The following is a 115,343-nucleotide window of genomic DNA, read 5'->3' on the forward strand; positions in this document are numbered from 1 at the left end:
CATCGACGACGCCGCGGCTCGGCCGGTGGCCGGCCGATCGGCTACGACCGCACCGCCTACCGCCGCCGCAACGTCATCGAACGGACCTTCAACCAGCTCAAGGCCTGGCGCGGCATCGCCACCCGCTACGACAAACACGCCACCGTCTTCCACGGCGCGGTCGTCTTCGCCTCGATCCTGCTCTGGCTACGGGATTGAGAGACGCGCCCTAGCGCTCGGGGGCGTCCCGGCCCCGGTGCCCGCTCCCGCGGACCGGGGACGTGAGGGCGAGTTCCTCGGCCCGGCGGACCGCAGCACGCCGGTTGTTCACGGCGAGCTTCGCGTAGATGTTCTTGGTGTGCGTGCGCACCGTGTTGAGGGACACCACGAGCTCGCGGGCGATGTCGGGGCCGGCCAGGTCGGTGGCGAGCAGCCGGAGGACGTCCAGTTCCCGGGCGCTCAGCGGGTCGACCAGGCCCCGCTGGAGGGGCACCCGGCCGTCGGCGCCGTCGAAGGCGGCGACGAGGCGGCGGACGTGGCCGCCGTCGGGCCCCCGCTCCCCGGCGGCTCGCAGCAGCGCGGCCATGGGCGCACCCTCGTCCACGAAGACCCGGACGTGGCCCTCGGGCGCGGCGAGCGCCAGGGCGCGGCGGAGCGAGGCGATGGCGGCGGACAGGTCACCGCGCACCTGCGACGCCAGCGCCTGGACGACCAGGACGTCGATGAGACCGCCGGTCCTCGCCCCGGCCTCCGCCGCCGCCAGCAGACGCCGCAGGAGGCCGGTCGCCTCCTTGATCGTGCGCTCGTCCCGCTCGGCCGTGTACCGGCCCACCAGCGCCCGGGCCAGCGTGACGTGCTCGAACTCGCGCACGTAGCCGAGCTCGTCGTCGGAGGAGAGCCCCCGGTCCCGGGCCCACCCGAGCGCCTCGGCCCACCGTCCCTGCGAGATCCAGACGCGGGCCCGGAGCGCAGCCACCGGGCGCACGTCCGGGGAGAAGTCCCCGACGTAGAGGCGCTCGGCCTCGTCGAGCAGGCCGAGGGCCGCGTCCGGATCCCCCTCGGCCGCGCGGATCCGTGCCATGACGACCCGCCGGCGGTAGCGGTTTTGCGGCAGTCCGGCGTGCTCGCCCAGGTCGCGGCTCAGCTGGAGGTGCCGCCGGGCGCCGTCGAGGTCGTTCCTCTCGCACAGCAGCGCGCCCACGCCCACGTGCATGTCCGCCGCGCCCCTGAGCGGGGGATCGACGCGTCCGGCCAGCCGCAGTCCCTCCTCGAACGTGCTCATGGCCGCCCGGAGACGGCCCTGTGCGACGGCGATGTCGGCCAGCACGAGGGCGCCCCCGAGCACGTCGGAGTGGTGTCCGGCCCTCGCCAGACCCGCGGTGGCATCGGTGTACCAGCGGCGTGCGGTGTCGAGATCGCCACCGGTCCAGTACGCCAGTCCCAGCAGCGCCGCCGCCGCGCCCCGCGTGAGGTGGTCGTCCTCGACGGCGAGGTCCCGTGCCCGCCGGGCGTGCGCCGTCGTGGCCGCGACGTCGCCGAGGACGAGGGCCCGGCCGGCGCGGTACATGGCGATCTCGCTCGGCAGCGAGCGGTATCCGGCCCGGTCGACGACGACCACGTCGGCGGAGGGTGCCCCGGCGTCCTGCTCGTCGAGCAACCGCTCCACGGCGTCCAGCCGCTCCTGCACCCCCTCGAGCTCACCCCGGGACATCAGGGAGCCGACGTACCCGATGGCGAGCACGGGCCTGCGCCGGAGGAGTTCCTCGGGGAGGGCCTCGAGCCAGCGCCGCAGCGTCGCCTCCTGCCGCGCCCGGCGCAGGGCGGGCACGGCAAGCTCGACGAGCGCCGCAGCTCGCTCGACGTCCCCGGCGTCCAGGGCGTGCTGGACCGCCTCGGCGGGCTCGCCGTGGTGCTCGTACCACTCGCTCGCGCGGCGGTGCAGGTCGGAGAGGCGCTCGGGTTCCTCCTCCCGCAGGCGCGCACGCAGCACGTCGGCGAACAGGTGGTGGTAGCGGTACCACCGGCGGCGGTCGTCCAGCGGGACGAGGAAGAGACCGGCCCGGTCGAGGGCCTCGAGGGTGGCCCTGCCGCCGTCCTGACCGGTCACGGCCTCGCACAGTCCGCCGCTGAGCCGGCTCAGGACGGACGTCCGCAGGAGGAAGGTCCGGACCTCCTCGGACTGCCGCTCCAGGACCTCCTCCACCAGGTAGTCGACGACGTAGCGGTCGTCCCCGGCGAAGCCCTCGATGAAGCCGGCGGCGTCCTGCCGGCCCTGCAGGGAGAGAGCCGCCAGCTGCAGGGCCGCGATCCACCCCTCGGTGCGCTGCTCCAGCGTGGCGACGTCCCCGGGCGTCAGCTCCAGCCCCATCCCGTGCTCGAGGTACGCCGCGGCCTCGTCCCGGGTGAAGCGCAGATCGGCGACCCGCACCTCGACGAGGTCCGCGCGAGCCCGCAACCGGGCCAGCGGGAACGAGGGGTCGGCCCGGGTGGCGATCACCAGGTGGGCCTGTGGGGGCAGGTGTGCGAGCAGGAACGCCATCCCGTCCTGGACGTCGCGCGCCACGACGAGGTGGTAGTCGTCGAGCACCAGGACGACGTCGTGCGGGAGGCCGGCGAGGTCGTTGAGCAGGCTGGACAGGACCGCTTCCGTCGACGACCGCGCCGACCGGAGGAGAGCCAGCGCGCCCGTCCCTACCGTGGGCTCCGCCCCCTGCAGCGCGGTCACGACGTAGGTCCAGAACAGCGCCGGGTCGTTGTCGCGCGCGTCGAGCGAGAGCCACGCCACCGACCGCGCCCCGGCCGGACCGGTGGACAGCCACTCCGCGAGCGCCGTCGTCTTGCCGAACCCGGCTGGGGCCGACACCAGCGTCAGCGCCGACTCGGCCGCACGGCCCAGGCGCTCGGTCAGCCTCGGACGGGGCAGGAGGCCGCGTCGCACCCGCGGGACGTGGAACTTCGTCTCGAGCAGCGGGCCTGCCATGACCACCTCGTCGGGGGGACCACCTCGTCGGGAGGACCGGCTCGCGCCGTCGACACCCGGACCGGCTGCCGGCGGCGCGACGGTGGGTTGCGGGAGCCCATCGTGTCAGCCGGGGCCGCTCCGTGTCGATCACCCCGCGACGGCCCGTCGGTCGCGGTGACCCCGGCCACCGGCGTCGCGCTCGCGCGGCCGGGACCTGCTTGTGGAGCACCCCGTGGCCGAGGACCCTGGCTCCTCACAGGCGGCGGCAGCGGTGTCGACCGACGACGTGGGGAGTTGCGCATGCCCACCGAGGTGGCCTTCTCCAGCATCGGGACCATCGACGCCGCGACGACCCTGGGTCACGTGCCGACGGATCTCTACCAGCGCATCTAGGTCCTGGCGGACTGCCGGTTCAGCTCGGACTCGACCGTGGAGATCACCCTCGTCCTCGAGGAGGCCGGTGGCGCGCCCGGGCGCCTCGATCGCTACCTCCTCGACCCGGGGGAGTCGGTTCAGCGGGTCTACGAGGTCCCCGGTACGGGCCTCGTGGTCCAGGCGACGCCCCTGCACCCCGGGTCCTGCCCCGTCGACGTGTAGATCCGGGGCTACCGGCTCCCGGGCGAGTAGTCCCCCAGGCCCTGGTCGTGGACCGGACCGGCTGGCACCGCCGGCCGGTGCACCCGAGCCGGAGGCCGGTCCCGGCCAGACGCGCCACGACGCCTGCACCGGCGCCACCACGGGGGTTGTGCTCGCACGGGCCGGCCCACGACCCTGTGTCGCCGGAGCACCTGCCGGTCCCGAGTTCACCGAACCGTCCGACGGCAGCCGCCGGCTGACCATCCGCTCCGGCTGGGACGGGGCCGCGGCCACGTCCCCGGACCCCGTCCGACAGCACCGCCCCCCGTCCGGGGCCGCCTGGGCGGTTCCCCCTGCGGACGCCCCATCCTCACGAGACCGACGGAGGCACGACATGGGCACGATCACGACCGGCGACGGCACCGAGATCTTCTACAAGGACTGGGGCACCGGTCAGCCGATCGTCTTCAGCCACGGCTGGCCGCTGTCGGCCGACGACTGGGACGCGCAGCTGATGTTCTTCCTGGCCCAGGGCTTCCGGGTCGTCGCGCACGACCGGCGGGGGCACGGCCGTTCGACCCAGACCGGCGACGGGCACGACATGGACCACTACGCCGACGACCTGGCCGCGCTGACGGCGCACCTCGACCTGCGCGACGCCGTGCACGTCGGTCACTCGACGGGCGGCGGCGAGGTCGCGCGCTACCTCGGCCGGCACGGTGAGGACCGCGTCGCGAAGGCCGTGCTGATCAGCGCGGTGCCGCCGCTCATGGTGCAGACCGAGACCAACCCCGGCGGCGTGCCCAAGAGCGTGTTCGACGACATCCAGACCCAGGTCGCGACCAACCGGACGAGGTTCTACCGCGACCTGCCGTCGGGGCCGTTCTACGGGTACAACCGGCCGGGCGCCGAACCGTCCGAGGCGATCATCGAGAACTGGTGGCGGCAGGGGATGACGGGCGGCGCGAAGGCCCACCACGACGGCGTCGTCGCCTTCTCCCAGACCGACTTCACCGACGACCTGCGGAAGATCACGGTGCCGGTCCTGGTGATGCACGGCGACGACGACCAGGTCGTGCCGTACGAGAACTCGGCGCCGCGGTCCGCGGAGCTCCTGCAGAACGGGACGCTGAAGACCTACGCCGGCTTCCCGCACGGCATGCCGACGACGGAGGCCGAGACCATCAACGCCGACCTGCTGGAGTTCATCCGCTCCTGACCTCCGCCGCCGGCCCGGGTCACCCCCGGGCCGGCGACGGTGACCGCCGGGCTCAGGCGAGCGTGGCCGTGTCGATGACGAAGCGGTAGCGCACGTCGGAGGCGAGGACGCGCTCGTAGGCCTCGTTGACCTGCTCCACGCCGATCGTCTCGACCTGCGCGGCGATGCCGTGCTCGGCGCAGAAGTCGAGCATCTCCTGGGTCTCGCGGATGCCCCCGATGGTCGAGCCGGCGAAGGAGACGCGCCGCGGGATCAGCGAGAAGGCGCGCACCGACTGCGGGTGCTCCGGTGCGCCGACCAGGACCATCGTGCCGTCGACGTCCAGCAGCGACAGGTAGGCGTCCACGTCGATCGACGCGCTGACGGTGTTGAGGACGAGGTCGAAGGAGGCCGCCAGCCGGCGGAAGGTGTCCGGGTCGCTCGTCGCGAAGTAGGCACCCGCCCCCAGCCGCAGGCCCTCCTCCTGCTTCTTCAGCGACTGCGACAGCACGGTGACCTCCGCGCCCATGGCGGAGGCCAGCTGCACGCCCATGTGGCCCAGCCCGCCGAGGCCGACGACGGCGACCCGCGTCCCCGGCTCGGCGCCCCAGTGCCGCAGCGGGGAGTAGAGGGTGATGCCGGCGCACAGCAGCGGGGCGGCGACGTCGAGCTCGAGGCCGTCCGGGATGCGCAGGACGAAGTCCTCGGTGACGACGATGGCCTGGGAGTACCCGCCCTGGGTGGGCACGCCGTCCTTGCCCACGCCCCCGTAGGTCTGGATGTTCCCCTCGACGCAGTACTGCTCGTCGCCGCGCCGGCAGAACCGGCACTCCCCGCACGAGTCGACCATGCAGCCGACGCCGACCCGGTCACCCACGGCGAACCTCGTGACCTCGGAGCCCACCTCGGCCACGACGCCGGCGATCTCGTGGCCGACGACGATCGGGTACCGCGTGGCACCCCACTCGCCGCGGGCGGTGTGGATGTCGGAGTGGCAGATGCCGGCGTACCTGATGTCGATGCGGACGTCGCGCGGGCCGACGTCGCGACGCTCGATGGTGGTCGGCGTCAGCGGGTCGGTCGCGGACGTGGCGGCGTAGGCCTTGACCGTGGTGGGCACGTGCTCCTCCTGGAGGGGGACGACGGGGCGGTGAGAACGGGCGGTGACGACGGGCGGGAGCCGGACAGGACGCCGACGGTACGGGCGCCGGCAGGGCGCCGTGCCCGGACCCGGACCAGCGGTGACCCGGGCCCGCGCCGGGGGGCGGAATCCCGGCGCCCGTCGGGGCGTTGCCGACAGCGTGCTGAACAGAGGAGGGCACGAGATGACGACCGAGACCGCGATCCTGGCCGGCGGCTGCTTCTGGGGTGCGCAGGACCTGCTGCGGAAGCGCCCGGGGGTGCTGTCCACCCGGGTCGGGTACTCGGGCGGTGACACCCCCCACGCCACCTACCGCAACCACGGCGACCACGCCGAGGCCGTCGAGATCGTCTTCGATCCCGCGGTGATCTCGTTCCGCGAGTTGCTGGAGTTCTTCTTCCAGATCCACGACCCGTCGACCCGGGACCGCCAGGGCAACGACGCGGGCCGGAGCTACCGCTCGGCGATCTTCTACACCAGCGACGAGCAGAAGCGCGTCGCCGAGGACACGATCGCCGACGTCGACGCCTCGGGTCTGTGGCCCGGGAAGGTGGTGACCGAGGTGACGCCGGCCGGTCCGTTCTGGGAGGCCGAGGAGGAGCACCAGGACTACCTGCAGAAGTACCCGTACGGCTACACCTGCCACTTCGTGCGGCCCGGCTGGGTCCTCCCCCGCCGCGAGGCGCAGTCCACGCACTGAGGCAGCGGGGCGGTGTGTGTCCCCCCGGCACCCGCCACCCCCGGTGGTGACCGACCGGTCACCCCACAGGGCACCGTCAGGGGCCGTTCCGGATCCGTCCGGGACGGCCCCTGACGTCTCCCGGCCGTCGGGGCCCCCGCCGAGCGGCGGTGAGCCGGAACGCCCCGGGTCACTCCCAGACGCGCGCCTCGCGCTGGAACTCCTGGGGATCGCTGTGCAGGGGGATGACGCAGAGCAGGTGCCCGCCAGGGGCACGCAGCACCCGGCAGTCCAGCCACCGGCCGACCTGGCGCGCACCCAGGCCGAGCAGCCGTTCCGTCTCGGCCTCGACGTCGTCGGTCTCGATGTCGAGGTGGTAGCGCGCCGCGTCGTCGACCGCTTGGACCGCCACGACGAGGCCCGGGAACGCCCCCGGCAACGAGGTGAACTGCTCCTCGTCCGGCACCGGCACGGCGGGCACGCCCAGCGCCGCCGACCAGAACCCGGCGGCAGCCGGCGCGTCGTCGACCGGAGCGTCGATGAGCAGCGTGGAGAGGCGGCTGCGGTGCACGGCCGGACCGTAGCAACGCCTGCCTCGACACCCGGTCCTCCGGGCCGTGGGGCACCGGCGTACCGGCACCAGCACGGGTCCGCCGGAGGTGGTCGTCGGCGGGGCTCTTCTCGCCGGCACCCTCGCCCTCCTCCACCTGGAGGACCCGGAGCAGGCCGCCGCGGTCGTCCCGCTGTTCCGCGGCGTCGGGCCGTCGGGCGGGCCGACGAGCAGTACGTCATCACCGAGGCGTCCGACTTCTCCGTCGCCCGGTTGCTCGGCGTGAACTACGCCCCCGAGCTCGCCCGGGCCCGGGGCAGCGGCGGGGACCAGCAGGTCCCGCTCGACCGCCGGGACCGGGGCGGGCGCGGAGCCGGGGTGGCGCAGCAGGATCAGAAGACCGTGTACCCGCCGTCGACCACGAGCACCGAGCCGGTCACGAAGGACGACGCCGGGCTGGCCAGGTACAGCACCGCCGGGGCGATCTCCTCCGGTGCCGCCGCGCGTTGCTGCGGGGTGTCGTCGACCCAGTGGCGCCTGAACCGCGGCTCGTCGATCGGCGTCATCTCCGTGCGGACGTAGCCCGGGGCGACCGCGTTGACCCGGACGCCGTGCGGGGCCCACTCAGCGGCCAGCGACTTCGTCAGGTGGTGCACCGCGGCCTTCGAGGCGTTGTAGGCCGGCTGCCACTGCGGCCGGTTCACGATCTGCCCGGACATCGACCCGATGTTGACGATCACGCCGCCCCCGGCGGCGACCATCTGTCCGCCGAAGACCTGGCACCCGTTCCAGACGCCGTCCACGTTGACCCGCATGACCTCATTCCACTCGTCCTCGGTCACCTCCAGCGCCGGCCGGTGGACGCACACGCCGGCGTTGTTGACCAGCACGTCGACCCGCCCCAGGTCCGCCGCGATCCGCTCAGCGACCGCGACGACGGACCCCCGGTCGCCGACGTCGGCCCGGAAGGCCCGCGCCCGCAGGCCCGCGGTGGTCAGCTCGTCGACGACCGTGCCGTTCGCGACCTCGTCGCGGGCCACGACGGCGACGGTCGCGCCCGCCTCCCCGAGCGCGTGCGCGAAGGCCCGCCCCAGGCCGCGGTTCCCACCGGTGACGACGGCGACCTTGCCGTCCAGACGGAAGCTGTCCAGGACCGTCATGGGCCCAGACTCCACCGGGTGGCGGGGCGCCGCAGGTCGGCGGCCGGGCGCGACGGACGTGACGCCCGGGACGGACGGGGCGCGGTGCCGCCTGGTGGGGGGCGGCGCGCGCACGATGGGTGCGTGCCCGCCCGACCGGACGCCGTCGCCGTCCTGCCCGCCGCCCCGGGGGTGTACCGCTTCCGGGACGGCGCCGGGCGCGTGCTCTACGTCGGCCGCGCCACGGACCTGCGCCGCCGCGTCGGCTCCTACTGGGGCGACCTGCGCGACCGCCGCCACCTGCGACGGATGGTGACCGGCGTCGCCCGGATCGAGGCGCTGGTCTGCGACTCGGTGCACGAGGCCGCGTGGGCCGAACCAACCTGCTCGAGCGGTCACTCCCGCCGTGGAACCGCATCCCCGGTGGCCTGGAGACACCCGTACGGATCCGGCTGGACCCCTCACCGGACGCGCCGGCCCTCGACGTCGTCCACGACCGGCGACCGGCGCCGGGGGTCCGCCTCTTCGGCCCCTACCTGGGCAGCCGGAAGGTGCGGTCGGCCGTCTCCGGGCTGGGTCGTGTCCACCCGCTCGGCCACGCCGGCCCGGCGCGGACCCCCTGCGAGCGGGAACTGGCGCGGGTGCGGGGGTTGGAGGACACCTCCGTCCCGGAGCTCGCCGCCGCGCTGACGGCCGTGCTCGACCGCGAGCCCGGGGCGGTCGCCGCTGTGCTCGCGGCGCTGGCCGCCCGGCGGGACGCCGCGGCCCGGGCGCAGGCCTACGAGGCGGCCGCCCGCCTGCAGGAGGAGATCGAAGCCGTCGAGTGGGTGGTCGCGCCGCAGCGGGTCACCGCGTCCGGACCGGAGGGCGACCGGGACGTCACCGGCTGGACGGGCGACGTGCTGGTGCGGCTGCGCATCCGGGGCGGCCGGGTGCGCGGGTGGGACCAGGAGACCTGCACCCGTGGCTCGTCGGGGACCCGGGCGCCGGCCGGCTGGGCGACGTTCCTCCGCCGCAACGCCGAGCTGGCCGCCCGGCTCGTCGCGGTGCCCGTCGGCTGAGCCCGCCCCTGCTCCGCACCTGCACGGGGTGCCGGCCCACCAGCACGCGAACCGTGCGGACCACCCGCTCCGGCGGCCCGCGACCGGCTCGCCCCTCACGAGGGGGCAGCGCTCCTAGGGTGACCGTCATCCGAGCGGGTGGACGGCTCGGCCCGCAGCACCGTCGATCGACGAGGAGACGCCGTGAGAGTGCTCGTGCTCGGTGCCGGCGGCAAGACGGGCGGTGCCGTGGTCCAGCGGGCGCAGACCGCCGGGCACCAGGTCATCGCCTTCGTCCACCACGCCGGCGGCTACGACCGCCCGGCCGGGGTGGACGTCGCGGAGGGAGACGCGACCGACGCGGACGCCGTGGCCGCCGCCGTGGCGGGACAGGACGCCGTGATCGACACGATCGGCGGCAGGACGCCGTACAGGTCGAACACCACGCTGGAGGCCGACGTGGCCAGAGCCGTCATCGCCGCCATGACCCGTTCCGGCGTCCGCCGGCTGCTGGTCACCTCGAGCGTCGGCGTGGGCGACAGCCTGGCCAACGGCACTCTGGGCCTGCGGGTCCTGCTCACGACCTTCCTGCGCGGCTCGACCGCGGACAAGGCGGCCATGGAGCGAGCCGTCACGGCCAGCGGGTTGGACTGGACCATCGCGCGCCCGGCGATCCTGACCGACAGGCCGGCCACCGGCACCGTCCGGACCCTCGACCCCGCCACCGGGGAGAAGGCCCGCAGGATCTCCCGCGGCGACCTGGCCGCCTGGCTGGTCGCCCAACTGGACGACCGCGACAACGTGCGCCGAGCAGTCACCCTGGCGACCAGCTGAGTTCCGCCGACCCGGGACCCGGCCAGAAGACCGCCTGCACCGCGACGCTCCCGGGGGAGGAGCGGGTGCGCCGCGGTCACCGCGGCGTGGTCGCGCCGATCAGGAATCGGTAGCGGACCCTCGATCTGCCGGCCGAGGACCGCTCGGACCTCCACCTGACCGTCGACACGGCCGTCCCCGGTGACGGCCAGCAGCTCGACGAGGTGAGCTCGTCGGGCTTGGATTCCGCCGGCACCCACCACCGCCTGTCCTGAGAGGTACCTCGGTAGCACGAGGGGAACACGCAGGTCCCCGGCTGCCGTCGGGATCTGGATCCCCTGGGACACCGGCTCCTGCGCACCTCCGACGTGTGCGCTACGCGTTTCCTCGTGGCAGGACCCATCGGTGCTCGAACGCGAGCACCTCGGCGGCGATCTCGAAGTCGCTGTCGTAGTGCAGGACCGTCATCCCGTGCTCGGCAGCCAACACCGCGGTCAACAGGTGGGCGATGCCCACCGCTCGGTGCCGCCCGCTCCGAGCCAGGGCGCGCTGCGCGTCGAACGCACGGCGCCAGTGGACGTCGTCGGTCGGCAGGTACTCGTACGCCTCGCGGCGGTCGGCCCGCACCTGCTCGTACTCCGCCGGGCTCCGCGCACTGTAGAGCGCCTCGGCATCCAGGGGGGCGCAGGTGGACACCAGGCCGCCGGTGATCAGCGGCTCAACCGGTCGGCGACGGCGGCCAGCCGCATCCGGGCCGCCGCGCTGGTGTCGATGAGGAAGCGGGCGATCACCGCCACACGTCAGCCCGCTCCGCGGGGTCCGTCAACGCCTCGAGCCCACCCTCACGCAGCCAGGCCACCTGACGCGCTCGCGCCCCTGCGCTCGCCGCCTGCCGCAACGCGGCGCGGACGGTGTCCGACACCCCGGTGGTGTTCAACTCGTTCCGGGCGGCGACCAACAGTTCGTCGTCGAGGTCGATCAAGCGCTTCGTCACCGGGAAACCCCTCCCGCTTGCATATACACGGACCCCCGAGAGTATGTGCCACTCACGACTCCGGAGACCTCCGGCCGGTTCCGCCGGCGCCGGATCCAGGGGCGTGGCCGCCGCCCGGCCCCAGCCGGCCCGCGAGGTCGCCGTTCGAGCCCGAGGCCCGGGTCACGCACGGCCCCCTCTGCCCCGCACCTGTCCTCAGCTGCCGCCGAGCCGGGCAGAACACTCGCCCCGTCGGCCCGAGGCCCTCGACGTCGTCGACCTCCCCGACCCCGTCCCCGGCGACGACCACCAGCTCCACGAGGTCTCGGCGTCCGGCGTCGACCCCGCTGGTGCTCACCGGCTGACCCGAGAGGTACCTCAGCAGTGGAGGAGCACAGGCAGCTCTCGGCCTCGCGGGGCTCCACCCTCCCCTCGGACACCGCATCGCGTTCGACGTCGCGCTGCTCGCCCTCGCCGGCCGATGCTCGCCGGCCGATGCGCGCCAGCTGCCCGGCACACCGAGTCGTCCTCGGCGACCCCTCGGGCCACCCGCGTGCGGTTGGACCTGCAGCACATGCGCCGCAGCGTCCGGATCCTGCGATGCCCCCGGTGGAGAGCCAGCGGCCTCGGTCCGTGCAGGGCGGCGCTGACCCCGACAGCACCCATGACGGTGACCTCACGGAGTCGGGGTGGAGGGTGCGTGAGCGCTTCTCCTACGGGAGCACGCGTGCGAGCTGGTCCCTGTTCGGGCAGAACGGGCGATCGTCGCCGTCCCAGAGCAGCGGCACGAAGAACGCCTGCCGCTCACCACCAGGACTGAACCGTCCGTGCGAGACCAGCAGGTTCGGCGTCACCAGTGACGGATGCCCAGCACTCGAGATGCCCGGCAGCATGCCACTTCTCAGCACGGCATGGCCTTGCGTCGCCAGATCCGTCAGACTGCCGTCCGCCTCTTCGCGAATGGCCCCGACAGCATATGTGTCGTCCTTGTAGCTGCCGAAACTGTCCAGGTAGTAGGGGCTGCCGCCCGGGGACACCAGTCCACCGATGGGCGCCTCGATGCAGTGCCAGTCGACCGTTTCGCCGGCGGCCCAGTCCCGTTTGCCGATCTGCCAGGGCATCGAGCGGTCGCGCTCGTACATCTGCACGTCCGAGCTGGGTTTGACGAGTACGCGCGGAGCCGAGACGGGCCGAGCGAGGTCTGGGCTCAGTTTCACCTCGACGATCCCCACGCCGACGCGCGCTTCGTTCCAGAATTCCACGACGTATGCGAGGAAGTGTTCGGGACGACCCGATTGCCGGTCGTACTTCTGGTAGACGTCCGCATCGATGGCGAACTCCGTCTCCAGTTCCAGGGGGATCTCGCCCTGGTCGATGAACGGCCCTTCCGGCCTGTCGGCCACCGCCCGGCGCAGCCGATGGCCGATGTCCGCATCCGGCTGGTGAGGCGCGCTGCGGGAGTAGAACATGGTGAACTGCCTCGCCGATGCGTCGTACACCACGCAGGGAGCCCAGTGCTGGCTCATCGGTGCATCCGCGTGCAGCGCCTTTCCGAGATACTCGAACTGGCGCAGGTCGCGACTTCCATAGACCGCGATCCGGTCACCCTCGGGAGAGACGTCCGTGTGATAGAGGTAGTACGGAAAACTGCTGGCAGATGATGGAGGGACCGCCAGCAGATACGGGTCACCCTGATCTGTGGCGTCGGGCGCCGGATCAGGAATGATCGGCTTGTAGAAGTCGTCGATCCCGAGACCCGCGAAGTCGCTATTCCTGCCTGCCTGCACGGGCGCCGACTCTAGCGTGACGGCTGATCAGGTGCCACTCCGCTGCCATGTCAATCACGTTGCCGGACGTATTCGGGCCTTGGTCGGCCCAGAACTCATTTGCTCCTTCCCCGCGCCTGTGCAGAAGGCGCGGGGCGTCCACCACGGGACGGGCCACCGGAGGGACCCGGCCGGCAGGCGCCCCACCGCTCGAGACGATCGCCTGGTGGAATGCGCCCGGGTCCCGGCGCTCCGCCCTGACTCGCGACCACGAGCGGTCGAGCTCGGTGGGATGCGCGATCCGTGGATCGGGCGCAGAGCGTGCGCGGCGATCTCCCAGGAGCTCGGCCACCGGGGTCCCCCGCCCGGGAGAGAGGTGGCGTGCTCACAGGGACGGGTCGCCCTCCGGCACTTCGGTCGCGACCACCTCGGCCACCTCCGCGTCCCCGCCGGACAACCCCTCGGCCTGCTCGTGCTCGTCGTGGAACGCCAACCAGCGCATCCCGAGCGCCTCCCGCTGCTCGTCGTCGACGGCCTCCTTGAACGGAGGGAAGAAGTCCGTCTCCTCCTCGGCCATGTGGTCGGCGTTGACCTGGCGCGTGGTGCGCACCGCCTCCCACCACGCCTCGCTGCCGACCTCGTGCTCCCCGACGGCGGCCGCGGCGTGCCGGATCTCGTTGTGGTCGTGCACACCCTCCGCCGTCTCCTCCTCGCCGTCGGCCTCCTGGGCGAGCAGGGGGTAGAACAGCTGTTCCTCGGCGACGGCGTGGACCTCCAGCTTGGCGTGCAGGGCCTCCCACGCGGCAGCGAGCTCCTGACCGGACAGGTCCTCGAGCGCCGCGAACTCCCGCCGGAACACCTCGTGCTCGGCCAGGACGAGGGCGGTGATCTCGAAGTCGGACACGGCGGACATCTACCCGTACCGAGGGGAGCTAGGCCGGCGGGGCAGGCCGGGCGCTCCAGGGCTGACACCGCCGCTCCCGGTCGGCCGGGCCCACCGTCGTCCGACTGACCTCAGCAGGCGCCGGACTACGGGACCTGGCGGTTCGACGCGGAACGTCTTCCGGACCCGGCGAGGGTGAGCGAGCAGCTCCACGCCTGGGGTTGCTCGGTGATGCCGTGGCTCGTCCGGCTTCGTCAGCCCGGACTCCGCCACCCTTCGTGATCTGGAGTCCCGACGCCTCCTGCTCCGCGACAGGGACGGGTGCACTGCGGTGCGCCGGTGGTGGAACGGGCTGAGCGCGCTCCTCGACGTGAGCGACTCGTGGGCGGTCGCGTGGCTGACGGACCGACTGGGCGCCCTCGTCGCCGAGACCGGTGTCGACAGATCCGAGCTCGACGGCGGCGACGTGAGCGACGACCGGGCGGACGACAGCACGGTCGGCTCAGCTCAGCCCGTGGACATGTGCGCGGCCCGGCCGCGAGTCGGCCTCTGCGACGGTCGCCGTCCCCTGCGGCCCGTGCAGCATCCCGCGGTTCTCCCGAGTGCCAGGAGCGGCTGCGACCGGTTCCGTCGCCGCACCGGTGGAGCCACCCACCGGACGCCCGCGAGGGGCTGAGCGGATGACCACCGCCCACGGCCGCGCCGCCCTGGCAGGCCGTCCTGGGCAGGCCGATCCCGCGAGAGCAGTCAGGAGACAGCAGGAGGACTGATGCCGAGACAGTCGACAGCGGAACTCCATCCACGGACAGCCGCCCTGAACGGCGACCCACCGCACGGGCGGACACGGCCTCCGGCCCGCCGACGTGGTGCTCGCACGCCCGGCCAGCCCGATTCCCACGACGAGCCCCGTAGTCGGGGATGGATCGCGTGCGCGCCCGCTCGGTGCCCGGCTGATCACCCAGGCGCTACGCAGCGCAGTCCCGTCCTGCTGCACCATCGACTAGCGCGACCCGTCGGTCGCGGCCACTCAACCCCCTGCAGGGCCCGGCCACTGGAGCCGCATCTCCAGCAGGGCGTCGAGGGCGAAGGACTCGCCATCGCGAGCACCCTTCCCCACCTGGCGCGGCGGAGGGGTCGGTTGGATCTCGACGGTCCGCCAGCGGCCGAAGGGCACCGGCGCCACGACGAGGACGTAGTAGCTGCCGTCCACCCCCACGCCCACTGAGCGGTCGCGGAGCAGGTACCACCCCTCGACGCCCGTGCGGTAGCGCCCACGTCCGGACCACGGACGAGCCGTCAGCTCCTCGGTCGCCAGACCCGCCTCCGTCGCCTGCGCCACGAACCGATCGACCAAGACCTGGGCCTTCGCCGATTCCTCCTCGTCACTGCGCCGCTGCGCCTCGATGTGGTAGTTGGCACGGTCGGTTTGGTCGACCCGACGCTGCGCCGCATCCTCGGCCATCGCACTCTCCATCCTCAGAGGGGCGGTCTGCTCCACGACGTCCTCGACGAGCCCTCTCCCTCGCTCGCGGACGGCGCGTGACGGTCGGCCGCGAGGGGTGGCCCCTGCGCTCGTCGCCGTCTGGATCACCTCGTGGGCAGGTGGCGACATCCGGATGGGCGTCCGTTCGCGGAGCCGGGGCAGGGCACTTGTCCCCGGCCGCTCGTCCACGGACGGGGTTGCCCAAGCCCGGACGAGACCTAACGAGGCACCACGAGGCGCTCCGGCCGACGTGTGTCCGAACGCAACGGCGGCCGCGAGCACTCGGCAGACGGACTCGGTGGCGCGACGTGGTGTCACATCTCGAACGCTCGTTCCGGGCACGTGATCGCACGCATGCCGATCCGTCCGCACCTCGTGTGGGCCCGAGCACTGCCTTCCCGCATGCCCTACCTAGCCTGACGGGCATGCGAGCCGTGCAGATCACCCGCTTCGGCGGCCCCGAGGTCCTCGACGTCGTCGACCTCCCCGATCCCGTCCCCAGCCACGGCCAGCAGCTCTACGAGGTGAGTGCCGCAGGAGTCAACGTCGCCGACACCCACCACCGGCTGTCGTGCAACTGACCTGAAGCGGACCGGAACTGCTGCGGCGGCCATCCCACCGCCGGGATGCCACAGCTCGTCCGCGCCAGCACAGAGACTCCCGGCTCCACGTCGCGAGAGTGCCGCCGCGCCGTCAGATGTCGGGGCTGTACGTCGCGATCAACTCCGCATACCGGCGGGCCCCAACACCCGAGGACACATCACCGATCCGGAGCACGGTCAGCCCGAGGTACCCCCACGTCTCGAAGGCCTGGTCGATGTTGTCCCAGCCCTCCTCGGACGCGACCCCGCCGGCGAGCGCGTTCTCGCCCTTGAGTTCGACGCCGGCGCGGAACGCGTAGTCGCCGATCCACTGCACCAGGGTCTGGGCCAACGAGTGCGCCTCCGGACCGGGCTGGTCGTCCATCTCCAGCGCGGTGAAGTGCATGACCACCTCGCGGGGGCCGCCGTCGAACCGGTTGGCCAGCTCGACGACTCGCTGGTAGCCGTGCCCGGTCGCCCAGGAGTCGAGGTCGATGCTGGTCTGGATCAGGCCGGTGGTCACCTCGGCGGCCCGGGGATGGGCGGGGTTGGTCATCGACCAGTGAATTCCCGGCACCTTGTAGCCGATGTCGGCATCCGGGAAATCCTCGCCGAGGGAGTCGATGACCGTCCACAGCACACGCTCGCCGTGCTCGACGAGCGAGCCGTTGTACCAGTCCACGAAGTCGCGGCCGTACTGCGTGTCCAGGTAGTCCAGGCCGGCGAAGAAGGCATCGGCGTCCGCTGGCGGGCCGATCTCCTGCACCGACGCGAGGTCGGTCCCCCAGGCGCGGTTGATCGCCTCCAGGGAGCCGTACCGGTGCAGCATCTGACTGCGGAGGTCCTGCACGGCCAACGGGGAGTAGGCCTGCACGGCGCCCCGGGTCGGGTAGCCAGTGCCCTCGTCGTGCTGGTTGTAGGAGGGGTACCTCAGCTCGCCGGACGGTCCGAGCGAGACATTGACCTCGACCACCTCGTCGGCGTAGACGTCCCCGTACTGCTGCTCGAAGGCCCGGGTGAAGTCGCGGTACTCGTTCATGACCACCTGGTCGGCCCAGCCCTGCACGCTCTCGACGCTGTAGTTCCCTTGCTCGCTCTGGTGCTGGAGTCCCGTCGGACCGAGCTCGATGCCGCGGTAGGTGACGCCGGCGTACTTGGGCCACAGCCACGACGGCAGCAGGCTGGTGTAGTCGTCACCGACGTTGCCGCCGGCCTGGTGGAAGGACAGGATCGGCGCGAGGTCGAGGCCCTTGGACGTGATCACGTCGAAGACCCGGTCGTAGTAGCTCCAGTCGAACCGGTTGTCCGCCTCGCCCTCGACGTCGCCCCACCACACGTCGACGCTGACGGCGTCCACGCCGTAGGCGGCCACGGTCTCGAGGTCGGCCTCGAACGCTACCCAGTCGGTCACCTGGAGCGGCGCCATCACATTGGCGGTGAACTCCGGGTTGTCCAGCGCCACAGGCCCGGGAGGCACGGGGCCGTCCGCGGGCGCGGCGTGAGCGGCGCCGGCACCGGCGAGGAGCAGGCTGAGGACGGCGAGGGTGACTGTGGCGTGCCTCACAGATGGGCATCCTGCCAGCCCGCCGCGCCGGGTCACGGGTCAGTCTCCGGTCGGCATCGTCTCCCCGGCGTGTCCTGCGAGACTCGCGGTCCGGACCGGCTGCCGGCCTCGACTCGGCGCACTAGCGGCCTCGCTCGACCTCAGGTAGCACAGGACCTCGCGAGCTGTGAACGAGCAGCCGTTCTCCTGCACACGCCGCACCGCTCGGGGTCGTCCGCCGGCTCAGTGCGAGGCGGCCGGATTGACTCGCCGGCAGAGTCCCGGGCCGCATGGACCTGCACCGCGGCCCCGTGCGGGCGCTCAGCCAGCTCGCTCGACCGAAGGGTCCGGGTGAGCGAGTTGTCGCGGTCTACGCGCCGTCGCCGGTTCACGAGGCGCCCACGCCCGATCGGTCCGAACGTGCCCTCGTCCGCATGTGATCCCCTGCGGCCGCCCCTCCCCTCCATTCGAGCCCGGTGCGCAGGTGGCCCCTAGCCTGACGCGCATGCGTGCCGTGCAGATCACCCGCTTCGGCGGCCCTGAAGTGATGGACGTCGTCGACCTCCCCGACCCCGTCCCCGGCGACGGCCAGCAGCTCTACGAGGTGAGCTCCTCGGGCGTGAACTTCGCCGACACCCACCAGACCGAGGACAGCTACCTGGCGCCGCAGACCCTCCCGCTGGTCCCGGGCGCCGAGTTCGTCGGCCGCCCGGCCGGCGGCGGCGAGCGCGTCGTCGGCCTGGTCGAGGGCGGCGGGTACGCCGAGAAGGTCGTCGGCAGCCCGCGGCTGACGTGGCCGGTGCCCGACGCGGTCACCGACGAGCAGGCCCTCGCCCTCGTGCTGCAGGGCACCACCGCTTGGCACCTGCTGCGCACCAGCGCGCACCTCGCCGCCGGGGAGTCCGTCGTCGTGATCGCCGGCGCCGGCGGGGTCGGCTCCCTCGCCGTCCAGCTGGCCAAGCGCTGGGGCGCAGGCCGCGTCATCGCCACCGCGTCGAGCCCCGACAAGCGCGCGCTGGCCGAGGAGCTCGGTGCCGACGCGACCGTCGACCCGGCGCTCGCCGACGACGACCCGAAGGCCTTCACCGCCGCCCTGCGCGAGGCCAACGGCGGCAGGCGGGTCGACGTCGTCCTGGAGATGACCGGCGGCAACGTCTTCGACGGCTCGTTCTCGGCGCTGGCCCCGTTCGGCCGGCTGGTGGCCTACGGCATGGCCGGCCGGCGCCCGCCGAAGCCGGTGCAGGCGCCCGCGCTCATGGGCACCAGCCGCGCCGTCGTCGGCTTCTGGCTGGCGCACTGCTTCAGCCGGCCCGCCATGCTCGACGACGCCATGGGCGACATGCTGCCGCTGGTCGCCGACGGGGCACTGAAGCCGGTCGGCGGCGGCCGCTACCCGCTGACGGCTGTCCGCGAGGCGCACCAGGACCTGCTCGCCCGCCGCACCACCGGCAAGCTCGTCCTCGACCCCACCCGCTGAGCCCGGACCGGGCCACTCCGCCCCGCCGTGGCGCGCACGGGAGCGGTCCGCGGACGAGCTCGGCTCCAGCGGGGCCTCCCTGTGCCGGAGGCCCCGCTGGAGCCGAGGTGGTGGGGACCAGCGCCCCGGCCGATCCCGCGGGACGGCTGAGGCGCTCCGTCAGAAGAGGCGCTGCAGGCGCCAGGCGGCCAGGCCCAGCCCACCGAACAGCAGCAGCGTGGCGATCCGGACGAACCAGTAGGAGACGTCCTGCGGCTCGGTGGTGTAGCCGATCTGGCTGCCCAGGTCGTCGTACACGGCCTCGAGCTCCGCGCGGGTGCGGGCCTCGTTGTACTGCCCGCCGGTCTCGTCGGCGATGGCGCGCAGCGCGTCGCGGTCGATCGGCACCGGCGTCACCTCGCCGCCGATCTCGATCGAGCCGTAGTCGGTGCCGAACGCGATCGTCGACACCGGCACGCCCGCCGCCGTCGCCGCCCCGATCGCCTGGCTGTTCTCCCGGCCCACCGTGTTGTAGCCGTCGGAGAGCAGCAGGATCCGCGCCGGCGGCAGCTCCTCGTCCTCGCCGACGTCGAGGGTGGACTGGAACGTGCTGATCGCGGTGAGCGAGGTGAAGATCGCCTCCCCGATCGCCGTCGCCTCCGACAGCTCCAGGTTCTCGATGGCGCCGCGCACCTGGTCACGGTCGGTCGTGGGCGTGACCAGCGTGGAGGCGGTGCCGGAGAACGACACCAGCCCGAGGTTGATCCGCTCCGGGAGGATGTCGACGAAGTCCGCGGCGGCGTCCTTCATCGCCTCGAACCGGCTCGGCTCGATGTCCTCGGCCTGCATCGACAGCGACACGTCCAGCGCCAGCACGACGGTGGCGGTCTCCCGGGGCACGCGCACCTCGGTGCTCGGCTGCGCCAGGGAGAGCACCAGCCCGAGCAGCGCCGTCAGCGTCAGGCCGAACGCGACGTGCCGCACCCACCCGGCGCGCTTGGGCAGCAGCCCGGCGGCTAGCCCGGTCTGGGAGAACCGGGCCGCGTACACCCGGCGGCGCAGCTGCTTGACCACGTAGAGCACGGCCAGCGCGACGACGGGGACGACCGCGGTCAGCCACAGCGGTGACTGGAAGCTCACGAGGGGACCTCTCTGGGGTTCGGGGCGGTCACCGGGAGGCCCCGCCGCTGCCGGCGCGCCGCCGGTCGGCGACGAACCGGACGACGTCCATGAGCCAGTCGCGGTCGGTGCGCAGCTGCAGGTGCCCGGCACCGCAGCGGCGCAGCGCCGCGGCGATCTCCCGCCGCTGCTCGGCCGCGCCCTCGGCGAAGCGGGCCCGGAAGCGCGGGTCGCCGGTGGGCACCTCCAGCGTCTGCCCCGACTCCGGGTCGACGACGGTGAGCAGGCCGACGTCGGGCAGCTCCAGCTCCCGGGGGTCGACCACCTCGATCGCCAGCAGCTCGTGCCGGGCACCCAGCCCGCGCAGCGGCCGCTCCCAGTCGGTGTCGCCGAGGAAGTCGCTCACGACGGCGACCAGCCCGCGGCGGCGCGGCGGGCGGCGCAGCGTCTCCAGCGCCGCGGCGAGGTCGCCGCGGCGGCCGGTGGTCGCCCGCGGCGTGGCGACCACCCCGCGCAGCAGCCGGTCGGCGGCCAGCCGCCCGGGCTTGGCCGGGTAGCGGTCGACGCGCTCGCCGGTGGTGACGACGGCGCCCAGCCGGTTGCCGCCGCGGACGGTGAGGTGGCTGACGGCGGCCAGGCCGGCGATGGCGAGGTCGCGCTTGTCGCACAGGCCGGTGCCGAAGTCGAGGCTGGCCGAGAGGTCGACCACCGCCCACGTCTCCAGCTCGCGGTCGGCGATCGTCTCCCGGACGTGCGGCACCTGGGTGCGCGCGGTCACCGGCCAGTCCATCCGCCGGACGTCGTCGCCGGGGTGGTAGGTGCGCGAGTCGCCGGCCTCGCTGCCCGAGCCCGGGACCAGGCCGAGGTGGTCGCCCTGCAGCAGCCCGTCGAGCCGCCGCCGGACGGTGTACTCCAGCCGCTGCAGGAGGACGTCGGCCGGGCCCTCGCCGAAGTGCGGCAGCGACCCGTCGCCGTCCCGGGCGTCGATCCCCGAACCCGGGGTGCCCGCCGGGGCGGCCGGCCCCGGCGGCGCGGGCGGAGCGCCCGGGGACGCCGCCGGGGACGCCGCCGTCCCCGCCGCACCCGGTGGGGCAGCGTCCTCCCCCGCCCGCGCGCGGGCGCGACGCCGGATCACGCCTGCGGGTGGCCGGGGCCGTGGCCGTTGCTGCCGGGCTGGCCGTTCTGCTGCGGGGCGGGACCGTTCTGCGCCGGGCCGACCTGCTGCGGGCCGTTCTGCACCGGGCCGCCCTGCAGCGGCTGGCCGGCCGGGAAGCCGGGCCCACCGTACGGGGGCAGGCCCTGCGGCGGGCCGTACTGCGGCGCACCCGGCGGCGGGACCTGCGGGCCGCCCGGCGCCGCGGGGCCGAAGCCGCCGGCGCGCTGGCGCGGGGTGACCTGCGGCAGCGGCACCGTCTGCAGGATCCGCTTGACCACGTGGTCGGCCGGCACGCCGTCGGCGAGGGCGTCGTAGGAGAGCACGAGCCGGTGGCGCAGCACGTCGGCGGTGACGTCGAGGACGTCCTGCGGCAGCACGTAGTCGCGGCCGCGGACCAGCGCCAGCGCGCGGCTGGCGGCGATCAGGCCGAGCGAGGCCCGGGGGCTGGCGCCGTAGGAGACCCACGAGGCGACGTCGTCCATGCCGTGCTCGCGCGGCTGCCGGGTGGCGACCACGAGCCGGACGACGTAGTCGACGAGCGCGTGGTGCACGAACACCTGCGAGGCGGTGCGCTGCATGCGGCGCAGGTCGTCGGGGCCGAGGACGGTCTCGGCCACCGGCGGCGTGGAGCCCATCCGGTAGATGATCTCCCGCTCCTCCTCGGGGCTCGGGTAGTCGACGAGCACCTTCATGAGGAAGCGGTCGCGCTGGGCCTCCGGCAGCGGGTAGACGCCCTCGGACTCGATGGGGTTCTGCGTGGCCAGCACGAGGAACGGGTCGGGCAGCTTGTGGGTGACGCCGCCGATGGACACCTGCCGCTCGGCCATGACCTCCAGCAGCGCCGACTGCACCTTCGCCGGCGCGCGGTTGATCTCGTCGGTGAGGACGAAGTTGGCGAACACCGGGCCCAGCTCGGTGTCGAAGGCGTCCTGGCCGGCCTTGTAGATGCGGGTGCCGAGGATGTCGGCCGGCACCAGGTCGGGGGTGAACTGCAGGCGGGCGAACCGGCCGCCGACGACCCGGGCCAGCGTCTCCACCGCGAGGGTCTTCGCGACGCCGGGCACACCCTCGAGCAGGACGTGGCCGCGGGCGAGGAGGGCGACCAGCATCCGCTCGACCAGGCGGTCCTGGCCGACGATGACCCGCTTGATCTCGAACAGCGCCCGCTCCAGCCGCGCGGCGTCCGCCGACGGCGGGACCGGGGCACCGGCGGCCGCGGCGGTGGCACCGGCGGGCTTGTCGAGAGGGGTGCTGGCGGCGGTGGTCACGGGGCTCCTCGGGTGCCGGTCCGCGCCCCCCGGGTCCGTGCTGGGCTCCCGGAGAGGCCGGTGACGGGGCCTTTCCGCCCGTCCCGGCGCCAGTGTCCCACCTGCGGCTGGCAGTCCGTCCGGTCGTGCGCGGCGGCACGCCGGGCCGGCCGCGGGCGGGACACGCCGCGAGGCGGGGAGGACGCGCCGAGCGAGCGGGCGCTGCCCCTGCACCTGGCGCCCCGTGGCTGCTAGCGTGGTCAGTGCGTCGGGCAGCTCCCCCCGTGGCTGCCCGACGCCCCAACTCCCCCGGTGCCGCCTAGGCGGTCGGCCGCACCGCGCCGAAGTAGTCGCTGCCGAACCACATCGACGTCACCTTGACGACGTCGCCGCTCTGCGGGGCGTGGACCACCTTGCCGTTCCCGATGTAGAGCGCCACGTGGTAGATCGACGTGTACGAGCTGCCGCCGCCCCAGAAGACGAGGTCGCCGGCGCGCAGGTCGGCGCGCGCCACGGTCTTCCCGCGGTTGAGCCACCACTGGTCGCGGCTGGTCCCGCCGATGCGGATGCCGGCGCGGGCGTAGGCGTACTCGGTCAGCCCGGAGCAGTCGAAGCCCCAGATGCGGGTGTCCGGCGGGATGCCGTAGCCCGGGCCGTTGCTGCCGCCGCCGCCCCAGCTGTAGGGCAGCCCGCGCTGGGACAGCGCCGCATCGACGGCGGTCTGCACGGCCGACGCCGAAGGCGCGCCGGCGCTGGTGGTCGGCGGCGGCGTCGGGTTCCCCACCGGGGCGCTCGGGGCCGGCGCGACGGGAGCCGGTGCCACGGGGGCAGGCGCGACGGGAGCGGGCGCGACGGGGGCAGGTGCGGCGGGCGCGGACGGGGCGGGCGCCGACGGAGCCGACGGCGCGGGCGCGCTCGGAACCGGAGCCGGGGCGGTGGGTGCGGGCGGGGCCTGGGGCGCGGGCCGGGACGCAGCGGCGGCAGCAGCAGCGGCGGCGGCCTCGGCGGCGTCCTGCTCCTGCCGGAGCGCGGTCACCTCCTGACCGGCGGCCTCGGCCTGCGCGATGACGGCGTCGCGCTGCCCGGCGAGCGCGGCGGTCCGCTCGCGGGCGTCGAGCTCCTGGGCCTGCGCGCTCTCCAGCGCGGCGGCGGCCTGCTCCTGCAGGGCCGCGGCCTCCTCGGACGCCTGCTCGGCCTCCTGCCGGGCGACGTCCGCCTGCTCCTGCAGCTCGACGAGCTCCCCGACGACGTCGACGCGGTGGGCGCCGGCGGCCGCGAGCAGCGCCGAGCGCTCGACGAGCTGGGCCGGGCCCTCGGCGCTGAGCAGCGCGACGGCGCCGGGCGCGGTGCTGCCCTGGACGTAGGCGTCGCGGGCGTAGGCGGCGAGCTGCCCGCGGCCGGTGACGGCGGCGGCATCGGCCCGCGTCGCCGCGGTGGCGGCGTGCTCGGCGGTGTCGCGGGCGGCCTCGTAGGCGGCCTGGGTCTGCTCGTAGTCCTGCAGCGCGATCTGCGCGGCCTGGTGCGCCTGCGCGGCGGCGGCCTCGGCCTCGGCGAGCTGGGCGCTGAGCACGCCCACCTGCGCGTCGGCGGCGGCCCGCTCGGCCTCGGCGGCAGCGATCTCGGCGTCGCCGGGTGCCGCCGCGGCGGTGCCCGGGGTCAGCCCGAGGACGGCCAGGGCGGCGACCGCCGTCCCGGCGACCCGGACCGCCCAGTGCTGATGTCGCGTGCGCGTACCCACGTGCCGACCCCTCCCGGTGCGCCGGCGACGGGGCCGGCGCGGTTCCTCGGGGCACCCGTGCGGGCGCTCCCCGGACCGGGATCGACCGGTCCGGGGCACGCGCGGAGGTCCGTCGGGGGCGGTGTCCCCCCGATGGGGGAGGCGCTAGTTCACCTGGCGGCCGCCGGTGTCGGCCCAGAACGGCTCGCGCAGCTTGAACTTCTGGATCTTGCCGGTGGCGGTGCGGGCCAGCTCGTCGCGGAACTCGACCCGCTTGGGCGCCTTGTACCCGGCCAGCCGCGAGCGGCAGTGGGCGATGATCTCCTCCGCGGTGGCGCTCTGCCCCTCGGCCAGCACGACGATGGCGGTGACCAGCTCCCCCCACTTCTGGTCGGGGATGCCGATGACGGCGACCTCGGCGACGGCGGGGTGGCTGAAGACGGCGTCCTCCACCTCGATGGAGGAGACGTTCTCGCCGCCGGTGATGATCACGTCCTTCTTGCGGTCGGAGATGGTCAGGTAGCCGCCGTCGTCGAGGGTGCCGCCGTCGCCGGTGTGGAACCAGCCGCCCTCCAGGGCCTCCGCCGAGGCGTCGGGGTTCTCCCAGTAGCCGGCGAGCACGGTGTTGCCCTGCGCGAGCACCTCGCCGGACTCGCTGACCCGCAGCCGGGTGCCGAGCGCCGGCACGCCGGCCCGGGACAGCCGCTTCGCACGCTCCTCGGGGTCGAGGTCGTCGAACTCCGCGCGCGGCCGGTTGACCGTCAGCAGCGGCGCGGTCTCGGTGAGGCCGTAGATCTGGTTGAACTCCCAGCCGAGCTCGGCCTCGACGCGGGCGATGGTGCGCGAGGGCGGCGGCGCCCCGGCGACCACGATGCGCACCCGGTCGCGGCCGGGGACCTCGCCGTCCCAGTCGGCGGCGGCCTCCAGGACGGCGTTCCAGACAGCGGGCGCGCCGGACATCATCGTGACGCCGTGCTGCTCGACGCGGCGCAGGATCTCCGCGCCGTCGACCTTGCGCAGCACCACCTGGCGGGCACCGACGCCGGCCATCGTGTACGGCAGGCCCCAGCCGTTGCAGTGGAACATCGGCAGCGTGTGCAGGTAGACGTCGCGGTCGCTCACCTGCATGTGCATGCCGAAGGTGACCGCGTTGACCCAGATGTTGCGGTGGGTCATCTGCACGCCCTTGGGCCGCGCCGTCGTCCCGCTGGTGTAGTTGATCGTGGCGGTGGCGTCCTCGTCGGGCTCGGCCCACGGGCGGGCCTCCGCGTCGAAGCGCAGCAGCTGCTCGTACTCCTCGCCGGTGCCGAACCGGTGCTCGGCCTGCACGCGCTTGAGCGAGGTCTCCAGCTCCGGGTCGACCAGCAGCACCCGCGCGCCGCTGTGCCCGACGATGTAGGACACCTCCTCGGGGTTGAGCCGGAAGTTCACCGGCACCGCCACCCGCCCGGACGACGGGACCGCGAGCAGCACCTCCAGCAGCCGGGCGGCGTTGTGGCTGACGACGGCCACCCGCTCGCCCTCCCCCACGCCCAGCGCGTCCAGGCCGGCCTGCAGCGCGCGGCCGCGGCGGGCCACCTCGCGCCAGGACACCTCGCCCAGGGACGGCGCGGGCTGGCCCGGCTCGTCGACGATCCCGACCCGGTCGCCGTAGACGAGCTCGGCGCGGTCGAGGAAGTCGCGGGTTGTCAGGGGGACGCGCATGCCGGGCTCCCGGTGGCCAGGGCTGACGGCGGGCCGCTCAGCCGCTCGACGTGGTCGCCGTCACGCTAGCCGTGTCCGCGACGATCAGGTGACCTGATCGTGCAGCGTCCTCCCGCACGGTGCGCGGTGAGGGAGGACGCCCCGCGGTGCGGGAGGACGGCCTCAGCCCTGCGCCGCGAGGACCGCCCAGGCGGCGGCCGCCGTCCCGGCCGACGCGGCGAGCGCCCGGACGGTGTCGGCGCGGCACAGCGCGCGGTGGGCGGCGGCGTCCCAGCCGGCGTCGAGCCGCCGGTGCAGCGGGACGGCGACCAGCGCCGTCACGGCGAGGACGGCGGCGAAGCAGGCGCCGCCGGCGAGCACCGGCAGCAAGCGGGTCCCCGCCGGCCGTGCGGCGAGCAGCCACAGCGTGGTGACGGCCTGGCCGGCGAACAGCGGCCCGACGACGCGGGCGATCAGCCGCTGGTGCGCCCGCTCGTAGGCGTGGAACGCGTCCGGCGGGACCTGCCGGAACTGCGGGTAGACCAGCCCGCGCACCGTCCACTGGAACCCGGCGTAGGCGGCGGTCAGCACCAGGTGGGCGACGAGCAGCGTCATGGGCGGCGCTTGGGCGGCTTGCCCCGCCACTCGAGGCTCCGCGCGTCGAGCTCGCGCAGCAGCGGGTCGCCCTCGGCGAGCACCCGCTCGGCCAGCGCCACCGCCACGGCCAGCTGCTCGTCGGACAGCTGCGCGAAGGCCGGGGAGCGGCGGCGGTCGAGGACGTCGTACCAGCGCCCGGCGACGGCGTGGTCGAGCACGATCCGGCCGAAGCAGTGGTCGGCGGTGACCACCCAGCGGCCCTCCCGGGCCCGCCGCGGCAGCTCGTGCAGCACCAGCTCGCGGTAGCGCGCGAGCTGCGCCTGCCGGTCCGGGTCGGGCGGGGCCATGGACGGACGGCGGGCGCTCAGCGGACCAGCGCCTCGACGACCGGCACGGCCTCCTCCCGGAAGGCGGTCGTGACCTGGCCGTCCTGGCGCAGGAGCGCGAGCAGGTCACGGGCCGTGTTCCCCTGCGGCCACACCGGCTGCTCGGCGGCGGCCCGCAGCGAGGCGAGCACCTGCGGGGCCGCGGGACCGATCCGGCCGGGGTCTGCCTCGGCGGCGGCCAGCAGCTCCTGCAGGTCCTCGTGCACCGCCGGGTCGGCCAGCCGCTCCAGCGTCGGCGCCGCCACCGCACGGAACGCCTCGCTCACCCGGCCCTCGGCCGCGGCGGTGCTCACCTCCCGCAGCAGCTCGCCGGCCCGGACGGCGGTCTCCCCCGCGGGGACCTCGTGGTCGAGCGCCAGCAGCTCGCCGAACAGCTCGGCCCCGGCCGGGCCGATCGCCGGCGGGCCCGCCTCCACCATCGCCACGAGGTCGATGAGCCGCTCCGGCCGGGCGACGGCCGCGAGGGTGTCGAGGACCTGCCGCCCCGCCTGCTCGTCGAGCCCGCCTGCGTCGACCGCAGTCGTGACGGAGTCACCGACCACGACGGCGGCCAGCTGCCGCGCCGGACCCTCGGCGGCCTGCACCCGGCGCAGGCCGGCCAACAGGTCCTCCCCCGCGGGGCCGAGCCCGCCGGGGTCGCCGGCGAGGGCGTCGGCGACCGCGGTGGTGGTGGCGGCGAGCCGCTCGTCGGGCGTGCCGGTGGCCGGCTGCGGTGCGAGGACCGGGGAACCCGGCGTCGTCGGCGCGGCGCGGGGCGACGCCGAGGGCTGCGACGGCGGCTCACCGGCGAACGGCCACCGGTCCCCGGCGGCGAGGAAGGAGAGGGCGCCACCGACCAGCAGGACGGTCAGCAGCGGCAGGAGCAGGCGCCGGTGGGAGCGGCGCCTGCGGTGCCGTCCCGCGCCGGGCCGGCCGCTCCCCGGGGCCGCCGCGGCCGGGGTGCCGTCGCCGGCCGCGGCCGGGGCGGTTCCGGGACCCGCGCCCCCGGGACGAGCGGCGTCGTGACGGGCGTCCCCCACGGCGTGGGGTTACCCGCCGGCCGTGCGGCCAACCGGGCGCTCCCGCGTGTCTGCGCGCACGGCAGGCAAGGGTCGCCTCACCAGCGGGCGCGCCGGCGGGGCTGGGATGATGGAGGGTGGCACTCAAGCCGGATGGACACTCGAGGGTGAGGCGCAAGCAGTGGCAGCCAGCAAGGACAGCTTCGGGGCACGGTCGACGCTCAGCGTCGCCGGCACCGACTACGACATCTACCGGCTCGACGCGGTCGAGGGCGCAGGCTCGCTCCCCTTCAGCCTGAAGGTCCTGCTCGAGAACCTGCTGCGCACGGAGGACGGCGCGGACATCACCGCCGACCACATCCGCGCGATCGCGAACTGGGACCCGTCGGCCGAGCCCGACCAGGAGATCCAGTTCACCCCGGCCCGCGTGGTCATGCAGGACTTCACCGGCGTCCCCTGCATCGTCGACCTCGCCACCATGCGCGAGGCCATGGCCGACCTGGGCGGCGACCCCAACAAGATCAACCCGCTCGCCCCTGCCGAGCTGGTCATCGACCACTCCGTCATCGCCGACGTCTTCGGCACCCCGGAGAGCTTCGAGCGCAACGTCGAGATCGAGTACGAGCGCAACGGCGAGCGCTACCAGTTCCTGCGCTGGGGCCAGGGCGCCTTCGACGACTTCAAGGTCGTCCCGCCGGGCACCGGCATCGTCCACCAGGTCAACATCGAGCACCTCGCCCGCGTGGTGTTCCCGCGCCAGGACGGCGACCGCGTCGTCGCCTACCCCGACACCTGCGTGGGCACCGACAGCCACACCACGATGGTCAACGGCCTGGGCGTGCTCGGCTGGGGCGTCGGCGGCATCGAGGCCGAGGCCGCGATGCTCGGCCAGCCGGTGTCGATGCTCATCCCGCGCGTGGTCGGCTTCAAGCTGACCGGCGAGCTGCCCGGGGGCGCCACCGCCACCGACCTGGTCCTCACGATCACCGAGATGCTGCGGCAGCACGGCGTGGTCGGGAAGTTCGTCGAGTTCTACGGCGCGGGCGTCTCGGCCGTCCCGCTGGCCAACCGCGCCACGATCGGCAACATGAGCCCGGAGTTCGGCTCCACCGCGGCGATGTTCCCCATCGACGAGGAGACCATCACCTACCTGCGGCTCACCGGCCGCTCCGAGGAGCAGGTGGCCCTCGTCGAGGCCTACGCCAAGGAGCAGGGCCTCTGGCACGACCCGTCGCGCGAGATCGCCTTCTCCGAGTACCTCGAGCTCGACCTCGCCACGGTCGTCCCCTCGATCGCCGGCCCGAAGCGCCCGCAGGACCGCGTCGCCATCACCGACGCCAAGCACGCCTTCCGCGCCGCGCTGGCCGACTACGTGTCGGCCGACGAGACCGGCGGCGACGACCGCAAGCCCGGCGTGCCGCAGAACGAGCAGCCCTACGGCGTCGAGTCCTCCGTCGACGAGGCCTCGGCGGAGTCCTTCCCCGCCTCCGACCCGGCCGGCTCGGCACCGGGCAGCGAGGGCGGCAACGGCAGCGCCGGCAAGCCGCACCACTACGAGGACGACGCCGTCTCCGGGCGCCCCTCGAAGCGCACCCGCGTGGTCATGGACGACGGCACCGAGACGGCCATCGACCACGGCTCGGTCGTGATCGCGGCGATCACCTCGTGCACCAACACGTCCAACCCGCAGGTCATGATCGGCGCGGCGCTGCTGGCCAAGAACGCCGTCGAGCGGGGCCTGAGCACCAAGCCGTGGGTCAAGACGACGCTGGCCCCCGGGTCCAAGGTCGTCATGGACTACTACGAGAAGGCCGAGCTCACCCCGTACCTGGAGAAGCTGGGCTTCTACCTCGTCGGCTACGGCTGCACCACGTGCATCGGCAACTCCGGCCCGCTCCCTGAGCCGGTCAGCGCGGCGGTCAACGAGGCCGACCTCGCGGTCGTCTCGGTGCTGTCGGGCAACCGCAACTTCGAGGGCCGGATCAACCCCGACGTCAAGATGAACTACCTGGCCTCCCCGCCACTGGTCATCGCCTACGCGCTGGCCGGGTCGATGGACGTCGACCTGAACGACGACCCGCTCGGGCAGGACGAGGACGGCAACGACGTCTTCCTGCGCGACATCTGGCCCTCGCCGCAGGAGGTCCAGCGGGTCATCGACCACGCCGTCTCCGCGGAGATGTTCAGCAAGGACTACGCCGACGTCTTCGCCGGCACCGAGCAGTGGCAGGCGCTGCCGACGCCGACCGGCGACACCTTCGAGTGGGACCCGCAGAGCACCTACGTGCGCCGTCCCCCGTACTTCGAGGGCATGCCGGCCGAGCCGGCCCCGGTCCAGGACATCACCGGCGCCCGCACGCTGGCCGTGCTCGGCGACTCGGTGACCACCGACCACATCTCCCCCGCCGGGTCGATCAAGGCCGACAGCCCGGCCGGGAAGTACCTGTCCGAGCACGGCGTGCAGCGCCGCGACTTCAACTCCTACGGGTCCCGGCGCGGGAACCACGAGGTGATGATCCGCGGCACCTTCGCCAACATCCGGCTGCGCAACCAGCTGGTGCCCGGCACCGAGGGTGGCGTCACCAAGAACCACCTGACCGGCGAGACGACGACGATCTACGACGCCTCGCGCGCCTACATCGACGCCGGCATCCCGCTGGTCGTGCTGGCCGGCAAGGAGTACGGCTCGGGCTCCTCGCGCGACTGGGCGGCCAAGGGGACGGCGCTGCTGGGCGTCAAGGCGGTCATCGCCGAGAGCTACGAGCGCATCCACCGCTCCAACCTCATCGGCATGGGCGTGTTGCCGCTGCAGTTCCCCGAGGGCGAGAACCGGGAGTCCCTCGGCCTGACCGGCGACGAGGAGTTCACCATCACCGGGATCACCGCCCTCACCGACGGCGAGACCCCGCGCACGGTCAAGGTGAAGGCGGGTGACGTGGAGTTCGACGCCCGCGTCCGCATCGACACCCCCGGCGAGGCGAACTACTACCGCAACGGCGGGATCATGCAGTACGTCCTCCGCTCGCTGCGGGGCACGGCCGCCTGATCGGGGCTGCGACATGGATCTGGGCCTGGGCGGTCGCGGGTACCTGCTCACCGGCGCGAGCCGGGGGCTGGCCTCGCGACCGCCCGGGCCCTCGTCGCCGACGGGGCGCGCGTCCTCGTCAGCTCCAGGTCGCAGGAGTCCGTCGACGCCGCCGTCGCCGGGCTCGGCGACGGCGCGTCCGGGGTGGCCGCCGACCTCGCCGACCCCGCCGCCGCCGACACCCTGGTGACGACGGCGCTCGAGCGGCTCGGCCGGGTCGACGGCCTGCTCGTCAGCGTCGGCGGCCCGGCGCCGGGCTCGGTGCTCGGGACTCCTGAGGACGCCTGGCGCGACGCCGTGGACAGCGTCCTGCTCGGTCCGCTGCGGCTGCTGCGGGAGCTGGTGCCGCACCTCGGCGAGGGCGCGGCGATCGGCATGGTGCTGTCCACGTCGGTGCGCCAGCCGATCGGGCACCTGGCCATCTCCAACGGCCTGCGGCCCGGCCTGGCCATGACCCTCAAGGCGCTGGCCGACGAGCTCGGCCCGCGCGGCATCCGGGTGGTCGGGCTGATGCCCGGCACCGTCGCCACAGACCGGATCACCGAGATCGAGGCCGCCTCCGGCGACCCCGCCGCGGCGCGGGCGCGCACCGAGAAGGGCATCCCGCTGCGCCGTGTCGGGCAGCCCGACGAGTTCGGCCGGGTCGCGGCCTTCCTCCTCTCCCCCGCCGCGTCCTACGTCACCGGCACCATGGTCGCCGTCGACGGCGGCGTCCTCCGCACCCCGTGAGCGACGCACCGGTCCTCGTCGCCTGCGCCCACGGCACGCGCAACCCCACCGGGCGGCGCCTGGTTGCCGAGCTGGGCCTGGCCGCACGCCGGCTGCGCCCGGGCCTGGTGACGACGGCGGCCTTCGTCGACGTCCAGCCGCCCACCGTGGTCGACGTCGTCGCCGGGCTGGCGGGCGAGGGACGCCCGGCGGTGGTGGTGCCGCTGCTGCTGTCGGGTGGCTACCACGTGCACGTCGACATCGCCGGAGCGGTGGCCGCGCACGACTCCGCCGTCGCCGCCCGCCCGCTGGGCCCCGACCCGCGGCTGGCCGCGGTGCTCTCCGACCGGCTGGTCGAGGCCGGCGCCGACCCCCGTGACCCACTCACCGCCGTCGTGCTGGCCGCCGCCGGATCGTCCGACCCGCGGTCGGTGGCCGACGTCGAGGACACCGCCGACCTGCTGCAGCGTTCCTGGGCGGGCCCGGTGACCACCGGCTACGGCTCGGCCGCGCAGCCCCCGGTCGCCGACGCCGTGACCGCGGCCCGCCGCGCCGGCGCCGAGCGGGTCGTCGTCGCCGCCTACCTGCTCGCGCCGGGCCACTTCCACGGCAAGCTGGCCGAGGCCGGCGCCGACGTCGTCACCGCTCCCCTGCTGCCCGACGAGCGCATCGCCGCCGTCCTGCTCGACCGCTACGACGCCGCGCTCGGCTGAGCCCCGCTGCCCCGGAGCCCGCCTCCCGCGTGCGGGAGGCGGGCCCGGGTGCGGCTACCCGACCGCGCCGGCGGCCGCCGGGAGCGCCTCGGCGGCCTCCGCCCGGGACACCCGGACGAGCGCTCCGCCGATGACCCCGGCCGCGGCGAGGAACCCGGCCGCGACGACGAACCCGAGACCCCAGCCCTCGACGAGGGCGGGCACGTACCCCGGCGCGGCGGGGGACCCCGCGGGGGCGAGGGCGTCGGTGCGTGCCGTGCTGACCGCGGTCAGGATGGCCAGGCCCAGCGCACCACCGACCTGCTGGCCGGCGTTGAGCAGCGCGCTGGCCACGCCCGCGTCCTCCTGCGGGACGCCGGCCACGGCAGCGCTGGTCAGCGCCACGAACGTCAGGCCCATGCCCAGGGCCACCGTGACCAGGGACGGCAGCACGATCGTCAGGTAGGAGGCGGTGGGGTCCAGCCGCAGGCCGAGGACGAGCATCCCGGCGGCGGCCAGCGCGGGGCCGGCGACCAGCAGCGGCCGGGGTCCGACCCGCCCCAGCAGCGGGGAGGCGATCGCGGCCCCGATCACGATCGCGACGGTCATCGGGAGGAAGGCGAACCCCGCCTCCAGCGGCGAGTAGCCGTTGACCTGCTGCATCCAGAGCACGAGGAAGAAGAAGACCGCGAAGATGCCGGCGCCGACGAACAGCGCCCCGAGGTCTGCCCCCAGCACCGACCGCGACCGGAACAGCCGGAAGTCGACCAGCGGGTCGGCGGCGCGGCGCTGCACCACCACGAACAGGGCCAGGAGGACGGCCGCCAGCGCGAGCATCCCGAGCGTCCGGGCGGAGGCCCAGCCGAAGTCGTTGCCCTTCACCAGCGCGTAGACCAGCGCGACGAGCCCGCCGGTGACCAGGACGGCGCCGGGGACGTCGAAGCCGCCGGCCCGCTCGTCGCGGCTCTCGGGGAGGACGCGCAGGGCACCGACGACGGCGAGCACGGCGACGGGGACGTTGACGAACAGCACCCAGCGCCAGCTGGCGTACTCGGTGAGCACCCCGCCGAGGATGAGCCCGATGGCCGCGCCCCCGGCCGAGATGGCCGCCCAGATGCCGAGCGCGCGGTTGCGCTCGCGGCCCTCCGCGAAGACCACGGTGAGCAGCGACAGCGCCGCCGGGGCCATCAGCGCCCCGGCGAGGCCCTGCGCCAGCCGGGCGACGACGAGCAGCCCGAGGTCGCCGGCGAGGCCGCCGAGCAGCGAGGCGACGGCGAACAGGACGGTGCCCAGGACGAAGACCCGGCGCCGTCCCAGCCGGTCGGCGAGCTTGCCGCCGAGCAGCAGGAAGCCGCCGAAGGTGAGCGTGTAGCCGGTGACGATCCACGACAGGTCGTTCTGGCTGTCCACGCCGAGGGAGACGGCGATGTCGGGCAGCGCGACGTTCACGATCGACACGTCGAGCACGACCATGAGCTGGCTGATGGCGAGCACGGCGAGCGCGAGGCCCGCACGGACCTCCCGCCCGTCCGCGTGCAGGAGGGGACCCGGCCCGGTGGGCGAGGCGATGGTGGTCACGACGACTCCTCGGTTGACTCAACGCTCGTGGAGCGATGACTCAACGAACGTAGAGCGAGCGTCGGCACCGGTCAACGGCTGTAGAGTGAACTCGTGTCCACCGACGGTCCCGCCCCCGTGTCCCGCGACGAGCGCCGTCGCCGCACCGAGGCCGCGATCCTCGAAGCGGCCCGCGCCCTGTTCGCCGAGACCGGCTTCGAGCGCGCCACCATCCGGGCGGTGGCCACGGCGGCCGGGGTCGATCCCGCCCTGGTGATGCAGTACTTCGGCAGCAAGGAGAAGCTCTTCACCGAGGCGACCCGGTGGGCGCACGACCAGGTGTCCGTCCTCGACGTCCCGCGCGAGCAGGTGCCGGCCGCCGCCCTCGCCGACCTGTTCGAGACGTTCGAGGGCGCCGGCGGCCGGGACGGCGCGGTCGCCCTGATGCGCAGCTGCCTCACCCACCCCGAGGCCAACCGCACGCTGCGCGACGACGTCATGTGCTCGGTCGCCTCCGGCGTGGCCGACCGGATCGGCGGCGAGGACGCCGACCTGCGGGCGGGACTGCTGGCCGCGTGCGTCATGGGGCTGGGCCTGTCGCGCTACCTGCTCCGGATCCCGGCCGTGTCCGAGGCGTCGCGCGCCGACATCGAGCGGCTGCTCGAGCCCGCGCTGCGCGCGCTGCTCGGACCACCGGACCGGCCGGCCGGCTGACCCCTCGTCAGGAGCCGGTGGCGACCGGGCGGGACCGGTCGGCGGTCCACTCCGACCACGACCCCGGCCACAGCGCCGCCTCGATCCCGGCTCCGGCCAGGGCGGCCACCTCGTGCGCGGCGGTGACGCCCGACCCGCAGTAGACGCCGACCGCCGTCCCCGGCCGCACGCCGAGTGCGGCGAACCGGCCGGCCAGGTCGTCACGGAAGGTCCCGCCGGCGGGCGGCGGCCTGCAGGTCCGCGACCGCCGGCAGGGGGTGCCGGCCCCTGGCGGCCGACGGCGGCGCGGCCAGCTCGGTCTCCAGGTCGACGAACACCGCGCCCGGCAGGTGCCCGCCCAGGTACCGCTCCCGGCCACGGTCGTCACCGAGCGCCCAGCGGACGTCCAGCAGCACCGGGTGCCGGGGCGCGGCGAGCAGGTCCGCGGCGCCGACGAGCACGCTCACCGGGCGGTGGCCAGCAGCCCCCGCAGCTCGGCGGTGAGCGCCTCCCGGGCGTCGCGGCGCCCCAGCCACGCGGCCGGCGTCGCCTGGAACAGCGTCGTCTTCCACCGGCCGCCGCCCTCGTCGACGGCGACCAGGGTGTGGATGCTGTGCAGGCCGGGGTCCACGTCGTCCTCGCCCGGCGGGATCATCCCGGCGTGGGCGAGCAGCACGGCCACGCCGTCGGTGACGGCCCGCACCGAGCGGACGACCGCCACGTAGGTCGCCGTCGGATGGCTACCGAACACCCGCCGCAGGTCCGAGGCGATCGACAGCCGCCCGCTGACGGTCGTGCCGTCGTAGCCGACCATGTCGCCGTCGTCGGCGAAGACCGCGGCGACCGCCGCCCCGCTGCGCCGGTTCCAGCCGTCCACGAAGTCGGCGTAGAGCGCGCGGATCTGGGCGTCGTACGGGTGGGCGGACGTCACGGAGCTCCTCCTGGTGCAGCTGGGGCAGGAGGAACGCTAGTTGCTACGCCGCACCGACCGTCCGACGCTCGCCGTCGGCGAACTGGGTCCGGTAGAGGTCGGCGTAGCGGCTCCCGAGCGCCAGCAACTCGTCGTGAGTACCTGACTCCACGATGCGACCGTCGTCGACCACGAGGATCTGGTCGGCGCTGCGGATGGTCGACAGCCGGTGGGCGATCACCAGCGACGTCCGGCCCGCGAGCGCGGCGTCGAGCGCGTGCTGCACCGCCACCTCCGACTCGCTGTCGAGGTGCGCGGTGGCCTCGTCGAGGATGACGACCCCCGGCGCCTTGAGCAGCACCCGCGCGATCGCCAGGCGCTGCTTCTCACCGCCGGAGAGCCGGTAGCCGCGGTCGCCGACGACGGTGTCGAGCCCGTCGGGCAGCGAGGCGACCAGCGCGGCGATCCGCGCCCCGGTGAGGGCCGACCACAGCTGCTCCTCGGGAGCCCCTGGCCGGGCGTAGAGCAGGTTGGCGCGGATGGTGTCGTGGAACATGTGGGCGTCCTGGCTGACGACGCCGATCGTGTCGCGCAGCGAGGCCAGCGTCGCCTGCCGGACGTCGACCCCGCCGATGCGCACGGCGCCGGCCGTCACGTCGTAGAGCCTCGGCACGAGGTTGACGATCGTCGACTTGCCGGCGCCGGAGTGCCCGACGAGCGCCACGAGCTGCCCGGGCTCGACCCGGAAGGACACGTCGTGCAGCACCGCGGTCGGCCCGCCGTGCTCGGGCAGCGACACGTCCTCGAGGGAGGCGACGGAGACGTCCGCGGCCGCCGGGTAGCTGAACGAGACGGAGTCGAACTCGATCGACCGGTCGCCGTCCGGGAGCGGCACCGCGCCGGGCGCCTCGGCGATCATCGGCGGCAGGTCGAGCACCTCGAAGACGCGGTCGAAACTCACCATCGCGCTCATGACGTCGACCCGGACGTTGGACAGCGCGGTCAGCGGGCCGTAGAGCCGCGACAGCAGCAGGGCCAGCGCGACGACGTCGCCCGGCGACAGCGACCCGTCGAAGGCCAGCCACCCGCCGAGGCCGTAGACCAGGGCGGTGGCCAGCGCCGCCACCAGCGTGAGCGCGGTGAAGAAGGTGCGGCCGTACATGGCCGACAGCACGCCGATGTCGCGCACCCGCGCCGCGCGCCCGCGGAAGCTCTCGGCCTCGGCCTCGGGCCGGCCGAACAGCTTGACCAGCAGCGCGCCGGCGACGTTGAACCGCTCGGTCATCGTCGCGTTCATCGACGCGTTGAGGCCGTAGGACTCGCGCGTGATCTCCTGCAGCCGCTTGCCGATCCGGCGCGCGGGCAGGACGAACAGCGGCACCATCACCAGCGAGAGCAGGGTGATCTGCCACGACAGCGAGAACATGACGCCGGCGGTGAGCACCAGCCCGATGACGTTGGAGACGACGCCGGACAGGGTCGAGGTGAAGGCCTGCTGCGCCCCGACGACGTCGTTGTTGAGCCGGCTGACCAGCGCGCCGGTCTGGGTGCGGGTGAAGAACGCGACCGGCATGCGCTGCACGTGCTCGAAGACGCGGGCGCGCAGGTCGTAGATGACACCCTCGCCGATCCGGGCGGAGTACCAGCGGGTGGCCACCGAGATGAAGGCGTCGACGACGGCGAGACCGGCGATGACCAGCGCGATCCGGACGATGCCGCCCGCGGTGCCGTCGAGGCGGGCGATCCGGTTGATGATGTCGCCGGCCAGCAGCGGGGTGATCACCCCGATGACGGAGGAGGCGACGACGAGCGCGAGGAACGACGTCAGCTCGCGCCGGTAGGGCCGCGCGATGCCGAGGACGCGGCGCACGGTGCCCTTCGGCAGCTCGCGCGAGGTGACCGACGGGTCCCGGCGGAAGGACCGCATCGCCGCCATGGAGGTCATGGGACTGCTCACGACACGACCTCCTCATCTCCGGACGGGGACCGGCCGCCTGTCCAACGGCGGCCGGTCCCCGGCTGTTCCGGATCCGTCGGGCGCTCAGCCCCCCTGGGCCAGCGCCGCCAGCCGCCGGGTCTGGGCGGCCCGCTCGGCGGCGTCCTGGGCCTGCGGGTCGTTGCGGACGGCGGAGCGCACCAGCGCCGCCGTCTCCCGGACCGCTCCCACCGGCGGTGCGGTGATGGCCGCGACCAGGGCCGCGACGGCCGTGTCGAGCTCCGCCGCCGGGACGACCGCGTTGGCCAACCCCCACGACAGCGCCTCCGCCGCGGGCACCGGCCGGCCGGTCACGCACAGCTCCAGTGCCCGCGCGTACCCGACCAGCTCGGCCAGTGTGCTGGTGCCGGTCAGGTCGGGCACCAGCCCCAGCGTCGCCTCGGGCAGCCGCAGCGACGCGTCCTCGGTCATCACCCGCAGGTCGCAGGCCAGGGCCAGCTGCGCCCCGGCCCCGATCGCGTGCCCCTGCACCGCGGCGACCGAGACGATCCCCGGCGAGCGCAGCCACCGGAACCCGGCCTGGTAGCCGCGGATCCGCTCCTGCGTCTGCTCGGCCGGCATGGACCCGAGCTGGCCGAGGCCGCCCGGGGTGGAGGGGTCGGCGCTGAACAGGCTGCGGTCCAGCCCCGCGGAGAACGAGCGCCCCTCCCCCCGCACGACGACCACGCGGACGTCGTCGTCGAGGGAGGCGCCGACCGCCGCCAGCGCCGTCCAAATCGCCGGTGTCTGGGCGTTGAGCTGCTCGGGACGGTCGAGGGTGACGGTCAGGACCGCCCCCTCGCGACTGGTACGGACCCGGCCGTCGGTGTCGACCGCCGTCACGCGCTCTTCTTGCTGTTCCGGTTCGCCCCGCCGCGGCTGCGCAGCGTGGCACCGGACTCCGACAGGAGCCGGTGCACGAACCCGTAGGACCGGTTGGTCGAGGTGGCCAGGGAGCGGATGCTCTCCCCACCGTCGTAACGCTTCTTCAGCTCGTCGGCGAGGGACGTGCGGTCCCCACCCGTGATCCGCTTGCCCTTGCTCAGGTCCGCCGTGCTCGAGTCGGCCATGACTCCCCTCCGTCGCCGCCGTCCGCGCCGGCCGGAGCCGTCGCGCCCGGTGCTGGTCCGCCTGGTGCCACCGTCCCCGTGACGGCGACCTCACCCGTCGATGATCACCCAGTCGGGCGACCTCGGCCACGCGAGGAGGACGACCGCGGGTGGCCCGGACGGGCGCGGGCCGCCGTCACCGGCCGCCGAGCTCCTCCCGCAGCCGGCGCGGGGCCCGGCACCACCACGCCTCGGTGATCGCCTCGTCGAGGTCCTCGACGTCGGCCCGCTCGACGTGCGCGAGCACCATCGGGTGCAGGCCGTAGCCGGCGACGGTGAAGAACACCCCCGGACGGGCGGCGACGAGGGCGTCGACCACCCCCGGGTCGGCGGTGCGCAGCCCCAGGGCCGGGCCCTGTGGCGCCCGGTCGCCGAGCCGCTCCCGCTCCCCGCGGCGCAGCAGGCGCTCCCAGGCGAAGGCCCTGCTCCCCACCCGCCAGGACCGCGTGCGCCCGCCGTCCTCCTCGACGGCGCCGGGCAGGTCCAGCGCGATGCGCCGCACGTCGTCCCAGCTCGCCACCGCCACCTCCGGGAACCGGGCCGCCGGGGCTACGCCAGCTCGACCAGGTCGGCGAGGTCCTCGCTCCAGGTGTCCTCGGTGCCGTCGGGCAGCAGGATCACCTTGTCCGGGTCCAGCGCCCGCACGGCTCCCTCGTCGTGGGTGACGAGCACGATCGCCCCGGCGTAGGTGCGCAGCGCGTCGAGCACCTGCTCGCGGCTGGCGGGGTCGAGGTTGTTGGTCGGCTCGTCGAGCAGCAGCACGTTGGCGCCGGAGACGACGAGCGTCGCCATGGCCAGCCGGGTCCGCTCGCCGCCGGAGAGGGTCCCCGCGCGCTGGTCGACGGTGTCACCGGAGAACAGGAACGCGCCGAGGATGCGCCGCAGCTCGGTGTCGGTGCTGTCGGGCGCCGCCGAGCGCATGTTCTCCAGCAGCGACCGGTCCATGTCCAGCGTCTCGTGCTCCTGCGCGTAATAGCCGATCCGCAGGCCGTGCCCGGGCCGGACCTCGCCGGTGTCGGGCGCCTCGGTGCCGGCCAGCATCCGCAGCAGCGTCGTCTTGCCCGCGCCGTTGAGGCCGAGGACGACCACGCGCGTCCCCTTGTCGACGGCGAGGTCGACGTCGGTGAACACCTCGAGGGAGCCGTAGCTCTTGCTCAGCCCCTCCGCGGTCAGCGGCGTCCGCCCGCACGGCGACGGCGTGGGGAACCGCAGCTTCGCCACGCGGTCCTGCTGGCGGACGGCCTCCAGGCCCGCGGCGAGCCGCTGCGCGCGCTTGTCCATGCTCTGCGCGGCCTTGGCCTTGGTCGCCTTGGCCCGCATCTTGTCCGCCTGCGCGGTGAGCGCGTCGATCTTGCGCTCGGTGTTGGCCCGCTCCTGGCGGCGGCGGCGCTCGTCGGTCTCCCGCTGCGTCAGGTAGGCCTTCCAGCCGAGGTTGTAGACGTCGACGGTGGCCCGGTTGGCGTCGAGGTGCCACACCTTGTTGACGACGGCCTCGAGCAGCTCGACGTCGTGGCTGATGACGATCAGGCCGCCCCTGTGCGCGGCGAGGAAGCCCTTGAGCCAGGTGATCGAGTCGGCGTCGAGGTGGTTGGTGGGCTCGTCGAGCAGCAGCGTCTCGGCGTCGGAGAACAGGATGCGGGCGAGCTCCACGCGCCGCCGCTGCCCGCCGGAGAGGGTGCGCAGCGGCTGCCCCATCACGCGGTCGGGCAGGCCGAGGGCGGTGCAGATGCGGGCGGCGTCGCTCTCGGCGGCGTACCCGCCGAGCGCGGCGAACTGGTCCTCGAGGCGGCCGTAGCGGCGCACCGCGCGGTCGCGCTCGGCGTCGTCGGCGGGCTCGGCCATGGCCACCTGCGCCTTGACCAGCTGGGCCTTGAGGACGTCGAGGCCGCGCCCGGACAGCACGCGGTCGGTGGCGCTGATGTCGAGGTCGCCGCTGCGCGGGTCCTGCGGGAGGTAGCCGATCTCGCCGGTGACGTCGACCTTCCCCGCGTGCGGGAGCCGCTCACCGGCGAGCGTGGTGAGGGTGGTCGTCTTGCCCGCCCCGTTGCGCCCGACCAGGCCGATGCGGTCGCCGGGCTGCACGCGCAGGCTGATGTCGCTCAGGAGGATGCGGGCGCCGGCACGCAGCTCCAGGCCGGTCGTCGTGATCACTGATCCCAGGGTAGGCGCTCGCACGCCGGAACCCGAGCGGATAGACGGGTGACGTCCACAGCAGGAGCCGCTGTCCCCAGTCCGGGACAGATCGGTTCCGCAGACGCCGCGGACACGTCACGATCCCCGCCATGCCCGATGCGACGTGGACCCCGCCGACCTGGGCACCGCCCTGTCCCGTCTGCGGCACGCCGGCCGCTCCGGCGCCCGCGCCGTGCCCGACGTGCGGGCTGCCCGCCGTGTCGCAGGCGGCCACGGTGGTGGCCCGGCTCGCGGCGACGATCGACGAGTTCGCCCGCGAGCGCGACGCGCTGGTGGCCACCCTGCGCGAGGCCGCCCGCACCGCGCCCGCCCGTCCCCTCGCCCCGGCGCACGTCCCGGTGGTCGCCCGCGTGGCCCGCCCGCCCGCGGCACCGGTCGCCGAGCACCCGCCGTGGGGGCCGCCGCTGGGGCCGCCCGTGGCCGGACCGCCCCCGCTCGCACCTCCCCCGCTCGCGCCTCCCCCGGTCGCACCGCCGCCCGGCCCGCCGCCGGCCCCGCGGCGCCGGCTCAGCCCCCAGCAGGTGCTGCTCGGCCTGGGTGCGCTGCTGGTGGTCGCCGCGGCGATCGCCTTCGTCGCCGTCGCCTGGACGCGACTGGGCGTGACCTTCCAGGCCGCCGTCATGGCCACGGTCACCGCCGCCGCCTGCGCCACCTCCGCCCTCGCCGCCCGGCGCGGGCTGCGGGCCACCGAGGAGGCGCTGGCCGCGGCGGGCGCCGCGCTGCTGGCGGTCGACCTGGGCGCCGCCCACGGACTGGGCCTGTTCGGCGCCGACCGCGTTCCGCTACAGCTGTGGACGGGGCTGTCCTGCGTCGCCGTCGTCGCCGCCTCCCTCGCCCTCGGCCGCGCGACGCGCAGCACGGTCACCTGGCCGCTCGTCGCGCTGCTGGCCGCCCAGCCCGCCGGGTGGCTGCTGCTCCCCGCCGACCTCGCCGACGGCGCGGCGGGCGTCGCCGTGCTGGTGGCGACCGTCCTCGGCGACGTGCTCGTCGTCCGGTGGCTGCGCCCGGCCCTGGTGCCGGTCGCGCTCACGCTGGCCGTCCTGGTCGCCGTCCCCGCCGTCCTGCTCGGCCTGCTCCTGACCTGGGTGGGCACGCCACTGGACTCCTGGCTCACGACCGCCGTCCTGACGGCGGCCGGCGCGGCCGCCGTCGCGCTCCTCCGGCAGCCCCGGCTCGCCGCGCACACCGACACCCGCCCGCCGGCCGCACTCGCGGCGGGCATCGCGGCGGCGGCGCTCGCCGGGTCGCTGTCGGGGCTCGGCGTGCCGGGCGGGGTGGCCGCGGCCGCGCTGGGCCTGGTGCTGCTGTCCGCGTGCACCCCGGAGCGTGTCGCCGGTCCGGTGCTCGGTGCCGGCCTGGCCGCCGGTGCGGTCCTCGCGGGGACGGGCGCGGCCGTGGTGGCCGACGCCGACCGCTACGACGTGCTCGCGGCGCTGGTCCTCGCCGCCGCGGTCCCCGCCGTGCTGGCCGCCGTGCTGCGGGCGCCGGTGCGTCCGGCCGCGACGGCCGCGGCGTTCGCCGCGGTGGGCCTGGCGGTGCTGACCGCGCGGGAGGGCGGGCTGGTCGACGCGCCGGCCACCGGCCTGCTGCTGGCGATCGTCGGTGCGACGGCGTTCGGCGTGGCCCTGCTGCGTGCCGGGACGCCCGAGGAGTTCACCGCGGCGGCCCCGGGCGCGGTCGCCGGCGCCGTGGCGGGGCTGGTCACCGCCGAGGTGGGCGCGTGGGGCCAGATGGCCGTCGACCTCGTCGTCGTCGGCGCCGCCGCCGGCTGCTACGCCCTCGTCACCGGCCGGCGGCCGGTGGCGGCGCTGGCGGTGGCCGACCTCGTCCTCGCGGGGTGGATCGCCGCGGCGGGTGCCGACATCCGCACGCCGGAGGTCTACACGCTGCCTGCCGCCGTCGGCCTCGCCCTCTTCGCGATCCCGGCGCTGCGGTCGGGTGCGGCGTCCTGGGCCGCGGAGGGTCCGGCGCTGGCGGTCGCCCTGCTGCCCTCGGCGCTCGTCGTCGTGGCCGAGCCGACGGCGCTGCGGCTGGCCGGCGTCGTCACCGCGGCGGCCGCGCTCACCGTCGCCGGCGCGCTCACCCACCGGCAGGCGCCCTTCGTCCTGGGCGCCGGGGCGCTGGTGGTCGTGGTGCTCGGGCGGCTGGCGCCGTACGCGCCGCTGGTGCCGCGCTGGGTCACCCTGGCCACGGCGGGCCTCGTCCTGCTGGTCGTGGGCGCCACCTACGAGCGCCGGCGCCAGCAGGCGCGGGAGGCGGTGGCCTGGGTCGCGCAGATGCACTGACCGCGCCCTAGCGTGGGCGGTGCAGCACCGGCGGAGGGGGGCGGGCATGGACGACACGCCCCGCCCGCCGCTCCCCTACCCCGGCCCGCCACCGGTCGGGGAGCCGGTCACCACGGCCGCTCGCCGGCCGTCCCTCGAGCCGTCCCCCGAGCCGTCCCTGGAGTCGCGGCTGCGCCCGCCGCAGGTGCTGCTCGCCGTGGGGGTGGTGCTGGTGGTGGCCGTCGGGCTGGCCGGGCCGGCGCTGGCCGGTGACGCCGCCCGGGCGGGGGTCCTGACGCTGGCGCTGGTCACCGCCTGCGCGTCGGCGCTGGCGGCGCGCAGGCGGCTGGGCAGCACCGAGGAGGCGTGCGCGGCCGTCGCGGCCGCGCTGGCCCTCACCGGCGCCGCCGCCGGTGACGGGCCGCTCGACGGCGGCCCCCTGTCGGCGCTGGTGACGGCAGCCGTGCTGCTCAGCGTCCGGGTCCTGCTCCCCGCCCCGCTGAGCTGGCCGCTGGCCGCCTGGGTGGCGGTGCAGGTGGCGGCCCTCCGCGCGCTGGACCTGGTCGACGGCGGGGCGCCGCAGACAGCGCTGCTGCTCGGCGTCGCCATCGTCGGGCTGGCGGTCACGCCGGCCGCCCGGCCGCCGCTGGCCCGCGTCGTGCTGGTCACCACCGCGCCCTGGCTGGTCACCGGTGTCGGCGGCGGGCTGGTCACGGCCGCGACCGCCGACGGGCCGGCCCGGTGGGTGCCGGCCGGGCTGACCGTCGCGGTGGCGGCGGCGCTGCTGGTGGTCCGGCTTGAGCGGTCGGTGGAGCCGCTGCTCGGCCCGCCGCGGGTCGTCCCGGTCGCCTCCGGTCTCGTCGCCGGTGGCGCGGTCGGTGCGGCGCTGTCGACCGATGGCCCGTGGACCCTGCCCCTCGCCGGCTGGTCGGGTGTGCTGCTCATGAGCGCCGCGGCCGCCGCGCTGTCGGGCTGGCGCCGCGGCCTCCTGCTCCCGGCCGCGGTGGCGGCCGGGAGCGTCCTGCTGGCGCTGGCCGTCGTGCAGCTGACCGCGGCGGCACGCTGGCAGGCGCTGGTGTCGCTGCTGCTGCTCACCGCGCTGCCCGCGGCGCTCGTGGCCGTGGTGCGGCGCGACGACCGGCCCACGGCCGCTCCCGCGGCGACGGGCTGCCTGGCCGGGGCGGCCCTCCTGGCCGTCCCCGCAGGGCTGCTCACCCCGGGTGCCTCCGCGGTGGCGCTCACCGCCCTGTTCGCGGGCACGCTGGCCGTGCGACCCGGGATGTCCGCCGACGTGCGCGGCCCGACGGGCACGGTCGGCGGGGTCTGCGCCGGCGCGGCGCTCGTCGTCCTCGCCGTCGACGCCGCCTGGACCCAGCTCGTGGTGCACCTCGCCGTCCAGGGGGTGCTCACCTGCTGCTGGGCAGCGGCCCTCAGGAGCGAGCCGCACGCCGAGGAGGCGGCCGCCTCCTGGCGGGTGGGGGCGGCCGAACTGGTGGCCGCGGCGTGGACGCAGGCCGCGCTGCACGGCGCGACCGTGGTCGAGGCGTGGACCCTGCCGCTCGCCGCCGGGCTGCTGCTGGCCGCCGGGCCTCGGCTGCTGGACGGGCCGTCCTGGCCGGCGTGGGGTCCGGGACTGGTGGTCGCGTCGGCGCCCTCGACGGTCGCGGCGGTGCTGCAGCCCGGCGCGCTGCGGCCGGTCCTGGTCCTCGGCGCGGCCGCGGCGGCGATGGCGCTGGGGGCGCGCGGGGCCGTCAGGGCGCCGCTGGCCACCGGCGCGGTGACGGCGGTGGCCCTGGCGGTCGGGCTGGCCGTCCTCGCCCTGCCGCAGCCGTTGGCCTGGGTGCTCGTCGTCGGGCTGGCGCTGCTGGCGGGCGGCGCGCGGCGGGAGCTGCGCCCGGTGGCCGGGTTCAGCGCCCGGCTGTCGGAGCTGCGCTGACCCGCTCGCGCGCCTCAGCGCGGGCCGGCGACCTGCCCCGGGTCGACGTCGGCCCCGCCGCCGGCGGTCGGGTGCCGGCCGGCGGCGGCCAGGTCGGTCAGCTGCAGGGTCCGCGTGACGTCGCTCGGGGACACCACGCCGACCACCCGGCCGCCGTCGACCACGACCGCGCGGCCGTCGGTGCAGCCCTGCATCCGGCCCAGCAGGTCCAGCAGCGGCTCGTCGGGCCGGGCGACGGGGATCTCCGACAGCGGGCACGCGACGTCGCGCAGCCGCGTCGTCGCCCGGGCGCCCGGCGGCACCGCCCGCAGCCGGTTGAGGGTGACCAGGCCGGCCAGGGCGCCGTCGAGGCCGACCAGCGGGTAGGTGCTGAACCGGTGCACGAGCACGACCTCGTGCAGGAATCGCTCGACCGGCTGGTCGGGGTCGGCGGTGAGCACCGGGCCGCTCATCACCCGGCCGACCGGCAGCCCGCCGAGTCGCGCCGAGACGTGGGCCTGCTGCTCCTCGGCGGTCGCGGCGTTGACCAGGAACAGGCCGATCAGACCCAGCCACAGCCCACCCAGCCCGCGGCCGGTGACCAGCTGGAGGGCGCCGAGCGCGATCAGCGCGAACCCGAACAGCCGCCCGGCGCGCGACGCCGTCACCGCCGAGGACCACGGGTCCCCGCGGCGCCACCACAGCAGCGCCCGCAGCAGCCGGCCGCCGTCGAGCGGGGCCGCCGGGACCAGGTTGAAGAGCGCCAGCGAGAGGTTGATGACCGCGAGGTAGTCGAGGACGGCCACCGGCAGCCCGTCGGCGCCGGCCGCCCGCGCGAGGACGGCGACGCCCATGGACAGCGCGGCCAGCACGAGGCTGGTCAGCGGGCCGACCCCGGCGATGCGGAACTCCGCGCCGGGCGTCCGGGCGCCCCCGCGCAGCCGGGCGACCCCGCCCAGCAGCCACAGCGTGATGCCCTCCACCTCGACCCCGTTGCGGCGGGCGACCAGGGCGTGCGCCAGCTCGTGGGCCAGCAGGGACGCGAGGAAGGCCACCGCGGCGACGAGCGCGGCGGCCGCGTAGGCCAGCCCGCTGCGGCCGGGCAGGACCAGCGGGAACCGGCCCAGCGCCAGGCCGGCGGCGATGATCGCCACGATCACCAGGACGCTGGCGTTCACGCCGACCCGGATGCCGGCGATGCGGCCCAGACGGAAGGTCTCGGTCATGCGGGTGCTCCTCGGGGTCGAGTTCACTGGCGCCCTACCCGGTGGTGCACCACCGGCAACGTGCGCCGGTCAGGGGCCGAACAGCACCTCGGCGCCGACCGGGCGGTATCCGGCGGCGAGGAAGGCCCGCAGCGACGCGGTGTTCGCCGGCGCGACCTGCGCCCACAGCGGCCCGCCGCCGGGCACCAACGCGGGAGCCGCGGCGACCAGGGCGGTGCCCAGGCCGCGACCGCGCGCGACCGGGTCGACCTCGAGGCTCACCTCCCACCGCCCGGCGACCCCGCGGCCGAGGACCAGCACACCGGCGCCGTCGGCCGTCGTCCACACCCGGACGTCGCTGCGGTGCGCCCGCGCCCGGTCCACCCGCGGGTGGGCGACCGAGGCCGGCACGAGGTCGGGTCCCGGACCCGCGGCCGGAGGCGGCGCCACCAGGACGGCGTCGAGCGACCCCGGCTCCGCGCCGACCCGGTCGGCGAGCGCGGTCAGGAACCGGGCGCCCAGCGGCGCGGCCAGCGGGTCGTGCGCCACCTGCGCGGCCACCCACGCCGGGTCGACGTCGGCGGCGACGACGTGCCAGGCACTCCCCCCGACGACGACTGCCCGCGCCCCGGAGGGCGCGGGCAGTCGAAGGACGCTCGCGTCGGCCACTGGGGTCTCCCCCGCGGCCAGCCGGTCGAGCAACCCGGTGAGGGGATGGAACGGCGCGGCTGCAGGGACCCACGGCGCGCGGAGGGTGTCGTGGGGGGCAGCCGGGTCCTTCGTCAGACGCGGAAGCCGAGGGCGCGCAGCTGCTCGCGGCCGTCGTCGGTGATCTTGTCCGGGCCCCACGGTGGCATCCAGACCCAGTTGATCCGGATGTCGTCGACGAGGCCGGGGCCGGGGCCTCCGGTGAGCGCCTGACGGGCCTGGTCCTCGATGACGTCGGTCAGCGGGCAGGCCGCGGAGGTGAGCGTCATGTCGAGAACGGCGACCTGCGAGCTGCCGTCGTCGGCGACGTCGATGCCGTAGACGAGGCCGAGGTCGACCACGTTGACGCCCAGCTCGGGGTCGACGACGTCGCGCATGGCCTCCTCGAGGTCCTCGAGCAGCGCCGTCTTGTAGGCCGGGAGCTCGGGCGTCTGGTTCTCGGTGGTCTCGCTCATGCCTGTCCTCCGGTGACAGTGGTGGGAGCCGCCAGGGCGCGGGCGGAGGCGTCCTTGAGGGCCATCCAGCTCATCAGCGCGCACTTGATGCGGGCGGGGTACTTCGACACCCCGGCGAAGGCGACGGCGTCCTCGAGCTCGTCCTCGAGCCGCTCGGCGACCGCCGGGTCGCCCTTCGACTGCATGAGCGCCACGAACGACTCGCCGGTGGCCAGCGCCTCGGTGACCGGGCGGCCGACGACGAGGTCGTACATCGCCGAGACCGACGCCTGGCTGATCGAGCAGCCCATGCCCTCGTAGGACACGTCGGCGATCGTCTCGCCGTCGAGGTGCACCCGCAGCGTCACCTCGTCCCCGCAGGTCGGGTTGACGTGGTGCACCTCGGCCTCGAACGGGTCGCGCAGGCCGCGGCCGTGGGGGTTGCGGTAGTGGTCCAGGATGATGTCCTGGTACATCGACTGCAGCTGCATCAGGCGGTTGCCTCCTCCGGCGTCACTCCGAAGAAACGCTGCGCCGCCCGCACACCTTCCACGAGCGCGTCGACGTCGTCGTACCCGGTGTGCACGTAGAACGTGGCCCGGGTGGTGGCCGGGACGCCGTAGCGGCGGACCACCGGCCAGGCGCAGTGGTGCCCGACCCGGACGGCGACGCCGTGGTCGTCGAGGACCTGGCCGACGTCGTGCGGGTGGATGCCGTCGACGGTGAAGGAGATCGCTCCCCCGCGCGCGACGGTGTCGGGCGGGCCGATCACCGTGACGCCGGGGATCGCCTGCAGCTGCTCGAGCGCGTAGGCGGTCAGCGCCTCCTCGTGGGCCTGCACGTTCTCCATGCCGAGCGCCTGCAGGTACTCGACGGCGGCGCCGAGCCCGACCACCTGCGCGGTCATGGGCACGCCGGCCTCGAAGCGCTGCGGCGGGGGCATGAACGTGCTGCCCTCCATCCGCACGACCTCGATCATCGAGCCGCCGGTGAGGAACGGCGGCAGCGCGTCGAGCACCTCGTAGCGGCCCCACAGCACGCCGACGCCGGTGGGCCCGAGCATCTTGTGCCCGGAGAACACCAGGAAGTCCGCGCCGAGGGCGGCGACGTCGACCGGCTGGTGCGGCACCGACTGGGCGCCGTCGACCAGCACCAGCGCACCGACGGCGTGCGCCCGGGCCACGATCGCCTCGAGCGGGTTGATCGTGCCCAGGATGTTCGACTGCTGGGTGACCGCGACCAGCTTCGTCCGCTCGTTCACGACCGTGTCGAGGTCGGTGAGGTCGAGCCGGCCGTCGTCGGTGAGGCCCAGCCAGCGCAGGGTCGCCCCGGTGCGCTCGCACAGCTGCTGCCAGGGCACCAGGTTGGCGTGGTGCTCCATCTGGGTCACGACGATCTCGTCGCCCTGGCCGACGGCGTACCGGCGGAAGGACGGCTCCTTCGCCGTCGCGGCGTTGGACAGCGCGTAGGCGACGGTGTTGATCGCGTCGGTGGTGTTGCGGGTGAACACCACCTCCTCGACGGCGGCGCCGATGAACTCCGCGATGCGCGCACGGGCCGCCTCGTAGAGGCCGGTGGCCTCCTCGGCGAGCTGGTGGGCGCCGCGGTGCGGGGCGGCGTTGTGGTTCTCGTAGAAGTCGCGCTCGGCGTCGAGGACGCTGCGGGGCTTCTGCGAGGTGGCGCCGGAGTCGAGGTAGACCAGCCGCTTCCCGTCGCGCACGGTGCGCGACAGGATCGGGAAGTCCGCCCGGATCGCCTCGACGTCCAGCGGCAGGGGCTGCTTCCGCGCCCCGGCAGCGGGACGCGAGACGGTCTGGGTCATGCGCGAGCGACCTCCGTGGCGGCCTTCTCGGCGCTCGCCTGCTCGTTGGAGTCCTTGACGTAGGCGGCGTAACCCTCGTTCTCGAGCTTGTCGGCCAGCTCCTGGCCGCCCTCGTCGACGACCCGGCCGGCGACGAACACGTGCACGAAGTCGGGCTTGATGTAGCGCAGGATCCGCGTGTAGTGGGTGATCAGCAGGACGCCGACGTCGCCCTCCTCGCGGGTGCGGTTGACGCCCTCGGAGACGACCCGCAGCGCATCGACGTCGAGGCCGGAGTCGGTCTCGTCGAGGACGGCGATCTTCGGCTTGAGCAGCCGCATCTGCAGGATCTCGTGGCGCTTCTTCTCACCGCCGGAGAAGCCCTCGTTGACGTTGCGCTCGGCGAACGCCGGGTCCATCTCCAGCGCCGTCATCTCGGTCCGGACGTCCTTGACCCAGGTGCGCAGCTTCGGGGCCTCGCCCTTGACCGCGGTGGCGGCGGTGCGCAGGAAGTTCGACACCGAGACGCCGGGGACCTCGACCGGGTACTGCATGGCGAGGAACAGGCCGGCGCGGGCGCGCTCGTCGACGCTCATCGCGAGGACGTCCTCGCCGTCGAGGGTCACCGTGCCGCCGGTGATCGTGTACTTGGGGTGTCCGGCGATCGAGTAGGCCAGGGTGGACTTGCCCGACCCGTTGGGGCCCATGATCGCGTGGGTCTCGCCCGACCGGACGGTCAGGTCGACGCCGCGGAGGATCTCCTTGACGTCGTCGCCCTCACCGACCGTGACGTGCAGGTCGCGGATCTCCAGAACCGACACTTCTCTTCTCGCTCCTCAGTTGCCCGACGCCAGCGGGAGGTCGGCGGAGGCCGCGTCGCCGTCGATGTCGACGAGCACGTCCTCCCCCTCCACGCGGACCGGGTAGACGTCGACCGGCTCGGTCGCCGGCAGGTTGGTGGGCTCGCCGGTGCGCAGGTCGAAGCAGGACCCGTGCAGCCAGCACTCGATGGTGGGGACGCCGTCGACGGTCTCGACGTCGCCCTCGGACAGGGGGACCTCGGCGTGCGAGCAGAGGTCGGTCAGGGCGTACACCCGGCCCTCGTAGCGGACGACGGCGACGTCGACCTCGTCGAGCTCGAGGCGCAGCGCACCGCCGTCGGGGACGTCGGAGAGCCCGCAGACCCGTTCGAAGGCCATGCTCAGGCCACCTCGACCGGCTGCTCGTCGAGCCCGGGCAGGGCGCCGAGGCGCGTCTCGATGGAGCGCATCAGCCGGTCCTGCAGGGCGTCGACGCCGATCCGGGCGACGACGTCGGCGAAGAAGCCGCGCACCACCAGGCGGCGGGCGGTCTCGGCATCGATGCCGCGGGAGCAGAGGTAGAACAGCTGCTCGTCGTCGAACCGGCCGGTGGCGCTGGCGTGGCCGGCGCCGGCGATCTCGCCGGTCTCGATCTCCAGGTTGGGCACCGAGTCGGCGCGGGCGCCGTCGGTGAGCACCAGGTTGCGGTTGAGCTCGTAGGTGTCGGTGCCGGTGGCCGCCGGCCGGATCCGGACGTCGCCGACCCACACCGTGCGCGCCCCCTCGCCCTGCAGCGCGCCCTTGTAGAGCACGTTGCTGCGGCAGTTGGGCACCGCGTGGTCGACCCAGAGCCGGTGCTCCTGGTGCTGGGTCTCGTCGGAGAAGTAGACGCCGAACAGCTCCGCGGTCCCGCCGGGGCCGGAGTACTGCACGTTGCTCACCAGCCGGACGAGGTCGCCGCCGAGGGTGACCACGACCTGCGCGTAGCTGGCGTCGCGGCCGACGACGGCGTCGAACTGGCCGCCGTGCACCGCGCCGGGCGCCCAGTCCTGCACCGACACGACCCGCACCTGCGCGCCGTCACCGACGACGACGGCGACACCGCCGGCGTAGCGGGCCAGGCCGCTGTGGTCGAGGACGACGGTCGCCTTCGCGAACGCGCCGACCTCGACGACCAGCTGGCCCCACACGACCTCGTCGGACCCGGTGCCGGCCAGGCCCAGGGTGACCGGGCGGTCGAGCTGCGCCTCGGCGGCCACGCGGACGACGGCGGCGCCGCCGCTGCGCTGCCGGGCGAGCGCGGCGAGCCGGTCGACCGGCTCGGGCAGGCCCTTGAGCAGCGGGTCGTCGGCGTCGACGCTGGTCAGCTCGGCACCCTCGGGCAGGTCGGTCGTCCACTCCAGGTGCGCGTCGGAGGGGGCACCCTCCAGCAGCGGGCGGACGCGGCGCATCGGGGTGAAGCGCCACTCCTCCTCACGACCGGTGACGACGCCGAAGGCGTCCGGGTCGGTCGAGGTGAACCGCTCGGCCGGGGAGCCGGTCGGGGCCGGACCACCGTGCGAGTGCGCCCCCGGAGCGGCCTGCCCGGCGGTGCCGGTGCCCTCGGCCGGGATGGTCGGCGGCCCGGCCTGCGCACCCACGCCGGGGGCGAACAGCTCCCCGGCGAGGGTGGCGGACTCCGTCGTGAGGTTCGTGGTGTTCGGGTCGGTCATCAGCCGACGGCACCTTCCATCTGCAGCTCGATGAGCCGGTTGAGCTCGAGGGCGTACTCCATGGGCAGCTCGCGGGCGATCGGCTCGACGAACCCGCGCACCACCATCGCCATGGCCTCGTCCTCGGACAGGCCACGGCTCATCAGGTAGAAGAGCTGGTCCTCGCTGACCCGGGAGACGGTCGCCTCGTGGCCCATGGCGACGTCGTCCTCGCGGACGTCGACGTAGGGGTAGGTGTCCGACCGGCTGATCGTGTCGACCAGCAGGGCGTCGCACTTGACCGTCGACTTCGAGCCGTGGGCGCCCTCGTCGATCTGCACGAGGCCGCGGTAGGAGGTGCGGCCGCCGCCACGGGCCACCGACTTGCTCACGATGGTCGAGGAGGTGTTGGGCGCCGCGTGCACCATCTTGGCGCCGGCGTCCTGGTGCTGGCCCTCGCCGGCGAAGGCGATGGACAGGACCTCGCCCTTGGCGTGCTCACCGGTCATCCAGACCGCCGGGTACTTCATGGTGACCTTGGAGCCGAGGTTGCCGTCGACCCACTCCATGGTCGCGCCCTCGTGCGCGATCGCCCGCTTGGTGACCAGGTTGTAGACGTTGTTCGACCAGTTCTGGATGGTCGTGTACCGGCAGCGCGCGTTCTTCTTGACGATGATCTCGACGACCGCGGAGTGCAGCGAGTCCGACTTGTAGATCGGCGCGGTGCAGCCCTCGACGTAGTGCACGTAGGCGCCCTCGTCGACGATGATCAGCGTCCGCTCGAACTGGCCCATGTTCTCCGTGTTGATCCGGAAGTAGGCCTGGAGCGGGATCTCGACGTGCACGCCCTTCGGCACGTAGATGAACGAGCCGCCCGACCACACCGCCGTGTTCAGCGCGGCGAACTTGTTGTCGCCGGAGGGGATGACCGAGCCGAAGTACTCGCGGAACAGGTCCGGGTGCTCCTTGAGGGCCGAGTCGGTGTCGAGGAACAGGACGCCCTGGTCCTCCAGCTCCTTCTGGATCTGGTGGTAGACGACCTCGGACTCGTACTGCGCGGCGACGCCGGAGACCAAGCGCTGCTTCTCCGCCTCCGGGATGCCGAGCCTGTCGTAGGTGTTCTTGATGTCGTCGGGCAGGTCCTCCCACGAGGCGGCCTGGGCCTCGGTGGAGCGCACGAAGTACTTGATGTTCTGGAAGTCGATGCCGGAGAGGTCCGAGCCCCAGTCGGGCATGGGCTTGCGGCCGAAGAGCTTGAGGGCCTTGAGGCGGCGCTCGAGCATCCACTCGGGCTCGCTCTTGCGCGCCGAGATGTCGCGGACGACGTCCTCGGACAGGCCGCGGCGGGCGGAGGACCCGGCCACGTCGGTGTCGGCCCACCCGTACTGGTACCGGCCGAGCTGCTCGATCTGCTCGTCCTGCGTCAGCGGCGTGCCGGTCACCGGCTGCTGGGTGCTGGTCATGCGGGCGTCCTCTCCCGGTCGTTCGTGGGGGTGTTGCTGGTGGACGGTGCGGGGCCCGGTCGTCGTGGGACGACCCGCGCTGCTCGCTCACCTGGTACAGGGCGCGCGGGGTCCGCGGTGTTCCCCGTGCGGGTGTGGTCCCGGCCGCTGCCGACCGGCACCGTCCCCGGCCGTGCGGGCCCGGGGATGTGGGTGGTGCAGACGCCGTCGCCGTGGGCGATGGTCGCCAGCCGCTGTACGTGCGTACCCACCAGCCGGCCGATCACCGCCGTCTCGACCTCGCACAGCTGCGGGAACTCCGCGGCCACGTGCGCCACCGGGCAGTGGTGCTGGCACAACTGCCCGCCGCTGGCGATCGCGGAGGCCGAGGCAGCGTAACCCTCCGCGGTGAGCGCCTCGGCGAGCGCCCGGGCCCGGTCGACCGACGCCCCGGCGGTGCGGGCGACGGCGTCGGAGGCCCGCCGTTCCAGGCCGGCGAGCTGGGCCTCGGCGACGGCGCGGACGGCGTCGGGGCCACCGGAGGCGGCGACGTGCCGCAGCGCGGTGAGCGCGAGGTCGTCGTAGGCGTGCGCGAACCCCGAGCGGCCGGCGTCGGTGAGGTGGAAGCGCCGGGCGGGCCGGCCCCTCCCCCGCTGCGCGCCCGCGGTGCTACGCTCCTCGACCCGCCCGCGCAGGGCGAGGGCGTCGAGGTGGCGGCGCACCGCGGCGGGGCTGATCCCGAGCCGGGCGGCCAGTTCGCTGGCGGTCTGCGGGCCGTGCTCGAGCAGCAGCGCGGTCACGCGGTCACGCGTGCGGACGTCGTCGGCCCGCACCGTCCCCACCTGCCCCGCGCTGCTTTCCACAACACGATTGTGACCTATTTCGGGAGGCCCGCAAGGAAGGCCGCCCTAACCCACCGGGCCCCTGACCGCGCAGGTCAGGAGCCCGGTGAGGCGGATCACACCGGGCCGGCGGCGGCCGGTTCGGCAGCGTCGACGCGGAGGTCGAGCGCACCGTCGGCGACGTCCACGACGACGTGCCGGCCGGCGGCCAGCCGGCCGTCGAGCAGCAGCCTGGCCAGCGCGTTGTCGACCTCCCGCTGGATGGCGCGGCGCAGCGGCCGGGCGCCGAACTGCGGCTCGTACCCGCGCTCGGCGATCCAGGCGACGGCCTGGTCGGTGAAGGTCACCGCGATGTCCTGGGCCGAGAGCCGGCGGCGGGTCTCCTCGAGCAGCTGCCGGGTGATCTGCTGCAGCTGCTCGCTCTCCAGCTGCTGGAAGACCACGATCTCGTCGATCCGGTTGAGGAACTCCGGCCGGAACGACTCGCGCAGCCGCCGCAGCAGCCGGTCGCGCAGCCCCGCGTCGGCGGCCGCGGCGTCCCCGGTTCCGAAGCCGAGCGGGGCGTTGCGGCCCTGGATGAGCTCCGAGCCGAGGTTGCTCGTCATCACCAGCACGGTGTTGGTGAAGTCGACGGTGCGGCCCTGGGAGTCGGTGAGCCGGCCGTCGTCGAGCACTTGCAGCAGCGTGTTGAAGACGTCGGGGTGGGCCTTCTCGACCTCGTCGAGCAGCACCACCGAGTACGGGCGGCGGCGCACCGCCTCGGTGAGCTGGCCGGCGTCCTCGTACCCGACGTACCCGGGCGGGGACCCGACCAGCCGGCTGACGCTGTGCCGCTCCTGGAACTCGCTCATGTCCAGCCGGACCATCCGGTCCTCGTCGCCGAACAGCGCCTCCGCCAGCGCCCGGGCCAGCTCGGTCTTGCCGACGCCGGTGGGGCCGAGGAACAGGAAGCTGCCGATCGGCCGGCCGGGGTCGCCCAGCCCGACGCGGGAGCGGCGGACCGCCTCGGCGACCACCCGGACGGCGTCGTCCTGGCCGACGACCCGGCGGTGCAGGTGCTCCTCGAGCTGCAGCAGCCGCTGCATCTCCTGCTGCGTGAGCTGGCTGACCGGGATGCCGGTCTGCCGCGACACCACCTCGGCGACGTCCTCGACACCGACCTCCGGGACGCCGGGCCGGCCGCCGCCGCGGGCCTCCTCCAGGCGGGCCTGCGCCTGCGCGAGCTGGTCACGCAGCTCGACGGCGCGCTCGTACTGCTCGGCGGCGACGGCCTGGTCCTTCTCCCGCTGCAGCCGGTCGACCTCCTGCTCGAGGCTCCGCAGGTCCGTGTGCGGGGTCTTGACCCGCCGGCGCACCCGGGCCCCGGCCTGGTCGATGAGGTCGATGGCCTTGTCCGGCAGGTGCCGGTCGGCCACGTAGCGGTCGGAGAGCTCGACGGCGGCGCGGACGGCGTCGTCGGTGAAGCGCACCTGGTGGTGGGCCTCGTAGCGGTCGCGCAGGCCGCAGAGGATCTGCACCGTGTCCTCGACCGAGGGCTCGGACACCAGGATCGGCTGGAACCGGCGCTCCAGGGCGGCGTCCTTCTCGATGTTGCGGCGGTACTCGTCGAGCGTGGTCGCGCCGATGACGTGCAGCTCGCCGCGGGCCAGCGCCGGCTTGAGCATGTTGCCCGCGCCGCCGGAGCCCTCGGACGCGCCGGCGCCCACGACGGTGTGCAGCTCGTCGATGAAGACGATCACCTCGTCGGAGTGCTCGCGGATCTCGTCCATGATCTTCTTGAGCCGCTCCTCGAAGTCGCCCCGGTAGCGCGTGCCCGCGACCAGGCCGGTGAGGTCGAGCTCGACCAGCCGGCGGCCGCGCAGCGTCTCCGGGACGTCGCCCTCGACGATCTGCGCGGCGATGCCCTCGACGATCGCCGTCTTGCCGACGCCAGCCTCGCCGACGAGCACCGGGTTGTTCTTCCGGCGCCGGGACAGGACCTCGACGGTCTGCTCGATCTCCGACTCGCGGCCGATCACCGGGTCGATCTGGCCGTTGCGCGCCATCTCGGTGAGGTCGCGGCCGTACTCGTCGAGGGTCGGGGTGCTCGACTGCGGGCCCTGGCCGGGGCCGCCGGGGCGCCCGCCGCCGGGCTGGGGGCCCCCGGTGGCGGCCTGCTGCAGGGCCTCCGGGGTGACGCCGTGCTCGCGCAGCACCCGGCCACCCGGGGACTCGGGGTTGACGGCGAGTGCGAACAGCAGGTGCTCGGGGCCGATGTAGGTGCTGCCCAGGGCACGCGAGACCCGGTGGGCGTCGAGCAGGGCGCGCTTGGCGGCCGGCGTCAGGGACGGCGCCTCGTCGCGCGGCTCACCGCGGAGGGCCAGGCCGTCGAGCTCGGCCCGCAGCCGGTCGGGGTCGGTACCCGAGCGGGACAGGAAGGCCCGCGTGGTCTCGTCGGCGGTCATGGCCCGGAGCAGGTGCTCGGTGTCGAGGTCGGCGCTGCCGGTGGCGACGGCGTGGTGCGCGGCGGCGTTGACCAGCTCGCGCGCCTGCTGGCTGAGGAACTGGGTGATGTCGACGCGCTGGCGCGGCACGCGCTGCTCCCCGCCGAGGTAGCGGGCGAAGAAGTCGTCGAACGGGCTCCCGTAGGAGCCGGGGAAGAAGGGGGTGGTCATGCCTCACGTCCAGGATCGGTGGGTCGTCGGCGGGGCACCCGGGGATGCCCGCTGAGCTGCCGCTGGGGCTCCTCTACCCGGGCAGGCGCACCGTCACCGGCGCGCCCGCCGCCCGCGTCCTGGTCAGCGCCGGGACCCCGGCCGCGCTTCCCGTCGGGGATCCGCCCTGAGCGAACCGGGACCCTCCGTCCGCGCGGCTAGCATCGGGCCGTGCAGGTCCTGCCCCGCTCCTTCTCCGCCACCGCCGTCACCCGCCTGGCGCTGGCGAACGTGGTGGCCAACGGCGCGATCGTGGTCACCGGAGGCGTGGTCCGGCTCACCGGCTCGGGCCTGGGCTGCCCCACCTGGCCGCGGTGCACCGAGGAGAGCTTCGTCACCACGCCGGAGATGGCGGGGCACGGCCTCATCGAGTTCGGCAACCGGCTGCTGACCTTCGTGCTCACGGCGGTGGCGATCGCGGTGCTGGTGGCGGTGTGGCGGTCCCCGCGCCGCGACCTGCGGCCGCTGGCCGTGCTGGCGTTCCTCGGCATCCCCGTGCAGGCGGCCATCGGCGGCGTCACGGTGCTCACCGGCCTCAACCCGTGGACGGTGGCCGTCCACTTCCTCGTGTCGACCGTCCTCGTGGCGCTGACGACCGTCCTGTGGCTGCGCTCCCGCGAGCCCGGGGTGGGCCGGCTCCTGGTGCGCCGGCCGATCGCGCTGCTGGTCGGCGGGATCTCCGCGGTGACCGCGGTGGTGCTGGTCCTGGGCACGATCGTCACCGGCAGCGGCCCGCACAGCGGCGACGTCGACGAGGACGACGTCCCGACCGGTGACCGCATGGGCTTCGACCCCGAGACGGTCAGCCAACTGCACGCCGACGCCGTGTTCCTGCTCGTCGGGCTGACCGTGGCGCTGCTGGTGGCGCTGTACGCGATGGAGGCCCCCGGCCGGGTGCGCCGGGCCGTCCGCGACCTGCTGGTCGTGCAACTGCTGCAGGGCGTGGTCGGCTTCGTGCAGTACTTCACCCAGCTGCCGGTCGTGCTGGTGCTGCTGCACATGCTCGGCGCGGTGCTGGTGACCGTCTACACCGCGCGCCTGGCCTGGTCGGTGCGCGGCCCGGCCACCGAGCAGCCCCTCGACGCTCCCGCCACCCAGGTGCCCGCCGCCCGCTGACGCCGGGGCCGCCCGGGGTTCCGCCCGGGAGGGCGGTGTGCACCCTGCCCGTCGTGACCCACGACCTCGTCGCCCCGCTCGGACCGGACGGCGTCGCCCGGACCGCCGACCTCGGACGGGTGGTCGACCGGCACTGCATCGGCGTGTGGGTGGCCGCGGGCAGGCTGCTGCGGCCCCATCCCGGTGTCGTCGTCCTCCCGGAGCGGGCGCACGAGTGGCGCACCCGCGCGCTCGCCGCCGCGCACGGGACCCGCCCGCGGAGGTGTCGGCCGAGCAGCGCCGCTGTCCGGCGCTGCCGGGCCGGGCGGCACTGCGGGAGCTCGTCGGACTGGTGGCCTCGGGCTGCCAGGGCGAGCTCGAGATCTGGGGCGTGCGCCACCTGCTGTGCGCCCCCGGGATGCCGAGGACGGTCCGGCAGCACCCGGTGGTCCTGCCGTTCGGCACCGTCCACCTCGAGGCGCGATCCCGGAGCTGAGGATCGCCGTCGAGCTCGACGGTGCCGCCTTCCACGGATCACCCAGGCGCGGGAGCGGGACACCCGGCGTGACGTCGCGCTCGCGGCGCAGGGCTGGGTGGTCCTGCGGTTCGGCCACCGGCGGCTCGTGCGGGAGCCCGACGCCTGCCGCCGGGAGGGGTCAGACGAGGACGTCGACGGCGATCGCGATGGACAGCAGCGTCATGTGGGTGATCGACACCGAGAACAGCCGCATCGGGCGGTCCGGGACGCCGGCGCGGATGCGGCCGAGCCACTGCGAGGACTCGACGACGTACCAGGCACCCAGGACACCGCCGCCGATGGCGAAGGCCCACCCGAGGACCGGGGTGATCGACCCCATGAGGAGGGTCGCGCCCAGCGTCGCCCACGCCCACGCCACCGACTGCCGGCCGACGCTCTCCGGGCCGGCGACCACCGACAGCATGGGCACGCCCGCGCGGGCGTAGTCCTCGCGGAACCGGCTGGCCAGCGCCCAGAAGTGCGGCATCTGCCAGCAGAAGACGATCCCGAAGAAGACCAGGGCCGGCCACGCCAGCGAGCCGGTCACCGCGGCCCACCCGATCAGCACCGGCGCGGCCCCGGGGAAGGCGCCGAACACGGTGTTGTGCCGGGTCCGCCGCTTGAGCACCATGGTGTAGACGACGGAGTAGGCCAGGATCGCGATCGCCGCGAGGGCCGTGGCCAGCGGCGTCGTCTCCAGCCACAGCAGCGCCAGCGACGCCACGGCGAGCACGACGCCGAAGACGAGCGCGGCCCGCGGGGACACCGCGCCGGACGGGATGGGCCGGTTGCGCGTGCGCGACATCAGCCGGTCGATGTCGCGGTCGAACCAGCAGTTGACCGTGTTCGCGGCCCCGGCGGCGAACATGCCGCCGACCAGGGTGGCCCCCACCAGCCGCCAGGACGGCCAGCCACCGGCCGCGAGCATCATCGCGGGCAGGGTGGTGACCAGCAGCAGCTCGACGAGCTTCGGCTTGGTCAGCGCCACGTAGGCGCCGACCACGTCGGTGACGCGGCGGGGCGAGACGACCGGGCGCTCGGAGAGCGTCGTCACCGGGCGGCCTCGGCCGCGCGCACGCACGGGCGGCGGGACACCACCGGGCACGGAGACAGCACGGGGGTCCCTTCGAACCGGGGGATGAACGCCTCCCACTGTATCCCGCGGGCACCCCGCCGCCCTTCGAGCATGACTAGGGTCTGATCACGTTGACGCCGCGTGGAGTGCGGGTACGGCCGTCGCCGACGACGGAGCGTCCCGGGTCAGCGAGCCCCCGGGACGCACCGGGCCCAGCCGCACGCCGTGCCCGCGTCGCCCGCCCGGGAGCACGGGACACCGGTCCCCGGACGGACCCGCACCGGCAGACCCCGAGGAGCACCGTCCGACATGACCAGTGACACCAGCAGCTCGGCGGCCGAGAGCTCCGGGACGAGGAGCACCGCCGCGGAGGCACCGGCCGAGGCGGCCACCGACACGCCGACCGGCGACCCGCGCCAGCCGCACCCCACGCTCCCCGACGGCTTCGGTGACCTCGACCGCCGCGCGGTCGACACCGCCCGGGTGCTCGCGATGGACGCCGTGCAGAAGGTGGGCAACGGCCACCCCGGCACCGCGATGAGCATGGCGCCCACCGCCTACCTGCTGTTCCACAAGTGGCTGCGCCACGACCCCACCGACCCGAACTGGGTCGCCCGCGACCGCTTCGTGCTGTCCATGGGCCACTCGAGCCTGACCCTCTACGTGCAGCTGTTCCTCGCCGGCTACGGCCTCGAGGTCGAGGACCTGCAGGCGCTGCGCACCTGGGGCTCGAAGACCCCGGGCCACCCCGAGGTCAACCACACCCCCGGCGTCGAGACGACGACCGGCCCGCTGGGCCAGGGCGTCGGCAACGCCGTCGGCATGGCGATGGCCGCCCGCCGCGAGCGCGGCCTGCTCGACCCCGACTCCCCCGAGGGCGAGAGCCTCTTCGACCACACCATCTGGGCCTTCTGCTCCGACGGCGACCTGGAGGAGGGCGTCAGCGCCGAGGCCTGCTCGCTGGCCGGGACGCAGAAGCTCGGCAACCTGGTGCTCGTCTACGACGACAACCGGATCTCCATCGAGGACGACACCACCGTCGCCTTCACCGAGGACGTCGGCCGGCGGTACGAGGCCTACGGCTGGCACGTCCAGCACGTCGACGACGGCGAGGACCTGGCCGCGGTCGACGCCGCGTTCGCCGCCGCGAAGGCCGAGACGTCGCGCCCGTCGATCATCGTGCTGCGGACGATCATCGCCTGGCCGGCGCCGACCAAGCAGAACACCGGCGCAGCCCACGGCTCCGCGCTCGGCGACGACGAGGTGCGCGCCACCAAGGAGGTCCTCGGCTTCGACCCCGAGCAGACCTTCCAGGTCGACGACGACGTGCTGGCCCACGCCCGCTCGGTGGTCGACGCCGGGAAGCAGGCGCACGCCGAGTGGCAGCAGCGCTTCGACGCGTGGACCGCCGAGAACCCCGAGCGCGCCGACCTGCTGGCCCGGATGGGCGAGCGCCGGCTGCCCGAGGGCTGGGTCGAGCAGCTGCCCACCTTCGACGCCGACCCCAAGGGCGTGGCCACCCGCAAGGCGTCGGGCAAGGTGCTCGCCGCGCTCTACCCCGCGCTGCCCGAGCTGTGGGGCGGGTCGGCCGACCTCGCGGAGAGCAACAACACCGCCGTCGAGGGCGAGCCGTCGTTCCTGCCGTCGGACCGCCAGACGAAGATGTGGAGCGGTGGGCCCTACGGCCGCACGCTGCACTTCGGCGTCCGCGAGCACGCCATGGGCGCGATCATGAACGGCATCGCGCTGCACGGCGGCACCCGCGTCTACGGCGGCACGTTCCTCACCTTCAGCGACTACATGCGCGGCGCGGTGCGGCTGGCCGCGCTCATGCAGCTGCCGGTGACCTACGTGTGGACGCACGACTCGATCGGCCTCGGCGAGGACGGCCCGACGCACCAGCCGATCGAGCACTTCGCCGCGCTGCGCGCGATCCCCGGCCTCGACGTCGTCCGCCCGGCCGACGCCAACGAGGTCGCCGTCGCCTGGCGGACCATCCTGGAGAACAACGACCGCCCGGCCGGCCTGCTGCTGTCCCGGCAGAACCTCCCGGTGTTCGACCGCTCGCAGATGTCCCCGGCCGAGGGCACCGCCCGCGGCGCCTACGTGCTGGCCGACGCCTCGAACGGGGAGCCCGAGGTGATCCTGCTGGGCACCGGCTCGGAGGTGCAGATCGCCGTCGCCGCCCGCGAGCGACTCGAGGCCGACGGCGTCCCCACGCGCGTGGTCTCGGTGCCCTGCGTCGAGTGGTTCGCCGACCAGGACCAGGCCTACAAGGACGAGGTGCTCCCGCCCACCGTCCGCGCCCGGGTCAGCGTCGAGGCCGGCGTGCCCATGGGCTGGCGGGAGTTCGTCGGCGACGCCGGCCGGATCGTGGGGCTCACCCACTACGGCGCCAGCGCCGCCTACTCCGTCCTCTACGAGGAGTTCGGCCTCACCGACGAGGCCGTCGTCACCGCCGCCCGGGAGAGCCTCGAGGCCGCCCGCTCCGGCACCGCCGTCCCGGCCGGGCCCGTCGCGGCCACCGGCGGCCTCCCCCACCCCACCGGCGACAGGTGAATCCCGCCCCAACGGAAGGCACGGTCATGGCACAGAACGAGAAGCTCGCGCAGTTGTCCGAGGCGGGGGTCGCCGTCTGGCTCGACGACCTGTCCCGCGACCGGATCCGCAGCGGCAACCTGCAGGCACTGGTCGACGAGCACTCCGTCGTCGGCGTCACCACCAACCCGACCATCTTCGCCGCGGCGATCAGCGGGTCGGACTCCTACGACGACCAGCTGCACGCGATGGCCGTGCGCAAGGTGAGCGTCGAGGAGGCGCTGCGCACGATCACCGCCGCCGACGTCCGCGACGCCTGCGACCTGCTCGCGCCGGTCGCCGAGCGGCAGCCCGGCGACGGCCGGGTGTCGCTGGAGGTGGCTCCGGGCCTGGCGCACGACACCGACGCGACGGCCGCGGAGGCCGCGCACCTGTGGTGGCTGGTCGACCGGCCGAACCTCTTCATCAAGATCCCCGCCACCGAGGAGGGGCTGGCCGCGATCACGACGTCGATCGCCCGCGGCATCAGCGTCAACGTCACCCTCATCTTCAGCCCCGAGCGCTACCGCGCCGTCATGGACAGCTACCTGTCCGGTCTGGAGCAGCGCCTGGCCGAGGACGACGGCGCCGACCTCTCCCAGATCGCGTCCGTGGCGTCGTTCTTCGTGTCCCGCGTCGACACGGAGATCGACAAGCGGCTGGACAAGGCCGGCGCCGACCCCTCCCTCAAGGGCAAGGCCGCGCTGGCCAACGCCCAGCTGGCCTACCAGGCCTATGAGGAGGTCTTCTCCTCCGACCGCTGGAAGGCGCTGGAGGCCAAGGGCGCCCGCCCGCAGCGCCCGCTGTGGGCCTCCACCGGCGTGAAGAACCCGGACTACCCGGACACCCTCTACGTCAGCGAGCTCATCGCCCCCGGCACGGTCAACACGATGCCGGAGAAGACGCTCATGGCCTACGCCGACCACGGCAGCCCCGGCACCCCGGTGCAGAAGACCTACGACGAGGCCGCCGCGGTGATGAAGGCCGTCGCCGACGCCGGCGTCGACCTCGACGACGTCTTCAGGGTCATCGAGGACGAGGGCGTGCAGAAGTTCGTCGACTCCTGGGACGAGCTGACCGCGTCGGTCAGGAGCGAGCTGGAGGACAAGGCGTGACCGGTGCACCCGGCTGACCCGCGGGGTAGGGCCGACCCGGGCGCCGGCCCCAGCACCCCCGAGGAGGACCAGTGATCCCCAACCCGCTGCGCGACCCGCGGGACCGTCGGCTGCCGCGGGTGCCCGAGCCCTGCGCGCTCGTCGTCTTCGGCATCACCGGCGACCTCGCGCGCAAGAAGCTGCTGCCGGCCGTCTACGACCTCGCCAACCGGGGCCTGCTGCCGACCAACTTCGCGCTGCTCGGCTTCGCGCGGCGGGACTGGGGGAACCAGGACTTCGCGGAGCTGGCCCGCGACGCCGCCCGCAACGCCGCCCGCACCCCGTGGCGGGAGGAGGTGTGGGAGCGGCTGGCCGGCAACGTCCGCTTCGTCCAGGGCTCCTTCGACGACGACAACGCCTTCGACCAGCTCGCCGCCACCCTCGACGAGCTGGAGGGCAGCCACGGCATCGGCGGCAACGCGGCGTTCTACCTGTCGATCCCGCCGGCGATGTTCCCGGTCGTGCTCAAGCAGATGCAGCGCACGCGCATGGCCGAGAGCACGCCCGACCGGTGGCGCCGCGTCGTCGTCGAGAAGCCCTTCGGCACCGACCTGGCCTCCAGCCGGGAGCTCAACGAGCTCGTCGACTCGGTGTTCAGCGCCGAGGACGTCTTCCGCATCGACCACTACCTGGGCAAGGAGACCGTCCAGAACCTGATGGCGCTGCGGTTCGCCAACGAGCTGTTCGAGCCGGTGTGGAACGGCCACCACGTCGACTCGGTGCAGATCACGATGGCCGAGGACGTCGGCATCGGCGGGCGCGCCGGCTTCTACGAGAAGACCGGCGCCGCCCGCGACGTGCTGCAGAACCACCTCCTGCAGCTGCTGGCGCTGACGGCCATGGAGGAGCCGGTCGAGTTCTCCGCCGACGAGATCCGCACCGAGAAGCTCAAGGTGCTGCGGGCGGTGTCGCTGCCGGAGGACCTGCGCACCTTCGCCGTCCGCGGCCAGTACGAGCAGGGCTGGCTGGCCGGCCAGCGGGCCCGCGGCTACCGGCAGGAGGAGGGCGTGGAGGACACCTCGACCACCGAGACCTACGCGGCGGTCCGGCTGGGCGTGGAGACCCGCCGCTGGGCGGGCGTGCCGTTCTACCTGCGCACCGGCAAGCGGCTGCCGCGGCGGGTCACCGAGATCGCGCTGGTGTTCAAGCGCGCGCCGCACCTGCCCTTCGCCGACACCGACACCGAGGAGCTGGGCAACAACCAGCTGGTGGTGCGGGTGCAGCCCGACGAGGGGGTCACCCTCAAGTTCGGGTCGAAGGTGCCGGGCAGCGTCATGGAGGTCCGGGACGTGTCCATGGACTTCCTCTACGGCGAGCAGTTCACCGAGACCAGCCCCGAGGCCTACGAGCGGCTGCTGCTCGACGTGCTGCTCGGCGACGCGACGCTGTTCCCCCGCAACGCCGAGGTCGAGGCGTCCTGGGCGGTCATCGACCCGCTGGAGGAGTTCTGGTCCGGCAGCACCCCCGAGCCCTACCGCGCCGGGGAGTGGGGCCCGCGCGCCGCCGACGACATGCTCGCCGCGGAGGGCCGCCGGTGGCGGCGCCCGTGACCCGCGGGCCCCGGACCGTCCGAGACGAGGAGACGTCGTGACCACCCTGTGGGACACCACCGGCTCGGCCGTGGTGAAGGAGCTGGCCGCCCAGCGGCGGACCGGCGGGGCGGTGCTCTCCGGCGTCGCCCTGACCCTGGTCGTCGTCGCCGACGAGGCCCGGGTGGTCGAGGCGGAGGAGGCCGCGACCGCCGCCGCCGAGCAGCACCCCTGCCGGATCCTGGTGGTGGTGCGCCGGCAGATCGACGCCCCCCTGCCCCGCCTGGACGCCGAGGTGTCCATCGGCGGGCGGCTGGGCCCCGGCGAGGCCGTCGTCATGCGCATGTACGGGCGGCTGGCCCTGCACGCGGAGTCGGTGGTGCTGCCGCTGCTGGCCGCCGACGCCCCCGTGGTGACGTGGTGGCACAGCGACCCGCCGAGCCAGCTGACCACCGACGCGCTCGCGGTCATCGCCGACCGGCGGATCACCGACAGCACCGTCGCCGCCGACCAGCTCACCGCGCTGCGCACCCGCGCGCACGACTACGCGCCCGGCGACACCGACCTGGCCTGGACGCGGGCCACCGGCTGGCGGGCGACCCTCACCTCGGCGCTGGACTCCGTCTCCGGCCGGCGCGGCGACGCCGTCCGGGTGCTGGGCGGGCGCATCGAGGGCGACCCCGGCGCGGCCACCGCCCAGCTGCTGGCCGGCTGGGTCGAGTCGCGCGCCGGCGCCCGGCTGGAGGTCGTGCAGGCCGCTCGGCACACCGGCCCCAGCGGCGTCGACTCCGTCGTCCTCGAGCTCGACCAGGACGAGGAGGTGCGCGTGCACGCCGACCGGCGGGGCGGCGCGGTGATCAGCCAGCCCTACCGGCCCGACGCGACCGTGGCGCTGCCCGACCGCACGTTCGGCGACCTGCTCGGCGAGGAGCTGCGGCGGCTGGACCCCGACGAGCCCTACGCCGAGGCGCTCGAGGTCACCACCGGGGTGAGCGGCCTGGTCGACCGCGCGCCGCTGCGCGCGCACGTGTGGGTCGACCCGGCCCAGCCGGACGGCCCGGGCTCCCCGGTCGACACCGGCTCCGTCGAGGAGAACAGCCCGCACGGGGAGGCCCCCACCGTGCCGCCGACCTCCGAGGGCACCGACGAGGTGGCGCTGTCCGGCGAGCACGACACCCCCGACCCGACCGCTCCCGAGTCGGCATCCGCACCCGAGCCCGCCGCCGAGCCCGGGGCGGTCCGGTGAGCCTCACCCCCGGCGACCGCATCGTCGAGCTGCTCGGGCAGTGGTCCGACGGTCCCGTCCCCGACGTCGTCGTCGAGCCCGACGCCGAGATGCTGGCGCGGGCGGTCGCCGCGGCGCTGGTGGCCCGGCTGGCCGCCGCCCAGGCGGTGCACGGGACGGCGTCGGTGGTGCTCACCGGCGGCGGGGTGGGCACCGCGGTGCTGCGGCACGTCGCCGGGCTGGCCGAGGAGCCGGCGCCCGGCCAGGACGTCGACTGGACCGCCGTGGACGTGTGGTGGGGAGACGAGCGGTTCGTCCCCGCCGACGACGACGAGCGCAACGAGAAGGGCGCCCGGGAGGCGCTGCTGGACCGGGTCGGCGTGCCGCCGCAGCGCGTGCACGCCATGCCGGCCTCCGACGCCGGCTTCGCCGAGCCGGAGGAGGCGGCCGAGTGGTACGCCGGCACCCTGGCCGACGCGGCCCGCGACGCGGGGGCCGAGGGGCCGCTGCCGCGCTTGGACGTGCTGCTGCTCGGGATGGGGCCCGAGGGCCACGTCGCGTCGATCTTCCCGCACTCCCCCGCGGCGTCCGACGACCGTCCGGTGGTGGCCGTGCGGGACTGCCCCAAGCCCCCGCCGACGCGGGTGAGCCTGGGCTTCTCCGCGATCGGCAGCGCCGAGGAGGTCTGGCTGCTGGTGGCGGGTGAGGGCAAGGCCGACGCTGTGGCCAGCGCCCTCGGCGGGGCCGACCCGCTCGACGTACCGGCGGCCGGTGCGTGCGGCCGCCGCGCCACCCGCTGGCTGCTCGACGCCGCGGCCGCCAGCCGCCTGCCGGGCGCAGGCGGCTAGCGGCCGGTCGTCAGGCGCCGCGGCGAGCGCGGAGCTTCGCCAGGGCCTCCTCGAGGAGGGCGTCGCCGTCGGCGTCGCTGCGGCGCTCGCGGACGTAGGCGAGGTGGGTCTTGTACGGCTCGGTGCGCGGCACCGGCGGCGGCGCCTGGGCGTCCTGGCCGGCCGGCTGGCCACACCGCGGGCAGTCCCAGAGGTCGGGGATCTCGGCGTCGGTGGCGAAGGCCACCCGCGTCTCGTGGCCCTGGCTGCACCAGTAGCCGATCCTGTGCCGGGGCGCGGACTCGCCGCGCTCTGCCTCTCCCATCGGACCCGCACCGACCCGGGTCCCCCGGATCGCGTTGCCACCAGCCACGAGCGCCCCCTCAAGACCGACCTGCACGGCGCTGACCGCACCGTTCGCGCAGTCTAGGGCCTGGAGGGTGTTCCCTCGATCACGATTTCGCCCTGACCTGCGGGCAGCGCGGGGTGGTGACGTGCTGGAACGGCCCCGGCGCAGGGGCCCGCCGCGAGCGTGCGAGCGGTGGGGGGCGCCGGGGTCCTTCCTCAGACCTTGAGCAGGATGCCCAGCGTCACGATGCAGATGGTCCAGACCAGCCCGGTGAACACGGTGAGCCGGTTGAGGTTCTTCTCGACGACCGAGGACCCGGACAGCTGTGAGGACACCGCGCCGCCGAACATCGACGACAGGCCACCGCCCTTGCCCCGGTGCAGCAGGATCAGCACCACCAGCAGCACGCTGGTGAGACCCAGCAACACGTTGAGGACGAGCTCGACCATGCCGTCCAGCGTAACCGGTGCCCCGACCGGTCCCGGTCAGCGCACGCCCGCGGTGGCCAGGTCGTAGCCGGTGTAGGGCCGCATGACGACCGCGTTGCGCAGCCGCTGGCCGGCCAGGAGCTGCACGCGGCTCTCCACCAGGGGCACGTAGGCGCCGGTGTCGCGGGCGGCCACCGCCACGTCCCGCCAGGCCGCCTCGGCCGCCTGCGGGTCGGCGGCCGCGCGCGCGGCGTCCACCGCCGCCGACACCGCCGGGTCGCCCAGCCGCGCGTAGTTGGTGTTGCCGACCAGGCTGATCGAGCGGCCGTCGACGAGCGGCGTGAGGAACGCGCCGGGGGTCGGGAAGTCCGCGGTCCAGGTGGCCAGCACGATGCCGAAGCCGTTGCGGGCGACGTTGTCCGGGCTGCCGACGTCGGTGGCGTAGAAGCTCGCGGCCGGCAGCGGGCGGACCTCGGCCCGGATGCCGACCACGCCGAGCTGGTCGGTGACGGCCTCGGCGACCTGCACGCTGGCCTGCGCGTCGGGGACGGCGAGCACCGTGCTGAAGCCCTCCGGCTGCCCGCAGTCGGCCAGCGCGGCACGGGCGGCGTCGAGGTCGGGCCCGGTGTCGGCGTCCTCGGGGCCGCCGGGCAGCCCGCCCGGCCACAGCTGCGCGGTGCGCACCGCCTCGTCGACGCCGCCCAGCGCCTCCTGCACGGCGCCGCGGTCGACGGCGGCCGCGACGGCCGCGCGGCAGTTCGGGTCGTTCATCGGGGCGACGTCGGTGGGCAGGGCCAGCAGCCGCAGCGCCCCGCTGGTCACGTCGTCGACCCGGTCGGACAGGGGCACCTCGCCGCCGGCGCCCGCGGTCAGCCGGGTGCCGGTGGCCGGGTGGTGCACGCCGGTCCCGGAGATGTCGACGTCGGCCGAGCCGGCCAGCAGCGCCTGGTCCCGCTCGAGGTTGGACAGGCCGGTGCGCACGACCACGCGGTCGGGCAGGGCGGTGCGGACCTCGTCGGTGGCGGCGGCCCACTGCGGGTTGCGGTCGAGGACGATGCCGGTGACGGGGTCGACGGTCGTGATGGCGTAGGGGCCGGAGGACACCGGGTCGGCGCCGTAGGCCGCGCCGGTGTCGGCCTCGGCCGGCACCGGGCTGCTGGAGGGCAGCGCCAGCACGTGCGGGAAGTCCGGGCTCGGGACGCGCAGGCGGAAGACGATCGTGGCGTCGTCGGGGGTCTCGACCGAGGCCAGTCCGAGCCGGTTCGGGTCCTCGTCCTGGTAGGGCCCGGCGTAGCGGTTCGCCGGGTCGTCGAGCAGGTCGACGACGTGGGTGGGGCCGCCGACGACGACGTCGGAGGCGAAGGACCGCTCGATGCCGTACTTGACGTCGCGCGAGGTGATCGGCCGGCCGTTCTCGAACCGCACGTCGGGGCGGAGGGTGAACGTCCAGGTCGCGCCGCCGTCGGGGGTGGTGCCGGCGTCGGTGGCGAGGTCGGGCACCAGGTCGCCGGTGGACCCGGGCCGCGAGGAGTAGGTGACCAGCGTCCGGGTGTAGAGCCGCATGAGGTTCCAGACACCCGGCTGGTAGGAGCGCTGCGGGTCGAGGCTGTCGACCGCGCCGGTCACCACCCGCAGCGTGCCGCCGCGCTCGTCCGAGGGCGCGCGCACCCCGTCGACGGCGGCGTCCGGGCCGTCGCCCAGGACGGGGACGCCCGCGGTGTCGTCCCCGCCGCCGCTGCAGCTCACCGCGACGGCGACCACGAGGACGACGACGAGCGCGAGGCCCAGGACGCGGCCGGCCGTGCTCGCGAGCAGCGCCCGGAGCCGGGAGCGGGTGGGTCCCTGCAGCGTGCTGCGCACCCACCCACCCCCGTTCGGCCGCCGGGGCTGATGCGCTCAGCTGCCCCCGGCGGCGCTCCGACAGATCTTCGCGAACTCGTCGGCGTCGAGGCTCGCGCCACCGACGAGTGCGCCGTCGACGTCCGGCCCGGCCAGGATCCCGGCCGTGCTCGCGGCCTTCACCGACCCGCCGTAGAGGATACGGACCACCGCGGCTGTATCCGGGCCGAAACGCTCGGCGAGCCGCGACCGGAGTGCGCCGCAGACCTCCTGGGCGTCCTCGGGCGTGGCCACCTCGCCGGTGCCGATCGCCCACACCGGCTCGTAGGCGAGCACCACGCGGGTGACGTCCTCGGCGCTCAGCCCGGCGAGGGAGGCGTCGAGCTGGGCGGTGCAGTGGGCCACGTGGCCGCCGGCCTGGCGCACCTCGAGCCCCTCCCCCACGCAGACGATCGGCGTGAGGCCGTGCCGCAGCGCGGCCTGGGTCTTGGCGGCCACCACCGCGTCGTCCTCACCGTGCAGCGAGCGCCGCTCGGAGTGGCCCACGACGACGAAGCCGCACGCCAGCGCGGCCAGCATCGCCCCGCTGACCTCGCCGGTGTAGGCACCGGAGTCGTGCGCGGACAGGTCCTGCGCGCCGTAGCCGATCGCCAGCTGGTCGCCGTTGACCAGGGTCTGCACGCTGCGCAGTGCGGTGAACGGGGGCAGGACGACGACCTCGGCGGCGTCGAGCTCCTCCTCGGTGAGGCTGAAGACCAGCTTCTGCACCAGGCCGATGGCCTCCAGGTGCGTCATGTGCATCTTCCAGTTGCCCGCGATGAGCGGGCGGCGGCCCTCCCGGCGGGCGGGGGCCGGCTGCCTGCGTGCCATCCCTCGCCCCCTCAGTCCGCCAGCACCGCGAGGCCGGGCAGCTCCCGGCCCTCGAGGTACTCCAGCGACGCGCCGCCGCCGGTGCTGATGTGGCCGTAGGCGGCCTCGTCGAGGCCGAGCTGTCGGACCGCGGCGGCGGAGTCCCCGCCGCCGACCACCGACAGCCCGTCGACGGCGGCCACGGCCTCGGCGACGCCGCGGGTGCCGGCCTGGAAGGGCGCCAGCTCGAACACGCCCATCGGGCCGTTCCAGAAGACGGTGCGCGCGCCGGCCAGCTCGCCCCCGAACGCCTCCACCGTGCGCGGGCCGACGTCGAGGCCCAGCTGCCCGTCGGGGATCTCCCCGACCCCGACGACCGCCGTCTCGACGTCGGCGCTGAACTCCGGCGCGACGACGACGTCCAGCGGCAGCACGATGCGGTCGCCGGCCTCGGCGAGCAGCCGCCGGCAGGTGTCGACCTGGTCGGCCTCCAGCAGCGACCTGCCGACGCCGTGCCCCTGGGCGGCCAGGAAGGTGAAGCACATCCCGCCGCCGACGAGGAGCCGGTCGACCTTGGGCAGCAGCGCCTCGATGACGGCGAGCTTGTCGCTGACCTTCGACCCGCCCAGCACGACGACGTAGGGCCGCTCGGGGTCGGTGGTGAGGCGGGTCAGGACGTCGAGCTCGGCGGCGACGAGCCGCCCGGCCACGTGCGGCAGCCGCTGGGCGACGTCGTAGACCGACGCGTGCTTGCGGTGCACGGCGCCGAACGCGTCGTCGACGTAGACGTCGGCCAGCGCGGCCAGCCGGTCGGCCAGCTCCCCGCGCTCGGCGTCGTCCTTGCTGGTCTCGGCCGCCTCGAAGCGGACGTTCTCCAGCAGCAGCACGTCGCCGTCGCCCAGCGCCGCCGCCCGGCTGCGGGCGTCCTCGCCGGCGACGTCGGCGGCGAGCGGCACCTCCGTGCCGAGCAGCTCACCGAGCCGCGCGGCCACGGGGGCGAGGGAGTACTGCGGGTCGGGCGCGCCCTTGGGCCGGCCGAGGTGCGCGGCGACGACGACGCGGGCGCCGGCCTCCCGCAGCGCCTGCAGCGTCGGCAGGCTCGCCCGGATCCGCCCGTCGTCGGTGATGGCGCGGGTCTGCTTGTCGAGGGGGACGTTGAGGTCGGTGCGCACCAGCACGCGCCGGCCCGACACCCCCTCGGCGAGCAGGTCGTCGAGGGAGCGGGCCATCAGAGCGAGCGGCCGACGAGCTCGACGGAGTCGACGAGCCGGTTGGAGTAGCCCCACTCGTTGTCGTACCAGCCGAGCACCTTCGCCATCGGGCCGAAGACCTTGGTGAGCTTGCTGTCGTAGATGCACGACGCCGGGTCGGTGACGATGTCGGAGGAGACGATCGGGGCGTCGGTGTACCGGAGGATGCCGGCGAGCGGGCCCTCGGCGGCGGCCCGGTAGGCGGCGTCGATCTCGTCGGCCGAGGCCTCGCGCGACAGCGTCACGGTGAGGTCGGTGGCCGAGCCGGTGGGCACCGGGACGCGGACCGCGTAGCCGTCGAGCTTGCCCTTCAGCTCGGGCAGCACCAGGCCGATCGCCTTGGCCGCACCGGTGCTCGTGGGGACCATGTTCAGCGCGGCGGCGCGGGCCCGGCGGAGGTCCTTGTGCGGGCCGTCCTGCAGGTTCTGGTCGGCGGTGTAGGCGTGGATCGTCGTCATCAGGCCGCGCTCGATGCCGAACGAGTCGTTGAGCACCTTGGCCAGCGGGGCCAGGCAGTTGGTGGTGCAGGACGCGTTGCTGATGATCGTCTGCGAGCCGTCGTACTGCTCGTGGTTGACGCCCATGACGATGGTGAGGTCGTCGCCGGTGGCCGGCGCCGAGATGACCACCTTCTTGGCGCCGCCCTTGTCGACGTGCTTGCGGGCGTCGTCGGCCTTGGTGAAGAAGCCGGTGGACTCGACGACGACGTCGACGCCGAGGTCGCCCCACGGCAGCGACGCCGGGTCGCGCTCGGAGAGGACCCTCATGGCCTTCCCCGCGATCGTGATGCCCTCGCCGTCGGCGCTGACGTCGTCGGGCAGCACACCGAGGATGCTGTCGTACTTGAGCAGGTGGGCCAGGACCTCGTTGCTGGTCAGGTCGTTGACCGCCACGATCTCGATGTCCTTGCCGCTGGCCGCGGCTGCCCGCCAGAAGTTGCGGCCGATCCGGCCGAACCCGTTGATCCCCACCCGCACCGTCACTGCTGACCTCCACGGCTCCGTGGCGCCGTCCGGCGCCGTCGCGTGCACGGCCGCGCGGGCGCGCGGCCCCGACCAGCGACGACCCTATCGGCCCCGGCGGCAGCCGACCGGGCGAGGTTCAGGCACCCGGGACGAGCTCCGCGACGTCGTCCCGGGCGGCGGCCGGGACCGGCACCGCGACGTCGTCCCGGGCGGCGGCCGGAACCGGCACCGCGACGACCTGCGGGGAGGGCACGGCGTCGGCGGCCACCACGCGGTCGCGGCCGGTGGCCTTCGCCGTGTAGAGCGCCCGGTCGGCGGCCTCGAGCAGGGCCGCGGAGACGGAACCGTCGGCCGGGCAGACGGCCACGCCGATGCTCACGGTGACCCGGACGTCGTCGCCGTCGAGGGCGTGCCGGCCGGCGGCCACCGCCCGGCGGATCTGCTCGGCGCGATCAACCGCCTGCTCCCGGCCCAGGCCGGGCAGGACGAGCACGAACTCCTCGCCGCCGAGGCGGGCGGCGGTGTCCCCCGCGCGGACGGCGCCGGCGAGGGTGCCGGCGACGGCGGTGAGGACGGTGTCGCCCGCGCCGTGGCCGTAGCGGTCGTTGACGCTCTTGAAGTGGTCGATGTCGACGACGAGCACCGACAGCTCCCCGGCCCGGGGGCGGGAGGCCAGGTCGGCGGCGAGCGCACGGTCGAGGTGGCGGCGGTTGTGCAGGCCGGTCAGCGGGTCGCGGACGGCCTCCTCGGCCAGCTCGGCGCGCAGCCGCTCGATGACCTCGACCTGCTCGGCCAGGCGGGCGTTGAGCCGCTCGACGGCGGCCTGGCGCTCCTGCTGCTCGCTGACGTCGCGGACGACGACGATCCGGCCGAGGGGCCGTCCGCGCGGGTCGGCGACCTCGGAGTCGCGGACGTCGAGCCACACGCCCGGCGCCACCTCGGCGACGCGGTGCCCGTCGAGGCGCTCGGTCGCCCCGAAGACGGCCAGGGCGTTGGGCCCGGCGATCTCCTGCAGGGAGCGGCCGACCAGGTCGCCGGAGAGCGTGGCGCGCATCGACCGCATCATCCGCTCGCCGGCCGGGTTGAGGTCGATGAGGATCCCCGCCGGGTCGACGACCAGTACGGCGTCGGGGACGGTGTCGACGACCTGGTCGCGGGCGACGGGGACCAGGCGCAGCAGGCCGCCGCGGAAGATCGCCCAGCAGTCGACGAGCCCGGTGAGCAGGAAGAACAGCGGGGTGACGTCGGTGCCGGTGCCGTCGAGCTGGCCGCCGACCGCGACCACGTTGCCGACGGTGGACAGCAGCGCCGACCCCAGCAGGATCGCGACCTGCCGCCGGAGGACCCCGGTCACGCGCCGGAAGCAGCGGACCAGGTACGTGTAGGCGACCGCGACGAGGACGTAGGAGTAGAGGGTGTGGGCCAGGAAGAGCGGCCCGAGGACCACCGCCGCGTCGCCGTCGGGACCGGCGGCGGCGAGCCCGCCCATCACCAGGTCGCGCGTGGCCGGCACTGTCCCGGCGACCACCAGGCACAGCGGCTCGACCGCCATCAACAGGGCGGTCCGGCGCGCGGGCCGCCACGAGGGGTCGGTGACGGTGCGGGCGAGGACGTAGGTGCCGGCGACCACCAGGCCGACGGAGGCCAGCAGCACCGGCGGGTAGGCGAGGCGGGTGACCTCGGTGCGCAACCCGTAGACGAGCGCGTCGGCCGCCGACCAGGTGGCCACCCCGGACATGGTCACCGCCAGCGCGGTGGCCGCGGGGGTCCGGTCCCGCCGCCGCCAGGCCAGGACGGCCGTGCACGCGGCGACCAGCGCCGCGCACGCGAAGAGCACGGCCCAGCGGTCGGGCGTCATGGGGCCTCCTCGGCACCGGGCGGACTCTGTCCACCGCCACTGCCCTGCCCATCGGCCCGTCCTGCCGCTGCCTGGAGCACCTCCTCACCCGGCCGGGTGACGCGGCTTGGTGACACGGCTTGGTGACACGACGAGGTGACACGACGAGGTGACACGACGAGGTGACACGACGAGGTGACACGACGAGGCCCCCGCACCGCGGACGGTGCGGGGGCCTCGTACCGAGGACGGGTCCTCGCGCTACTGGGCGAGCATGTCGTCGGTCACCACGGACTCGGTGTCCGGGATGCCGAGGTCCTTCGCGCGCTTGTCGGCCATGGCCAGCAGACGCCGTATGCGGCCGGCGACGGCGTCCTTGGTCATCGGCGGGTCGGCGCGCTGGCCGAGCTCCTCCAGCGAGGCCTGGCCGTGCTCCAGGCGCAGCCGGCCGGCGACGAGCAGGTGCTCGGGCGCGTCCTCGGCCAGGATCTCCAGCGCCCGCTCGACCCGGGCGCTGGCCGCCACCGCAGCGCGCGCCGAGCGGCGGAGGTTGGCGTCGTCGAAGTTGGCCAGCCGGTTGGCGGTGGCGCGGACCTCGCGGCGCATCCGCCGCTCCTCCCAGGCCAGCACCGCGTCGTGGGCGCCCATCCGGGTGAGCAGCGCGCTGATGGCGTCCCCGTCGCGGACGACGACGCGGTCGGCGCCGCGCACCTCGCGGGCCTTGGCGGCGATGCCCAGCCGGCGGGCCGCGCCGACGAGGGCCATGGCCGCCTCCGGGCCGGGGCAGGTGACCTCGAGGGACGAGGAGCGGCCGGGCTCGGTGAGCGAGCCGTGCGCGAGGAACGCGCCCCGCCACGCCGCCTCGGCGTCGTTGATGCTGCCCGACACCACCGACGGCGGCAGGCCGCGCACCGGGCGGCCGCGCTGGTCGACCAGGCCGGTCTGGCGGGCCAGGCCCTCGCCGTGCTTGGCGATGCGGACCAGGTAGCGCACGCCGCGGCGGATGTTGCCGCCGGCCAGCACGCTGACCCCGCTGGTGTAGCCGTACACCTCGCTGATGTCCCGCCGCAGCCGCCGCGCGACCGACCCGGTGTCCAGCTCGGCCTCGATGACCACGCGGCCGCCCACGATGTGCAGCCCCCCGGAGAAGCGGAGCAGCGCGGTGACCTCGGCCTTGCGCTCGGAGGTCCGCGTGGTCTCCACCCGGGACAGCTCGTCCTTGACCATGGCGGTCATCGCCACTGAGACCACCCCTTCTCCTGCGGCGCCATCTTCGGCGTCACCTCTCCCCCTCCGACCGTCCGGGCACAGCGTCTGCGGGTGCGGCGGCTGCGTCCCCCGTTGCGTCCCCCGCGGCGGCCACCGGCCCGCCCGTCGCCTGCCCCCCGGCCACGGGGGCCAGCGCGGCAGCCAGCCGGGCGGGGTCGTGCCGCGGGGACCCGCCGGGCTCGGCGACCGGGGCCAGTACGAGCTCGGCGCCGCAGTCGCGCACCGCAGACAGGAGACCACAGCGGTCAACCACCGACTCGGCATCCGCGATCACGGTGTGCAGCGCCACTCCGTCCAGATGGGCCTGCAGCACCCGCAGGTGCTCCTCCGGAGAGAACCCGTCGGTCTCCCCCGGCTGTGGCTCGAGGTTGAGCACCACGACCACCCGGGCGCTGCTGGCGGCCAGGGCCCGCCGCAGCCGCGGCACCAACAGGTGCGGCAGCACGGACGTGTACCAGGAGCCGGGCCCCAGCGAGACGACGTCGGCGCCGGCGATGGCGGCGAGCACGTCGGCATGCACCGGCGGGTCCGCCGGCGAGACGAGGATGTCGCGCACCCGGCCGGGCGTGGAGGCGATGGCGACCTGCCCGCGGATGGTGCGCGTGCGCTCGGGGTCGTCGGGGTCGACGGTCTCCACGCGCGCCACGAGGTCCAGCGGCACGTCGGCCATCGGCAGCACCCGGCCGCGGGTGCGCAGCAGCGCGCAGACGGCGTCGAGGGCGCGCACCGTGTCCCCGCCGTGCAGCTCGACCAGGCCGGTGAGGACCAGGTTGCCGACCGGGTGGCCGGCCAGCACGCCGTTGCCGCCCAGCCGGTGCTGCAGCAGCCGGGCCATCTCCTGCCGGCCGCCGTCCTCGTCGGCGAGGGCGGCCAGCGCCATCCGCAGGTCGCCCGGCGGCAGCACGGGCATCTCCCGGCGGATGCGGCCGGAGGAGCCGCCGTCGTCGGCGACGGTGACCACGGCCGTGAGGTCGGGGGTGATCCGGCGCCAGGCGCCCAGCGCGGCCGCCAGCCCGTGGCCGCCGCCGAAGGCGACCACCCTGGGGTGCGCGCCGGACCCGGGCGCAGGGGGCACGCCGGACCCGGGCGCAGGGGGCACGCCGGACCCTGGCGCAGGGGGCACGCCGGACCCGGCCGCAGGGGGCACGCCGCCCACTACTCGCGGCCCAGGTCGCGGTGGCGCGCGACCGCGTCGATGCCCTCAGCGGCCAGCCGGCGGGCGAACTCCTCGGCGATGGCGACGCTGCGGTGCTTGCCGCCGGTGCAGCCGACCGCGAGCGTCAGGTACCGCTTGCCCTCGCGCCGGTAGCCGGGGATGAGCAGCCGCAGCACCTCGAGGTATCGGTCGAGGAACGGCCCGGCGTCCTCCTGGCCGAGGACGTAGTCGCGGACGTCGGCGTCCTGTCCGGTGTGCGGGCGCAGCTCGGGCAGCCAGTGCGGGTTGGGCAGGAACCGGGCGTCGACGACGAGGTCGGCGTCCAGCGGCAGGCCGTACTTGAAGCCGAAGCTGAGCACGGTCGCCGTCAGCGGCGGGGTGCGGCCCTCGCGGGCGAAGGCGTTCTCCAGCGTGGCGCGCAGCTGGTGGACGTTGAGGTCGCTGGTGTCGACCCACAGGTCGGCCTCGCCGGCGATGCCGGTGAGCAGCGCCCGCTCGGCCGTGATGCCGTCGAGGATGCGGCCCGAGCCCTGCAGCGGGTGCTCGCGCCGGTTGGACTCGTAGCGGCGGACCAGCACCTCGTCGCGGGCGTGCACGTACACCACCCGCGCGCGGTGACCGGCCTCGGCGAGCACCCGGACGGCCTCCTGCAGGTCGCTGGAGAAGGCCCGGCTGCGGACGTCGACGACGGCGGCGAACCGGCGGACGCCGCCGCGGGCGCCCAGCTCGACCATCGGCAGCAGCAGCGCCGGGGGCAGGTTGTCGACGACGTACCAGCCGAGGTCCTCCAGCACCCGCCCGGCGCTGTTCTTGCCCGCCCCTGACAGCCCGGTGACGACCACGACCTCGACCGGCGGCGTCTCGGTGCTCGCCGGATCCAGCCCTGGCGGGACGTCGGCCTGCGGCCCGGCCTGCTCCGGCGCGCCGTGCACGGCAGCCGCCGCGCTCTCCCCCGGTGCGGTGGTCCCCGCGCCCTGCTCGGCCGTCACGAGGCAGCCCTGCCCGCGGCGACCCGGCCCACCTCGGCGGTGGCCCCGGCGCCGGCCTGGGGCGTGCCGCGCTCGGCCGGCCCCCCGGGCGCGGTCACCGACTCCACCGGCTCCACCGGCTCCACCGGCTCCACGGCCTCCCCCGCCTCCCCCGAGGACCCGGGGTCCGGCTGCTCCGCCGCGGGCTCCGCGACCGCCGCGAGCACCGCCTCGGCCGTGCGCCGGCCGATGCCGGGCACCGCCACGAGCTCCTCGACCGTGGCCGCGCGCAGCCGCTTGAGCGACCCGAACTGCTTCATCAGCGCCTTCCGCCGTGTCTCCCCGAGGCCGGGGACGTCGTCCAACAGCGAGACCAGCATGCTCACCGACCGCCTCTGCCGGTGGTAGGTGATCGCGAACCGATGGGCCTCGTCGCGCACCCGCTGCAGCAGGTACAGCGCCTCGGAGGTGCGCGGCAGGATCACCGGATCGCTCTCGCCGGGCAGCCACACCTCCTCCATCCGCTTGGCCAGCCCGCAGACGGCGACGTCGACGATGCCCAGCTCGTCGAGCGAGCGGGCCGCAGCCGCGACCTGCGGGGCGCCGCCGTCGACGACGAGCAGGTTGGGCGGGTAGGCGAACCGGCGCGGCCGGCCCTCCTCCGCCGCGACGCCCTGCTCGTCGACGCGGTCCGCCTCCTCCTTGAGGTGGCGGGCGAACCGGCGGCGGACCACCTCGGCCATCGCCGCGGTGTCGTCGGTGCCCTCGTGCACGGAGAAGCGCCGGTAGTCGGACTTCTTCGCCAGCCCGTCCTCGAAGACCACCATCGAGGCGACGACGTTGGTCTGCTGCACGTGCGAGACGTCGATGCACTCGATGCGCAGCGGCGCCTCGGGCAGCTCGAGGGCCTCCTGCAGCTCCGACAGGGCCAGGCTGCGGGCCGTGAGGTCGCTCGAGCGCTTGACCCGGTGCCGTGCGAAGGCCTCCTTCGCGTTGCGCTCGACGGTCTCCATGAGGCTGCGCTTGTCACCGCGCTGCGGGACGCGCAGCGACACCCGGGAGCCGCGCAGCTCGCCGAGCAGGTCCTCGTAGACGTCGGCGTCGTCGGGCAGCTCGGGGACGAGCACTTCCCGGGGCACCGACTCGCCGCCCTCGGTGACGCCGGTGGCCTCGTCGACGCCGCCGTAGACCTGCAGGAGGAACTGCTCCACCAACTCGCCGGTGGAGACCTCCTCGACCTTGTCGATGATCCAGCCGCGCTGGCCGCGGACCCGGCCGCCGCGGACGTGGAAGACCTGCACGGCGGCCTCGAGCTCGTCCTGGGCGAAGGCGACGACGTCGGCGTCGGTGCCGTCCCCGAGGACGACGGCCTGCTTCTCCATCGCCCGCTTCAGCGCGCCGAGGTCGTCGCGCAGCCGCGCGGCCTTCTCGAACTCCAGCGCCTCGGCCGCCTCGGCCATCTCCCGCTCGAGCCGCTTGACCATGGCGTCGGTGCGGCCGGCCATGAAGTCGCAGAAGTCGTCGACGATCGCGCGGTGCTCCTCGGCGCTGACCCGGCCCACGCAGGGCGCGGCGCACTTGCCGATGTAGCCGAGCAGGCAGGGCCGGCCGATCTGCCCGGCGCGCTTGAAGACGCCGTTGGAGCAGGTGCGGGCGGGGAAGACGCGGGTGAGGGTGTCGAGGGTCTCGCGGATGGCCCAGGCGTGCGCGTAGGGGCCGAAGTAGCGGACGCCCTTCTTCTTCGGCCCGCGCATCACCTGCAGCCGCGGGTACTCCTCGTTCAGCGTGACGGCCAGCGACGGGTAGCTCTTGTCGTCGCGGTAGCGGACGTTGAACCGCGGGTCGAACTGCTTGATCCAGTTGTACTCGAGCTGCAGCGCCTCGACCTCGGTGCCGACGACGGTCCACTCGACGCTGGCCGCCGTCGTGACCATCTGCCGGGTGCGCGGGTGCAGGCCGGCGACGTCGGCGAAGTAGCTGTTCAGGCGCTGGCGCAGGCTCTTGGCCTTACCCACGTAGACGACCCGGCCGTTGGGGTCGCGGAACTTGTAGACGCCGGGGCTCTCGGGGATGGAGCCGACCGCCGGGCGGTACGTGGACGGGTCGGGCACGTGTCCACAGTAGGTGGCCGCTCCGACGGTCCGCCCGGGAATCCCATCCGTGTGGTTCAGCCTGGCCGTGCCTCCGACCCCGCCTCCAGCCCTGCGTCCAGCCGTGCCTCCAGCCAGGCCAGCAGGTCGGCGGTCACCTCGTCGCGGTTGGTCTCGTTGAAGACCTCGTGCCGGGCGTCGGGGTAGACGCGCTGCTCCACCGGCAGGCCACGGTCGCGCAGCAGGCCGGCGAGCGCGGTGACCTGGGCCGCGTCCTCGCCGCCGACCGGGTCGCGCTGCCCCGACAGCAGCAGCACCGGCAGGCCCGCCGGCAGGCCCGCCACGGCCTCGGGCGTCGCGCAGCGGACGACGAGGGCGAACATCCCGGCGCCGTAGGCGTGGGTGGGCGGGAAGTCGTCGCCGCAGAGGGGGTCGGCCAGGTAGGCGTCGACCTCGGCCTCGTCGCGGGAGAGCCAGTCGTGCGGCGTGCGGGCGGGCTCGAAGGGGGCGTTGAAGCCGCTGAGGGCGTCCATCGGCCGGTCGCCCGTCCCGGCGGCGACCGCCGCCTCCAGCTGCGGCACGGCCGCCGCCAGGTGGGGGGCGACGCCGATCGGCCCGGACAGCACCAGCCCGTCGAGCTCCTCGCCGTCCTGCTCGGCCGAGGCCAGTGCGACGGCCGAGCCGAGCGAGTGGCCGAGCAGGAACCGCGGCAGGCCGGGGTGCTCGGCGGCCAGGCGGTCGCCCAGGTCGCGGACGTCGTCGAGGACGGCCTCGCTGGTGGCGCCCGGGCCGAAGCCGCCGGGCCCGGTGGAGCGAGCCGTCAGGCCGTGCCCGCGCTGGTCGAGGGCGGCGACGGCGAACCCGGCGGCGGTCAGCGCCCCGGCCAGCCGCGCGTACCGGCCGGCGTGCTCGGACAGCCCGTGCACCAGCTGGATCGTCGCGCGGACCTCCCCCTCGGGCAGCCAGCGGTGCTCGGCCAGGCGGGTGCCGTCGCGGGCGTCGGTGTAGGTGGGCGTGGTCACGGCCGCAGCCTGCCCGCACGGTCCCGCGCGCGCAGCGCGGGGAGGTCAGGCGGCCGGGCGGGAGCGGCGCGGGGCCGGCAGGTGGACCGCCGCCACGGCGCGCTGCCCGAGGCGGACGGCGCGGGCGCCGAGCACCAGCGCGGACACCAGCCCCACCCCGCCGGCGAGGAACGCCACCATCCCGGGGACGGCGTCGCCGGTCACGGCGAGCACCGCGACGGTCACCAGGGCGGCGAGGACGAGCGTGGAGCGCACGCCGCCGGACCTCCGTACCGGCTGCCCGCAGTGGGACAGGTCGGGGTCGCAGTCGGGCGTGAGCGCGCTCATCGGCGTCTCCTCCGTCGCAGGACCCGTCACGCCGCAGCGCGGCGTGACGTCCGTCACACGGGACAGTACGGGTCCGGGCCGGTTCCGCTCAAGTGGTGATCGCCGGGGGGCCCTTCACGGCCAGGACCGGGCAGTCCACGGCGAGCAGGATCCGCTGGGCGGCGCTGCCGAGCAGCAGCTTCCCGACCGCGCTGCGGCGGCGCAGGCCGATGACCAGCACCTCCGCCCCGGTCTGCTCGACGGCGTCGGCCAGCTCCTCGGCGGCGTCGCGGCCGACCGGCTGGCGCAGCTCGAAGGGGATGCCGGAGACGGTGAGCTCGTCGTGCAGCCGGCGCAGCGGGTCGCCCTGCAGGTATTCCTCGTCGACGAGGGCGTCGCCGCGGCTGCTGTTGACCACCACGAGCCGGGCGCCGCGCCGCTCGGCCTCGGCGAGCGCGTGCGCGAGCGCGGCCCGCCCGCGCGGGGTGGGCACGTGCCCGACGACGACCACCGGCTGCTGCTGGCTCACCGCTCCTCCTCGCCGCCCGGGCCGTCCGTGCGCGCGCCGACGCTCTCACGGTGCCCGTGGTCGGGGTGCCGGAGCCCCTCCCCCGCCGCCAGCTCCTCCGGCGTGGAGCGGCGCCCGCGGACGGCCCGCAGCACGATCGGCACGACGAGCGCGAGCAGCGCCAGCGCCAGGACGACCCGGCTGAACCAGGTGTCGAGCAGGACGCCGAGGTCGCCGCTGCTGATCGCGAGCGCGCGGCGGAGGTTGGTCTCGGCGACCGGCCCGAGGATGAGGCCGACGATCGCCGGCGCGACCGGCCAGCCGTAGCGGCGCATGGCGAAGCCGAGCAGGCCGATGGCCAGCAGCAGCACCAGGTCCAGCGGGTCGGCGTTGACGGCGTAGCAGCCCAGCGAGGCGAACATCAGGATGCCGGCGTAGAGGTAGGGCCGCGGGACGCGCAGCACCTGCACCCACACCCGGGCCAGCGGCAGGTTGAGCACCAGCAGCATGAGGTTGCCGACGAGCAGCGAGGCGATCAGCGTCCAGACCAGCGTCGACTCGGAGGTGAGCAGCGTCGGGCCGGGCTGGATGCCGTAGCTCTGGAACGCGACCAGGATGATCGCCGCCGTCGCCGAGGTGGGCAGGCCGAGGGTGAGCAGCGGCACGAGCACGCCGGCGGCCGCGGCGTTGTTGGCCGCCTCCGGCCCGGCGACGCCCTCGATCGCGCCCTTGCCGAACTCCTCGGGGTGCTTGGTGAGCTTCCGCTCGGTGGCGTAGGACAGGAACGTCGGGATCTCCGCGCCACCGGCCGGCAGGGCGCCCAGCGGGAAGCCCAGCGCCGTGCCACGCAGCCACGGGCCGACCGAGCGGCGCAGGTCGCGGCGGGTGAACCAGGGCCCGGAGGCGGCGATGACCTGCACCGGCCCGCGGCGCAGCCGGGAGGCCACGTACAGCGACTCCCCCACCGCGAACAGCGCGACGGCGACCACGACGACGTCGATGCCGTCGGCCAGCTGCGGCACGCCGAGGGTGAACCGCTCCTGGCCGGTGAGCACGTCGGTGCCGACCAGGCCGAGGTAGAGGCCGATGCCGAGGGAGGCCAGCCCGCGCAGCGGCGAGGAGCCCAGCACGGTGGCGACCGCGACGAAGGCCAGGACGGCGAGGGCGAAGTAGTCGGCGGCGGTGATGCCGATGACCAGGTCGACCACCGTGGGCGCGACCAGGGCCAGCAGCAGCGTGGCGATGGTGCCGGCGACGAAGGAGCCGAGCGCGGCGGTGGCCAGCGCCGCGGCCCCGCGGCCGGCCTTGGCCATCTGGTTGCCCTCGAGCGCGGTCATGATCGAGCTGGACTCGCCGGGGGTGTTGAGCAGGATCGACGTCGTCGACCCGCCGTACATGCCGCCGTAGTAGATGCCGGCGAACAGGATGAGCGCCGCCGTCGGCTCCAGCGCGTAGGTGATCGGCAGCAGCAGCGCGACGGTCATCGCCGGGCCGATGCCCGGCAGCACGCCGACGGCGGTGCCGAGCACCACGCCGAGCAGGGCGAAGAGCAGGTTGACCGGGGTGAGGGCGTCGGCGAGGCCGCCGGCGAGGTCGCCGAGGGCTCCCATCACAGCCACCCGGTGGCGAGCTCGAGCAGCGTCCCGCCGGGCAGCGCGACGTTCAGTGCCTTGACGAACACGATCCACACGAACACCGACAGCACCCCGCCGGCCAGCAGCGGCCGGACCACGCCGCGCGCGCCGAGGGCCCACGCGACGAGGGCGAACATCAGCGTGACGGCCAGCGGCCAGCCGATGACGTTGATGAGCAGCGCGTGCCCGAGGAAGGCCACGACGATAATCCCGACCGAGGGCCACGACGTCGGGGCGTCGGGGTCGACGTCCTCGCTCTCGTCGGCCGGGCCGCGGTCGCCCCGCAGCACGCGGAACCCGAGCGCGAGGGCGGTGGCCAGCACGACGCCGCCCACCAGGTAGGGGAAGAACCGCGGGCCGATCGTGTTCGACGACCCCGGGACGGCGATGTTGGCGGCGTCGAGGAGCAGGTAGAGCCCGAGCGCGCCCAGCAGCACCACCATGGCCAGCTCACCGCGGCTGATCCCGGCCGGCGGGGCCGGTGCGCGGGACGCGGCGGAGGCGTGCGCCCCGGTGGCGTCGGTGGTCGACACGTCGGGGTCGGGGGCGGCGCCGCTCACGGCACCAGCCCGATCTCGCGCAGGATCCCCAGCACGCGCTGCTCCTCCTCGGCCAGGAAGCGGCCGTACTCCTCGCCGGTGAGCAGCAGGTCGTCCCAGCCGTTCTCCTCGACCGCCGCGGCCCACTCCTCGGTGTCGTGGACGTCGACGACGAGCGCGGTGAGCTCCTCGCGGGCCTGGTCGGACATCCCCGGCCGGGCCATGAGGCCGCGCCAGTTGGACACCTCGACGTCGAACCCGGACTCGACCAGGGTCGGCACGTCGGGCACCTGGCCGGAGCGCTCGGCGGTGGAGACGGCCAGGCCGACGAGGTCGCCGTTGCGGACCTGCTCGCCGTAGTCGGCGGTGCCGGAGATGCCGGCGGCGACCTGGTTGCCGAGCAGCGCGGCCAGGGACTCCCCGCCGCCGGAGTAGGCGATGTAGTTGACCTGCGCGGGGTCGATGCCGGCGGCCTGCGCGAGCAGCCCGGCGAGGATCTGGTCGGTGCCGCCGGCCGACCCGCCGGCGATCGGGGTGCCGGCCGGGTCGGCGGCCCAGACCTCCACGAACCCGGCGATGTCGGTGTAGGGGGCGTCGGCGGGCGCCACGATGAGCTCGGTCTCGCCGATGAGCCGGGCGACGGGCGTGACGTCGCTGATCCGGGTGGTGGAGTCGTTGGTGTCGACGGCGCCCACCATGACCAGGCCCATCATCATCAGCAGCGCGTCGTCGGTCTCCCGCGCGAGCTGGCCGAGGCCGATGGTGCCGCCGGCGCCCTCGACGTTGAAGACCTGGACGTTGCGGGCCAGCCCGCTGGTCTGCACGACCCGCTGGAAGACCCGGGCGGTGGTGTCCCAGCCGCCGCCCGGGCTGGCCGGCGCCATCACCCGCAGCCGGGAGAGGTCGCCGGGCTGCACGACCGTGCCGGCGCACCCGCCCAGCGCCCCGGCGGCGGTGGCGAGAGCGGGGGCGGCGAGCGCCCCGGCGAGGAACGACCTCCGGCTGAGCGGCACCAGCGGCTCCCCTCGGCCGTGACGGTGGTCACCCGGGACGCTAGCCCCGGCCGAACTCCCGGTCCAGCGCGAGGTCGGGCCCCAGTACGCGGACGTGCGGCGCCCCGATGAAGCCCAGGTCCCGGCCGGAGGTGACGTCCTCCACCAGGTCGGCGACGTCGGCGGCGGGCACCCCGCGGGCATCGGCCACCCGCTGCACCTGGATCGCGACGTGCTCCGGCGAGATGTCGGGGTCCAGGCCGGAGGCGGAGGCGGTCACCGCGTCCGGCGGGACGTCGGCCGGGTCGACCCCGTCGAACGCCGCGACCGCCGCCCGGCGCTGCCGCACCTGCTCGACCGGCTCCGGCTGCTCCTGACGGCTCCCTGACGGCCGGGCCCGGGGACCGTGACGCGGTCCTGACGGTCCCGGCCGGAGCGCGCCGTCAGGGGGCCGGCGGCGGCGTCATCTGGGCGACGCGGACGGAGTTGCCGAACGGGTCGCGGAGGCCGAAGTCGATGCCGTAGGGCTGCTCGACCGGCTCCTCGGGCAGGTCGACGCCCTTCCCGCGCAGCTCGGCGTGGGCCTTGCGGGCGTCGTCGGTGGTGAGGAACAGGTGACCGCCGCCGGCGCCCTTGGTGACGACGTCGCGCACCGTGTCGGCGAGCTCGGGGCTCACCGCCGGCGGAGCGGGCAGCTCGAGGAGCACCGCGTGGCCGGGGTCGCCGGGCAGCGCGACGGTGAGGAAGCGCATGGGCCCGAACTGCTGGTCGGTCTGCACCTCGAAGCCGAGCTTCCCGACGTAGAAGTCGAGCGCCTGCTCCTGGTCGAGGACGTAGATCTGCGTGATGGAGATGCCGGTGATCATGCGCTGGACGCTAGGGGCCGCCGTCGTTCCCGGGCTTCTCCGGAACTGCGGTCTTCTCGCTGGGGCGCAGCCACCGCATGCCGAAGCAGCTCGGGACCGGCGCCAGGGGCCCGCGCCGGCGGTACGCACTCGGCGGCTCCCCCACGACGTCGGCGAAGACCCGGCTGAACGTGCCGAGGCTGGCGAAGCCGACGGCCATGCAGACGTCGGTGACGGTGCGGTCGGTGCTGCGCAGCAGGAACATCGCCCGCTCCACCCGGCGGCGCTGCAGGTAGCGGTGCGGGGTCTCGCCGAAGGTGGCCCGGAAGGTGCGGATGAAGTGCGCCTCGGACACGTGCGCGATCCGGGCCAGGGCGGGGACGTCGAGCGGCTCGGCGTAGGAGCGGTCCATCTCGTCGCGCGCCCGCAGCATCCGCCGGTTGGAGTCCTCGCTGGCCCGGCTCACGCGGTGGATCCTCGCAGCGGTCTTGACGCGATCCTGACGCGGAGGACCGCCACCGGCTCCCCGGGAGGGTGATCATGGGCGCCGTGAGTCGCGGGACGCTGCGCGTCTACCTGGCAGCCGCCCCCGGCGTCGGCAAGACCTTCGCCGTCCTCGGGGAGGCGCACCGCCGGGCGGCACGCGGTGCCGACGTCGTCGTCGGGCTGGTCGAGACACACGGGCGACGGCACACCGCCGAGCAGCTGGCCGGTCTCGAGGTGCTCCCCCGCCGCCGGGTCGCCCACCACGGCGTCGTCCTGGAGGAGCTCGACGTGGAGGCGGTGCTGGCGCGCCGGCCCGAGGTGGTCGTCGTCGACGAACTGGCGCACACCGACGCGCCCGGGTCGCGGCACGCGAAGCGCTGGGAGGACGTCGACGAGCTGCTCGAGGCCGGGATCAGCGTGCTCAGCACGGTGAACGTGCAGCACCTGGAGAGCCTCACCGACGTCGTCGCCTCGATCACCGGCGTGGTGCAGCAGGAGACGGTGCCCGACGAGGTGGTGCGCCGCGCCGACCAGGTGGAGCTGGTCGACATGTCCCCGGAGGCGCTGCGCCGCCGGATGGCGCACGGCAACGTCTACCCCGCCGAGCGGGTGGATGCGGCGCTCGGCAACTACTTCCGCGTCGGCAACCTCACGGCGCTGCGCGAGCTGGCCCTGCTGTGGCTGGCCGACCGGGTCGACGAGGGGCTGCGCCGCTACCGCGCCGAGCACGCCATCGACGCGGTCTGGGAGGCGCGCGAGCGGGTCGTCGCGCTGACCGGCGGCCCGGAGAGCGAGACGCTGGTCCGCCGCGCCGCCCGGGTGGCCCGCCGCTCCGGCGGGGAGCTGCTGGCCGTGCACGTCGTCTCCGCCGACGGTCTCACCGGCGCCCCGCCCACCGCGCTGCGCGGCCTGCGGGAGCTGACCGAGAGCCTCGGCGGCAGCTGGCACCAGGTCGTCGGCGACGACGTCGCGGCGACGCTGCTGGAGTTCGCCCGCGGTTCGGACGCCACCCAGCTCGTCGTCGGCACCAGCCGGCGCTCGCGGTGGGCGCGGGCGCTGCGCCGCGGCATCGGCGGGTCGGTCGTCACCGACTCCGGCGACATCGACGTCCACATCGTCACGCACGCGGCCGCCGGCTCGCGCGGCTGGCGGCTGCCGCCGCTGACCGGGGCGCTCACCGCCCGGCGCCGCTGGCTGGCGCTGCTGCTCGGGCTGGCCGGCGTGCCCGCGTTGACGGCGCTGTGCCTGGCCGGCGGGGCCGCCGTCTCGCTGCCGCTCGTGCTGCTCGCGTTCCTGCTGCTGGTGCTGGCCGTGGCACTGGTCGGCGGGCTGTGGCCGGCGCTGGCCGCGGCGGTGCTCGGCGGGCTCGCGGAGAACTGGTTCTTCGTGGGCCGACCGGCCGCCTCACGGTGAACCGGGTCGACGACGTCCTGGCCCTCGTCGGCGGCCTCGTCGTGGCCGTCGCCGTCGCGACCGTCGTCGACCGCTCGGCCCGCCGGGCCACGGCCGCGGCCCGCTCCCGCGCCGAGACGGCGATGCTCGCCTCGCTGTCGCGCGCGGTCCTCGCCGGCGACGGCGACCTGCCCTCGCTGCTGTAGCGCATCCGCGAGGGGTTCGGCCTGGCGTCGGTGACGATGGTCGAGCGCGGCACGGTGGTCGGCACGTGCGGCCGGCCGGAGGGCGAGGCGGTCGACGAGGTCGCCGTCACCGACGGGCTGGTGCTGCGGTGGTGCGGTCGCGCGCTGCCGGCCGAGGACCGCCGCCTGCTGGTGTCGGTCGCCGAGCAGGCCGCGGTCGCGCTGCAGCAGGCGCGGCTGACCGCGCAGGCCGCCGAGGCCGACCGGCTGGCCGCCGGCGACGGCATGCGGCGGGCGCTGCTGGCCGCCGTCAGCCACGACCTGCGGACGCCGCTGGCCGGGATCAAGGCCGCCTCCTCGGCGCTGCGCACCGGCGGGCTCGCCCTGTCCGACGACGACCGCGCGGAGCTGGTGGCCACGGTCGACGAGTCCGCCGACCGGCTGACCGCGCTGGTGGACAACCTGCTGGACATGAGCCGGCTGCAGGCGGGTGCGGTCAGCCCGGCGCTCGGGCCCACCGACCTGCCGCCCGTGGTGGGCCGGGCGCTGGACTGGCTGGAGGACCGCTCGCGCGTCAGGTGCGCGTGGCCGGCCGACCTGCCGGCCGCGCTCGCCGACCCCGGACTGCTCGAGCGGGTGGTGGCCAACCTCGTGGGCAACGCGGTGCGGCACGCACCGGAGGGGCCGGTGACGGTGCGCGCGGACGCCCTCGGCGACCGGGTGGAGGTGCGGGTCGCCGACCGCGGCCCCGGGGTGCCGCCCGCCGACCGCGAGCGGGTGTTCGCGCCGTTCCAGCGGCTGGGCGACGCGCCGCGCGGCCAGGGAGTCGGGCTGGGGCTGGCGGTCGCGCGGGGGCTGACCGAGGCGATGGGCGGGTCGCTCACCGCGGAGGACACCCCCGGGGGCGGGCTGACGACGGTCGTCTCCCTGCCGGCGGCCGCCGTCCCGTCGCCGGTGCCCCCGTGAGCCGGGTGCTCGTCGTCGACGACGACCCCCAGCTGGCGCGGGCGCTGCGGATCACGCTGCGCGCGGCCGGGCACGAGGTGGTGGTCGCCCCGGACGGCCGCGCGGCGCTGCGCGAGGCGGCGTCGGCGCACCCCGACGTGGTCGTGCTGGACCTCGGCCTGCCCGACCTCGACGGCACCGAGGTGCTGGCCGGGCTGCGGCCGTGGTTCGCCGGGCCGGTGCTGGTGCTCTCGGCCCGCGCGGACAGCACCGACAAGGTGCGCGCGCTCGACGCCGGGGCCGACGACTACGTGACCAAGCCGTTCGACATGGGCGAGCTGCTGGCCCGGCTGCGCGCGCTGCTGCGGCGGGGGCCGGGCGGTCCGGACGAGCCGGTCGTGGTCACCGACGCCTTCACCGTCGACCTGGCGGCGCGGCAGGTCACCATCGACGGCGCCGCGGTGCGGCTGACGCCGACGGAGTGGGGGCTGCTGTCGGAGCTGGTGCGCGCACCCGGGCGGCTGGTCGGGCAGCGGGAGCTGCTGCGCGCGGTGTGGGGGCCGGCGTACGAGAAGGAGACGCACTACCTGCGGGTCTACCTCGCCCAGCTGCGCCGCAAGCTGGAGCCGGACCCGGCCCACCCCCGGTACCTGCGCACCGAGCCCGGGATGGGTTACCGCTTCACGCCGTGAGCTCGCCGCACCGGGGGCACGGCGCCGCGTCGGCCGGCCACGGGGTGCCCAGCACCTGCACGATCGCCCCGCACAGCGCGACCTCGTTCTCGCCGGCGACCTCGTCGGCGCTGCGGTGCACCTCGACGGCGTGCACGAGGTCGGCCTGGTCGTCGGGGCACAGCCGGGTCGGCCAGCACGACCGCGGCCGGCCGCAGAGGAGGGTGGCTGCGCTCGTCGCCCGCTGCGGAGTCACCCCTCCAGCCTGCGCCCAGTGCGGACGCCGCGTGGTCCCGTTCACCGGATCGTGACCGTCCCGCCGTCGCGGATGGCCGTGCGCGGCTGGCCGGCCGACGACCGTCCGGTGGGTCTCCTTGCAGGTCAGCGGCTTGTGGAGGGATCAGCTCGAACGTATGATCGAACACGTGGACGACGTGCTGGCCGCTGCGGCTGCCCCGCCGGTCGGGCTGTCGTGCGGTCCGTTGGGGGCGGTGCAGGCCGCCGACCGGGAGATCGGGCGGCAGACGGCGCTGCGGGCGCGGGCGGTGGCGGAGTTCGCGGCGTCCCGCCCGGCGTCGGCGGACCGGCCGCAGGGCGCGCCGGGGGCGATGTCGGCCGAGCGGTGGGCCGGGCGGGCCGACGTGCTGCGGCCGGTGAGCGAGTGGGCCACCCAGGAGCTGGTCGTGGCGCTGTCGATCAGCTCCGGCGCGGCCGAGGTGTTGCTGGAGCGGTCGCTGACGCTGGTGCACCGGCTGCCGGGCACGCTGACCGCACTCGAGGACGGGGTCCTGCACGCCGGGCACCTGGGCCCGCTGCTGGACCACGTCGCCCCGATCGCCGACGACGCACTGCGCGCCGCGGTCGAGGCCGGGCTGCTGGCCTGGGCGGCCGGGCGCTTCACCACCCCGGCGCAGCTGCGGGACAAGGCGCGGCGGGAGGTGCTCAAGCGGGCGGCCCGCTCCGCCGCCGACGACCTCGCCCGCGCCGTGCGGCAGCGCGGTGTGTCGGCGCGGCCCGACCGGGTCGAGGGGATGAGCGTGGTGTCGGCGCTGCTGACCACGCCGGAGGCCGCCGCGCTGATGGCGGCGCTGGGTGCCTGCGCCGACGCGCTGCCCGAGGACGGGCGCACCCGCGGGCAGAAGATGGCCGACTGCCTGCTCGACCTGGTCCTGCGCCCGACCGAGTCCGGTCTGCCGCCGGTGCAGGTGACCCTGGACGTCGTCGCCCCGCTGGGTGCGCTGCTCGGTGGGGACCAGCCGTGTGAGATCGACGGGCAGGTCGTGCGCGCCGAGATGGTCCGCGCCCTGCTCGCCGCGTTGACCGGTCATCCCCTCGTCAGCACGGCCGACGGCACTCCAGCCGACAGCACTCCGGCCGACACCGTGCAGGAAGACGCCGCCGCGTCCGATCCCGCTCCGGCCGGTCCCGCGACGGTTGCCGGTTGGGAGCTGAGCGAGGACGAGGACTTCGCCTTGTGGTCGGCGCAGCTGGAAGACCGCATCCTGGCCGGGGACTTCGACGCCGAACCCCCACCCGACGCCCCCGACGGGAACCCACCGCCCAGGCCGACGTCCACGTCCGCAGCACCCTCACCGGCTCCGCCCATCGCCGATGGCTGGTGGGCGCGCGCCGACGCCGCCGTCGACGACGCCAGCGCCGCCGTGCTCACCGCCCAGCAGGCCCTCGGCCACGCCCGCCGGCTGGTCGCCACCGCCCGACGCGCCGACACCACCGACGAGACCACCTGGGCAACCGGCCCCGCCGGGCGGGTCACCGCCGCCCCCGACGCCCTCACTCAGCTTCACGCGGCCACCGGCCGGGCCCGCGACACCCTCGCCGGCCTGCTCGGCGCCACCGCCGGCGGCGGACTCGCCGACCGGCCCCGCCTCGTGCTCACCGACGCCCTCACCGGCGCCCTGCTCGCCCTCACCGACCTGCCCGCCCTGCACCGCGCAGCCAGGAGCGGAGCAGCGCTCACCCCACCCGGCGCGACCGGCCGCTACCGGCCCGGCGCCGCCCTCGACCGCCACCTCCGCGCCCGCGACCGCCGCTGCCGCTTCCCCGGCTGCCGCCGCCCCGTCCCAGGAAGTGGCGAACTCGACCACACCACCCCCTGGCCCACCGGCCAGACGAATGCGGCCAACCTCACCGGCTACTGCACCGGCCACCACCGCGGCAAACACCAGGCACCCGGCTGGCACCACCACATGACACCCGACGGCACCCTCACCGTCACCACACCCACCGGCCTCACCGCGACCACCACACCACCGCCCTACTGAGCCGGAGATCGATCCAGCCGGGAACCAGGCGTCCTCCCCGGACGACCAAGGACGTGACACCTGCACTCCCTGGAGGTCCCGTGCCGTCGGCCGTCCCCCGTCCCACACCCGTGCTGATGCGGCTGACCGCGGTGCTCCTGCTCGCGGCGGGACTGCTGCTGGCCGCTCCTGCCACCGCGTCGGCGCACACCGGTCTGCGGAGCAGCGAGCCCGCCGCCGACAGCACCGTGACGACCACCCCGCAGGCCGTCACGCTCACGTTCAACGCCTCCGTGCTCGGCGGCGAGGTCAGCGTGACCGCACCCGACGGCACGCCCGTCGGCGCCGGTCCGGTGGCGCACGACGGCGCGGTCCTCAGCCTGCCGGTCACCCTCACCGCCGCGGGTCGGCACACCGTGACCTGGACGGCGGTCGCCGACGACGGTCACACCCTCGACGGCACCTTCGTGTTCGAGCACGCGCCCGCCACTCCCCTGCCGCCGCCGGCCGCGCCGGCCACCGGGACCCCCACGCCTTCGGACGCGGCAGCCCCGGCGACCGGCAACGGCAGCGGCGCGGGCAGCGACACCGGGACCGAGACCGCGTCCGCGTCGTCCGACTCGGGCGGCCTGCCCGGCTGGGTGCTGCCGGTCGCCGCGGTCGCCCTGCTCGCCGTCGGCGGGCTCACCGCGCTCCGCCGCCGCTGACCCGCTGCACCGGCCACCGGGCCAGCAGGAGAAGACAGACGGCGCCGCCCCGGGAGGACCCGGACCGGCGCCGTCTGGGGCGTCCTGCGTCAGCTGGCGCGCTTGCGCGTGGCCCGCTTCTTCGGGCCGGCCGCCGCCGCCTCGACCGCCGCCGGGTCGAGCAACGGCACCAGGTACCGGCCGGTGTGCGACTCCGGCACCGACGCCACGAACTCCGGCGGCCCCTCGGCCACGACCGTGCCACCGCGGAACCCGCCCTCGGGACCCATGTCGATGAGCCAGTCGGCGCTCTTGATGACGTCGAGGTTGTGCTCGATGACGATCACCGAGTTGCCCTTGTCGACCAGGCCCTGCAGCACCATGAGCAGCTTGCGGATGTCCTCGAAGTGCAGGCCGGTCGTCGGCTCGTCGAGCACGTACGCGCTGCGGCCGTTGGACCGCTTCTGCAGCTCGCTGGCCAGCTTCACCCGCTGCGCCTCACCGCCGGACAGCGTCGTCGCGGGCTGGCCCAGCCGCACGTAACCCAGGCCGACGTCGGTGAGGGTGCGCAGGTACCGGGCGATCCCGGGGATGGCGGCGAAGAAGTCGGCGGCCTCCTCGATCGGCATGTCGAGGACCTCGGCCACCGTCTTGCCCTTGTAGTGCACCTCGAGGGTCTCCCGGTTGAACCGGGCGCCCTTGCACACCTCGCACGGGACGTAGACGTCCGGCAGGAAGTTCATCTCGATCTTCAGCGTGCCGTCGCCGGAGCACGCCTCGCAGCGGCCGCCCTTGACGTTGAAGGAGAAGCGCCCGGGCTGGTAGCCGCGGATCTTCGCCTCCGACGTCTGCGCGAACAGCTTGCGGACCTGGTCCCACACGCCGGTGTAGGTGGCCGGGTTGGACCGCGGCGTCCGCCCGATCGGCGACTGGTCGACGTGCACGACCTTGTCCAGGTGCTCCAGGCCGGTCACCGTCCGGTGCCGCCCGGGCACCATCCGCGCCCGGTTCAGTTGGTTCGCCAGCACCGTGTAGAGGATGTCGTTGACCAGGCTGGACTTCCCCGACCCCGACACCCCGGTGACGCCGACGAGGCACCCGAGCGGGAACGTGACGTCGACGCCCTTGAGGTTGTGCTCGCGGGCGCCTTTGACCACCAGCTCGCGGCCGGGCTGCAGCTGCCGCCGCACCTTCGGCACGGTGATCTCCTTGCGGCCCGACAGGTACTGCCCGGTCAGCGACCGCTCGCTGGCCAGCAGGTCCTCGACCGTGCCGCTGACGATCACTTCGCCGCCGTGCTCACCGGCGCCCGGGCCGATGTCGACCACCCAGTCGGCGGTCTTGATGGTGTCCTCGTCGTGCTCGACGACGATCAGCGTGTTGCCCATGTCGCGCAGCCGCACGAGCGTCTCGATCAGCCGGCTGTTGTCGCGCTGGTGCAGGCCGATCGAGGGCTCGTCGAGGACGTACAGCACGCCCACGAGGCCCGACCCGATCTGGGTGGCCAGCCGGATCCGCTGCGCCTCTCCACCGGCCAGCGTCGCGGCCGGCCGGTCGAGGGACAGGTAGTCCAGGCCGACGTCGACCAGGAACGACAGCCGCGCCTGGATCTCCTTGAGCACGCGGTCGGCGATCGCCCGCTCCCGCTCCCCGAGCTCCAGCGCGCCCAGCCACTCGGCCGCCTCGCCGATCGACAGGCCGGTGACCTCGGCGATCGAGCGGTCGTTCAGCTTGACCGCGAGGATCTCCGGCTTGAGCCGGGTGCCGTGGCACACGGGACAGGGCACGTCGCGCATGTAGCCCTCGTACTTGTCCCGCATGAACTCGCTGTCGGTGTCCTCGTGCCGCCGCTCGAGGAAGGGCAGCACGCCCTCGAACGCGGCGTAGTAGCTGCGCTCGCGGCCGTAGCGGTTCTTGTAGCGGACGTGCACCTGGTCCGGGGACCCGTGCAGCACCGCCTTCTGCACCTTGGCCGGCAGCTTCTCCCACGGGGTGGTCATCGAGAAGCCGAGCTGGTCGGCCAGGCCGGACAGCAGCCGCTGGAAGTACTCGTTGCTCATCGACCCGGCCCACGGGGCGACGGCGCCCTCCGCGAGGCTCTTCTCCGCGTCGGGCACGACGAGGTCGGGGTCGACCTCCTTGCGGGTGCCGATCCCGGTGCACTCCGGGCAGGCGCCGAACGGCGAGTTGAACGAGAAGCTGCGCGGCTCGAGCGCCTCGAAGGACAGCCCGTCGTCGACGCACGCCAGGTGCTCGGAGAAGGTCCGCTCCCGCTCCGGGTCGCCCTCGGGCAGGTCGACGAAGTCGAGGACGACGAGGCCGCCGGCCAGGCCGAGCGCGGTCTCCACCGAGTCGGTGAGCCGGCGCTTGGCGCTCTCCTTGACCGTCAGCCGGTCGACGATCACCTCGATCGTGTGCTTCTCCTGCTTCTTCAGCTTCGGCGGCTCGGTGAGCGGGTGCACCGTGCCGTCGACGCGGACGCGGGAGAAGCCCTGGGTCTGCAGCGAGCTGAACAGGTCGACGTACTCGCCCTTGCGCGCCCGCACGACCGGGGCGAGCACCTGGAAGCGGGTGCCCTCCTCCATCGACAGCACCTGGTCGACGATCTGCTGCGGCGTCTGCCGGGCGATCGGCTTGCCGCAGTTGGGGCAGTGCGGCTGGCCGGCGCGCGCGTACAGCAGCCGGAGGTAGTCGTAGACCTCGGTGATCGTGCCGACCGTCGAGCGGGGGTTGCGGTTGGTGGACTTCTGGTCGATCGACACCGCGGGCGACAGGCCCTCGATGAAGTCGACGTCGGGCTTGTCCATCTGACCGAGGAACTGGCGGGCGTAGGCCGACAGCGACTCGACGTAACGCCGCTGGCCCTCGGCGAAGATGGTGTCGAACGCCAGGCTCGACTTGCCCGACCCCGACAGCCCCGTGAAGACGATCAGGGCGTCGCGGGGCAGGTCGAGGTGGACGTCCTTGAGGTTGTGCTCACGGGCGCCGCGGACGACGAGACGGTCCAATGTGATCCCTGTCGGTCAGGCCGGGCTGACTGGTCCGCCGGGCCGGGGTGGTGATGTCGAGATGTCGAAACGGGCAACGCCGTGAGTGCCCGGGCGCAATCCGTGACGACGGCGACGTTGCCGTGTCCGCGAGGTGCTCAGACGGGAGCCGGGGACGGCGCTCCGGTGGGGTCGAAGAGCGGCGCGTGCCGGCGCCAGGGCTGCCGGCGCTCCAGCTCCCCGGCCAGCCAGAGTAGTCGCGTCTCGCTGCCCGGGGGGCCGACCAACTGCACCGCCAGCGACGTCCCCTCGGCCCGCGTACCGGCCGGGAGGACGACCGCCGGGACCCCCGCCAGGTTCCACGGCGAGGCCCACGGCGCCCAGCGCGCGTTCGCCGTCACGTTGGCCAGGAAACCGCGCTCGTGCCACGGCCGCGCCGGCAGCGGCGGCCCGTTGGTGATCGGCGTGAGCAGCGCGTCGAGGTCGTGCTCGGCGAAGAACGCCGCCGTCCGTTCGCGGAAGCGCTCCGCGGTGGCCGGCCGCACCAGCCCCGCCCGGCGCACCAGCCGGCCCAGGCGCGCGTGCACGCGGCTGCGCGGCTGCAGCGCCGCCCGGTCGAAGCCGAGGAACGTGGCGTCGTCGTCGGCCCCGGCCAGCCAGCGGGCGATGCCGCCGAGCGCGGCACCCGGCGGGATCACCGGGTCGCGATCGACGACGACGTGCCCAGCGCCGCGCAGCAGCCGCGCCGTGCGCTCCACCGCGCCGCGGGCGGGACCGTCGGGCCCGGCACCGGGCACCGGCGACCGCCGGGCGACGGCGATCCGCAGCGGCCGGCCCGGGTCGGCCGGGGACGACCAGTCCAGCGCCGCCGTCGGCCCCGCCAGCACCGCGGTGCCGAGCGCGACGTCGTCGACCGTGGTGCCCAGCACGCCGTTCACCGCCATGCCCGACCAGTCGTCGGCGCCGATGCCCCCGGGCAGCACGCCGCGGCCGGGCTTGAGGGTGACCAGCCCGCAGGCGGCGGCGGGCAGCCGCAGCGACCCCATGCCGTCGTTGCCGTGGGCCAGCGGCACGACCCCGGCGGCCACCGCGGCGGCGCTGCCCCCGGAGCTGCCGGCCGGCGACAGCGCGGTGTCCCACGGGTTGCGGGTGACCGTGCCCGGCCCGTCGGTGGAGGCGTAGAGGCACAGCTCCGGCACGCGGGTGATGCCGACGACGACCGCGCCGGCGGCGCGCAGCCGGGCGACCACCTCGGAGTCGGCCGGAGCCGTCTCCCCCGCGACCGCGCAGCCGTCGGTCACCGCCTCTCCGGCCACGGCGACGTTGTCCTTGACCGCCACCGGGACGCCGGCCAGCGGCAGGGACCCGCGGTCGGGGCGGGCGTCGACCTCCGCCGCCTCGAGGAGTGCGGCCGTGGCGCGGACCACGCGGAACGCGCCGATCCGGGGCTCGACGTCGGCCAGGTGGAGCAGGTGCGCGCGCACCACGTCGACGGCGGAGAGCTCCCCGGAGCGCACCCGCGCGGCGATCACGGTGGCGGGCAGACCGACGACCCGGGCGCCGCCGGGACCTCCGCTAGCGTCCATGGACGCGACCGTAGCCGCGCTCGCCGACAGTTCTCGAACGGAGACCCGACATGACCGACGCGGGGACCTACACCGGTGACGTCGAGGTGGGTGGCCCGGCCGACGTGCGCGAGCTGCCCGGGCTCACGATCAGCAAGCTCGCGGTCAGCGAGATGGCCAACAACGCCTACCTGCTGCGGTGCACCGCGACCGGCCAGGCGCTGCTCGTCGACGCCGCCGCCGAGCCCGAGGCGCTGCGCGCGCTCGTCGGGGACGCCGACCTGCGCACCGTCGTCACCACGCACGGGCACTGGGACCACCACCGCGCGCTGCCCGACGTCGTCGCCGCCACCGGGGCGCGCACCGTCGCGCACGCCGCCGACGCCGGCGACCTGCCGGTGCCGGTGGACCGGACCGTCGCGCACGGCGACACCGTGGAGGTCGGCGAGCAGGTGCTCGAGGTCGTGCACCTGCGCGGGCACACGCCCGGCAGCATCGCGCTGGTCTGGCGCGGCGCGGGCACCCACGTCTTCACCGGCGACAGCCTGTTCCCCGGGGGTCCTGGACGGACGACCGACCCGACGGACTTCACGTCGCTCATGGACGACCTGGAGGCGCGGGTCTTCCCGCTGCCGGACGACACCTGGTTCTACCCAGGGCACGGGAAGGACTCGACCCTCGGCGCAGAGCGCCCGCACATCCCCGAGTGGCGAGCGCGGGGCTGGTAGCGCGACGATCGCCCGCTGTCGACCGTCGAACGGGCAGGGCGACGCGCCGGATGCGCCCGCAGCCCGGCCTTGACCGGACTCCGGGCCCGGGCGGATCGTCCCGGAGCATGCGCGACCTGACCCCGGTTCCGTCCGTGTTCGAGCCGGTTCCTCCCACGCACGTCCACGCGGACGGCCGGCGGACGTGGTGGCTGACCGAGCAGATCAGCGTGACGATCTACCCGGAGACACACCCGCACCCGTTCGGCTACGTCGTGGTCAGGGACCGCTCCCACCAGCGGCTCGACAGCCGGTGCCTGCAGGTCCGCGACGCAGCCGAGGTCTACCTGACGCCGCCCCGGCCGGACGTCGCCTGAGGGCTACCTCGGGCGGTTCGGGTCGATCCTCCGCAGGCCGTTCACCACCTGCATCTGGCCCGGCGTGATCGGCGTGCAGTCGCCCTCTCGGCAGACCGTGTAGCGCTCCACCAGTTCCCGGTGGACCCGCATCTCCTCGGCCGCTTCGCGCATGGCCTGCCGATCGGCGTCGGTGGAGAAGTGGAACGGCATGCGCCGAGGCTCCTCGGGGTGGTGGCCGCGCGCAACGGCGTCCACGACACGCCCTGGACGCAGGGCCCTGGACGCAGGGCCCTGGACGCAGGGCCCTGGACGCAGGGCCCTGGCCGCGGCGACGGATCAGTCCCCGGTGCGCTCCTCCCCGGTGTCGATCAGCGGCGTGTCGCCGCACTCCCGGCACGTCCAGGAACGTAGCTCCACCGGACCGGGGCCGGCGCGGTCACAGCTGGATGCCGCGGGTGAGCGCGCCGTCCACGACCAGGTTGGTGCCGGTCGTGAAGCTCGACACCGGGCTGGACAGGAAGACCACGGCGCGGGCCATCTCCTCCGCCGTCCCCATGCGACCGGTCGGGTTGAGCGCCAGCGACTCGGCGAACAGCTCCGGGGCGCCGTTCTCGATCCCCTGCCAGAAGCCGCCCTCGAAGTAGGTGTTGCCCGGGGAGACGACGTTGGCCCGCACCCCACGCCCGGCGAGCTGGAACGCCAGCCCCGAGACGTAGCCCACGATCGCCGTCTTCATCGTCCCGTACGGGCCGGCGGCGAAGTCGGCCTCGCGCCCGGACACGCTGGAGACGGCGACGATCGAGCCGTTCGGGCTCGCCTCCAGGTGCGGCAGCGCGGCGGTGGCCAGCCGGACCGTGTGCATCAGGTCCACCTCGAAGGAGGCGTACCAGTTCTCCTCCCCCGGCCCGGCGGCGAGCGCGCTGACGTTGGCCACGACGGCGTCGAGCCCGCCGAGCCGGCCGGCGGCGGCCTCCACCCAGCCGGTCAGCGCCGGCCCGTCCCGGACGTCGAGGCGCACGCCGGTCGCCCGGCCACCGCGCCCGGCGATGGCCTTCTCCGTCGCCTCGATCTCGGCGGTGTCGCGGGCGCAGAACTCGACGACCGCGCCCTCGTCGACGAAGGTCTCGACGACGGCGCGCCCGATGCCGCGGGTGCCGCCGGTGACGAGCACGCGCGCTCCGGTGAGCTGCAGGTCCATGGGTGCCTCCGGGAGGGGGTCAGAGCAGGGTGGCGGCGCGACGGCGGAGGTCGTCGTGGAGCCCGCCGTAGGCGGTGGCCCGGGGCAGGAGCGACTTGCGGGCCTTCACCACGGCGCTGTAGTTGGCGTCGACCACGTTGGCGATCGGGACCTCGGTGATCTGCGACAGGAGCTGGTAGGCGTCCATCGGGTGCAGTCCGTAGAGCTCGTCGAACCAGCGCACCAGCTCGACCTGGCCGATCCGCCACGCGTCCTCCAGCGGCCGGCTCGAGCCGACGGTCATCCAGTGCGTGTCGTCCTCGATCCGTGGCCACAGCGGCGCACCGCCCTTGACGAGGTCGACGACGAGGGTCGTGGTCATCGCGCCCTCGACGGCGGTGCCGCACGCCTCGCCCTCGCCCTGCCGGTAGTGCCCGTCGCCGACGGAGAACAGCGCGCCCTCGACGTTGACCCCGAGGAAGCAGGTGGCGCCGGGCCGCATCTGCGGGGTGTCCATGTTGCCGCCGAACCGCTCGGGCACCAGTGAGCTGCGCACCTCCCCGCCGGGTGGTGCGACGCCCACCGTGCCGAGCATCGGCTCCACGGGGAGGGCGATCTGCAGGTCGGTGTGCCGGGCCGCGAAGGTCACCGTGTTCGCGGCCCGGTCCAGCTCGTAGATCCAGGTCGTGTCCGGCAGCGGCTCCTGCAGGGTGGCGACGCGGTCGGTGCTGGTGAGCCCGCCGAAGAACGGGATGGCCGCCGACGCGCCCCAGTCCCGGGCCGGCTCCATCGCCACGAAGTGCAGCGCCAGGGTGTCCCCCGGCTCGGCGCCCTCGACGTGGAAGGGGCCGGTCTGCGGGTTGACGAAGCGCAGGTCGACCTTCTCGCCCGAGAGGTCGGTGGGCTTGCGCAGCGCGCCGCAGAACGCGTCGTCGGACCACACCCGCAGTGCCGTGCCGGGCCGGATCCGCATCAGGGGGGCGACGCCGCCGAACGTGAACGCGTACTGCTCGAACGTGGGAACGACCTCGACGACGTCCATCGCCGCACCCTAGGAACTCGCCGCTGGGCAGGGCAACCGGCACCGGTCAGGGACGCAGGCGCACCCGGTCCGGCGTGAGCTCCGCGATCGACGTCACGCCGAGGAGCTGCAGCGTCCGGGTGATCTCCCGGGCCAGGATGTCGGCGGCCCGCTGCACCCCGCGCTCGCCGCCGGCCATGAGCCCGTACAGGTAGGCCCGGCCCACCAGGCAGCCGCGGGCGCCGAGGGCGACGGCGGCCACCACGTCGGCACCGTCCAGGATGCCGCCGTCGAGGTACACCTCCGCGCGGTCACCGACCGCCCGCACCACCGCGGGGAGCTCCTCCAGGGGCGTGGGCGCCCGGTCCAGCTGGCGCCCGCCGTGGTTGGAGACCACCACCGCGTCCGCCCCGGCGTCCACGACCGCCCGCGCGTCCTCCGCCGTCTGCACGCCCTTGACCACGAGCGCGCCGGGCCACGTCCCCCGGAGCGCACGGACGTCGTCCAGCGTCGCCGCGGGCTCGAACACGCGGTCGGCGAGCTCGGCGACCGTGCCGCCCCACGACCGCAGCGAGGCGAACTGCAGCGGCTCGGTGGTGAGCAGGTCGAACCACCAGCGGGGGTGGACGGCGGCGTCGGCGACGGTCCTGGCGGTCAGCGCCGGCGGGATGGTGAAGCCGTTGCGGACGTCGCGCAGCCGCGACCCCGCCACCGGCGTGTCGACGGTCAGGACCAGCGCCTCGTACCCGGCCGCGCCGGCCCGCTCGACGAGCGCGGCGCTGGCCTCCCGGTCGCGCCAGAGGTACAGCTGGAACCAGCGGCGCACACCGGGCGCGGCGGCCGCCAGCTCCTCGATCGTCGTCGTCCCCATGGTCGACAGGGCGTGCGGGATGCCGACCCGCTCGGCCACCCGGCCCACGGCCGTCTCGCCCTCGGCGTGCATCAGGCGCGTGAAGCCGGTCGGCGCGAACGCCAGCGGCAGGGCCGACCGGCGGCCCAGCAGCACGGTCGAGGGGTCGACGACGGAGACGTCACGGAGCACGCTCGGGCGGAACTCGACCCGCTGGAACGCCTCGCGGGAGCGCCGCAGGCTGGTCTCCGCTCCGGCGGCACCGTCGGTGTAGTCGAAGACGGCCCGCGGTGCCCGCCGGCGGGCGAGCTCGCGGAGGTCGCCGATGTCGGCGGCACGGGCCAGCCGGCGTCCGGTGGTGTCGCCGGCGGGACCGCGCGGGCGGGCCAGTTCCCGCAGTTCGGACCAGCGGGGCAGCCGGCGCTGCGCCACGGGGGCTCCCTCCGTCGACGGCGGCCCGGCCCGCCCGCCGGGGTCGCGGCGGGCGGGCCGGTCAGCTCACTTGCGTCCGGGCGTCCAGTCCATGCCCCAGCCGTACTGGCGGTCGAGCACGTCCTGACCGCCGTGCACGTAGCGCACCTCGCGGTTGACGACGAGCTGCCCGCCCTGGTTCTGGATCATCGCGATGGCGCAGATGCGGGCCCGGGGGTCGTGCTCGTCGAGGCGCACCTCGATCTGCGGCCCGCTCGCCGGGAACATCGTCACGACGGCGTCGGCCTGGCCCCAGTTCGGCACGCCCTCGTAGATGAGCGCGAAGACCAGGATCCGCCGGATCTGCTGCGTGTGCTGCAGGTCGACCAGCAGGTTCTCGCCCCCGGTGTTCCGGCCGGACCGGTCGTCGCCGTCCAGCCAGGCGATCGACTGGCCGTTGCCCAGCGTGTGCTGCCCGCGGAAGGCGTTGCCGAGGGCCTGGATGACGCCCTTCGACCCGTCGGCGTACTCGTAGAGGCAGCCGAGGTCGAGGTCGATCGCGCCCCCGCCGGCGGCCGAGGCCAGGCGCTTGAGGAAGCCGCCACCGCCACCACCGCTGCCACCGGGCCGGGAGTTCCAGTTGAGGTTGACCCGCAGGATCCCGGTGGTGCCGGCGGTCTTGGTGAGCGACACCGACGGCGCCGACTTCGTCAGCGACACCTTCCCCAGGTTGACGCCGCCGCCCTGCGGCGCCGGGGGCTGCTGCGGCGGCTCGCCGTACCCCGGCTCCATCGGTTGGCCGTACGGCGACTGCCCCTGGGGTGGGTACCCGGGCGGCGGCGCCTGCGGCGGCTGGCCGTACGGCTGAGCCGGCGGGTGGTACGGCGGCTGGCCGTACGGCTGAGTCGGCGGCGCCTGCGGCGGCGCCGGTGGCTGCTGCGGCGGCGACGCCGACGGCGGCTGTGCCTTCGGACGCTTGCTGTAGTCGACCAAGGAGGGCCCTCCCCGCAGGTCCCCCTCGGGAGGGGACCCGCTGTCTGAGCGGCGGTCACGTCCCCCCGACCCTAGGGGGCGCCGATAGCCTCCGGCCCATGCCCCGCGGCGCCCGTAAGCCCTCGCCCACCGTCCACGGCATCGACCTCGGGACGACGTACAGCTGCCTGGCGCAGGTCGACGGGTCCGGGGCGGCGCAGGTGGTCCCGCTGCTCGACGGCACAGCCACCCTGCCCAGCGTCGTCCTCTTCGTCGGCCCCGACGACTACGTCACCGGCGAGCGCGCCCGCGTGCTGGCCCGCGCCCAGCCCGAGGACGTCTGCACCCTGGTCAAGCGGCGCATGGGCGACAGCACCTGGCGCTTCGTCAGCCACGGCCGCTCGTGGTCGGCGCCGGCCGTCAGCAGCCTGGTGCTCCGCGCGCTGGTCAGCGAGACGTCCTTCTCCGCCGCGGGCCCGGTGCAGGACGTCGTCATCACCGTGCCCGCCTACTTCGGCGACGAGGAGCGGCGCGCCACCCGGCTGGCCGGCGAGTACGCCGGGCTCACCGTCCTCGACGTCATCAACGAGCCGACGGCGGCCGCGCTGGCCTACGGCTTCGCCCGGCTCGACGGCGGCGGCCCGGACGGCTCCCCCGAGGAGGTCGCGCTCGTCTACGACCTCGGGGGCGGCACCGTCGACGTGGCGGTGGTGGAGCTGGCCGACCGCCGCCTCGCCGTCGTCTCCACCGACGGCGACCACGAGCTCGGCGGCGCCGACTGGGACGAGAAGCTCGCCGTCCACCTCTCCCGCGCCTTCCTCGCCGCCCATCCCGACGCCGAGGACCCCCTCGACGACAGCGCCGGCGGGCAGGCGCTGGTGCTCGCCGCCGAGCGGGCCAAGCGGGAGCTCAGCGCGCGGGACGGCGTCGTCGTCCCGGTCGAGCACGACGGCCGGCGCACCGACGTCCCGGTGACCCGGGCGGAGTTCGAGCGGCTCACCGCCGGCCTGCTCGACCGCACCGTGGAGCTCACCCGCGCCGCCGTCGCCGCCGCCCGCGCCCGCGGCGTCGACCGCATCGACCGGGTCCTGCTCGTCGGCGGCTCCACCCGGATGCCCGCGGTGGCCGCGCGGCTCACCGCCGAGCTCGGCGTCCCCGCCGAGGTGCACGACCCCGACCTCGCCGTCGCCAAGGGCGCGGCGGTCTACGGGCGCAAGAAGCAGCTCGAGCGGCTGCTCACCGACGACCTGGTCACCCGCGGCGCGCTGCGTCCCGGCCTGGACCTCGAGTACGCGGCCCCGGCCGACGTCGACGCCGCCTGCGCCCGGCTCGGCGACGCCGTCGGCCTGACCGCGGCCCAGGTCCGCCGGACCGTCGAGATCCAGGTGCTCAACACCGTCTCCCGCGGCTTCGGCGTGCTCGCGCTCGACCGGTTCGGCGAGCCGGCCACCGTCTTCCTGGTGCACCGCGACGACCGGCTGCCGGTGGCCGTGCGGCGCTCCTTCGGCACCGTCCACGACGACCAGCGGGTGGTCACCATCCGGGTGGTCGAGCAGGGCGGCGGCGCGGAGTCCCCGCGGCCGGAGGACGCCAAGCTGATCGCCGAGGCATCCATCGAGGACATCCCGCCCGGGTACCCCGCCGGCACCGAGATCCAGGTCGTGCTCCGGATGGGCTTCGACGGCATCCTCGAGCTGACCGCGCTGCACGAGGGCCTGACCGACCGGCCGCTGACGGTGCGCGTCGAGACCGGCGCCGCGCCCAGCCAGGCCGACGTCGCCCGCGAGCGCGCGCAGGTCGGCCGGGTCCGGCACCGGCAGGACTGACCCGTGCTCCCCCCTTTCGACGGGAACGGCTACCGCAAGCGGGTCCTGGCCGCGATCGAGGCCCGCGGCGGGCCGGGCGAGAGCGACCCCTTCGAGGTCTACGACCTGCCGGTGGAGGCGGCCGAGTCCCTCCCCGACGACGTGGTCGCCCGGCAGGTCGACGCCGTCTGGGCGTTCTGGCAGAAGCAGCGCGACCACCCGAAGTACCGCGGCCTGGTCACCGCGCTGCTGGCCTCGCACGACGCCCTCGCCGCGCAGCTGCGCTCCCCCGGCGGCCGGCGGTGGCTGGCCGAGCAGACCCGCGAGGAGCGGGCCCGCCGGGACGCCGCCCGCTTCGCCGAGCTCGACGCCGCCCTGCAGCGGCTGGTCGAGCGGTTCGGCGGGGTGCCGGCGGACAAGGTCGACGGACTGCGCGGCCTGGCCGCCGCCGCGGGCGTCGACGAGGCCGCCTTCACCGAGCGCCTCCGGCGGCACCCCGCGGCCGGTGGGACGGGGGCCGACCCGGCCGTGCTGCGCCAGGTCCGCGACGGGCTGGCGGAGCTCGGCCGGATCGAGGGCGCCCCCGTGCGGAGCCTGCACGCCCTGCTGGAGCTGCCGCCGGACGCCGACCGCGAGACCGTCCGCCGCCGCCGCGAGGCGCTGCTCCAGGTCAACCGGCAGCGCCGTCCCGACCGCCGCCGCGCGCTGGTCGACGACCTGCTCGCCGCCGCCGGCGCCCTGCTGGTCGACGGCGACCCGGCGCTCTACCTCGACGCGCTGGCCGCCGACGTCCGCGAGGCGCTGCGGCCCCGGGTGGCCGCCGCGGTGCTCGTCGAGGACCGGCTCGCACCGGGCGACGTGGAGCTGCTCGTGCGGGAGGCGCAGGCCGCAGGCCTGGACCCCGGGCGGGCGGCCGCGGTGGTCCGCGACCTGGCCGCGGAGGCCGACACCCCCGTCGAGCTGCCCCCGCCCGCGCCGCGCGGCCCCGGCCGGGACGGCTGGCAGGCCGAGGTGTCCGCGGCGCGGGCGGCGCTGCGGGCCGGGCGCCCGGCCGCCGCGCATCGGCACCTCGACGCCGCCACGGCCGCGGCGGGCGGGGTGCAGCCGCCGATCCGGGTGGTGCGCGACGAGGTCGCCGAGGTCCTCGCCCGCTCCGACGCCGCCTGGCGCGGCGTGCTCTCCGCCCTGGCCGCGCGGCGGCACTCAGCGGCCGCGGCGGCGCTGGAGGGGCTGGTGTCCACCGCCGCCGACGTGCCCGGTCCGGGCGGGGAGTCCGCCGAGGACCTGCTGCGTACCTCCCGCTCGGCCCTCGCCGCCGCCGACGCCGCCCTGGCCGCGGCCGGCCCGGGCGCCGGCCGGGAGCGCGCGCTGCTCGCCGTCCTCGACGCCGTGGCCGACCACCCCGTCGCCCGGGCCGAGCTCACCGCCCTGCCGGTCGCCCCGGCCACCGGCGTGCACGTGGTCCCGGCCACCGGCGGCGCCCGCGAGGTGCGCTGGGCCGCGTCGGCCTCCCCGGGCCCGGTCGAGTACCGGGTGCTGCGGCTGCGGCCCGACGGCACGCGGGAGGTCGTCGGCTCGACCCGGGGCACCGCCCTGGAGGACGGCGGCTACGGCGAGGTGACCGGCCACGTCGTCCTCGCCTCGCGGCTGGGCGTGCACGCGGCGGAGGCGGTGTCGGGAGCGGCCCCGGTCCGCCCAGTCGCCCGGGCCGCCCCGGCGGTGTCCCCCGCAGCGCCCCCGGTCCCGCCGGTCGCGTCGCTGACCGCCGTGCCGCACGGCCGCCGGCTGCGGCTGCTGTTCCCCGCCCCGGCCGACGGCACCGCCGAGGTCCGCCGGCTGCCGGCCGGGACGAGCCCGCCCGCGCCCGGGACCGTGGTGCCCGACCCGGACACCCTGGGCGCGCCGGTGCCCCCGATCTCGCCCGGGCTCGCCGTCGACGCCCGGCCGTCGATGCCGGTCACCGAGTACGTGGTCCTCACCCGCTCGGGACCGGCTGCTGTCGCCGGTGCCAGCGCGGCCTGGGTGGTGCTGCCGCCGGTCACCGGCGCCGCCCGCGACGGCGACCGGCTGCGCTGGACGTGGCCGGAGGGCTGCACGGAGGTGGTCGTCGCGGTCCGCCCCGACGCGCCGCCCGAAGGCCCCGACGACCCCGCCGCCACGCGCCGCAAGGTCACCAACAGCCGCTACGACATCGACGGCGGGCTGCCGGTGGACGGCGCGCCCGGTCACGTGGCCGTCTTCGCGTGCACCCGGGCCGGCGGCCGGCTGCTGGTGGCCGGCGAAGCACCCCCGGGGGCGCGCGTCTCCCCCGGCTGAGGCTCAGCCGGCGACCGCCCCGTCGTCGCCCTCCTCGTCGTCGGGAAGCGCCCCCGCCGGCAGCCAGCGGTCCCACCAGTCGAGCAGGTGCTCGAGCCGGGCCGGCCGGTGGCGGGGATCCCCGGTCCCGTCACCGGGGACCAGCAGCAGCGCGCTGGGCACCCGGCGGCCCTGCAGCGCGGTGAACAGCCGCCGGCCCTCCCCCAGCGGGCAGGACTCGGGCTGCACGACGAGCGTCGGGGTGACGACGGCGCCGATGTCGAGGTCGCCGGTCCCCTCGGGCTCGCGACCGTCCGAGGAACCGTCCCACGCGACGACCGCCGCGGCGAACCGGTCCGTGCGGGCCAGCAGCGACGCGGTGGCCGGGCCGGCGGCGAGCCCGACCCGGTCGGCGTCGAGGGCCGGGTCGGCGAGGGCGGCGTCGAGGGCGGCGAGGGGGTGGGCGGCGGGGCACACCACCGCGTACCCGGCCGAGGCGGCGACCTGGACCTCGTCGCACAGGGACCAGCCCGGCGGCCGCCCGGAGGCGAACAGCAGCACCGGGTGCGGCCCGTCGCCGGGCGGCACGGTGACCCACACGGGCACCTCGCCCCCACCGGCGACGACGGCGCGGCGCTGCTCGGTGCGGTGCAGCCGGCCGGTGGCGCCCAGCGCGGCACCGAAGCCGGTGAGCAGCCGCCGCCGCCCGGCCGTGACCGCGACCAGCTCCCCGGCCGAGCGGTCGTGCGCGACGGTCGCGACGACGACCCCCGCCGCGGTGGCGCAGCCCCGTACGGTGAACGGGCCGTCGACCAGCGCCGCGGGAGCGCCGCCGTCCAGTGGCACCCGCAGCAGCTCCACCGCGCCCCCGCGCTCGACGGCGACCAGCGCCGCGCCGCCGTCGAGCACCGTCGGCGGCGTCGTCTCCCCGCGCGGGTACCGCGCCGGGTCGAGCAGCGGGTGCAGCTCGCCGCCGCCGACCGGCACCCGGCACGCGGTCAGCGGCGAGCCGGCGACGTCGAGGCCGTCGGGGCCGAGGTCGGGACGGGCGGTCACGTGGATCGCGGTGCCGGAGGCGTCGAAGACCGGCTGCCGGCACTCGCCGCGCGCGCGGGTGACCCGCCGCGGGCGGCCGCCGGTCACCGGCACCACGTAGACGTCGCGGACGCGGTCGCGCTCGGCGCCCGGGTGGCGGGCGGAGACGAAGGCCAGCGACCCGCCGTCCGGCGACCAGGCGACGTCGGCGTCGGACCCGGTGCCGTCGGTGAGCGGCCGCGGGACCGGCAGGGGGACGGCGTCGTCGAGGGGGTCCCCGGGCAGGTCGAGGACGACCACCGCGGTCCTCGGAGCGTCGGCGCGGGGGCTCACCGTGGTGACCAGGCGGGGTCCGTCGCCGGCCGTGGCAGCGGGCACCGGGGCGACCCAGGCCAGCCGCCGGGAGTCCGGGGACCACACCGGGGCGCCGGCGCCCTGCGGCTCGCCGGTGAGCCGCCGCGGCGCCCCGCCGGCGGTCGGCAGCAGGTGCAGCTGCGGCGGCCCGCCCGCCTCGGCCGACAGGTAGGCCAGCCACCGGCCGTCCGGGGAGAAGGCCGGCGCGCTGTCCCGGGCGCCGGAGGTGAGGGGGCGGGCCGGCGCCGAGCCGTCCGTGGGCACCGCCCACAGCTGCGCGCGCGCCCCGCCGGGGCCGTCGTCCGGCCGGCTGACGGCGACCACCGCCATGCGCCCGTCCGGCGAGACGGTGGGCGTCCCGGGCGTGCGCAGCAGGGCGAGATCGGCGGGCCGCATGGCGCACCGAGCGTAGTGCAGTCGTCACCGCGGCCCGGGTCCGAACGGGGACCCGGGCCGCGGTGTCGGGGGCTGCTGCTGGGCTGCTGCTGGGCTACTGCTGCTGGGCCCGGGCGATCAGCCGCTGGCCGAGCGCGCCGGCCTGGCTGTTGGTGAGCAGCTGGGTCTGCGACTCCACCAGCCGCAGCACCGCCGGGTCCTCGCGGGCGACCTCGGAGGACTGCAGCAGGATCGTGCCCTGCCCGGTGAAGTCGTACTGCCGCTCCTCGCCGGAGGCCCGGCCCAGGGCGCCGGAGATCATCCCGCGCACGTTCTGCGTCATCCACTGGGCGTCGTGGTGCACCGAGGGGGCCGGGCAGTCCGCCCAGCCGAGCAGCGCGTCGGGGTCGGCGCGGAACGGTGGCTCGACGAAGATCACCGGCCCGTTCGACGAGGCGATGAACTTCCCCGTGCCGATCAGGGTCACGAAGCCCGGCACGATCGACTGCTTGAGCTCCAGCTGCCGGGAGAACGCGCAGAGGTTGCTCGCCTTGATCGTCAGGTTGCCGTCGTCGAGGTCGTAGGAGTTCAGGTCGAACCCGCGGTCGCCGATGAGCAGCTTCCCGTGGCCCTGCGCGACCACCCAGTCCTGGATGTAGACGGGGCTGGAGAAGCGGGAGGCCACCCACGCCTGAACCGACGAGTACTCCGTGACGGCGTCGAACTGGATGGTCCCGTAGTACGCCAGCATCGCGCCCTTGCTCATGAACCACTCGCCGTTCAGGGCGATGCAGAACACGTAGGGGTTGACGTTGTCGTCGTCGGGCAGCGTGTGCGGGTCGAGCGTGCTCGGCACGCCGCTGGGCGCGCCGCCCGGGACCGGCTGCGGTGGCTGCCCGCCGTACGGGGGCTGCGGGGGGCCGCCATGGGGCTGGCCGCCGTAGGGGGGCTGGGGCTGGCCGTGGGGCTGGCCGCCGTAGGGGTTGCCCTGGGGCTGGCCGTAGGGCTGGGGCTGGCCGTAGGGCTGGGGCTGCCCGTAGGGCTGCGGCTGGCCGCCGTAGGGGTTGCCCTGCGGCTGGCCGTAGGGGTTGCCGGGTGGGTAGGTCATCTCGTCGCCGCCCTCAGAACTTCCGCTCGCTGGCCTGCACGTAGACCGTGCCGGAGCCGCTGATCCTCAACTGGAACGCCTCGCCGGACCCGCGGCCGACGACGTCGCGGAAGCCGACCTTGGCCGCGAGGTCCACCGAGAGCTGCCCGACGTGGCCGACGTAGGCCTGCGGGTCGACGCCGACCTGCTGCCCGGCCAGCTGCAGCGGGAACGCGCCACCGTGCGACAGCAGCGCCACCGCCCCGCGGCCGTGCACGTTGGTGGTGAACAGGCCCTGCCCGGTCATCGCGCCGGAGATGGCGGACTTCAGGCCGCCGGAGCCGAGGAACTGCACGCTGGTCTGCAGGGTGGCGTCGTGGGCGAGCAGCCGGTCGGCCTCGCACACCAGGGGCGCGCCGCCGTCCAGCTCGAGGACGGTGACGTGCAGGCCCTTGTAGCCGTAGAGCACCTGGCCGGTGCCCTCGGTGGCCATCATCGGGTTGGACTCGCCCGACATCGCCGCACCGACCATGCCGCCCATGCCGCGGCCCTGCCCGTGCACCGGGCGGAAGGTGACCTGCCCGGAGTAGCCGAGCATCGCGCCGCGGCGGGCGAGCACCGGGGTGCCGGGGCCGACGTGCGCGCGCACGACCTTGCTGTTGACGGTCTCGAAGGACATGGCTCAGCGCTCCGCGGACTGGACGAGCACCAGGCCGGAGCCGGTGAAGCGGAGGGAGAACGGCTCACCGGTGCCCTCGCCCACGACGGACTTCCAGGACACACCGGAGACCAGGTTCATCGAGAGCTGGCCGCGGGAGCCGACGTAGGCGTCGGGGTCGACGACGAGGTCGGCGCCGGGCGCGACCTCCAGCGCCATGACCGGGCCCTCGGACACGATCGCCACCTGGCCGTGCCCGGTGACGGTCGTCGTCGCCAGGCCCTGGCCGCTGGTCATGCCGCGCAGGCCGGCGAACTGGACGTCGAGGCGCAGCTGCTCGGTGTGGGCGAGGATGTGCTCGCTCTCCACGGTGAGGGTGTCCCCGGTCAGGTCGACGACCAGCACGTCCATGGCGTCCAGCGCCAGGTACACGCGGCCGTGGCCGGCGCAGTCCATGAGCGAGAGGCTCTCGCCGGCGACGGCGCGCTTGAGCGCCGCCCGCATGCCACCGCCCCCGCCCATGCCGGAGCTCTTGAAGTCGACGTTGCCCTCGACGGCGACCATCGAGCCGCTGGCGGCCCGGATGCGGTCCCCCTGGAGGTCGGCGTGCAGGACGCGTCTGTGGGCGGTGAGCAGGGCCACGGATGCCTCTCGGGACGGGGAGCGGGAACCGCGCGGACCGTATCCGGCGGCTCCCCCGCGCGGTAGGTCCCGCGCCGTGCCCTCCCCCGGACACGCCTGCGGCCCCGGGGCGGTGCCCCGGGGCCGCAGGTGCGGACGGCGTCAGCGCCGGCCGGCGGTCACCTCGTCGCGCTCGGCCGCGGACGCGGCGGGCGCCTGCGCGGCCTCGCGGCGGGTGGCGGCGACGCTGCCGATCACCGCGGCGATGATGAACACCAGGCCGGTGAGGCCGGTGATGTACTCGCTGATGTGGAACCGCAGCTCGAGGATCATGATCGTGGCCAGGAAGCCGATGGCCCACATGGCGCCGTGCTCGAGGTAGCGGTACTCCTCCAGCGTGCCCTTGTCGACCATGTAGATGGTCAGTGACCGCACCCAGAAGGCGCCGATGCCCAGGCCCAGCGCGATGATGAAGATGTCGCTGCTCAGCGCGAAGGCGCCGATGACGCCGTCGAAGGAGAACGACGCGTCGAGGACCTCGAGGTAGAGGAACGCCGCGAAGCCGGCGCCCGCCACGGCCTTGGTCGCCGTGCCGCCCGCGTTGCCGCCGGAGGTCGACCCGCCGGTCGCGGTGACGTCCTCGTCCTCGTCGGTCCCCGGGGCCTCCATCAGCTCGTTGAGGCCGCCGATGAGCAGGTAGGTGAACAGGCCGGTCAGGCCGGACACGAGCACCGTGGCGTACTTGTCGGGGTCGGCGATCTGCGAGCCGACGTAGATGACCGCCAGGGCGATGATGATGCCGAGGTAGGGGAACCGGCCCGCCTTGGACAGCGGACGCTCGATCGGGCCGATCCAGTGCACGTCCCGGTCCTCGTCGAAGAGGAAGTTCAGGAAGATCATCAGCAGGAAGATCCCGCCGAAGGTGTAGATGGCCTCGGCCGCGGCCTCGACGTTGCTGGCGTAGGCCTCCTGGTCGGAGAGCGCCAGGTCCCACACCTCGGGGATCGACAGCTGCGCGGTGACCGCGACCAGCACGATCGGCAGGAACAGGCGCATGCCGAACACGGCGATGAAGATGCCGACGTAGAGGAAGAGCTTGCGCCACAGCGGGCTCATCCGGCGGAGCACCTTGGCGTTGACGACGGCGTTGTCGAACGACAGACAGACCTCGAGCACGCCGAGGACGGCGACGGCGAGGAGTGCCGCTGGGCCGCCGAACACCACGGCGGTGACCAGCGCGGCCACCGTCAGACCGACGGAGAAGCCGAAGTAGCGGAGCATCAGGATTTCCTTTCCGACGCCTGACGGGCGAGGCGGCGACGAAGACGGCACGCGAGACCGGGCCGGATCGACCGAGAGGCGAACCCTCGGTGCAACGGCCCTCGGTGGGCAGACGTTCCCGCTGCCCGGCCGTGTGACCGGGACCGCCTCTCCGGGATGACACGGTCGTGACGTGGTAGGCACGGTCCCGGGGCGGGACCGCCTCGGCGGTGCGGAGGGAGACGGTCGTGGGCGGGCTCGCAGGGAACCCCGCTCCCCGCTGGTGGCGGCGCGACCGCGAGGCGGGCCGGCGCGAGGCGGCCGCGGCGCGCGAGGCCGCCGCCGCGGCGATGCTGGAGCTCGACGGCGCCCTCGCCGACCTGCCGGACGCGGTGGCCGCGGCCGAGGAGGCGGGGACGGACCCGGCCGGGAGCGCCGGCCGGCGACGGGCTCAGCACCGCATCCCCGCCCCCGACTCGTTGGCCCGCGACTGGCGCGACCTGTCGGCCCACGCCGACACCGTGATCGGACAGTACCTGCAGGCCCTGGCCGGGCACGACGACGCCGAGCCCGAGCGGGCCCGCGCCGCGACGCGGGCGCTGGGCGACGCCGCGGCCGCGCTGCGGGGGGTCCTCGAGCAGGTGCAGCGCTTCCGGGAGCAGTACGGCGAGGTCCTCGCGGCCGCCACCCGACAGCGGGCGGCGGCAGGGACCGTGGTCGCGGCGGCCGCGGACGCGCTCACCGGTGCGCGGGCCGCACTGGCCTCTGCGGCGGACGCCGGCCTGGCCGACCCCGGTGCGCAGGGCCTGCTCGACGACGCCGCGACCGGGTTGGCCGGCGCGGAGTCGGCGCTGGCGCAGCGCCGGGCCGCCGACGCCCTGGCGGCCGCCGAGGAGGCACGCTCCGCCGCCGACGCCGCCGCCGAGCGCGCCCGGGCGCTGCCGGGCCGGGCGGCCAAGGTGCGACGCGGCGCGGCGTCGGTGCGGACCCGCCGCGAGGCGCTGGGCACACGCCACGAGCGGCTGGCCGGCGTCATGAGCGAGCTGCGGCGCCGCTATCCCCTGCCCGCGTGGGCCGACGTCGAGCGCGCCCCCCAGCGCGCGGCCGGGGCGCTGGCCGAGGCCGACGCCGCGCTCGCCGCCCTGACGTCGGCGCTGGCCGCCCCGGTGCTCGACGTGCCGGAGGCCGCGGCGCTGCTGGCCCGGGTCCGCGCCGCCGCCGGGCGTGTCGACGAGGAGGTGCGGTCGGCCGTCGGGCGGCTGGAGCGGCTGGACGCCGTCCGGGCCGACCCCGGCGCGCTGCTCACGGGGGTGCAGCGCGCCGTCGTCGACGCCCGGCGCTTCCTGTCCGGCCTGCCGGAGGACCGCGCCCGGCGCTTCCGCCGGACCTTCGAGGACCTCGCCCGGCGGCTGCCGCCGCTGGAGGCGGCCGCCCGCGCCGAGCGGCCGGACTGGGGCGCGGTGCTGCGGGAGGCGGAGTCCATCGAGCGGGGCCTGGCCGCCCTGGTGCGCACCGCGCGGGCGGACTGACCTCAGACGCGGTCGAGCAGCCAGCGGACGATCTCCTCCCCCGCGGCCGCGCCGGTGGCCGCGGTGACCTGCACCCGGGCGCCGGTCCAGCCCTGCTCGTGCAGCTCGCCGTGCGCGGGGCGGACGGCGGCGTCGGCGGCGAGCAGCATCGGCGCGTCGAGCAGGCTGTCGCCGGCGCACAGCAGCCGCGGCGCGGGCCCCTCCCCCGCCAGCAGGCGGCGCAGCCGGAGCAGCCCGGCGGCCTTGGACAGCCCGGCGGGGACGACGTAGACCTTGCGGCCCTGGACGCTGAGCGTGGCGCCGGCGGCCGTGGCCGCGGCCCCGGCCGCCGTCAGCCAGCCGGCCGGGATCGCGTCCCTGCTGTGCGCCACGAGGTAGCCGAACAGGCCCTCCGCGGAGCGCACGGTGCGCACCCACGGCTCGCCGGCGACCGCCTCCAGCGGGGCCAGCAGCTCGAGCAGCGGCGCGGCCTGCGCCGCGGTGGCGGCCGCCCACTCGTCCCAGCCGGGGTCGCGGACGCCGTCGGCGAGCAGCACGCCGCCGTTGCCGCAGAGCGCGTAGCGGGGCACCACCGGCAGCCGCACCCGCCCGTACTGGGCGACGGTGCGGGTGGTGACCGGGACGACGACCGCGCGGCGGGCCAGCTCGGCCAGCAGCTCCCAGGACGCCGGCGTGGCATGGCTGAGCGGGGCGCCGTCGAGGTGCTCGACGACCTGCAGGCCGTCGGTGCCGCCGGCGGCCGACGCCGAGTAGATGAGCGTGCGGTCGAGGTCGACGGCGGCGACGGTCGCGGTCGCCGGCAGGACGGCGGTCACCGGCCCACCGGCCGGATCAGCCCGACGCAGGAGTAGGGCAGGTCGGGCACCTCGACCAGCGGCACCTCCCGGGCCCGCGCCAGCGCGACGACGTGCCGCAGGTCCTCGGCGCGGTCGGGCCGGACCAGCACCTGCCACGGCACGCGGCGCAGCAGCACCCGGGTGGTCTCCCCCACCCCGGGCTTGACCAGGTTGACGTCGGCGATGCCGAACTCCGCGGCGATCCGCTCGACCGCCGCCCACCCGGCCCAGGTCGGCCGGCGCTGTGCGGCGGGGACGTCGTCGGCCGGGGCGGTCGCCGGGAACTCCGCGGCGACGGTGTCGACGAACAGCGCGGAGACGTCGGAGCCGGCCAGCTCGGCGTAGTACTTCGCGCCGTGGAACATGCCGGGGCCGATGAGGTCCTCGCGCAGCACCGTCCGTGACACCAGCCCCGACACCGTGCTGTTGAGGCAGGCGCTGGGGACGAGGAAGTCGTCGCGGGTGCCGTACAGCTCCGTGCACACGCCGGGGTCGGCGAGGACGGCGAGCCGGTCGTCGAGGGCCGCGTCCCCGGGGTGGTCGGCGACCCAGGCGGCGACGGCCTCGGTCAGCTGCCGCTGGATGGCGCCCTTGCCGGTCCAGCCGTCGACGAAGCGCACGGCGCCGGCGGGGTGGCGGGCCAGCACGTGCGCCATCGCCACCCGGTCGATGCCGCGGCCGCGGATGATCGAGACGGTGTAGTGCGGCACGTCGACACCGCGCGAGACGCGGAACCAGCGGCGCAGCAGCACGCCGACCGGCGTCCCGGCGCGGGCCAGGGACACCAGCACCGGCGTCTGCCCCTGCGCGGCCGCGGCGTCCCACACCAGCTCGCCGACCCGGGCGACGGCGTCGGCCAGCCGTCCGGCCGACGTCTCCAGCGCCGCGGTGAACAGCGCCAGGTAGGCGTCGTCGGGCTGGTACTCGACCGGCAGCATCTCCGAGTAGTGGGTACCCGACTGGATGGCCTCCTCGCGGTCCTCGGTGCCGCGCTCGAGCGCGACCGACGACAGGTCGGTGAGCAGCCAGGTCACCTCCTCGGGGGCGTAGGAGCCGAACCGGCCGGGGACGGCGGGCGCGAGCCCCGGCTGCACCGCGGTCACGGGGCCGGCTCCGACAGCGGCACGGGGACGACGTGCACGGCGCGGGCGGCGAACGGCCGCAGCGCCCCGGCCATCGGCGCGGCGGCGTCGGCCGGGGCGTCGACCACGACCACGACGTCCTCGGCGCGCAGGTCCGACCACCGGCCGGTGGCGGGGACGGCGGCGGGATCGGCGAGGTTGTGCACCCGCGAGGTGCGGGCCGGCTCGTCGGGGGCGGGGAAGGCCAGGCTGCGGCGCAGGGCGTAGCCGGGGTCGTCGGCGGCGTGCACGGGGCTCCGGGTGGTCGACTGGGTGGTGACGGGGACGCCCGCGAGCCGCGCGGACAGCGCGGCGGCGAGCACGGTGGGGGCGTACACGAGCTCCTCGGTGCCGAGGACGAGGACGCCGGCGCTGCCGGCCAGCGCCGGGGCCAGCGCCGCGGCGGCCGCCTCCGCGGCCTGGTGCAGGGCGGCGGTGCCGGCGGGGGTGAGCCCGTGCCGGGCG

The 115,343-nt window shown here is 75.2% G+C and carries 106 protein-coding genes and 2 pseudogenes (1 of these 108 running past the window's edge); 33 read left to right on the forward strand and 75 right to left on the reverse strand.

The window, feature by feature from the left end; translation table 11 throughout:
* Positions 1-198 (forward strand): annotated as a pseudogene (locus BM165_RS17610) (IS5/IS1182 family transposase); the annotation flags it as partial.
* A 10-nt stretch (positions 199-208) separates the two neighbouring features.
* Here the strand turns inward: BM165_RS17610 and BM165_RS17615 are convergent.
* A complete protein-coding gene (locus tag BM165_RS17615; RefSeq protein WP_075015074.1) occupies positions 209-2,959 on the reverse strand; it encodes a winged helix-turn-helix domain-containing protein in 2,751 nt (916 codons plus the stop codon).
* Between the two features lie 411 nt (positions 2,960-3,370).
* Between BM165_RS17615 and BM165_RS24895 the strand changes: the two genes are divergently transcribed.
* Together BM165_RS24895 and BM165_RS17620 are read left to right on the forward strand one after the other, a co-directional pair.
* Entirely contained in the window at positions 3,371-3,538 is a 168-nt protein-coding gene (locus BM165_RS24895; RefSeq protein ID WP_177225240.1) for a hypothetical protein, read from the forward strand.
* Between the two features lie 373 nt (positions 3,539-3,911).
* The gene (locus tag BM165_RS17620) at positions 3,912-4,736 is read left to right on the forward strand and encodes an alpha/beta fold hydrolase (protein ID WP_075014870.1); all 825 of its coding nucleotides are present in this window, start codon (positions 3,912-3,914) and stop codon (positions 4,734-4,736) included.
* Positions 4,737-4,788: 52 nt separating this feature from the next.
* Here the strand turns inward: BM165_RS17620 and BM165_RS17625 are convergent, their stop codons facing one another.
* Positions 4,789-5,835 carry an NAD(P)-dependent alcohol dehydrogenase gene (locus tag BM165_RS17625; protein WP_075014871.1) on the reverse strand — a complete coding sequence of 349 codons (1,047 nt, stop codon included), beginning with the start codon at positions 5,833-5,835 and terminating at the stop codon, positions 4,789-4,791.
* A gap of 205 nt (positions 5,836-6,040) precedes the next feature.
* On the opposite strand from BM165_RS17625, the gene msrA reads away from it, so the two are divergent.
* Positions 6,041-6,556, forward strand: a complete 516-nt coding sequence (gene msrA / locus BM165_RS17630) for a peptide-methionine (S)-S-oxide reductase MsrA (protein ID WP_075014872.1) — start codon at positions 6,041-6,043, stop codon at positions 6,554-6,556.
* 169 nt (positions 6,557-6,725) lie between these two features.
* Here the strand turns inward: msrA and BM165_RS17635 are convergent, their stop codons facing one another.
* Positions 6,726-7,106: a VOC family protein gene (locus tag BM165_RS17635; RefSeq protein WP_075014873.1), complete on the reverse strand. Its 381-nt coding sequence runs from the start codon at positions 7,104-7,106 to the stop codon at positions 6,726-6,728.
* Positions 7,107-7,477: 371 nt separating this feature from the next.
* On the reverse strand, positions 7,478-8,245 hold the full coding sequence (locus BM165_RS17640; protein WP_075014874.1) for a glucose 1-dehydrogenase: 768 nt from the start codon (positions 8,243-8,245) through the stop codon (positions 7,478-7,480).
* Between the two features lie 347 nt (positions 8,246-8,592).
* On the opposite strand from BM165_RS17640, the gene BM165_RS24900 reads away from it, so the two are divergent.
* Together BM165_RS24900 and BM165_RS17650 are read left to right on the forward strand one after the other, a co-directional pair.
* On the forward strand, positions 8,593-9,285 hold the full coding sequence (locus tag BM165_RS24900) for an SET domain-containing protein (RefSeq protein ID WP_075014875.1): 693 nt from the start codon (positions 8,593-8,595) through the stop codon (positions 9,283-9,285).
* 183 nt (positions 9,286-9,468) lie between these two features.
* Positions 9,469-10,098 carry an NAD(P)-dependent oxidoreductase gene (locus BM165_RS17650; RefSeq protein ID WP_075014876.1) on the forward strand — a complete coding sequence of 210 codons (630 nt, stop codon included), beginning with the start codon at positions 9,469-9,471 and terminating at the stop codon, positions 10,096-10,098.
* Positions 10,099-10,452: 354 nt separating this feature from the next.
* Here BM165_RS17650 and BM165_RS17655 read toward each other — a convergent pair whose 3' ends face one another.
* The 5 genes from BM165_RS17655 to BM165_RS17685 all read right to left on the reverse strand — a co-directional run bounded on the left by BM165_RS17655 (position 10,453) and on the right by BM165_RS17685 (position 15,197).
* Complete coding sequence (locus BM165_RS17655; RefSeq protein WP_244274308.1) at positions 10,453-10,773, reverse strand: PIN domain-containing protein; 321 nt, start codon at positions 10,771-10,773, stop codon at positions 10,453-10,455.
* A gap of 91 nt (positions 10,774-10,864) precedes the next feature.
* The gene (locus BM165_RS17660) at positions 10,865-11,071 is read right to left on the reverse strand and encodes a DUF2191 domain-containing protein (RefSeq protein WP_075014877.1); all 207 of its coding nucleotides are present in this window, start codon (positions 11,069-11,071) and stop codon (positions 10,865-10,867) included.
* Between the two features lie 692 nt (positions 11,072-11,763).
* Positions 11,764-12,837: a family 43 glycosylhydrolase gene (locus BM165_RS17670; RefSeq protein WP_075014879.1), complete on the reverse strand. Its 1,074-nt coding sequence runs from the start codon at positions 12,835-12,837 to the stop codon at positions 11,764-11,766.
* A gap of 364 nt (positions 12,838-13,201) precedes the next feature.
* Positions 13,202-13,729 carry a hemerythrin domain-containing protein gene (locus BM165_RS17675; protein ID WP_075014880.1) on the reverse strand — a complete coding sequence of 176 codons (528 nt, stop codon included), beginning with the start codon at positions 13,727-13,729 and terminating at the stop codon, positions 13,202-13,204.
* Between the two features lie 997 nt (positions 13,730-14,726).
* The gene (locus tag BM165_RS17685; protein ID WP_083427475.1) at positions 14,727-15,197 is read right to left on the reverse strand and encodes a hypothetical protein; all 471 of its coding nucleotides are present in this window, start codon (positions 15,195-15,197) and stop codon (positions 14,727-14,729) included.
* 410 nt (positions 15,198-15,607) lie between these two features.
* On the opposite strand from BM165_RS17685, the gene BM165_RS17690 reads away from it, so the two are divergent.
* Positions 15,608-15,763 (forward strand): Zn-dependent oxidoreductase, encoded by a 156-nt coding sequence (locus BM165_RS17690; protein ID WP_075014882.1) that lies wholly within the window; start codon positions 15,608-15,610, stop codon positions 15,761-15,763.
* Positions 15,764-15,875: 112 nt separating this feature from the next.
* Here the strand turns inward: BM165_RS17690 and BM165_RS17695 are convergent, their stop codons facing one another.
* Positions 15,876-17,327 (reverse strand): family 14 glycosylhydrolase, encoded by a 1,452-nt coding sequence (locus BM165_RS17695; RefSeq protein WP_075014883.1) that lies wholly within the window; start codon positions 17,325-17,327, stop codon positions 15,876-15,878.
* A 484-nt stretch (positions 17,328-17,811) separates the two neighbouring features.
* Between BM165_RS17695 and BM165_RS17700 the strand changes: the two genes are divergently transcribed.
* Positions 17,812-18,783 (forward strand): quinone oxidoreductase family protein, encoded by a 972-nt coding sequence (locus tag BM165_RS17700; protein WP_075014884.1) that lies wholly within the window; start codon positions 17,812-17,814, stop codon positions 18,781-18,783.
* 159 nt (positions 18,784-18,942) lie between these two features.
* Here the strand turns inward: BM165_RS17700 and BM165_RS17705 are convergent, their stop codons facing one another.
* From BM165_RS17705 to BM165_RS17740, 8 genes are all read right to left on the reverse strand, one after another.
* Positions 18,943-19,902, reverse strand: a complete 960-nt coding sequence (locus tag BM165_RS17705; RefSeq protein WP_075014885.1) for a VWA domain-containing protein — start codon at positions 19,900-19,902, stop codon at positions 18,943-18,945.
* A gap of 28 nt (positions 19,903-19,930) precedes the next feature.
* Positions 19,931-21,016 carry a DUF58 domain-containing protein gene (locus BM165_RS17710; RefSeq protein WP_244274309.1) on the reverse strand — a complete coding sequence of 362 codons (1,086 nt, stop codon included), beginning with the start codon at positions 21,014-21,016 and terminating at the stop codon, positions 19,931-19,933.
* Positions 21,013-22,305 carry an AAA family ATPase gene (locus BM165_RS17715; RefSeq protein ID WP_075014886.1) on the reverse strand — a complete coding sequence of 431 codons (1,293 nt, stop codon included), beginning with the start codon at positions 22,303-22,305 and terminating at the stop codon, positions 21,013-21,015. Before BM165_RS17715 ends, BM165_RS17710 begins: the two co-directional genes overlap by 4 nt.
* A 298-nt stretch (positions 22,306-22,603) precedes the next feature.
* A complete protein-coding gene (locus BM165_RS17720) occupies positions 22,604-24,022 on the reverse strand; it encodes a C40 family peptidase (RefSeq protein ID WP_244274310.1) in 1,419 nt (472 codons plus the stop codon).
* Between the two features lie 144 nt (positions 24,023-24,166).
* A complete protein-coding gene (locus tag BM165_RS17725) occupies positions 24,167-25,705 on the reverse strand; it encodes an AMP-binding protein (protein ID WP_075014887.1) in 1,539 nt (512 codons plus the stop codon).
* A gap of 162 nt (positions 25,706-25,867) precedes the next feature.
* The gene (locus BM165_RS17730; RefSeq protein WP_075014888.1) at positions 25,868-26,299 is read right to left on the reverse strand and encodes a DUF1772 domain-containing protein; all 432 of its coding nucleotides are present in this window, start codon (positions 26,297-26,299) and stop codon (positions 25,868-25,870) included.
* Positions 26,296-26,628 carry a hypothetical protein gene (locus BM165_RS17735; RefSeq protein WP_075014889.1) on the reverse strand — a complete coding sequence of 111 codons (333 nt, stop codon included), beginning with the start codon at positions 26,626-26,628 and terminating at the stop codon, positions 26,296-26,298. The genes BM165_RS17730 and BM165_RS17735 overlap by 4 nt, the downstream gene beginning before the upstream one ends.
* A 17-nt stretch (positions 26,629-26,645) precedes the next feature.
* Positions 26,646-27,686, reverse strand: coding sequence for a hypothetical protein (locus tag BM165_RS17740; RefSeq protein ID WP_075014890.1), 1,041 nt, complete (start codon positions 27,684-27,686; stop codon positions 26,646-26,648).
* A gap of 160 nt (positions 27,687-27,846) precedes the next feature.
* Here BM165_RS17740 and BM165_RS17745 point away from each other — a divergent pair, with 160 nt between their 5' ends.
* From BM165_RS17745 to BM165_RS17755, 3 genes are read left to right on the forward strand one after another with little or no spacing between them, the layout of a single operon-like run.
* Positions 27,847-30,711: an aconitate hydratase gene (locus BM165_RS17745; protein ID WP_280140728.1), complete on the forward strand. Its 2,865-nt coding sequence runs from the start codon at positions 27,847-27,849 to the stop codon at positions 30,709-30,711.
* A 6-nt stretch (positions 30,712-30,717) separates the two neighbouring features.
* The gene (locus BM165_RS17750; RefSeq protein WP_244274324.1) at positions 30,718-31,479 is read left to right on the forward strand and encodes an SDR family oxidoreductase; all 762 of its coding nucleotides are present in this window, start codon (positions 30,718-30,720) and stop codon (positions 31,477-31,479) included.
* Entirely contained in the window at positions 31,476-32,171 is a 696-nt protein-coding gene (locus tag BM165_RS17755) for a sirohydrochlorin chelatase (RefSeq protein ID WP_075014891.1), read from the forward strand. Before BM165_RS17750 ends, BM165_RS17755 begins: the two co-directional genes overlap by 4 nt.
* 54 nt (positions 32,172-32,225) lie before the next feature.
* On the opposite strand, the gene BM165_RS17760 is transcribed toward BM165_RS17755, so the two are convergent.
* Positions 32,226-33,728, reverse strand: coding sequence for a DHA2 family efflux MFS transporter permease subunit (locus BM165_RS17760; protein ID WP_075014892.1), 1,503 nt, complete (start codon positions 33,726-33,728; stop codon positions 32,226-32,228).
* A 93-nt stretch (positions 33,729-33,821) separates the two neighbouring features.
* Here BM165_RS17760 and BM165_RS17765 point away from each other — a divergent pair, with 93 nt between their 5' ends.
* Entirely contained in the window at positions 33,822-34,421 is a 600-nt protein-coding gene (locus tag BM165_RS17765; protein ID WP_075014893.1) for a TetR/AcrR family transcriptional regulator, read from the forward strand.
* A 7-nt stretch (positions 34,422-34,428) separates the two neighbouring features.
* On the opposite strand, the gene BM165_RS25230 is transcribed toward BM165_RS17765, so the two are convergent.
* The 8 genes from BM165_RS25230 to BM165_RS17800 form a co-directional block, all read right to left on the reverse strand.
* Positions 34,429-34,590 carry a hypothetical protein gene (locus BM165_RS25230; RefSeq protein WP_208976792.1) on the reverse strand — a complete coding sequence of 54 codons (162 nt, stop codon included), beginning with the start codon at positions 34,588-34,590 and terminating at the stop codon, positions 34,429-34,431.
* A 31-nt stretch (positions 34,591-34,621) separates the two neighbouring features.
* On the reverse strand, positions 34,622-34,867 hold the full coding sequence (locus BM165_RS25235; RefSeq protein WP_075014894.1) for a rhodanese-like domain-containing protein: 246 nt from the start codon (positions 34,865-34,867) through the stop codon (positions 34,622-34,624).
* The gene (locus BM165_RS17775) at positions 34,864-35,331 is read right to left on the reverse strand and encodes an SgcJ/EcaC family oxidoreductase (RefSeq protein WP_075014895.1); all 468 of its coding nucleotides are present in this window, start codon (positions 35,329-35,331) and stop codon (positions 34,864-34,866) included. Before BM165_RS17775 ends, BM165_RS25235 begins: the two co-directional genes overlap by 4 nt.
* Before the next feature lie 43 nt (positions 35,332-35,374).
* A complete protein-coding gene (locus BM165_RS17780; RefSeq protein ID WP_244274311.1) occupies positions 35,375-37,267 on the reverse strand; it encodes an ABC transporter ATP-binding protein in 1,893 nt (630 codons plus the stop codon).
* 84 nt (positions 37,268-37,351) lie between these two features.
* Positions 37,352-38,128, reverse strand: a complete 777-nt coding sequence (locus BM165_RS17785) for an enoyl-CoA hydratase/isomerase family protein (RefSeq protein WP_075014897.1) — start codon at positions 38,126-38,128, stop codon at positions 37,352-37,354.
* The gene (locus BM165_RS17790; protein WP_075014898.1) at positions 38,125-38,355 is read right to left on the reverse strand and encodes a helix-turn-helix domain-containing protein; all 231 of its coding nucleotides are present in this window, start codon (positions 38,353-38,355) and stop codon (positions 38,125-38,127) included. The genes BM165_RS17785 and BM165_RS17790 overlap by 4 nt, the downstream gene beginning before the upstream one ends.
* Positions 38,356-38,530: 175 nt before the next feature.
* Positions 38,531-38,914, reverse strand: coding sequence for an MmcQ/YjbR family DNA-binding protein (locus tag BM165_RS17795; protein ID WP_075014899.1), 384 nt, complete (start codon positions 38,912-38,914; stop codon positions 38,531-38,533).
* Between the two features lie 29 nt (positions 38,915-38,943).
* On the reverse strand, positions 38,944-40,545 hold the full coding sequence (locus BM165_RS17800; RefSeq protein ID WP_075014900.1) for an ABC-F family ATP-binding cassette domain-containing protein: 1,602 nt from the start codon (positions 40,543-40,545) through the stop codon (positions 38,944-38,946).
* A 131-nt stretch (positions 40,546-40,676) separates the two neighbouring features.
* Between BM165_RS17800 and BM165_RS17805 the strand changes: the two genes are divergently transcribed.
* On the forward strand, positions 40,677-42,872 hold the full coding sequence (locus BM165_RS17805) for an SCO7613 C-terminal domain-containing membrane protein (RefSeq protein ID WP_075014901.1): 2,196 nt from the start codon (positions 40,677-40,679) through the stop codon (positions 42,870-42,872).
* Positions 42,873-42,918: 46 nt separating this feature from the next.
* A complete protein-coding gene (locus BM165_RS17810) occupies positions 42,919-44,787 on the forward strand; it encodes an SCO7613 C-terminal domain-containing membrane protein (RefSeq protein WP_075014902.1) in 1,869 nt (622 codons plus the stop codon).
* Between the two features lie 14 nt (positions 44,788-44,801).
* On the opposite strand, the gene BM165_RS17815 is transcribed toward BM165_RS17810, so the two are convergent.
* The 11 genes from BM165_RS17815 to BM165_RS17865 form a co-directional block, all read right to left on the reverse strand.
* Positions 44,802-45,992 (reverse strand): site-2 protease family protein, encoded by a 1,191-nt coding sequence (locus BM165_RS17815; protein WP_075014903.1) that lies wholly within the window; start codon positions 45,990-45,992, stop codon positions 44,802-44,804.
* Positions 45,993-46,061: 69 nt separating this feature from the next.
* Positions 46,062-46,640 (reverse strand): GNAT family N-acetyltransferase, encoded by a 579-nt coding sequence (locus BM165_RS17820; RefSeq protein ID WP_208976793.1) that lies wholly within the window; start codon positions 46,638-46,640, stop codon positions 46,062-46,064.
* Between the two features lie 113 nt (positions 46,641-46,753).
* Positions 46,754-47,134 (reverse strand): metal-sulfur cluster assembly factor, encoded by a 381-nt coding sequence (locus BM165_RS17825; protein ID WP_075014905.1) that lies wholly within the window; start codon positions 47,132-47,134, stop codon positions 46,754-46,756.
* Positions 47,131-47,604 (reverse strand): Fe-S cluster assembly sulfur transfer protein SufU, encoded by a 474-nt coding sequence (gene sufU / locus BM165_RS17830; protein ID WP_075014906.1) that lies wholly within the window; start codon positions 47,602-47,604, stop codon positions 47,131-47,133. Before sufU ends, BM165_RS17825 begins: the two co-directional genes overlap by 4 nt.
* Positions 47,604-48,935 carry a cysteine desulfurase gene (locus BM165_RS17835; RefSeq protein ID WP_075014907.1) on the reverse strand — a complete coding sequence of 444 codons (1,332 nt, stop codon included), beginning with the start codon at positions 48,933-48,935 and terminating at the stop codon, positions 47,604-47,606. The genes sufU and BM165_RS17835 overlap by 1 nt, the downstream gene beginning before the upstream one ends.
* On the reverse strand, positions 48,932-49,735 hold the full coding sequence (gene sufC, locus BM165_RS17840; protein WP_075014908.1) for a Fe-S cluster assembly ATPase SufC: 804 nt from the start codon (positions 49,733-49,735) through the stop codon (positions 48,932-48,934). Before sufC ends, BM165_RS17835 begins: the two co-directional genes overlap by 4 nt.
* A 15-nt stretch (positions 49,736-49,750) precedes the next feature.
* On the reverse strand, positions 49,751-50,113 hold the full coding sequence (locus BM165_RS17845) for a non-heme iron oxygenase ferredoxin subunit (RefSeq protein WP_075014909.1): 363 nt from the start codon (positions 50,111-50,113) through the stop codon (positions 49,751-49,753).
* A 2-nt stretch (positions 50,114-50,115) separates the two neighbouring features.
* On the reverse strand, positions 50,116-51,426 hold the full coding sequence (sufD, locus tag BM165_RS17850; RefSeq protein ID WP_143108218.1) for a Fe-S cluster assembly protein SufD: 1,311 nt from the start codon (positions 51,424-51,426) through the stop codon (positions 50,116-50,118).
* Positions 51,426-52,868, reverse strand: a complete 1,443-nt coding sequence (gene sufB / locus BM165_RS17855) for a Fe-S cluster assembly protein SufB (RefSeq protein WP_075014910.1) — start codon at positions 52,866-52,868, stop codon at positions 51,426-51,428. Before sufB ends, sufD begins: the two co-directional genes overlap by 1 nt.
* Entirely contained in the window at positions 52,865-53,710 is an 846-nt protein-coding gene (locus BM165_RS17860; protein WP_075014911.1) for a helix-turn-helix transcriptional regulator, read from the reverse strand. Before BM165_RS17860 ends, sufB begins: the two co-directional genes overlap by 4 nt.
* Before the next feature lie 95 nt (positions 53,711-53,805).
* Positions 53,806-56,343 carry an ATP-dependent Clp protease ATP-binding subunit gene (locus tag BM165_RS17865; RefSeq protein WP_075014912.1) on the reverse strand — a complete coding sequence of 846 codons (2,538 nt, stop codon included), beginning with the start codon at positions 56,341-56,343 and terminating at the stop codon, positions 53,806-53,808.
* Between the two features lie 44 nt (positions 56,344-56,387).
* Between BM165_RS17865 and BM165_RS26120 the strand changes: the two genes are divergently transcribed.
* The 3 genes from BM165_RS26120 to BM165_RS17875 all read left to right on the forward strand — a co-directional run bounded on the left by BM165_RS26120 (position 56,388) and on the right by BM165_RS17875 (position 57,973).
* Entirely contained in the window at positions 56,388-56,513 is a 126-nt protein-coding gene (locus BM165_RS26120) for a hypothetical protein (RefSeq protein ID WP_280140731.1), read from the forward strand.
* A gap of 40 nt (positions 56,514-56,553) precedes the next feature.
* A complete protein-coding gene (locus tag BM165_RS17870; protein ID WP_075014913.1) occupies positions 56,554-57,498 on the forward strand; it encodes a COX15/CtaA family protein in 945 nt (314 codons plus the stop codon).
* A gap of 262 nt (positions 57,499-57,760) precedes the next feature.
* Complete coding sequence (locus BM165_RS17875) at positions 57,761-57,973, forward strand: hypothetical protein (RefSeq protein ID WP_075014914.1); 213 nt, start codon at positions 57,761-57,763, stop codon at positions 57,971-57,973.
* Between the two features lie 160 nt (positions 57,974-58,133).
* On the opposite strand, the gene BM165_RS17880 is transcribed toward BM165_RS17875, so the two are convergent.
* A complete protein-coding gene (locus BM165_RS17880; RefSeq protein WP_083427478.1) occupies positions 58,134-59,048 on the reverse strand; it encodes a heme o synthase in 915 nt (304 codons plus the stop codon).
* Positions 59,049-59,378: 330 nt separating this feature from the next.
* Here BM165_RS17880 and tkt point away from each other — a divergent pair, with 330 nt between their 5' ends.
* From tkt to pgl, 5 genes are all read left to right on the forward strand, one after another.
* Positions 59,379-61,628, forward strand: a complete 2,250-nt coding sequence (gene tkt / locus BM165_RS17885) for a transketolase (protein WP_075014916.1) — start codon at positions 59,379-59,381, stop codon at positions 61,626-61,628.
* Between the two features lie 26 nt (positions 61,629-61,654).
* Entirely contained in the window at positions 61,655-62,761 is a 1,107-nt protein-coding gene (tal, locus tag BM165_RS17890) for a transaldolase (protein WP_075014917.1), read from the forward strand.
* Positions 62,762-62,832: 71 nt separating this feature from the next.
* A complete protein-coding gene (zwf, locus tag BM165_RS17895; RefSeq protein WP_075014918.1) occupies positions 62,833-64,350 on the forward strand; it encodes a glucose-6-phosphate dehydrogenase in 1,518 nt (505 codons plus the stop codon).
* Positions 64,351-64,387: 37 nt separating this feature from the next.
* Entirely contained in the window at positions 64,388-65,575 is a 1,188-nt protein-coding gene (locus BM165_RS17900) for a glucose-6-phosphate dehydrogenase assembly protein OpcA (protein WP_075014919.1), read from the forward strand.
* Positions 65,572-66,402: a 6-phosphogluconolactonase gene (pgl, locus tag BM165_RS17905; RefSeq protein ID WP_244274312.1), complete on the forward strand. Its 831-nt coding sequence runs from the start codon at positions 65,572-65,574 to the stop codon at positions 66,400-66,402. The genes BM165_RS17900 and pgl overlap by 4 nt, the downstream gene beginning before the upstream one ends.
* Positions 66,403-66,412: 10 nt before the next feature.
* On the opposite strand, the gene BM165_RS17910 is transcribed toward pgl, so the two are convergent.
* The 20 genes and pseudogenes from BM165_RS17910 to BM165_RS18005 all read right to left on the reverse strand — a co-directional run bounded on the left by BM165_RS17910 (position 66,413) and on the right by BM165_RS18005 (position 85,693).
* Positions 66,413-66,781 (reverse strand): RNA polymerase-binding protein RbpA, encoded by a 369-nt coding sequence (locus tag BM165_RS17910; protein WP_432276819.1) that lies wholly within the window; start codon positions 66,779-66,781, stop codon positions 66,413-66,415.
* A 164-nt stretch (positions 66,782-66,945) separates the two neighbouring features.
* Positions 66,946-67,179 carry a preprotein translocase subunit SecG gene (gene secG / locus BM165_RS17915; RefSeq protein WP_075014921.1) on the reverse strand — a complete coding sequence of 78 codons (234 nt, stop codon included), beginning with the start codon at positions 67,177-67,179 and terminating at the stop codon, positions 66,946-66,948.
* 36 nt (positions 67,180-67,215) lie between these two features.
* Positions 67,216-69,018: an ABC transporter substrate-binding protein gene (locus BM165_RS17920; protein ID WP_075014922.1), complete on the reverse strand. Its 1,803-nt coding sequence runs from the start codon at positions 69,016-69,018 to the stop codon at positions 67,216-67,218.
* Positions 69,019-69,054: 36 nt separating this feature from the next.
* The gene (gene tpiA, locus BM165_RS17925) at positions 69,055-69,867 is read right to left on the reverse strand and encodes a triose-phosphate isomerase (protein WP_075014923.1); all 813 of its coding nucleotides are present in this window, start codon (positions 69,865-69,867) and stop codon (positions 69,055-69,057) included.
* A gap of 11 nt (positions 69,868-69,878) precedes the next feature.
* Complete coding sequence (locus BM165_RS17930) at positions 69,879-71,075, reverse strand: phosphoglycerate kinase (RefSeq protein WP_075014924.1); 1,197 nt, start codon at positions 71,073-71,075, stop codon at positions 69,879-69,881.
* Complete coding sequence (gene gap / locus BM165_RS17935; RefSeq protein WP_075014925.1) at positions 71,075-72,079, reverse strand: type I glyceraldehyde-3-phosphate dehydrogenase; 1,005 nt, start codon at positions 72,077-72,079, stop codon at positions 71,075-71,077. The genes BM165_RS17930 and gap overlap by 1 nt, the downstream gene beginning before the upstream one ends.
* Before the next feature lie 118 nt (positions 72,080-72,197).
* Positions 72,198-73,919, reverse strand: coding sequence for a histidine kinase N-terminal 7TM domain-containing diguanylate cyclase (locus BM165_RS17940; protein WP_075014926.1), 1,722 nt, complete (start codon positions 73,917-73,919; stop codon positions 72,198-72,200).
* Positions 73,920-74,159: 240 nt separating this feature from the next.
* Positions 74,160-75,149, reverse strand: coding sequence for a DNA-binding protein WhiA (whiA, locus tag BM165_RS17945; protein WP_432276820.1), 990 nt, complete (start codon positions 75,147-75,149; stop codon positions 74,160-74,162).
* 28 nt (positions 75,150-75,177) lie between these two features.
* Positions 75,178-76,242, reverse strand: coding sequence for a gluconeogenesis factor YvcK family protein (locus BM165_RS17950; protein ID WP_143108219.1), 1,065 nt, complete (start codon positions 76,240-76,242; stop codon positions 75,178-75,180).
* Between the two features lie 80 nt (positions 76,243-76,322).
* Entirely contained in the window at positions 76,323-77,312 is a 990-nt protein-coding gene (rapZ, locus tag BM165_RS17955) for an RNase adapter RapZ (protein ID WP_075014928.1), read from the reverse strand.
* The gene (gene uvrC / locus BM165_RS17960; RefSeq protein WP_075014929.1) at positions 77,309-79,402 is read right to left on the reverse strand and encodes an excinuclease ABC subunit UvrC; all 2,094 of its coding nucleotides are present in this window, start codon (positions 79,400-79,402) and stop codon (positions 77,309-77,311) included. The genes rapZ and uvrC overlap by 4 nt, the downstream gene beginning before the upstream one ends.
* A 56-nt stretch (positions 79,403-79,458) precedes the next feature.
* Positions 79,459-80,403, reverse strand: a complete 945-nt coding sequence (locus BM165_RS17965) for an alpha/beta fold hydrolase (protein WP_075014930.1) — start codon at positions 80,401-80,403, stop codon at positions 79,459-79,461.
* A 45-nt stretch (positions 80,404-80,448) separates the two neighbouring features.
* Positions 80,449-80,730 carry a hypothetical protein gene (locus tag BM165_RS17970; RefSeq protein ID WP_075014931.1) on the reverse strand — a complete coding sequence of 94 codons (282 nt, stop codon included), beginning with the start codon at positions 80,728-80,730 and terminating at the stop codon, positions 80,449-80,451.
* 88 nt (positions 80,731-80,818) lie between these two features.
* Complete coding sequence (locus BM165_RS17975) at positions 80,819-81,238, reverse strand: universal stress protein (protein ID WP_244274314.1); 420 nt, start codon at positions 81,236-81,238, stop codon at positions 80,819-80,821.
* Complete coding sequence (locus tag BM165_RS17980) at positions 81,235-82,827, reverse strand: tripartite tricarboxylate transporter permease (RefSeq protein ID WP_075014932.1); 1,593 nt, start codon at positions 82,825-82,827, stop codon at positions 81,235-81,237. The genes BM165_RS17975 and BM165_RS17980 overlap by 4 nt, the downstream gene beginning before the upstream one ends.
* Positions 82,827-83,411: a tripartite tricarboxylate transporter TctB family protein gene (locus BM165_RS17985; RefSeq protein ID WP_075014933.1), complete on the reverse strand. Its 585-nt coding sequence runs from the start codon at positions 83,409-83,411 to the stop codon at positions 82,827-82,829. The genes BM165_RS17980 and BM165_RS17985 overlap by 1 nt, the downstream gene beginning before the upstream one ends.
* The gene (locus tag BM165_RS17990; RefSeq protein WP_075014934.1) at positions 83,408-84,403 is read right to left on the reverse strand and encodes a Bug family tripartite tricarboxylate transporter substrate binding protein; all 996 of its coding nucleotides are present in this window, start codon (positions 84,401-84,403) and stop codon (positions 83,408-83,410) included. Before BM165_RS17990 ends, BM165_RS17985 begins: the two co-directional genes overlap by 4 nt.
* A 40-nt stretch (positions 84,404-84,443) precedes the next feature.
* Positions 84,444-84,746, reverse strand: a pseudogene (locus BM165_RS17995) (potassium-transporting ATPase subunit C); the annotation flags it as partial.
* A gap of 79 nt (positions 84,747-84,825) precedes the next feature.
* Positions 84,826-85,248 carry a VOC family protein gene (locus tag BM165_RS18000; RefSeq protein WP_075014936.1) on the reverse strand — a complete coding sequence of 141 codons (423 nt, stop codon included), beginning with the start codon at positions 85,246-85,248 and terminating at the stop codon, positions 84,826-84,828.
* Positions 85,249-85,258: 10 nt separating this feature from the next.
* Complete coding sequence (locus BM165_RS18005) at positions 85,259-85,693, reverse strand: helix-turn-helix domain-containing protein (RefSeq protein WP_075014937.1); 435 nt, start codon at positions 85,691-85,693, stop codon at positions 85,259-85,261.
* Positions 85,694-85,767: 74 nt separating this feature from the next.
* On the opposite strand from BM165_RS18005, the gene BM165_RS25780 reads away from it, so the two are divergent.
* From BM165_RS25780 to BM165_RS18015, 4 genes are read left to right on the forward strand one after another with little or no spacing between them, the layout of a single operon-like run.
* A complete protein-coding gene (locus BM165_RS25780) occupies positions 85,768-87,126 on the forward strand; it encodes a DUF4118 domain-containing protein (RefSeq protein WP_244274315.1) in 1,359 nt (452 codons plus the stop codon).
* Positions 87,123-87,311: a hypothetical protein gene (locus BM165_RS25785; RefSeq protein ID WP_244274316.1), complete on the forward strand. Its 189-nt coding sequence runs from the start codon at positions 87,123-87,125 to the stop codon at positions 87,309-87,311. Before BM165_RS25780 ends, BM165_RS25785 begins: the two co-directional genes overlap by 4 nt.
* Before the next feature lie 36 nt (positions 87,312-87,347).
* Positions 87,348-88,256: a sensor histidine kinase gene (locus BM165_RS25790; RefSeq protein WP_244274325.1), complete on the forward strand. Its 909-nt coding sequence runs from the start codon at positions 87,348-87,350 to the stop codon at positions 88,254-88,256.
* Positions 88,253-88,927 (forward strand): response regulator, encoded by a 675-nt coding sequence (locus tag BM165_RS18015; protein WP_075014938.1) that lies wholly within the window; start codon positions 88,253-88,255, stop codon positions 88,925-88,927. Before BM165_RS25790 ends, BM165_RS18015 begins: the two co-directional genes overlap by 4 nt.
* Here BM165_RS18015 and BM165_RS18020 read toward each other — a convergent pair.
* Positions 88,917-89,162: a hypothetical protein gene (locus tag BM165_RS18020; RefSeq protein WP_075014939.1), complete on the reverse strand. Its 246-nt coding sequence runs from the start codon at positions 89,160-89,162 to the stop codon at positions 88,917-88,919. The two genes, BM165_RS18015 and BM165_RS18020, sit on opposite strands and share 11 nt — an antisense overlap.
* Before the next feature lie 169 nt (positions 89,163-89,331).
* Here BM165_RS18020 and BM165_RS18025 point away from each other — a divergent pair, with 169 nt between their 5' ends.
* Together BM165_RS18025 and BM165_RS18030 are read left to right on the forward strand one after the other, a co-directional pair.
* Positions 89,332-91,188 (forward strand): HNH endonuclease signature motif containing protein, encoded by a 1,857-nt coding sequence (locus BM165_RS18025; protein WP_244274317.1) that lies wholly within the window; start codon positions 89,332-89,334, stop codon positions 91,186-91,188.
* 116 nt (positions 91,189-91,304) lie between these two features.
* Complete coding sequence (locus tag BM165_RS18030) at positions 91,305-91,874, forward strand: copper resistance CopC family protein (protein WP_143108220.1); 570 nt, start codon at positions 91,305-91,307, stop codon at positions 91,872-91,874.
* A gap of 89 nt (positions 91,875-91,963) precedes the next feature.
* Here the strand turns inward: BM165_RS18030 and uvrA are convergent, their stop codons facing one another.
* Together uvrA and BM165_RS18040 are read right to left on the reverse strand one after the other, a co-directional pair.
* The gene (gene uvrA / locus BM165_RS18035) at positions 91,964-94,861 is read right to left on the reverse strand and encodes an excinuclease ABC subunit UvrA (RefSeq protein WP_075014942.1); all 2,898 of its coding nucleotides are present in this window, start codon (positions 94,859-94,861) and stop codon (positions 91,964-91,966) included.
* A gap of 137 nt (positions 94,862-94,998) precedes the next feature.
* Positions 94,999-96,426 (reverse strand): amidase, encoded by a 1,428-nt coding sequence (locus BM165_RS18040; RefSeq protein WP_075014943.1) that lies wholly within the window; start codon positions 96,424-96,426, stop codon positions 94,999-95,001.
* Positions 96,427-96,476: 50 nt separating this feature from the next.
* Between BM165_RS18040 and BM165_RS18045 the strand changes: the two genes are divergently transcribed.
* Entirely contained in the window at positions 96,477-97,133 is a 657-nt protein-coding gene (locus BM165_RS18045; protein WP_075014944.1) for an MBL fold metallo-hydrolase, read from the forward strand.
* Positions 97,134-97,240: 107 nt separating this feature from the next.
* Positions 97,241-97,489, forward strand: a complete 249-nt coding sequence (locus tag BM165_RS18050) for a hypothetical protein (RefSeq protein WP_075014945.1) — start codon at positions 97,241-97,243, stop codon at positions 97,487-97,489.
* A gap of 3 nt (positions 97,490-97,492) precedes the next feature.
* Here the strand turns inward: BM165_RS18050 and BM165_RS18055 are convergent, their stop codons facing one another.
* The 5 genes from BM165_RS18055 to BM165_RS18075 form a co-directional block, all read right to left on the reverse strand.
* The gene (locus tag BM165_RS18055) at positions 97,493-97,681 is read right to left on the reverse strand and encodes a hypothetical protein (RefSeq protein ID WP_075014946.1); all 189 of its coding nucleotides are present in this window, start codon (positions 97,679-97,681) and stop codon (positions 97,493-97,495) included.
* A gap of 226 nt (positions 97,682-97,907) precedes the next feature.
* Positions 97,908-98,669, reverse strand: a complete 762-nt coding sequence (locus BM165_RS18060) for an SDR family NAD(P)-dependent oxidoreductase (RefSeq protein ID WP_075014947.1) — start codon at positions 98,667-98,669, stop codon at positions 97,908-97,910.
* A 19-nt stretch (positions 98,670-98,688) separates the two neighbouring features.
* The gene (locus tag BM165_RS18065) at positions 98,689-99,690 is read right to left on the reverse strand and encodes an acetamidase/formamidase family protein (protein ID WP_075014948.1); all 1,002 of its coding nucleotides are present in this window, start codon (positions 99,688-99,690) and stop codon (positions 98,689-98,691) included.
* 46 nt (positions 99,691-99,736) lie between these two features.
* Positions 99,737-100,951 (reverse strand): alpha-hydroxy acid oxidase, encoded by a 1,215-nt coding sequence (locus BM165_RS18070; RefSeq protein ID WP_075014949.1) that lies wholly within the window; start codon positions 100,949-100,951, stop codon positions 99,737-99,739.
* A 66-nt stretch (positions 100,952-101,017) separates the two neighbouring features.
* Positions 101,018-101,722, reverse strand: a complete 705-nt coding sequence (locus BM165_RS18075; RefSeq protein ID WP_208976794.1) for a TerD family protein — start codon at positions 101,720-101,722, stop codon at positions 101,018-101,020.
* A 299-nt stretch (positions 101,723-102,021) separates the two neighbouring features.
* Here BM165_RS18075 and BM165_RS18080 point away from each other — a divergent pair, with 299 nt between their 5' ends.
* Both BM165_RS18080 and BM165_RS18085 read left to right on the forward strand, forming a co-directional pair.
* Positions 102,022-103,728 (forward strand): Hsp70 family protein, encoded by a 1,707-nt coding sequence (locus tag BM165_RS18080; RefSeq protein ID WP_075014951.1) that lies wholly within the window; start codon positions 102,022-102,024, stop codon positions 103,726-103,728.
* Positions 103,729-103,731: 3 nt separating this feature from the next.
* Complete coding sequence (locus BM165_RS18085; protein ID WP_075014952.1) at positions 103,732-106,023, forward strand: hypothetical protein; 2,292 nt, start codon at positions 103,732-103,734, stop codon at positions 106,021-106,023.
* A gap of 3 nt (positions 106,024-106,026) precedes the next feature.
* On the opposite strand, the gene BM165_RS18090 is transcribed toward BM165_RS18085, so the two are convergent.
* From BM165_RS18090 to BM165_RS18110, 5 genes are all read right to left on the reverse strand, one after another.
* Positions 106,027-107,787 (reverse strand): S9 family peptidase, encoded by a 1,761-nt coding sequence (locus BM165_RS18090; protein WP_075014953.1) that lies wholly within the window; start codon positions 107,785-107,787, stop codon positions 106,027-106,029.
* 94 nt (positions 107,788-107,881) lie between these two features.
* The gene (locus tag BM165_RS18095) at positions 107,882-108,874 is read right to left on the reverse strand and encodes an AIM24 family protein (protein ID WP_083427481.1); all 993 of its coding nucleotides are present in this window, start codon (positions 108,872-108,874) and stop codon (positions 107,882-107,884) included.
* Positions 108,875-108,887: 13 nt separating this feature from the next.
* Positions 108,888-109,532, reverse strand: coding sequence for an AIM24 family protein (locus BM165_RS18100; RefSeq protein WP_075014954.1), 645 nt, complete (start codon positions 109,530-109,532; stop codon positions 108,888-108,890).
* 3 nt (positions 109,533-109,535) lie between these two features.
* Positions 109,536-110,153, reverse strand: coding sequence for an AIM24 family protein (locus BM165_RS18105; RefSeq protein WP_075014955.1), 618 nt, complete (start codon positions 110,151-110,153; stop codon positions 109,536-109,538).
* A gap of 141 nt (positions 110,154-110,294) precedes the next feature.
* Positions 110,295-111,413 carry a DUF475 domain-containing protein gene (locus tag BM165_RS18110; RefSeq protein WP_208976795.1) on the reverse strand — a complete coding sequence of 373 codons (1,119 nt, stop codon included), beginning with the start codon at positions 111,411-111,413 and terminating at the stop codon, positions 110,295-110,297.
* A 227-nt stretch (positions 111,414-111,640) separates the two neighbouring features.
* On the opposite strand from BM165_RS18110, the gene BM165_RS18115 reads away from it, so the two are divergent.
* The gene (locus BM165_RS18115; protein WP_075014956.1) at positions 111,641-112,921 is read left to right on the forward strand and encodes a hypothetical protein; all 1,281 of its coding nucleotides are present in this window, start codon (positions 111,641-111,643) and stop codon (positions 112,919-112,921) included.
* A gap of 2 nt (positions 112,922-112,923) precedes the next feature.
* Here BM165_RS18115 and BM165_RS18120 read toward each other — a convergent pair whose 3' ends face one another.
* The 3 genes in view from BM165_RS18120 to BM165_RS25240 are tightly spaced (each overlapping or abutting the next) and all read right to left on the reverse strand, a layout consistent with a single transcriptional unit that may run on beyond the window.
* Positions 112,924-113,736 (reverse strand): HAD family hydrolase, encoded by an 813-nt coding sequence (locus BM165_RS18120; protein ID WP_208976796.1) that lies wholly within the window; start codon positions 113,734-113,736, stop codon positions 112,924-112,926.
* The gene (locus tag BM165_RS24905; protein ID WP_208976797.1) at positions 113,733-114,860 is read right to left on the reverse strand and encodes a cysteine protease StiP family protein; all 1,128 of its coding nucleotides are present in this window, start codon (positions 114,858-114,860) and stop codon (positions 113,733-113,735) included. The genes BM165_RS18120 and BM165_RS24905 overlap by 4 nt, the downstream gene beginning before the upstream one ends.
* Positions 114,857-115,343, reverse strand: the end of a protein-coding gene (locus BM165_RS25240) for a phosphoribosyltransferase domain-containing protein (protein ID WP_208976798.1). It continues 788 nt past the right edge of the window; only the last 487 of its 1,275 coding nucleotides appear in the window; its start codon lies off the right edge, out of view; it ends in the stop codon at positions 114,857-114,859. The genes BM165_RS24905 and BM165_RS25240 overlap by 4 nt, the downstream gene beginning before the upstream one ends.

Origin of the sequence: Geodermatophilus obscurus (genome assembly GCF_900115395.1) — a bacterium.
GTDB lineage: Bacteria > Actinomycetota > Actinomycetes > Mycobacteriales > Geodermatophilaceae > Geodermatophilus > Geodermatophilus obscurus_B.

Bases quoted from the DNA above. Each gene is read 5' to 3' on its own strand.
- secG (WP_075014921.1), bottom strand. From the start codon at position 67,179: ATGGTCGAGCTCGTCCTCAACGTGTTGCTGGGTCTCACCAGCGTGCTG.
- BM165_RS18095 (WP_083427481.1), bottom strand. From the start codon at position 108,874: ATGACCTACCCACCCGGCAACCCCTACGGCCAGCCGCAGGGCAACCCC.
- BM165_RS17730 (WP_075014888.1), bottom strand. From the start codon at position 26,299: ATGACGCTGCTCGTCGCCCACCTGGTGCTGACCGCCGCCTACGCCGGG.
- BM165_RS18090 (WP_075014953.1), bottom strand. From the start codon at position 107,787: ATGCGGCCCGCCGATCTCGCCCTGCTGCGCACGCCCGGGACGCCCACC.
- BM165_RS17845 (WP_075014909.1), bottom strand. From the start codon at position 50,113: ATGGCCTTCGAACGGGTCTGCGGGCTCTCCGACGTCCCCGACGGCGGT.
- BM165_RS17815 (WP_075014903.1), bottom strand. From the start codon at position 45,992: ATGACCGAGACCTTCCGTCTGGGCCGCATCGCCGGCATCCGGGTCGGC.
- BM165_RS18110 (WP_208976795.1), bottom strand. From the start codon at position 111,413: ATGCTCCGCTACTTCGGCTTCTCCGTCGGTCTGACGGTGGCCGCGCTG.
- BM165_RS17835 (WP_075014907.1), bottom strand. From the start codon at position 48,935: ATGACCCAGACCGTCTCGCGTCCCGCTGCCGGGGCGCGGAAGCAGCCC.
- BM165_RS25780 (WP_244274315.1), top strand. From the start codon at position 85,768: ATGGGCGCCGTGAGTCGCGGGACGCTGCGCGTCTACCTGGCAGCCGCC.
- BM165_RS17640 (WP_075014874.1), bottom strand. From the start codon at position 8,245: ATGACGGTCCTGGACAGCTTCCGTCTGGACGGCAAGGTCGCCGTCGTC.
- BM165_RS17825 (WP_075014905.1), bottom strand. From the start codon at position 47,134: ATGAGCGAGACCACCGAGAACCAGACGCCCGAGCTCCCGGCCTACAAG.
- sufB (WP_075014910.1), bottom strand. From the start codon at position 52,868: ATGACCAGCACCCAGCAGCCGGTGACCGGCACGCCGCTGACGCAGGAC.
- BM165_RS17790 (WP_075014898.1), bottom strand. From the start codon at position 38,355: ATGGCCGACTCGAGCACGGCGGACCTGAGCAAGGGCAAGCGGATCACG.
- BM165_RS17725 (WP_075014887.1), bottom strand. From the start codon at position 25,705: ATGCGCGTCCCCCTGACAACCCGCGACTTCCTCGACCGCGCCGAGCTC.
- BM165_RS18045 (WP_075014944.1), top strand. From the start codon at position 96,477: ATGACCGACGCGGGGACCTACACCGGTGACGTCGAGGTGGGTGGCCCG.
- BM165_RS17615 (WP_075015074.1), bottom strand. From the start codon at position 2,959: ATGGCAGGCCCGCTGCTCGAGACGAAGTTCCACGTCCCGCGGGTGCGA.
- tal (WP_075014917.1), top strand. From the start codon at position 61,655: ATGGCACAGAACGAGAAGCTCGCGCAGTTGTCCGAGGCGGGGGTCGCC.
- BM165_RS17690 (WP_075014882.1), top strand. From the start codon at position 15,608: ATGCGAGCCGTGCAGATCACCCGCTTCGGCGGCCCCGAGGTCCTCGAC.
- BM165_RS18040 (WP_075014943.1), bottom strand. From the start codon at position 96,426: ATGGACGCTAGCGGAGGTCCCGGCGGCGCCCGGGTCGTCGGTCTGCCC.
- tpiA (WP_075014923.1), bottom strand. From the start codon at position 69,867: ATGGCACGCAGGCAGCCGGCCCCCGCCCGCCGGGAGGGCCGCCGCCCG.
- sufU (WP_075014906.1), bottom strand. From the start codon at position 47,604: ATGCAGCTGCAGTCGATGTACCAGGACATCATCCTGGACCACTACCGC.
- BM165_RS17735 (WP_075014889.1), bottom strand. From the start codon at position 26,628: ATGGCCCCGCCCGACCCGGACCGGCAGGCGCAGCTCGCGCGCTACCGC.
- BM165_RS18100 (WP_075014954.1), bottom strand. From the start codon at position 109,532: ATGTCCTTCGAGACCGTCAACAGCAAGGTCGTGCGCGCGCACGTCGGC.
- BM165_RS18000 (WP_075014936.1), bottom strand. From the start codon at position 85,248: ATGATCACCGGCATCTCCATCACGCAGATCTACGTCCTCGACCAGGAG.
- BM165_RS17970 (WP_075014931.1), bottom strand. From the start codon at position 80,730: ATGAGCGCGCTCACGCCCGACTGCGACCCCGACCTGTCCCACTGCGGG.
- BM165_RS17620 (WP_075014870.1), top strand. From the start codon at position 3,912: ATGGGCACGATCACGACCGGCGACGGCACCGAGATCTTCTACAAGGAC.
- BM165_RS17940 (WP_075014926.1), bottom strand. From the start codon at position 73,919: ATGACGCCCGACCGCTGGGCCGTGCTCTTCGCGTGCGCGGCGCTGGTC.
- tkt (WP_075014916.1), top strand. From the start codon at position 59,379: ATGACCAGTGACACCAGCAGCTCGGCGGCCGAGAGCTCCGGGACGAGG.
- BM165_RS18060 (WP_075014947.1), bottom strand. From the start codon at position 98,669: ATGGACCTGCAGCTCACCGGAGCGCGCGTGCTCGTCACCGGCGGCACC.
- BM165_RS18080 (WP_075014951.1), top strand. From the start codon at position 102,022: ATGCCCCGCGGCGCCCGTAAGCCCTCGCCCACCGTCCACGGCATCGAC.
- BM165_RS26120 (WP_280140731.1), top strand. From the start codon at position 56,388: ATGCCCGCTGAGCTGCCGCTGGGGCTCCTCTACCCGGGCAGGCGCACC.
- BM165_RS17980 (WP_075014932.1), bottom strand. From the start codon at position 82,827: ATGGGAGCCCTCGGCGACCTCGCCGGCGGCCTCGCCGACGCCCTCACC.
- BM165_RS18075 (WP_208976794.1), bottom strand. From the start codon at position 101,722: ATGGAGCCGGGGTACGGCGAGCCGCCGCAGCAGCCCCCGGCGCCGCAG.
- BM165_RS18065 (WP_075014948.1), bottom strand. From the start codon at position 99,690: ATGGACGTCGTCGAGGTCGTTCCCACGTTCGAGCAGTACGCGTTCACG.
- BM165_RS18055 (WP_075014946.1), bottom strand. From the start codon at position 97,681: ATGCCGTTCCACTTCTCCACCGACGCCGATCGGCAGGCCATGCGCGAA.
- BM165_RS17810 (WP_075014902.1), top strand. From the start codon at position 42,919: ATGGACGACACGCCCCGCCCGCCGCTCCCCTACCCCGGCCCGCCACCG.
- BM165_RS17700 (WP_075014884.1), top strand. From the start codon at position 17,812: ATGCGTGCCGTGCAGATCACCCGCTTCGGCGGCCCTGAAGTGATGGAC.
- BM165_RS18030 (WP_143108220.1), top strand. From the start codon at position 91,305: ATGCGGCTGACCGCGGTGCTCCTGCTCGCGGCGGGACTGCTGCTGGCC.
- BM165_RS25790 (WP_244274325.1), top strand. From the start codon at position 87,348: ATGGTCGAGCGCGGCACGGTGGTCGGCACGTGCGGCCGGCCGGAGGGC.
- BM165_RS18050 (WP_075014945.1), top strand. From the start codon at position 97,241: ATGCGCGACCTGACCCCGGTTCCGTCCGTGTTCGAGCCGGTTCCTCCC.
- msrA (WP_075014872.1), top strand. From the start codon at position 6,041: ATGACGACCGAGACCGCGATCCTGGCCGGCGGCTGCTTCTGGGGTGCG.
- BM165_RS17675 (WP_075014880.1), bottom strand. From the start codon at position 13,729: ATGTCCGCCGTGTCCGACTTCGAGATCACCGCCCTCGTCCTGGCCGAG.
- sufD (WP_143108218.1), bottom strand. From the start codon at position 51,426: ATGACCGACCCGAACACCACGAACCTCACGACGGAGTCCGCCACCCTC.
- BM165_RS17865 (WP_075014912.1), bottom strand. From the start codon at position 56,343: ATGACCACCCCCTTCTTCCCCGGCTCCTACGGGAGCCCGTTCGACGAC.
- BM165_RS17805 (WP_075014901.1), top strand. From the start codon at position 40,677: ATGCCCGATGCGACGTGGACCCCGCCGACCTGGGCACCGCCCTGTCCC.
- BM165_RS17930 (WP_075014924.1), bottom strand. From the start codon at position 71,075: ATGGCCCGCTCCCTCGACGACCTGCTCGCCGAGGGGGTGTCGGGCCGG.